The organism is Rhodococcus baikonurensis (assembly GCF_040489275.1).
GTDB classification, from domain to species: domain Bacteria; phylum Actinomycetota; class Actinomycetes; order Mycobacteriales; family Mycobacteriaceae; genus Rhodococcus_F; species Rhodococcus_F baikonurensis.
Genome location: NZ_JBEUOQ010000007.1, coordinates 1 through 115,343, shown reverse-complemented (window position 1 = coordinate 115,343; position 115,343 = coordinate 1). Strand labels below are relative to the sequence as shown.

97 protein-coding genes (1 of these 97 running past the window's edge) are annotated in these 115,343 nt (G+C 62.3%); 60 read left to right on the top strand and 37 right to left on the bottom strand.

Annotation, left to right across the window (positions count from 1 at the left end; all coding sequences use genetic code 11):
• Nucleotides 1–522 carry the 5' portion of an adenosylmethionine--8-amino-7-oxononanoate transaminase gene (locus ABWI03_RS17795; RefSeq protein WP_298773206.1) on the bottom strand. It extends 771 nt beyond the left edge of the window, so the window shows 522 of its 1,293 coding nt (coding positions 1–522); the start codon lies at nt 520–522; the stop codon falls past the left edge of the window.
• Between the two features lie 38 nt (nt 523–560).
• Between ABWI03_RS17795 and ABWI03_RS17790 the strand changes: the two genes are divergently transcribed.
• The 3 genes from ABWI03_RS17790 to ABWI03_RS17780 all read left to right on the top strand — a co-directional run bounded on the left by ABWI03_RS17790 (nt 561) and on the right by ABWI03_RS17780 (nt 3,982).
• Nucleotides 561–1,706 carry an 8-amino-7-oxononanoate synthase gene (locus tag ABWI03_RS17790; protein ID WP_298773204.1) on the top strand — a complete coding sequence of 382 codons (1,146 nt, stop codon included), beginning with the start codon at nt 561–563 and terminating at the stop codon, nt 1,704–1,706.
• Nucleotides 1,703–2,386, top strand: a complete 684-nt coding sequence (bioD, locus tag ABWI03_RS17785) for a dethiobiotin synthase (RefSeq protein ID WP_298773202.1) — start codon at nt 1,703–1,705, stop codon at nt 2,384–2,386. The genes ABWI03_RS17790 and bioD overlap by 4 nt, the downstream gene beginning before the upstream one ends.
• 177 nt (nt 2,387–2,563) lie before the next feature.
• The gene (locus ABWI03_RS17780) at nt 2,564–3,982 is read left to right on the top strand and encodes a GGDEF domain-containing protein (protein ID WP_298773200.1); all 1,419 of its coding nucleotides are present in this window, start codon (nt 2,564–2,566) and stop codon (nt 3,980–3,982) included.
• Nucleotides 3,983–4,038: 56 nt separating this feature from the next.
• On the opposite strand, the gene ABWI03_RS17775 is transcribed toward ABWI03_RS17780, so the two are convergent.
• The 7 genes from ABWI03_RS17775 to ABWI03_RS17745 form a co-directional block, all read right to left on the bottom strand.
• A complete protein-coding gene (locus ABWI03_RS17775) occupies nt 4,039–5,421 on the bottom strand; it encodes a tripartite tricarboxylate transporter permease (RefSeq protein WP_124569388.1) in 1,383 nt (460 codons plus the stop codon).
• A complete protein-coding gene (locus tag ABWI03_RS17770) occupies nt 5,418–5,924 on the bottom strand; it encodes a hypothetical protein (protein WP_298773198.1) in 507 nt (168 codons plus the stop codon). Before ABWI03_RS17770 ends, ABWI03_RS17775 begins: the two co-directional genes overlap by 4 nt.
• Before the next feature lie 78 nt (nt 5,925–6,002).
• Nucleotides 6,003–6,971: a hydroxymethylglutaryl-CoA lyase gene (locus ABWI03_RS17765; protein ID WP_298773196.1), complete on the bottom strand. Its 969-nt coding sequence runs from the start codon at nt 6,969–6,971 to the stop codon at nt 6,003–6,005.
• A gap of 5 nt (nt 6,972–6,976) precedes the next feature.
• Entirely contained in the window at nt 6,977–8,275 is a 1,299-nt protein-coding gene (locus ABWI03_RS17760) for a hydroxymethylglutaryl-CoA reductase, degradative (protein ID WP_298773382.1), read from the bottom strand.
• 111 nt (nt 8,276–8,386) lie between these two features.
• Nucleotides 8,387–10,360, bottom strand: coding sequence for a helix-turn-helix domain-containing protein (locus tag ABWI03_RS17755; RefSeq protein ID WP_298773194.1), 1,974 nt, complete (start codon nt 10,358–10,360; stop codon nt 8,387–8,389).
• Between the two features lie 10 nt (nt 10,361–10,370).
• Nucleotides 10,371–10,904, bottom strand: coding sequence for a tail fiber domain-containing protein (locus tag ABWI03_RS17750; protein WP_235169585.1), 534 nt, complete (start codon nt 10,902–10,904; stop codon nt 10,371–10,373).
• Nucleotides 10,888–11,016, bottom strand: a complete 129-nt coding sequence (locus ABWI03_RS17745; RefSeq protein ID WP_003941742.1) for a hypothetical protein — start codon at nt 11,014–11,016, stop codon at nt 10,888–10,890. Before ABWI03_RS17745 ends, ABWI03_RS17750 begins: the two co-directional genes overlap by 17 nt.
• 288 nt (nt 11,017–11,304) lie before the next feature.
• Between ABWI03_RS17745 and ABWI03_RS17740 the strand changes: the two genes are divergently transcribed.
• A complete protein-coding gene (locus tag ABWI03_RS17740; RefSeq protein ID WP_166810477.1) occupies nt 11,305–11,469 on the top strand; it encodes a hypothetical protein in 165 nt (54 codons plus the stop codon).
• A gap of 5 nt (nt 11,470–11,474) precedes the next feature.
• Here the strand turns inward: ABWI03_RS17740 and ABWI03_RS17735 are convergent, their stop codons facing one another.
• The 3 genes from ABWI03_RS17735 to ABWI03_RS17725 all read right to left on the bottom strand — a co-directional run bounded on the left by ABWI03_RS17735 (nt 11,475) and on the right by ABWI03_RS17725 (nt 13,026).
• Nucleotides 11,475–11,849 carry a VOC family protein gene (locus ABWI03_RS17735; RefSeq protein WP_095969924.1) on the bottom strand — a complete coding sequence of 125 codons (375 nt, stop codon included), beginning with the start codon at nt 11,847–11,849 and terminating at the stop codon, nt 11,475–11,477.
• A gap of 29 nt (nt 11,850–11,878) precedes the next feature.
• The gene (locus ABWI03_RS17730; protein WP_095969925.1) at nt 11,879–12,292 is read right to left on the bottom strand and encodes a VOC family protein; all 414 of its coding nucleotides are present in this window, start codon (nt 12,290–12,292) and stop codon (nt 11,879–11,881) included.
• 101 nt (nt 12,293–12,393) lie between these two features.
• Complete coding sequence (locus tag ABWI03_RS17725; RefSeq protein WP_298773190.1) at nt 12,394–13,026, bottom strand: helix-turn-helix domain-containing protein; 633 nt, start codon at nt 13,024–13,026, stop codon at nt 12,394–12,396.
• Between the two features lie 64 nt (nt 13,027–13,090).
• Here ABWI03_RS17725 and ABWI03_RS17720 point away from each other — a divergent pair, with 64 nt between their 5' ends.
• Together ABWI03_RS17720 and ABWI03_RS17715 are read left to right on the top strand one after the other, a co-directional pair.
• Nucleotides 13,091–13,786 (top strand): AzlC family ABC transporter permease, encoded by a 696-nt coding sequence (locus tag ABWI03_RS17720; RefSeq protein ID WP_298773188.1) that lies wholly within the window; start codon nt 13,091–13,093, stop codon nt 13,784–13,786.
• The gene (locus tag ABWI03_RS17715; protein WP_124569393.1) at nt 13,783–14,103 is read left to right on the top strand and encodes an AzlD domain-containing protein; all 321 of its coding nucleotides are present in this window, start codon (nt 13,783–13,785) and stop codon (nt 14,101–14,103) included. Before ABWI03_RS17720 ends, ABWI03_RS17715 begins: the two co-directional genes overlap by 4 nt.
• Here ABWI03_RS17715 and ABWI03_RS17710 read toward each other — a convergent pair.
• A complete protein-coding gene (locus tag ABWI03_RS17710; protein WP_095969928.1) occupies nt 14,089–14,745 on the bottom strand; it encodes a TetR/AcrR family transcriptional regulator C-terminal domain-containing protein in 657 nt (218 codons plus the stop codon). The genes ABWI03_RS17715 and ABWI03_RS17710 overlap by 15 nt on opposite strands.
• A 164-nt stretch (nt 14,746–14,909) precedes the next feature.
• Here ABWI03_RS17710 and bioB point away from each other — a divergent pair, with 164 nt between their 5' ends.
• Genes bioB through ABWI03_RS17695 form a run of 3 tightly spaced genes read left to right on the top strand, consistent with a single transcriptional unit; the run spans nt 14,910 to nt 16,731 of the window.
• Complete coding sequence (bioB, locus tag ABWI03_RS17705) at nt 14,910–15,923, top strand: biotin synthase BioB (RefSeq protein ID WP_095970015.1); 1,014 nt, start codon at nt 14,910–14,912, stop codon at nt 15,921–15,923.
• Nucleotides 15,920–16,144 (top strand): biotin synthase auxiliary protein BsaP, encoded by a 225-nt coding sequence (gene bsaP, locus ABWI03_RS17700; RefSeq protein ID WP_095969929.1) that lies wholly within the window; start codon nt 15,920–15,922, stop codon nt 16,142–16,144. The genes bioB and bsaP overlap by 4 nt, the downstream gene beginning before the upstream one ends.
• Before the next feature lie 11 nt (nt 16,145–16,155).
• Nucleotides 16,156–16,731 carry a DUF2567 domain-containing protein gene (locus tag ABWI03_RS17695; protein WP_095969930.1) on the top strand — a complete coding sequence of 192 codons (576 nt, stop codon included), beginning with the start codon at nt 16,156–16,158 and terminating at the stop codon, nt 16,729–16,731.
• A gap of 11 nt (nt 16,732–16,742) precedes the next feature.
• Here ABWI03_RS17695 and ABWI03_RS17690 read toward each other — a convergent pair whose 3' ends face one another.
• Entirely contained in the window at nt 16,743–17,573 is an 831-nt protein-coding gene (locus ABWI03_RS17690; protein ID WP_095969931.1) for an SDR family NAD(P)-dependent oxidoreductase, read from the bottom strand.
• Nucleotides 17,574–17,656: 83 nt separating this feature from the next.
• Between ABWI03_RS17690 and ABWI03_RS17685 the strand changes: the two genes are divergently transcribed.
• A complete protein-coding gene (locus ABWI03_RS17685) occupies nt 17,657–18,259 on the top strand; it encodes a TetR/AcrR family transcriptional regulator (RefSeq protein ID WP_124569395.1) in 603 nt (200 codons plus the stop codon).
• Nucleotides 18,260–18,374: 115 nt separating this feature from the next.
• Nucleotides 18,375–18,707 (top strand): SDR family NAD(P)-dependent oxidoreductase, encoded by a 333-nt coding sequence (locus ABWI03_RS17680; RefSeq protein WP_095969933.1) that lies wholly within the window; start codon nt 18,375–18,377, stop codon nt 18,705–18,707.
• Between the two features lie 14 nt (nt 18,708–18,721).
• Here ABWI03_RS17680 and ABWI03_RS17675 read toward each other — a convergent pair whose 3' ends face one another.
• Nucleotides 18,722–19,450: an NUDIX hydrolase gene (locus tag ABWI03_RS17675; protein ID WP_007733069.1), complete on the bottom strand. Its 729-nt coding sequence runs from the start codon at nt 19,448–19,450 to the stop codon at nt 18,722–18,724.
• Nucleotides 19,451–19,552: 102 nt separating this feature from the next.
• On the opposite strand from ABWI03_RS17675, the gene nadA reads away from it, so the two are divergent.
• The 3 genes from nadA to nadC are packed head-to-tail and all read left to right on the top strand — an operon-like array spanning nt 19,553 to nt 23,030.
• Nucleotides 19,553–20,590, top strand: a complete 1,038-nt coding sequence (gene nadA / locus ABWI03_RS17670; RefSeq protein ID WP_095970016.1) for a quinolinate synthase NadA — start codon at nt 19,553–19,555, stop codon at nt 20,588–20,590.
• Nucleotides 20,587–22,158: an L-aspartate oxidase gene (locus ABWI03_RS17665; RefSeq protein WP_095969934.1), complete on the top strand. Its 1,572-nt coding sequence runs from the start codon at nt 20,587–20,589 to the stop codon at nt 22,156–22,158. The genes nadA and ABWI03_RS17665 overlap by 4 nt, the downstream gene beginning before the upstream one ends.
• On the top strand, nt 22,158–23,030 hold the full coding sequence (nadC, locus tag ABWI03_RS17660; RefSeq protein ID WP_095969935.1) for a carboxylating nicotinate-nucleotide diphosphorylase: 873 nt from the start codon (nt 22,158–22,160) through the stop codon (nt 23,028–23,030). Before ABWI03_RS17665 ends, nadC begins: the two co-directional genes overlap by 1 nt.
• 6 nt (nt 23,031–23,036) lie before the next feature.
• Here nadC and ABWI03_RS17655 read toward each other — a convergent pair whose 3' ends face one another.
• Nucleotides 23,037–23,945: a LysR family transcriptional regulator gene (locus ABWI03_RS17655; protein ID WP_095969936.1), complete on the bottom strand. Its 909-nt coding sequence runs from the start codon at nt 23,943–23,945 to the stop codon at nt 23,037–23,039.
• A 71-nt stretch (nt 23,946–24,016) separates the two neighbouring features.
• Between ABWI03_RS17655 and ABWI03_RS17650 the strand changes: the two genes are divergently transcribed.
• The 6 genes from ABWI03_RS17650 to ABWI03_RS17625 all read left to right on the top strand — a co-directional run bounded on the left by ABWI03_RS17650 (nt 24,017) and on the right by ABWI03_RS17625 (nt 30,815).
• Nucleotides 24,017–24,910, top strand: a complete 894-nt coding sequence (locus tag ABWI03_RS17650) for a dihydrodipicolinate synthase family protein (RefSeq protein ID WP_298773179.1) — start codon at nt 24,017–24,019, stop codon at nt 24,908–24,910.
• A gap of 47 nt (nt 24,911–24,957) precedes the next feature.
• Nucleotides 24,958–26,256: an HNH endonuclease signature motif containing protein gene (locus ABWI03_RS17645; protein WP_353798837.1), complete on the top strand. Its 1,299-nt coding sequence runs from the start codon at nt 24,958–24,960 to the stop codon at nt 26,254–26,256.
• 122 nt (nt 26,257–26,378) lie between these two features.
• Nucleotides 26,379–26,891, top strand: a complete 513-nt coding sequence (locus ABWI03_RS17640; protein ID WP_298781016.1) for a GNAT family N-acetyltransferase — start codon at nt 26,379–26,381, stop codon at nt 26,889–26,891.
• A gap of 93 nt (nt 26,892–26,984) precedes the next feature.
• Complete coding sequence (locus ABWI03_RS17635) at nt 26,985–28,967, top strand: ArnT family glycosyltransferase (RefSeq protein ID WP_298781013.1); 1,983 nt, start codon at nt 26,985–26,987, stop codon at nt 28,965–28,967.
• Between the two features lie 31 nt (nt 28,968–28,998).
• On the top strand, nt 28,999–30,237 hold the full coding sequence (locus ABWI03_RS17630) for a hypothetical protein (protein ID WP_298781010.1): 1,239 nt from the start codon (nt 28,999–29,001) through the stop codon (nt 30,235–30,237).
• 74 nt (nt 30,238–30,311) lie between these two features.
• The gene (locus ABWI03_RS17625) at nt 30,312–30,815 is read left to right on the top strand and encodes a GbsR/MarR family transcriptional regulator (protein ID WP_003942377.1); all 504 of its coding nucleotides are present in this window, start codon (nt 30,312–30,314) and stop codon (nt 30,813–30,815) included.
• A 36-nt stretch (nt 30,816–30,851) separates the two neighbouring features.
• Here ABWI03_RS17625 and ABWI03_RS17620 read toward each other — a convergent pair whose 3' ends face one another.
• Nucleotides 30,852–31,883: an iron-siderophore ABC transporter substrate-binding protein gene (locus ABWI03_RS17620; protein ID WP_298781006.1), complete on the bottom strand. Its 1,032-nt coding sequence runs from the start codon at nt 31,881–31,883 to the stop codon at nt 30,852–30,854.
• Nucleotides 31,884–32,065: 182 nt separating this feature from the next.
• Complete coding sequence (locus ABWI03_RS17615) at nt 32,066–33,925, bottom strand: DUF4012 domain-containing protein (protein WP_298781003.1); 1,860 nt, start codon at nt 33,923–33,925, stop codon at nt 32,066–32,068.
• Nucleotides 33,926–34,117: 192 nt separating this feature from the next.
• On the opposite strand from ABWI03_RS17615, the gene ABWI03_RS17610 reads away from it, so the two are divergent.
• Nucleotides 34,118–50,344, top strand: a complete 16,227-nt coding sequence (locus tag ABWI03_RS17610) for an amino acid adenylation domain-containing protein (RefSeq protein WP_353798838.1) — start codon at nt 34,118–34,120, stop codon at nt 50,342–50,344.
• A gap of 350 nt (nt 50,345–50,694) precedes the next feature.
• On the opposite strand, the gene ABWI03_RS17605 is transcribed toward ABWI03_RS17610, so the two are convergent.
• Together ABWI03_RS17605 and ABWI03_RS17600 are read right to left on the bottom strand one after the other, a co-directional pair.
• Complete coding sequence (locus ABWI03_RS17605; protein WP_298780998.1) at nt 50,695–51,264, bottom strand: DUF5655 domain-containing protein; 570 nt, start codon at nt 51,262–51,264, stop codon at nt 50,695–50,697.
• A 41-nt stretch (nt 51,265–51,305) separates the two neighbouring features.
• The gene (locus ABWI03_RS17600) at nt 51,306–51,884 is read right to left on the bottom strand and encodes a GNAT family N-acetyltransferase (RefSeq protein ID WP_298780995.1); all 579 of its coding nucleotides are present in this window, start codon (nt 51,882–51,884) and stop codon (nt 51,306–51,308) included.
• A 198-nt stretch (nt 51,885–52,082) separates the two neighbouring features.
• On the opposite strand from ABWI03_RS17600, the gene ABWI03_RS17595 reads away from it, so the two are divergent.
• The 5 genes from ABWI03_RS17595 to ABWI03_RS17575 all read left to right on the top strand — a co-directional run bounded on the left by ABWI03_RS17595 (nt 52,083) and on the right by ABWI03_RS17575 (nt 58,571).
• Nucleotides 52,083–53,480: an MFS transporter gene (locus ABWI03_RS17595; protein ID WP_200313428.1), complete on the top strand. Its 1,398-nt coding sequence runs from the start codon at nt 52,083–52,085 to the stop codon at nt 53,478–53,480.
• A complete protein-coding gene (locus ABWI03_RS17590) occupies nt 53,477–55,042 on the top strand; it encodes a pyridoxal phosphate-dependent decarboxylase family protein (protein ID WP_298780993.1) in 1,566 nt (521 codons plus the stop codon). The genes ABWI03_RS17595 and ABWI03_RS17590 overlap by 4 nt, the downstream gene beginning before the upstream one ends.
• Before the next feature lie 117 nt (nt 55,043–55,159).
• On the top strand, nt 55,160–56,491 hold the full coding sequence (locus ABWI03_RS17585; protein ID WP_298780990.1) for an SAM-dependent methyltransferase: 1,332 nt from the start codon (nt 55,160–55,162) through the stop codon (nt 56,489–56,491).
• A 20-nt stretch (nt 56,492–56,511) separates the two neighbouring features.
• Nucleotides 56,512–57,831 (top strand): lipase family protein, encoded by a 1,320-nt coding sequence (locus tag ABWI03_RS17580; RefSeq protein ID WP_298780987.1) that lies wholly within the window; start codon nt 56,512–56,514, stop codon nt 57,829–57,831.
• Nucleotides 57,832–57,899: 68 nt separating this feature from the next.
• Nucleotides 57,900–58,571: a DUF1345 domain-containing protein gene (locus tag ABWI03_RS17575; RefSeq protein ID WP_095969949.1), complete on the top strand. Its 672-nt coding sequence runs from the start codon at nt 57,900–57,902 to the stop codon at nt 58,569–58,571.
• A 21-nt stretch (nt 58,572–58,592) separates the two neighbouring features.
• Here the strand turns inward: ABWI03_RS17575 and ABWI03_RS17570 are convergent, their stop codons facing one another.
• Nucleotides 58,593–59,222: a LysE family transporter gene (locus tag ABWI03_RS17570; protein ID WP_095969950.1), complete on the bottom strand. Its 630-nt coding sequence runs from the start codon at nt 59,220–59,222 to the stop codon at nt 58,593–58,595.
• A 110-nt stretch (nt 59,223–59,332) separates the two neighbouring features.
• Here ABWI03_RS17570 and ABWI03_RS17565 point away from each other — a divergent pair, with 110 nt between their 5' ends.
• Together ABWI03_RS17565 and ABWI03_RS17560 are read left to right on the top strand one after the other, a co-directional pair.
• A complete protein-coding gene (locus ABWI03_RS17565; protein WP_124569410.1) occupies nt 59,333–59,989 on the top strand; it encodes a nitroreductase family protein in 657 nt (218 codons plus the stop codon).
• On the top strand, nt 59,983–60,588 hold the full coding sequence (locus ABWI03_RS17560; RefSeq protein ID WP_298780979.1) for a dihydrofolate reductase family protein: 606 nt from the start codon (nt 59,983–59,985) through the stop codon (nt 60,586–60,588). Before ABWI03_RS17565 ends, ABWI03_RS17560 begins: the two co-directional genes overlap by 7 nt.
• On the opposite strand, the gene ABWI03_RS17555 is transcribed toward ABWI03_RS17560, so the two are convergent.
• Nucleotides 60,585–61,424 (bottom strand): sulfite exporter TauE/SafE family protein, encoded by an 840-nt coding sequence (locus ABWI03_RS17555; protein ID WP_298781433.1) that lies wholly within the window; start codon nt 61,422–61,424, stop codon nt 60,585–60,587. The two genes, ABWI03_RS17560 and ABWI03_RS17555, sit on opposite strands and share 4 nt — an antisense overlap.
• A gap of 56 nt (nt 61,425–61,480) precedes the next feature.
• On the opposite strand from ABWI03_RS17555, the gene ABWI03_RS17550 reads away from it, so the two are divergent.
• Entirely contained in the window at nt 61,481–62,284 is an 804-nt protein-coding gene (locus tag ABWI03_RS17550) for an AraC family transcriptional regulator (RefSeq protein WP_298780976.1), read from the top strand.
• Here ABWI03_RS17550 and ABWI03_RS17545 read toward each other — a convergent pair.
• The 3 genes from ABWI03_RS17545 to ABWI03_RS17535 form a co-directional block, all read right to left on the bottom strand.
• On the bottom strand, nt 62,262–62,711 hold the full coding sequence (locus ABWI03_RS17545) for a DUF8021 domain-containing protein (protein ID WP_124569413.1): 450 nt from the start codon (nt 62,709–62,711) through the stop codon (nt 62,262–62,264). The two genes, ABWI03_RS17550 and ABWI03_RS17545, sit on opposite strands and share 23 nt — an antisense overlap.
• A 46-nt stretch (nt 62,712–62,757) precedes the next feature.
• Nucleotides 62,758–64,011, bottom strand: a complete 1,254-nt coding sequence (locus ABWI03_RS17540) for a glycoside hydrolase family 1 protein (RefSeq protein WP_095969955.1) — start codon at nt 64,009–64,011, stop codon at nt 62,758–62,760.
• A 127-nt stretch (nt 64,012–64,138) separates the two neighbouring features.
• Nucleotides 64,139–67,393: an arabinosyltransferase domain-containing protein gene (locus ABWI03_RS17535; RefSeq protein WP_298781429.1), complete on the bottom strand. Its 3,255-nt coding sequence runs from the start codon at nt 67,391–67,393 to the stop codon at nt 64,139–64,141.
• A 70-nt stretch (nt 67,394–67,463) separates the two neighbouring features.
• On the opposite strand from ABWI03_RS17535, the gene ABWI03_RS17530 reads away from it, so the two are divergent.
• The 11 genes from ABWI03_RS17530 (at nt 67,464) to hisF (ending at nt 75,866) form a co-directional block, all read left to right on the top strand.
• Nucleotides 67,464–68,009 carry a hypothetical protein gene (locus ABWI03_RS17530; protein ID WP_200313440.1) on the top strand — a complete coding sequence of 182 codons (546 nt, stop codon included), beginning with the start codon at nt 67,464–67,466 and terminating at the stop codon, nt 68,007–68,009.
• A gap of 152 nt (nt 68,010–68,161) precedes the next feature.
• Entirely contained in the window at nt 68,162–69,484 is a 1,323-nt protein-coding gene (hisD, locus tag ABWI03_RS17525) for a histidinol dehydrogenase (RefSeq protein ID WP_095969958.1), read from the top strand.
• A gap of 11 nt (nt 69,485–69,495) precedes the next feature.
• Nucleotides 69,496–70,638, top strand: coding sequence for a histidinol-phosphate transaminase (locus ABWI03_RS17520; RefSeq protein ID WP_095969959.1), 1,143 nt, complete (start codon nt 69,496–69,498; stop codon nt 70,636–70,638).
• Nucleotides 70,635–71,249: an imidazoleglycerol-phosphate dehydratase HisB gene (hisB, locus tag ABWI03_RS17515; RefSeq protein ID WP_298780966.1), complete on the top strand. Its 615-nt coding sequence runs from the start codon at nt 70,635–70,637 to the stop codon at nt 71,247–71,249. The genes ABWI03_RS17520 and hisB overlap by 4 nt, the downstream gene beginning before the upstream one ends.
• A complete protein-coding gene (locus ABWI03_RS17510) occupies nt 71,246–71,395 on the top strand; it encodes a hypothetical protein (protein ID WP_007732248.1) in 150 nt (49 codons plus the stop codon). The genes hisB and ABWI03_RS17510 overlap by 4 nt, the downstream gene beginning before the upstream one ends.
• Nucleotides 71,396–71,484: 89 nt before the next feature.
• Complete coding sequence (locus ABWI03_RS17505) at nt 71,485–72,606, top strand: MFS transporter (RefSeq protein WP_214889668.1); 1,122 nt, start codon at nt 71,485–71,487, stop codon at nt 72,604–72,606.
• Nucleotides 72,607–72,615: 9 nt separating this feature from the next.
• Nucleotides 72,616–73,251, top strand: a complete 636-nt coding sequence (gene hisH / locus ABWI03_RS17500) for an imidazole glycerol phosphate synthase subunit HisH (protein ID WP_003942389.1) — start codon at nt 72,616–72,618, stop codon at nt 73,249–73,251.
• Nucleotides 73,248–73,499 (top strand): hypothetical protein, encoded by a 252-nt coding sequence (locus tag ABWI03_RS17495; protein WP_298780959.1) that lies wholly within the window; start codon nt 73,248–73,250, stop codon nt 73,497–73,499. Before hisH ends, ABWI03_RS17495 begins: the two co-directional genes overlap by 4 nt.
• 19 nt (nt 73,500–73,518) lie before the next feature.
• Nucleotides 73,519–74,253 carry a bifunctional 1-(5-phosphoribosyl)-5-((5-phosphoribosylamino)methylideneamino)imidazole-4-carboxamide isomerase/phosphoribosylanthranilate isomerase PriA gene (gene priA, locus ABWI03_RS17490; protein WP_003942371.1) on the top strand — a complete coding sequence of 245 codons (735 nt, stop codon included), beginning with the start codon at nt 73,519–73,521 and terminating at the stop codon, nt 74,251–74,253.
• Between the two features lie 9 nt (nt 74,254–74,262).
• Entirely contained in the window at nt 74,263–75,096 is an 834-nt protein-coding gene (locus tag ABWI03_RS17485) for an inositol monophosphatase family protein (protein ID WP_095969964.1), read from the top strand.
• Nucleotides 75,093–75,866: an imidazole glycerol phosphate synthase subunit HisF gene (hisF, locus tag ABWI03_RS17480; RefSeq protein WP_095969965.1), complete on the top strand. Its 774-nt coding sequence runs from the start codon at nt 75,093–75,095 to the stop codon at nt 75,864–75,866. Before ABWI03_RS17485 ends, hisF begins: the two co-directional genes overlap by 4 nt.
• Here hisF and ABWI03_RS17475 read toward each other — a convergent pair.
• Entirely contained in the window at nt 75,863–76,492 is a 630-nt protein-coding gene (locus ABWI03_RS17475; protein ID WP_298780950.1) for a TetR/AcrR family transcriptional regulator, read from the bottom strand. The genes hisF and ABWI03_RS17475 overlap by 4 nt on opposite strands.
• 121 nt (nt 76,493–76,613) lie before the next feature.
• On the opposite strand from ABWI03_RS17475, the gene ABWI03_RS17470 reads away from it, so the two are divergent.
• Nucleotides 76,614–78,095: a flavin-containing monooxygenase gene (locus ABWI03_RS17470; protein ID WP_298780947.1), complete on the top strand. Its 1,482-nt coding sequence runs from the start codon at nt 76,614–76,616 to the stop codon at nt 78,093–78,095.
• Between the two features lie 21 nt (nt 78,096–78,116).
• Here the strand turns inward: ABWI03_RS17470 and ABWI03_RS17465 are convergent, their stop codons facing one another.
• A complete protein-coding gene (locus ABWI03_RS17465; protein WP_298780945.1) occupies nt 78,117–78,638 on the bottom strand; it encodes a universal stress protein in 522 nt (173 codons plus the stop codon).
• Between the two features lie 100 nt (nt 78,639–78,738).
• Here ABWI03_RS17465 and hisI point away from each other — a divergent pair, with 100 nt between their 5' ends.
• From hisI to ABWI03_RS17445, 4 genes are all read left to right on the top strand, one after another.
• Complete coding sequence (hisI, locus tag ABWI03_RS17460) at nt 78,739–79,086, top strand: phosphoribosyl-AMP cyclohydrolase (RefSeq protein ID WP_050655350.1); 348 nt, start codon at nt 78,739–78,741, stop codon at nt 79,084–79,086.
• Between the two features lie 6 nt (nt 79,087–79,092).
• A complete protein-coding gene (locus ABWI03_RS17455) occupies nt 79,093–79,386 on the top strand; it encodes a DUF1905 domain-containing protein (RefSeq protein WP_095969969.1) in 294 nt (97 codons plus the stop codon).
• A 23-nt stretch (nt 79,387–79,409) separates the two neighbouring features.
• On the top strand, nt 79,410–80,036 hold the full coding sequence (locus tag ABWI03_RS17450; protein WP_298780940.1) for an SRPBCC family protein: 627 nt from the start codon (nt 79,410–79,412) through the stop codon (nt 80,034–80,036).
• A gap of 73 nt (nt 80,037–80,109) precedes the next feature.
• Entirely contained in the window at nt 80,110–80,496 is a 387-nt protein-coding gene (locus tag ABWI03_RS17445) for a DUF2784 domain-containing protein (RefSeq protein ID WP_235169555.1), read from the top strand.
• 76 nt (nt 80,497–80,572) lie between these two features.
• Here the strand turns inward: ABWI03_RS17445 and ABWI03_RS17440 are convergent, their stop codons facing one another.
• Nucleotides 80,573–80,998 carry a nitroreductase/quinone reductase family protein gene (locus ABWI03_RS17440; protein ID WP_095969972.1) on the bottom strand — a complete coding sequence of 142 codons (426 nt, stop codon included), beginning with the start codon at nt 80,996–80,998 and terminating at the stop codon, nt 80,573–80,575.
• Between the two features lie 109 nt (nt 80,999–81,107).
• Between ABWI03_RS17440 and ABWI03_RS17435 the strand changes: the two genes are divergently transcribed.
• Both ABWI03_RS17435 and ABWI03_RS17430 read left to right on the top strand, forming a co-directional pair.
• A complete protein-coding gene (locus tag ABWI03_RS17435; protein WP_200313458.1) occupies nt 81,108–81,530 on the top strand; it encodes an ArsR/SmtB family transcription factor in 423 nt (140 codons plus the stop codon).
• Nucleotides 81,527–82,579 (top strand): cation diffusion facilitator family transporter, encoded by a 1,053-nt coding sequence (locus tag ABWI03_RS17430; RefSeq protein WP_298780929.1) that lies wholly within the window; start codon nt 81,527–81,529, stop codon nt 82,577–82,579. The genes ABWI03_RS17435 and ABWI03_RS17430 overlap by 4 nt, the downstream gene beginning before the upstream one ends.
• Before the next feature lie 15 nt (nt 82,580–82,594).
• Here the strand turns inward: ABWI03_RS17430 and ABWI03_RS17425 are convergent, their stop codons facing one another.
• The gene (locus ABWI03_RS17425) at nt 82,595–83,206 is read right to left on the bottom strand and encodes a VOC family protein (protein WP_298780926.1); all 612 of its coding nucleotides are present in this window, start codon (nt 83,204–83,206) and stop codon (nt 82,595–82,597) included.
• A gap of 268 nt (nt 83,207–83,474) precedes the next feature.
• Here ABWI03_RS17425 and ABWI03_RS17420 point away from each other — a divergent pair, with 268 nt between their 5' ends.
• Nucleotides 83,475–86,627 carry a multicopper oxidase family protein gene (locus ABWI03_RS17420; RefSeq protein WP_298780922.1) on the top strand — a complete coding sequence of 1,051 codons (3,153 nt, stop codon included), beginning with the start codon at nt 83,475–83,477 and terminating at the stop codon, nt 86,625–86,627.
• Between the two features lie 95 nt (nt 86,628–86,722).
• On the opposite strand, the gene ABWI03_RS17415 is transcribed toward ABWI03_RS17420, so the two are convergent.
• Nucleotides 86,723–87,928 carry a DUF3089 domain-containing protein gene (locus tag ABWI03_RS17415; protein ID WP_298780920.1) on the bottom strand — a complete coding sequence of 402 codons (1,206 nt, stop codon included), beginning with the start codon at nt 87,926–87,928 and terminating at the stop codon, nt 86,723–86,725.
• A 136-nt stretch (nt 87,929–88,064) separates the two neighbouring features.
• Here ABWI03_RS17415 and ABWI03_RS17410 point away from each other — a divergent pair, with 136 nt between their 5' ends.
• Complete coding sequence (locus ABWI03_RS17410) at nt 88,065–88,532, top strand: MarR family winged helix-turn-helix transcriptional regulator (protein WP_296554554.1); 468 nt, start codon at nt 88,065–88,067, stop codon at nt 88,530–88,532.
• Between the two features lie 135 nt (nt 88,533–88,667).
• Nucleotides 88,668–89,156: a DUF1214 domain-containing protein gene (locus tag ABWI03_RS17405; protein WP_298780916.1), complete on the top strand. Its 489-nt coding sequence runs from the start codon at nt 88,668–88,670 to the stop codon at nt 89,154–89,156.
• 215 nt (nt 89,157–89,371) lie between these two features.
• Here ABWI03_RS17405 and ABWI03_RS17400 read toward each other — a convergent pair whose 3' ends face one another.
• From ABWI03_RS17400 to ABWI03_RS17385, 4 genes are all read right to left on the bottom strand, one after another.
• Nucleotides 89,372–90,805 carry a DUF1254 domain-containing protein gene (locus ABWI03_RS17400; RefSeq protein WP_298780913.1) on the bottom strand — a complete coding sequence of 478 codons (1,434 nt, stop codon included), beginning with the start codon at nt 90,803–90,805 and terminating at the stop codon, nt 89,372–89,374.
• 329 nt (nt 90,806–91,134) lie between these two features.
• On the bottom strand, nt 91,135–91,305 hold the full coding sequence (locus tag ABWI03_RS17395; RefSeq protein ID WP_298780910.1) for a hypothetical protein: 171 nt from the start codon (nt 91,303–91,305) through the stop codon (nt 91,135–91,137).
• Nucleotides 91,306–91,500: 195 nt separating this feature from the next.
• Nucleotides 91,501–91,785: a winged helix-turn-helix transcriptional regulator gene (locus ABWI03_RS17390; RefSeq protein ID WP_166814012.1), complete on the bottom strand. Its 285-nt coding sequence runs from the start codon at nt 91,783–91,785 to the stop codon at nt 91,501–91,503.
• A complete protein-coding gene (locus tag ABWI03_RS17385; protein ID WP_298780904.1) occupies nt 91,782–92,186 on the bottom strand; it encodes a VOC family protein in 405 nt (134 codons plus the stop codon). The genes ABWI03_RS17390 and ABWI03_RS17385 overlap by 4 nt, the downstream gene beginning before the upstream one ends.
• 831 nt (nt 92,187–93,017) lie before the next feature.
• Here ABWI03_RS17385 and arr point away from each other — a divergent pair.
• The gene (gene arr, locus ABWI03_RS17380) at nt 93,018–93,440 is read left to right on the top strand and encodes an NAD(+)--rifampin ADP-ribosyltransferase (protein ID WP_296556277.1); all 423 of its coding nucleotides are present in this window, start codon (nt 93,018–93,020) and stop codon (nt 93,438–93,440) included.
• Between the two features lie 208 nt (nt 93,441–93,648).
• On the opposite strand, the gene ABWI03_RS17375 is transcribed toward arr, so the two are convergent.
• The gene (locus tag ABWI03_RS17375; protein ID WP_298780901.1) at nt 93,649–94,809 is read right to left on the bottom strand and encodes an iron-containing alcohol dehydrogenase; all 1,161 of its coding nucleotides are present in this window, start codon (nt 94,807–94,809) and stop codon (nt 93,649–93,651) included.
• A 186-nt stretch (nt 94,810–94,995) separates the two neighbouring features.
• On the opposite strand from ABWI03_RS17375, the gene ABWI03_RS17370 reads away from it, so the two are divergent.
• The 8 genes from ABWI03_RS17370 (at nt 94,996) to ABWI03_RS17335 (ending at nt 105,037) form a co-directional block, all read left to right on the top strand.
• Nucleotides 94,996–96,159, top strand: a complete 1,164-nt coding sequence (locus ABWI03_RS17370) for a PucR family transcriptional regulator (RefSeq protein ID WP_296556273.1) — start codon at nt 94,996–94,998, stop codon at nt 96,157–96,159.
• A 119-nt stretch (nt 96,160–96,278) separates the two neighbouring features.
• Nucleotides 96,279–97,502, top strand: coding sequence for a thiolase family protein (locus ABWI03_RS17365; protein ID WP_298780897.1), 1,224 nt, complete (start codon nt 96,279–96,281; stop codon nt 97,500–97,502).
• Nucleotides 97,503–97,517: 15 nt separating this feature from the next.
• Nucleotides 97,518–99,080, top strand: coding sequence for an AMP-binding protein (locus ABWI03_RS17360; protein WP_296556270.1), 1,563 nt, complete (start codon nt 97,518–97,520; stop codon nt 99,078–99,080).
• 8 nt (nt 99,081–99,088) lie between these two features.
• Nucleotides 99,089–99,886 carry an SDR family NAD(P)-dependent oxidoreductase gene (locus ABWI03_RS17355; protein WP_296556269.1) on the top strand — a complete coding sequence of 266 codons (798 nt, stop codon included), beginning with the start codon at nt 99,089–99,091 and terminating at the stop codon, nt 99,884–99,886.
• Nucleotides 99,887–99,924: 38 nt separating this feature from the next.
• On the top strand, nt 99,925–101,214 hold the full coding sequence (locus ABWI03_RS17350; protein ID WP_353802306.1) for a serine hydrolase domain-containing protein: 1,290 nt from the start codon (nt 99,925–99,927) through the stop codon (nt 101,212–101,214).
• A 109-nt stretch (nt 101,215–101,323) separates the two neighbouring features.
• Nucleotides 101,324–102,694, top strand: coding sequence for an MFS transporter (locus ABWI03_RS17345; protein ID WP_298780890.1), 1,371 nt, complete (start codon nt 101,324–101,326; stop codon nt 102,692–102,694).
• Nucleotides 102,695–104,068: 1,374 nt separating this feature from the next.
• Complete coding sequence (locus ABWI03_RS17340) at nt 104,069–104,656, top strand: hypothetical protein (protein ID WP_298780886.1); 588 nt, start codon at nt 104,069–104,071, stop codon at nt 104,654–104,656.
• Between the two features lie 90 nt (nt 104,657–104,746).
• Entirely contained in the window at nt 104,747–105,037 is a 291-nt protein-coding gene (locus tag ABWI03_RS17335) for a hypothetical protein (RefSeq protein ID WP_298780883.1), read from the top strand.
• Nucleotides 105,038–105,264: 227 nt separating this feature from the next.
• Here the strand turns inward: ABWI03_RS17335 and ABWI03_RS17330 are convergent, their stop codons facing one another.
• From ABWI03_RS17330 to ABWI03_RS17320, 3 genes are read right to left on the bottom strand one after another with little or no spacing between them, the layout of a single operon-like run.
• The gene (locus ABWI03_RS17330; RefSeq protein ID WP_298780826.1) at nt 105,265–106,236 is read right to left on the bottom strand and encodes an antibiotic biosynthesis monooxygenase; all 972 of its coding nucleotides are present in this window, start codon (nt 106,234–106,236) and stop codon (nt 105,265–105,267) included.
• The gene (locus ABWI03_RS17325) at nt 106,233–108,926 is read right to left on the bottom strand and encodes a molybdopterin-dependent oxidoreductase (RefSeq protein WP_298780823.1); all 2,694 of its coding nucleotides are present in this window, start codon (nt 108,924–108,926) and stop codon (nt 106,233–106,235) included. The genes ABWI03_RS17330 and ABWI03_RS17325 overlap by 4 nt, the downstream gene beginning before the upstream one ends.
• Complete coding sequence (locus tag ABWI03_RS17320) at nt 108,923–109,747, bottom strand: FAD binding domain-containing protein (RefSeq protein ID WP_166814006.1); 825 nt, start codon at nt 109,745–109,747, stop codon at nt 108,923–108,925. Before ABWI03_RS17320 ends, ABWI03_RS17325 begins: the two co-directional genes overlap by 4 nt.
• A gap of 303 nt (nt 109,748–110,050) precedes the next feature.
• On the opposite strand from ABWI03_RS17320, the gene ABWI03_RS17315 reads away from it, so the two are divergent.
• Nucleotides 110,051–115,343 (top strand): amino acid adenylation domain-containing protein (locus tag ABWI03_RS17315; protein WP_353798841.1); only part of this gene is annotated, 5,293 nt, incomplete at its 3' end.

Below are 115,343 nucleotides of genomic sequence, written 5' to 3'. Positions count from 1 at the left end.
ATCGGTCCAGAGAGAGTGCATCCCGCCGTCGGGGTCGCAGACGCTCATGGGGGTGAAGGTGTCACCGTGGTATCCGCCCCGCCAGGTCATCAATCGGTTCTTCGACGGTTTGCCGAGACTCCGCCAGTACTGCAGGCACATCTTCACGGCGACCTCGACGGCCACCGAACCGGAATCGGAGAGAAACACCTTGTCGAGGCGTGGTGGTGTGATGTCGACCAGTAGTCGTCCGAGGCGAGCGGCGGGTTCGTGCGTCAGTCCACCGAACATGACATGGCTCATCTTGCCCAGCTGTCGCGCGGCCGCGGCGTCGAGTACAGGATTGCGGTAGCCGTGAATGGCGGCCCACCACGAGCTCATTCCGTCGACCAGTCGGCGGCCGTCGGAGAGCGTGAGGGTAGCCCCCTCGGCAGAGTCGACGATCAGCGGACGAGTCGACGCGGGAAACGATCCGTACGGATGCCAGAGAACATCGGCATCGATGGCGGAGACGTCTTGGGGATCAAGTCCGGTTGTGAGCACGGATGCACCCTAACCATTGAGTTGAACGGTGTTCAAGTATGGTCGGAAAAGTGAACACCTCGCTGAATTGGCTCACTGCCGTCGAAGCGGACCGTAGGGCCGCTGGACTGCGTCGCGAACTCCGTCCTCGCACGGTCGACTCACCGTTGATCGACCTGGCGTCGAACGATTACCTCGGACTCGTGCGGCACCCCGATGTGATCGAGGGTGCAATGGCCGCACTGCGCCGTTGGGGCGCGGGCGCCACGGGCTCGCGTCTGGTCACCGGCACCACCACCGAACATGAACTGCTCGAAGTCGAACTGGCCGAGTTCGTCGGGGCGGACTCGGGGCTGGTCTTCTCCTCCGGTTACACAGCCAATCTCGGTGCGGTGACGGCGCTCTCGGGTCCCGGATCGTTGATCGTCTCCGATGCGGGATCGCATGCCTCGCTGGTGGATGCCTGCCGCCTGTCACGCGCGCGGGTAGTCGTTGCCCCGCATTCGGACGTGGGCTTTCTCGCCGACACGTTGCGTAGCAGAGTGGAAGAGCGAGCTCTGGTCGTCACCGATTCGGTTTTCAGTGCCGACGGAGACCTCGCGCCGCTGCGGGAGATGCATCAGGTGTGCCGGGAGTACGGGGCGATCCTGCTGGTCGACGAGGCGCACGGCATCGGTGTGCGCGGTGCCGGTGGACGCGGTCTCGTCCACGAGTCGGGCCTGGCCGGTGAACCCGACGTCGTCGTGACGGCAACACTGTCCAAGTCGCTCGCCAGTCAGGGCGGAGTTGTACTCGGCGACAACAAGATCCGCGCGCATCTCGTCGACGCGGCAAGAACGTTCATCTTCGACACCGGTCTCGCACCGGCCGCCGTCGGCGCGGCCAGAGCCGCACTCGCCGTACTCCAGCGCGAGTCGACGCGAGCGCTCGACGTCCTGGCCCGGGCATCCGAGTTGGCGGACGTCACCGGTGCTCCGTCGCCTGAATCTGCTGTCGTCTCGGTCGTTCTCGGTGATCCGCAACGGGCGTTCGATGCCGCGTCGGCGTGCCGGGACCAGGGGTTGCATGTCGGATGCTTCCGCCCGCCGTCGGTTCCGGAGGGAACGTCACGGCTGCGTCTGACGGCTCGAGCGACGCTGTCGGCCTCCGAGATGGAGCAGATCGCTCTCGTCCTGCGCGAAGTATTGGCAGGGGCCCGAGCATGAGCATTCTCCTGGTGACCGGAACGTCGACCGACGTCGGAAAAACAGTGGTGACAGCCGCATTGGCATCGCTCGCCGTGCAGTCGGGTAAGTCGGTTGCAGTGCTCAAGCCGGCCCAGACCGGCGTCGACGTGGACGGTGCGGGTGATCTGGCCGAGATCGAGCGTCTGACCGGTGGCGGCGTGACGCTGGTCGAGTTGGCGCGATATCCCGAACCGTTGGCGCCGGATACTGCTGCACGTCGAAGTGGTCTGCCGTTGTTGGCGCTCGACGACGTAGTCCGAGTTGCTCGCGACCTGGACACCACCCACGACCTGACCCTGATCGAAGGTGCCGGCGGCTTGCTGGTTCGGTTGGGGGCCGACGGGTTCACCGCGCGCGATCTCGCGGCAGCGCTGGGTGCACCTGTAGTGCTGGTGGTTGCGTCCTGCCTGGGCACGCTCAATCACACGGCTCTGACGGTGGAAGCGCTGGGTGCAGTTGGCGTGGAATGCGCCGGGTTGGTGATCGGTTCGTGGCCGCAGGAACCGGACCTCGCCGAGAGATGCAATCGCGAGGATCTTGTCTCTGTCAGTGGTGTTCCCCTTCTCGGGTTGATGCCTGCGGGAAGTGGCAGCGAGAGTGTCCAAGAGTTTGCTCAGACCGCTTCACGCGCGCTCGGTAAATCTACGTTGGCCATCTGACGCCGTAACATCCGATTTGTCTGCATCGATAGCCAAGGCACAGTGGGGCGCCTTGGTTTCGACGTCTCTCGCGTACGATTCCGGTCGGTATGTTTCAGCCGGTGTCTTGGGGCGACCCTGCATCCGAGCGCCGATAGTGGTTGTCGAAATTGTGAGTAGGTCAGCCGAATGTAGGTGGTGAGCACGGTCGAAAAGTCGTTGTCGTCATCGGCCGTACGTCGCGCACTGCTTGTCGGCGTAGTCGTCTTCGTCTCGTGCCTCGTCGGAATTCTGAGCCGTCTGCCGGGCACGCTTGCTGTCTTCTGGCCGGCCAACGCGCTGCTACTCGGGATTCTCTTTCGGTCGCCGCGTTCCGCCACACTGCTCACCTGGATTTGCGTAGTAGTCGGTTATGTCGGAGCCGACCTGATCACCGGTGGGGCGTGGGAGTCCACGATGTGGCTCAACGCCGCCAACATCGTCGGGGTTGCCAGCGGCTTCTACGCCTTTCGCTGGGTCGACGGTGAGGATCGTCGTCTGAACAGTATCGAGTCTGTCGGATATCTCGTGGCGACGACGGTCGTCGCCGCGTCGATGGCAGCACTCGTCGGCGGAATCGCGAACCGCGTGCTGTTCGGCGGGCAGTGGTGGGACGGCTGGTTGCTCTGGTTCTCGAGTGAGTTCGTCAACTACATGACCATCGTCCCGTTGGTGCTGACATTCCCTTCGCTTCGGCGAGCGGATCGGGACCCGAAAGCTGTTGCCGCACTTCTGCGTCGATCTGTGGTTCCGACAGCGCTGCTGGCCCTCTGCATCATCTTGGAGTGGGTGATCGGCGGTGCCGGAGCGATCACGTTTGCCATGCCGGCCCTGGTGACTGCCGCCTTGCTCACCAATGTCTTCGTCACCTCGGTGCTCACAGCCGTATCAACTGCCTGGACGTTGGTACTGACGGCCGACGGTCATCTCGGATTGTCCAGCGAGGGCGTCTCGCCCGTCAGTGCGTCGGTCCAGATCGGATTGTCGCTGCTGGCGGTAGCGCCGATCGCGGTGGCCTGCGTAATCCTCGAGCGCCGCCGCGCGCTCGAGGCACTCACCCAGGCAGTCACCCACGACGATCTCACCGGTGCGCTGCGCCGGGACGAGTTCTTGCGGCGAGGCGGCAGCGTGACGGGTGCGACCGAACCGCGTCGACACTCTGGACGTCCGGTCAGCGTCCTGATGATGGATCTGGATCACTTCAAGATGGTGAACGACAACCTCGGTCATCGCGCCGGCGACACCGCGTTGGTGAGTTTTGCCGATCAGGTGCGGCGGAATCTCGACGACAAGCATCTGTTCGCCCGTTTGGGCGGCGAGGAGTTCGTCGTACTGATGGCCGGTGTCGATCTGGCGGGTGCGACCGAGACGGCCGAGATGATTCGACGTGCGCAGGCCGAGAGTTCGTCGGCAGTGTTGGGTGAACTCGGGCCCACCGTCAGCATCGGTGTCGCGTGTTCACCTGCAGGCGGCGCGGAGCTGACGCAGCTGGTCGACTGCGCCGACGAAGCGTTGTACCGGGCGAAGAAACTCGACCGGAATCGAACCGTGTCGCTCACGGTCGGAGAAGCGAAGTAACCCGTGCGGACCCGCAGTGTTTTGCAGGTCCGCACGGGTTGGTGGTGTCGAGCGATTCAGAACAGGTTGATCAGAGCCGGGACGCTGAACAACGCGACGTAGTAACCCATGAACAGGACACCGCCGTGAATCTTGAACAGACGCCCGAGCAAGCCGCCGACGAGGCCGACCGTCACGGTGATCAGAAGCCCGAGGATGCCGCCCTCCCAGATACTGATGACCACGACCAGTCCCGTGAACACCGCGATCACAGCTTCGTGACTGATGTGTTTGACCACCGCTGACGCAGCGCGGTACGCGTAGTTCATGGCAAACGGATATGCGATGACCGTTGCCGTGACCACTGCGAGCAGGCCGTAGAGCAGGAACTCCCACTGGGTCAGGTACGTGGAGAGATTGTTGATCACTCCGGTTTCCTGATTGGTTTCGAAAACCGGCGGAGCGTTGAACAGAGGCGCCGCGGGACCTGCTGCCAGCGGGCTGAGCGGAAGGCCGAAGGCCACGAGAGGGATGAGGGTTTCCGCGATGTACGTGGATTCCGTCGTACCGTTCTTTGCCGAGACCATGGTGGTGAGCCGGTGATAGCCGTTCTTGATCCGCGCACCTACCAGCTCACCCATCAGAACGGTCATAGCGACGGGGCTGAAGACGAACGTTGCGCTGGAGACCGTGGAGGCCGCCGCGGTGTAGCCGATCTGCTTACGATCGAGGACCTTCAGAGGATTGGGGAAGTATCCCTTCCACCCCTTGATGTCCGGGGCCAGTGCGACGGTCTTGGGTTCGCTGCGCTCCATGTCCTTGCGACTCGACGGCCCCAAGGTCAGCGCGAGGTCCGCGATCAGCGGCCCGACCGCGATGGCAAGGAAGTAGCTGATGTTGAGCGACACATCGTAATTCGACGTCAAGGCGCGGGCGCCGAGGATCAAGATGACGAAGGGAACGAGGGCGACCACCCCGGCCCAGCGGCCTGGTGAGGCGTAGGCGATGCCGACGGCGGCGACCAGGAACAGCCACGGTGCTATCGACTGAACGGTGTCGGCGAACGGAGCGAGGATGGTCGCGAACAGGACGGCAACCGGCACAGCGACGAACGCCGAGATCACTGCTCCCGAGATCGCCTTGCGGAGTGCGATGTGCGGGATGCCGAGTGAGCGCATCATCTGCGCCTCCGGCAGGAGTGGAATCGCCATCGTGTCACCGGGAATGCCCAACAGCATCGTCGGCACCGCGTGAGTCATGTGTTTGGCGATCGCACCGGAGAGGAAGAACGTGAAGACTGCCGCCGGGGGAGCGCCGAGCAGGATCACGAGCAGAGTCAGCGGTGCGATAGTGGCCGTCTCGTCCGTGCCGGAGATCAATCCGATGAACGTGAACGCGACCGCACCGATGATGCCGAAGAGAACGGCAATCAGAATCTCGTTGGTCAGAACCGAACTCATGCGAGCCCACCGTCCTTCGGTGCTTTCGAGGCCGGTGCTTTCGAGACCCGCGCGTGCTCGGCCTCGGCAGCGGCGAAGTGGTCGTACAGACCGAGTTCGCGAAGTTCCAGTTGGCTCTGTTCCGGAATGTCGGCGAGAGTGCCGAGACCCTGGCGTTGTTCACTCATCATCGTGATGACACCGTCGATCGACTCCGCGTCGGCGGCCGCCAAGGCGACTATCCGCTTCGGCTTGATGAAGATTCCGCAGACGACGCCGGCGAGCAGGCAGGCCGCGATGCCGACCAGCAGGCTGTACGCCTGGGCCAACGACGGCTCGCTGACGACCCGTTCGAACAGTGCTTGGGCTGCGAGAAGAGCCGAGGCGCCGACGACACTGCCGACTGCGACAGAGATCGCGAGGTGTCGACCGTTGACGGTGTCGCCCCAGACTTCGAGGTATGTCTGCTGCTCGGTCGGCTCGGTTGTGGTGGTCGGCGTCGTTGCCGACTGCGGTGGTGACATCAGTCTTCTCCAGTGTCATACAGGGCGAGGTCATACAGGGCGAGAGGCTTGGGAAACGGGGGACTTGCTTGGCGAATGTCAGGTGCGTGCAGCGCAGAGGGCGTTGACAACCCGGGACGGGCTGGAGTGTCCGATCTGTTCGGCCATCCAACTACTTGTGTCGGTGAGCGAATCCAGGTCGATGCCGGTGTCGATCCCGAGGCCGTGGAGCATCCACACCAGATCCTCGGTGGCGAGATTTCCGGTCGCGCCCTTGGCATACGGGCACCGTCCGAGACCACCTGCGGAACTGTCGAATTCGGATACTCCAGCGGTCAACGACGCGTAGACGTTCGACAGTGCTTGCCCGTAGGTGTCGTGGAAGTGCATCGCGATCTGCGATGTGGGGATGCCACGTTCGCGGATCGCGCCGAGTAGAGCGAGCACATGACCAGGGGTGCCGACGCCGATGGTGTCGCCGAGGGAGAGCGACGTGACGCCGCTGTCGATCAAGGCCTTGGCGATGTCGGCGACACGCTCGACGGACACGACGCCTTCCCACGGGTCTCCGAAGCACATCGATATGTATCCGCGGACGGGAAGTCCCAGGGCTCGAGCGGCGGTCGTGACCTCGGCAGCCGCGGCGATCGCGCCGTCGACCGTGGAATTGAGGTTGCGTTTCGCGAATTCCTCTGTGGCGCTGACGAATACTGCAACTTCACGCGCTCCGGCGGCGACGGCCCGCTCGAGACCTTTGCGGTTCGGGACGAGAACGACCGTACGTACCGAGTTCGGCAGGTGGAGCCGACCCATCAATTCTTCCGCGTCCGCAAGTTGCGGGATCCATCGAGGTGAGACGAAACTCGTCAACTCGACAGTGCGGGAACCGGCCGCGACCAGGCGTTCGATGAACTGGGCCTTCGTCTCGGTCGGGATCACCGCGGTTTCCGCTTGAAGTCCGTCTCGAGGCCCGACTTCGTAGACCCGGACCGAGGTCGGTAGGCCCGGCGCCGACACTCGATGAGGCGCCGGTTTCCACACTGGTGATCCTGCAACTGTTTCCGTCATTGTCGTCAGTTTCCGCCGCGGATCTCGGCGAGAACCTTCTCGGCATGCTCGACGCGAATGCTCTTGTCCGCGATCAGGCGTGCGACCACGGCGTCGATCTCGCTCTTCTGCGCTCCGGCGGTGGCAGCGATGTTGCGGGCGTGCAGTCCCATGTGTCCGCGCTGGACACCCTCCCCGGCGAGAACGCGGACAGCAGCCAGGTTCTGGGCGAGACCGACTGCAAGAATGATGCCGGCGAGTTCCTCGGCACTCTCGACGCCGAGCATCTTGATCGCGGCCTGCGCTACGGGGTGCACCTTGGTGGCCCCGCCGACGAGGCCGACCGGCATGGGTAGCTCGAGGGTGCCGACGATGTTTCCGTCGGCGTTCTTCTCGAAATGCGAGAGCGAGGAGTAGATTCCGTCGGCGTTGACTGCGTGGGAGTGGCACCCGGCTTCGACTGCACGCGTGTCGTTTCCGGTCGCCAGCACAACGGCGCTGATGCCGTTCATGATGCCCTTGTTGTGTGTCGCGGCGCGGTAGGGATCCAGCTCGGCCAAACGTGCGGCATGGATCAGGTTGTCCACTACTTCTGCGCCGCCGATCAATTCGGCGTCGAACACGGCGCGAACACGCGTGAGCCGCAGATCTGCCTTGTTTGTGAGAATACGCAGGACGACGTGCCCGCCGCCGATCTCGGACACTCGATCCGCGATTGCTTCCGCCATCGTGTTGACTGCGTTGGCGCCCATCGCATCTCGTACGTCGACATGAAGGTGGAGGACGACGTAGGTGGCCTGGTCCGAGGACACGACGCGAACCGAAATATCCTCCACGCCACCGCCGACGCTGACCAGCTTCGGGTCCTGCTCGTTGGCGAGTGCCATGATTTCTTCACGCGCCTCGAGGAGCCGGATCCGGGCCGCCTCCGGATCCACGACGTCGACGAGTTGAATCTGGGCTTGCATGATCGGCTGGGTGCTGGAGGCGTGAAAGCCGCCCAGTCCGCGTGCGATGCGAGCGGCGTTGCTCGCGGCTGCGACGACCGACGGCTCCTCGGTGGCAAGGGGGATCAGGTAGTCCTTGCCGTTGATCGTGAAGTTTGTGGCCACACCGACCGGGATGCCGATGACGCCGAGGACGTTCTCGACCATGCGATCTGCCTGGTCGATGGTGAGGCCGTCGGCGGCGTCGTAGACCGCGATGTCGGCTTCGGTCAGGTCGGTCTGGCGGACGATCTCGGCGCGCCGGGCGGCGACGTCGTAGGACCGGAAATCGGCGATACGGCTGTTGACAGACCGGTTGTTCTTGGACCGATTGTTCATAGACACGGGGGTCGTCCTCCTGAAGTGGTTCTGTGCTCCGCTTCACAGTAGGGAGGTTGATGCCTGCCAAGCCACGTGCTCACAGCACATCGATCAGTCGAATTTGTGGTGTCAAGCACCATCACCGCTGTCGGTGTTGTCGCTTCCGCCCTCTTCCGTTCCCACTTCCCGAAGTTCGTCGAGCCTCGTCGCCATGGATACCCGGAAGAAGTTCTCGTCTTCACGCCACGAGTGACCGAGGAGTGTACGAATGCGGTCGAGACGCTGAACGACGGTGTTCGGGTGATAGTTGAGCGCGCGGGCAGCCTTGGTCGGGCTCCCGTCGTTGCGGACCAGGGCCCGAAGGGTCGCAGTGAGATCGGTGTCCTTGTCACGGTCGTAGGCGAGTACCGGGCCGATTACTTCGTCGATGAACTGATGGAGTGATTCCGGATTCTCGCCGAACAGAACGCTGTACGGCAGATACGACGCAGTCGTGACCGCGCCGTCGGTCTTGCCCAACGCGGTGATCAGGCGGGCCGTGCGCAGCGCAGAGGTGAACCGCGCCGGGAGTTCTTCGGGGCATTCCGCCGTCGCCGGCGCAATGACTACTGCGTGGGGTCCTACCGAACCGATGATCTGGCGGTGAATGACGGTCGCCGCGGCTGCCGGGTTTCCCGAGCGCGAGACCACCGCTATCAGTCCGGCGTGCTGCGCCGCCAATGCCGCTACCGGCAGATTCTGTCCGATTGCGCGGAGCGCGGCCGTCCGGAGTTCCGGAGCGACCGAGACCACGAGGACAGTGTCGAGTTCGCCGAGGGAGATGCCGAGGTTGCGGGTCCGACGTTCGAGATCGCGCCTGCGCTCGGGCGCAGTGCTCAGCAAGTCGGCGACCAGTTCGTCACGTGCGCGTCGGTCCGCTGCTGCTGCCGCCGAGTGTTGCAACACGAGGATGGCAGTGACCTGAGCTGCCCGTTCCACGGTCCGGAGTTCGACGGGGCCGATCGGCGCGTCCGAACGATTCAGCAGGATGGCCCCGAGGAACGATTCTCCGGCCGTGACAGCGCTGACGAGTTGGATGGCGGTCTCACTGTCGTCGGCGACAAACGTGCATCGGCCGCTGCGGCGACTCTGGTCGATGGCCTCGGACACGGCGCGAGGTAGCGACAACGGCACCGTCGTGATCTGCTCGCCCGAGGATTTCACGAGAGGGCGTAACTCACTGTCGACCACGACGGTGCTGCGCTCGAGTGAGCTGCTGAGGGTTCGTGCAACCTGGGCGTATCCGCCGCCGCGCAGAACGGCATGGATGAGATCCTGATGGACGATGTTCGACTTGTCCCGCGCGGACACGTGCTCACGCAGCTCGTCGAGTGCTCGCCCGGTCTCGGCGGCGGATTCCTCGGCGCGGTCGAGAGCCCGCGCGGTTTGCAGGACCACCGAGGCGTGATCCGCCAGCGCCGAGAGCAGGGCGATCTGATCAGCAGTGAAGCGGCGTTCCCGGCGGTCGGCGGCAAACAAGACTCCGAGGATCTGGCCGTCCGAGAGCATCGGCACGCCCAGAATCGCCACCAGACCCTCGGCGACGATCGCGGCATCGACCATTTCGTCGTGGCGCGACTGCGTGTAGTCGCTGTAGTTCTGAACCCATTGGGCTGCTCGAGATTCGGCAATTGCACTGACCAGTCCCGCGCCGGCAGGAACCTGCAGATGCTGGAGTTCCGGCGAGACCGCGCCGGCCGTCTTTCGAACATTCAGGTCACGAGTGATCACGTCGAACTCGGACAGGTACGTGACGTCGGTACCCATGATGTCGTGCGCGCGGTTCACCAGCCTCTGCAGCAGAGTGTCCACGTCGCGAACTTGCGCAAGCTCACGTGCACTCGAATAGAGGACCGCCAATTCGTTTTCGCGACGGCGCAGTCGGCGAAATTCCGACCGGCTGGCCCGGATGCGGGCCGCTGTCTCCGCGATCTCCGTTGCGCCAACGCCGAATTCGGCCAGTACCTGTTCGACGTGTTCGTCACCGACGGCGTCGGATGACACGTCGAACAGCGCGGCAATCACGTTGGGTGCTGAGTCGGAGTCTGAATCAGGGGCGGTCACACCGAACAAACTACAGACCGGTGGATCCACCGAATTCGTCGAGCGGCGTGGATGCGTGATTGTTGTTTACTTCCAATGCATTCCGAGTCGTGCTCGTGTCTCCCGTCTCCCTTCTCAGTCTGTTCACGACCTTCTCGAGCGCGCTGATTTCTGTCTCGAGAGCACTGATTTTGCGATTCAACGCTTGGATGCTCGCCATGCAGACGCCGTTCGCGTCGACGGCGGAGATCCGGCGGGTGTTGGATCCCAAGCCGAAAATCGCCGCAAAGTCTTGCGCCATCGGACCCAGGTGACGGACCGACTTGTGGTCGAATCCGTAACTCCACGTGCTTATTCGGAGTGTCGCCAACCGGTCGAGCACGTCCTGAGCGCTCGTCGGAACATCTACGCCGGTATGCACGCCACGTCGATGCGCGGCCCGTGCGAACACCCACTGCGCGGGATGTCGCAGCGCGGCGTTCACCCGAGTGCTGACTCCGACACCCAAGTATTCGGTGCGCTCGCCGTCTTCAGTGCTCGCGCCCTCGTCAGGCGGTGAGTTCACGTCGTGCGGTTTTGACGGTCTTGTCGCTCAGCAGAATTCCGGCTCCTGCGCCGAGCAGTCCGAGGCCGATTCCGACAGCGGCGCTGCCGAGGCCCAAAGCAATTCCCAACATGATTCCTCCAAAAATTGTGCAGTGAATTGAGGGGCCAGGTGTCCGACGAAAGTGCTGCCGACCTGCTCCGCGCTCATCTTTCACATTGCTCCAGCACGCGGGCGATGACAACCCGTCTGGACCGAATTTCTCGTGGAAAACACAGGCGTGCAAGACTGGGTGAAGAACTGCTGGGTCATCGGCGTCTTGTCGGCGCCGTACGGGCGGCAGTAATCAAGTAGCCATCGACCGATCTCTAACGCAGGTTTATCTGCGCGCGGTAACGATGACCAGGCAAAAGGGTGGCATGTGAACGAATCGAGCAGTGGCTTGTTTTCCGACCTCAGTGCGGCGGAGTCCGTTGTCGACGCAAAAAGCGCCGAGCAACTGGCGGCCGAGCGTGAAACTGCGGCAGCGGAACGGTCCAATACCGACACCGCTGAACAGCGGCAGTCACAGCTGTTCAGCGGTTAAACACGTCAGGACTCCTTGATTACCGACAGAACATTGCCGGCGGGGTCGGTGAACCACGCGATGTCGGGACCGTTGCCACGCATGATGCCTCGCGCATCTTGAGGGAATCCGTCGTATTTCAGAAACTCCACGCCACGTGCGGTCAGTTGATCGACCGTCGTGTCGATGTCGTCGACGACGAAGTTGAGGATCGTGTACGTCGCGGGTTCGTGATTCGGCTTCGGGTAAACCAAGATCTCGGTTCCACCGGCAAGATGTAGGCGCACAAGTCCCATGTCTTCGTCGGTCACTTTCAGCCCGAGTGTTTCGCCGTAGAACTTCTTTGCAGCATCGATGTCTGTCACCGAAAAACCGCTGAACGCTTTGGTGTCCGCAAGCATGACTGTCTCCGTTCCTGGCTGTTGTCCGACTAGGTAGGTTCGGAATCCGTCATTCCGGATTCCATCTCGGCCCGGGCCGCCTCACTGAACTCGATGATCTGAACGTAGTTTCCGTCGGGGTCGATCGCGGTGGCGAACAAACTGCCGTCGCGGTCTTCGAGTGGGGCGAGCCAGTTTCCGCCGAGTACGTCGATGCGTTGCGCGATCGACCGGGCGTCGTCGGTCTCGACGTTGAGGAACATCCGGCCGGGCTGCGGGTTGGTCTCGCCGACGTCGTCGCGTCTGTCGAGCATCACGTAGAAACCGTTGAAGTCGAGAACGTCGTAGCCGGGTTCGCCCGGAGTGCGGTCGACTTTCGGAGCGAACGCCTCGGCGTACCAGTCGCGCAAGCGTTCGGGGTCGGTGCTCGAGAGCAAAATGCTGCTGATGCTGGATCCGGACATGGGTCCTCCTGCTGTTGGTCGTTGCTGCCGTCGGCGATCGAGGCACTGGCCACATCACCTCGCAGGTACAGACTTCCCGCAGCGACGAAACTCATCGCGGCTCAGGTGTGCTCCGAAACCAGGATCGCCGTCGTGCCTGGTTCGAGTGCCCGAAAGATGTGCTCCTCGTCGCCGGGATACGCGAGATAGTCGCCCGGCCCGAGCTCGATCGGATCTGCAGTGGGCCCGACCTCCGCCCGCCCGGTGCCGATCACAACGTGTTCGGTGGTGCCGCGCGCATGCGGCGTCGAAATGCGGGGCTCGCCCGGTTCTGCAACTATCCGATACAGATCGCGGCGCGCGTTCGGTGGGCTGGGAGCCAGGAGCGTCGCGATGTACGACGCGTTCGCCGACGCAATCGCGGGTCCTTCCCCGGCTCGAATCAACTGAACGGTCTGTGCTTGCGAGTCGACGAGTTGTGAGAACGGCACACCCAGGGCGTTGCCGAGTGCCCACAGTGTTTCGAGGCTCGGGTTCCCGAGGCCGGATTCGAGTTGGGAGAGTGTGGATTTGGCGATGTCAGCGCGTCGGGCGACCTCCGAGAGGCTCAAGCCCGCTCGGGTGCGCTCACGTTTGAGTGCGACTGCCACCAGCTTCTGAGGACTCTGCTCAGTATTAATTCCGGCACCGTCAGGTACGCCACCGTCAGGTACACCACCGTCAGGTACACCACTGCCAAATCCACCACTAGCCATCGTTCGATTCTCCGATCGATCGTTTCCCTTGACGAACGGTCCTGCGTCGTTCAACATAGAATACATGCGTTCTTTATGGCGAACAGTTGATCGCGAAACGCTCCGGGTGAGCGTGCTGATCTGTCTCTCCGTGGCCATCGTCGGTGTTTCCTACGGTGTGACGGCAGGATCGGCCGGGTTCTCGATGTGGCAGCTCCTTGCGTTGGCCGTGCTCGTTCTGGGTGCCTCGTCGGAGTTCTTGTTCATCGGAATCATCGCGGCCGGGGGGAGTGCCCTCGCCGCGGTTGCAGCCGGTTTGTTGATCAACTCGCGAAACTTCGCGTACGGATTGTCGGCGGGATCCTTTCTCGACAGGGGTCGGCACAGAGGCTCAGGTTGGCGCAAAATGGTCGGCGCGCACCTGGTCAACGACGAAAGCGTCGCGGTCGCCATGGCCCAAGCAACGGTGAAGCAGAAGCGTGCTGCTTTCTGGTTGTGTGGGATCGGGATCGCGGTGGCGTGGCCCGTCGGAGCGCTGCTGGGCGGTCTTCTCGGGAGTGTCGTCCAGGATCCGGGCGCGTTGGGGTTGGATGCCGCTTTTCCGGTTGTCATTCTGGCCCTCGTCTTGCCGGCGCTGAGGGAGAGGGTGACGCTGCTTGCCGCCGTGGTCGGTGCAGTGATCGCGGTGGCCGCGTCGCCGTTCCTGCCGCCCGGTACCGCGCCGCTCGTAGCCCTGCTGAGTATTGCGGTGACGATACCGTTTCGGGAGAAGGTCCGATGAATACGGCAACGGTCTGGATCGGCATTCTCGTATTCGCCTGCGGCTCTTACGCTTTACGGGTGAGTGGCGTTCTGCTCCGCGCTCGGGTGATGCTTTCGGGCTTTGCCGAGAAGACTCTCGATCGTGCTGTCGTGGTGCTACTGCTCGCAGTGGTTGTGACCTCGACGATCTTCACCGGCCACGACGTTGCCGGACCGGCGCGGGTGCTCGGGGTGGTGGCCGGAGGTATCTGCGCCTGGTTCAGGGCGCCGTTGGTGGTCGTGGTGATTGTCGCGGCCGGTACTACTGCATTACTACGACTGTCAGGAGTGTCGTAGAGCCGATTCGGTGCGCGTTGAATGTGGGGTCGAATTCAGGCGGGTGCGGATGCCGTCGATGAACAGATCCAGGCCGAACTGGAAGCGTACCGTCGGATCGCCGTCGAGGAGGTCCTCGTCGGAACCGCCGCCGATCACCTCGGGGGAGTCGGGGGAAATGGGTGCTCGGGTGAGTGCCCCCATTTCTTCCATCTGCGCTCGGGACTGCTCGTCGACGGTATGGCCGAGTACGTAATACAGCAGGGCGTATGCCGCGAGTTGGGCGTGCTCGCGTGAGAGGCCGGATTCCTGCCCTGCTTGTACGAAGTGCTCGCGTACCTTGCTGCTCGTCATCCGCGAGGCGAAGGTGGCGCTGACCAACTCGGCGCCGTCGCGGTGCGCCAGCAGTGCCGACCGAAGCCTGTGTGCCAGTTCGGAATACGCCTCTTGCCACGTGTCCGCGTCAACGGGGGAGTCGAGGTCTTCGAGGATCTTGTCGACGACCGCACCGAGCAGGGTCTGCTTGTTCGGGAAGTGCCAGTAGAGAGCTCCGGGTTGGACACCCAGGGACGTTGCGAGCCTGCGCATCGTGAGGTCGGCAAGTCCGAACTCGTCGAGTATCGCCATGGCGCCGTCCAGCACGTCGCCGCGTCGCAACTGCACTTGTTGTTCCCCTCGTGTCGTCCCGCTGTGGGCTGCTCGCGATCGAATGTCGATCGGACCCGCCTTTGACAGTATTCCACCACGTCTCTAACGTGAACACCGTTCAACTTGTACGGTGTTCAATTTTGCTGGTTTCGAAGGAGACGTCTGTGACCCCGCCCCCGATTAGCACGGCCCCTGCGACGGTCGACATCCTCGACCAGGCTCGCGAGCAAGTTCTCGAAAGAGGAGTCGGCCTGACCGAAAGCCAGGTGCTCGACGTACTTCGACTCGACGACGACAGGCTCGAAGACCTGCTCGCTCTCGCCCACGATGTGCGTATGAAGTGGTGTGGACCGGAGGTCGAGGTCGAGGGCATCATCAGCCTCAAGACGGGCGGTTGCCCCGAGGACTGCCATTTCTGCTCGCAGTCCGGACTCTTCCAGTCGCCGGTTCGCGCGGCCTGGTTGGACATCCCGAGCCTGGTGGAAGCTGCCAAGCAGACCGCGAAGTCGGGCGCCACCGAGTTCTGCATCGTGGCCGCCGTCCGCGGACCCGACGCCCGGTTGCTCGCTCAGGTGGCTGCCGGCATCGAGGCGATCCGCAACGAGGTCGACATCCAGATCGCCTGCTCGCTCGGCATGCTGACCCAGGAACAGGTCGACCAATTGGCCGCCATGGGTGTGCACCGGTACAACCACAACTTGGAGACCTCCAAGTCGCATTTCCCGAACGTCGTCACCACACACTCGTGGGAAGAGCGGTGGAACACCCTGCGGATGGTTCGGGAAGCAGGCATGGAAGTGTGCTGCGGCGGAATCCTCGGCATGGGCGAATCGTTGGAGCAGCGTGCAGAGTTCGCGGCCAACCTGGCTGAACTGGAGCCGGACGAGGTTCCGCTCAACTTCCTCAACCCGCGTCCGGGTACCCCGTTCGGTGATCTGGACGTGCTGCCCGCCGGCGAGGCGCTCAAGTCCGTTGCGGCATTCCGTCTCGCGCTGCCTCGCACGATCCTGCGCTTCGCGGGTGGACGTGAAATCACTCTCGGTGACCTGGGGGCCAAGCAGGGCATCCTCGGCGGAATCAACGCCGTCATCGTCGGCAACTACCTGACGACTCTCGGACGTCCCGCCGAGAAGGATCTGGATTTGTTGGTTGATCTGCAGATGCCGATCAAAGCTCTGAACGACACTCTGTGAGCGTTCCGGTGACCGAGGAGCGGTACAACCCGTTCACCGGGCGTCGGATCGTCGACGGCGTCGACGATCCGACGCCGACAGCGGCGTCGATGGGCCTCGAGCCTCCTCGCTTCTGCGAGCAGTGCGGACGGCGCATGATCGTTCAGGTCAGTCCTGACGGATGGTGGGCGAAATGCTCCCGTCACGGTGTCGTCGACTCGATCGACGCCGCCCGCAGGTAGCGTCACTCTGTGTGATCTCTCTTCGGCAGACTCGACTGCGCACCGCGATCGTGATCGCCGCAACCAGTGCGGGCGTGAGCGTGCTCGTCGGTGTGCTGTGGGCGTTCCTGGCTCCGGCAGAGCACCTGTTGGTGGTGTCCGAGGGGCGCGGCGTCGCGTTGACGGGTGAGAGCCTTCACCAGTTCGATGCCAGCGCCGTATTCATCTGGCTGGCACTGATCGTCGGCGTGTTGTCAGCGGTGGCGGCCTGGCTGGCACGCCTGAGTCGAGGCCCGTATGCCCTGGGTGGATTGATCGTCGGCTCAGCGGTGGGAGCCGGCCTGATGGCACTCGTGGGTTCGGGTGTGACGAAACTACGTTTCCCCGCGGCCGACAATCCGGCGGTGGGGGAGATCGTCGCGCGAGCACCCAACATCGGAACCTTGCTGGTCCTGTTGTTTCAGCCGCTCGCGGCGTGCGTAGTGACTTTGGTTCTCGCAGTGCTCAATCCGTACGACGACCTCGGTGTGGGGGACCATCCGGAATCTGAGGATCCGGCCGCCGAGGTCGAACGGACCGACGACGAGGTCCAGCCGAAACTTCCGTAACCGTCGTGTCGCTAAACAGCCGAGGTCGACGGACGGTTCGCAGCGGACTTCATTCGCACGTCTCCCAAGAGTCGACCCGAAATCAACGCCCCCAATCGGCGGGTCGCGAAGCGAGTGCTGATCGAGGACACCCAATTCGGCAAACCTGATACCACTGTCGGCGGTGCGTTGCGTCGATCCAGTGCCCGGAAAGCTGTGTCCACCACCTGAGTTGCCGTCTGCATTCGGCCGACCGCAGCATCTTCGGACCCGACGACGTCGAAGAACTCGGTGCGCGTCGGACCGGGGCATACCGCCAATACGGTCAATCCGCTACCGCGAGCTTCTGCCCACAGTGCTTCCGTGAAGTTGAGTACAAAGGCCTTGGATGCGCCGTAGACCGCCATGCCCGGTGTCGGCTGGAACGACGCGGTGCTGGCGATGTTGACCAGTGCGCCGCGTCCGGTGAGAAGGTCGGGCAGGAATGTGTGCGTCAACTCGACGAGTGTGGCGATGTTCAGTTGAATTTCGGACGTGACGCGCTCGAGGTCTTCGTCTACGAACGCGCCGTGCGTTCCGAACCCGGCGTTGTTGATCAGTGACGTGACGGTGATGTCGCGGCCGGTCAATTCTCGGTGAAGGGTCGCGCCGACGCCGGGTGCTGCCAGATCGGCGGGCAGCACTGTCACGGTAATGCCGTGGGCGACGCGGAGTTCCGTAGCGAGGGCTTCGAGGCGATCTGCCCGCCTGGCGACGAGAACCAGATTTGCACCGCGAGCGGCAAAGCGGTGAGCGAATTCCACGCCGAGCCCGGCGCTGGCTCCGGTGATCAGGACGGTGGTTCCGGCTACGTCGATGGCCATGGTGGCTCCTTCGGTTCGGGTGGTCCCAAATGTAGGCACTGACACCATAGTTGTCAATGACAACATTTTGATAAGGTGCCTCCATGCCCGCCCACGAACAGCCTTACCACCACGGCAGTCTGCGACAGGAACTCTTGGCGTCGGCTGAAGCTACCCTCGAGCGAGACGGCGTCGACAAGCTGTCGCTGAGGCAACTTGCACGTGAGGCGGGCGTGAGTCACGCGGCTCCGGGCAAGCATTTTCGGGACCGTCAAGCGTTGCTCGACGCCCTGGCTGAAAGCGGCTTCCATCGGATGACCGGTGCGCTCGAGCGTGCAGTTTCGGAGGCTCCGCCGACCGCGAGGGCCAGGTTCTCCTCGCTCGCCAATGCCTACGTGGATTTTGCACTCGAGCATCCCGGCCTGTTGTCTCTGATGTACAGCAACAAGCATGCACCCGGTGCGGCCGAGACCGTCGTGAACGCGGGGCACGCGACGATGGACCTGACCGTTCGGCTCGTGTCGGAAGCGCAGGCCGCGGGTGACATTGCTGCTGGTGATCCGGAAAGCATTGCGCTCGTTGCCTTTGCGACGTTCCATGGAGTCGCGACGCTGGCCGCGGGCGGAATGTTGGGCGACGTGCCGGTCGGCGATGTGGTGAACGCTGCGTCGACGGTCTTCTGGGCGGGGTTGTCTCGACCTGTCTGACGTCCGGGACACACGCGGAATTCCCCAGAGTTCTCACAGAACCAGCACAAGGGGAGCACAAGATTGCGGACTTACATAGGAGTCAAGAAGTTTGATTCCGAGTGGAGGTTCCGCAATGAGCGTTTCAGAGATCGCCCCCAACAGGGGAGTTGTACTGGTCACGGACATCGGATTCGAGCACGGTGCGCGCATCGCCACAGAGTTTCTCGACGCTGGTTGGAGCGTGGCGGTCACGGCGCGGACGGTAACCGAGTTGGTACGCATCATGGCTGGGAAACCTGCCCATCGCTTCTTTGCGATAGTCGCCGATCCGACGGATCATTGGCAGGCCGACCGGATTCTCGACCGCGTGACGACACGATTCGGCACAATAAATCGGGTTATCGATCCGGCGGGCGCCGTGACCTCGGTGTGGACGCAGCGTGGAAGTCTCGAAGCCGTTGCCTGACAACGTGACCGGCGTCAGCTCGGTGGCCGTAGGGCGGCGAATTCGTCGGTGACCCGCAAGGTGGAGTCGGTGAAACGGTACAGGGCCGGTGGACGTCCACCCGACTTGCCCGACGGTGCGGTGTTGCCGGTGGGAGTCAGGACGCCTCGGCGCCCCAGTACGCGTTGCAAGTTGGTGGCGTCGACTTGGTAACCGAGTGCGGCGCAGTATATTTCCCGCAGTGTGGACATCGCGAACTCTTCGGGAGCCAGCCCGAATGCGATGTTGGTGTACGAGAGTTTTGCGGCCAGTCGATTGCGCGCGTGCCGTACGACGGTTCCGTGGTCGAACGACATCTCCGGCAATTTCGAAACAGGGTGCCAGGCGGTGTCCGGTGGGAGTTGTGGATCGGCGCTGAGAGGGACGAGTCCGAGAAAGGTCGACGCGATGCGGCGTGGGCCCGGCACGCGCTGTGGGTCGCTGAAGACGGAGAGTTGCTCGAGGTGAGCGACTTTTCGTAGGTCGACCTTCTCGGCGAGGAGTCGTCGAGCGGACGTCGTCAGGTCCTCGTCGTCGCGCAAAGTGCCTCCGGGCAGGGACCATGTGCCCTTCTGTGGGTTGAGCGCGCGCTGCCACAGCAGTACGGCCAACTCTTCACGTCCTTGCGGGCAGTGATCGCCGTCACCTGCGGCGATGCTTGCGGGGAAGGTGCGAACTTGGAACACCGCTGCAAGCACTTCGTGGGTGGTGTTACTATTGGGCACGTTTTCGATCCTAAGTCGAAAACCTCGAATACGGAAATCCGGGCCAGCCCGTCCGGATTTGAACTGGGTGACGAGCCCGGGTTCACGGTGAAGGAGAACGCCATGACGACCACGACGTTATGGGAGGGATCGGCCTCGCAGATTCACGACGGCCCTGGCGGATACAGCGGAGTCGAAGCGACGCCCGAATGGGCCGCTGAGATCAAACGTCTGGCTCGCGAACGCGGCGCGACGATTCTTGCGCACAACTACCAGCTGCCCGCGATTCAGGACGTCGCCGATCACGTCGGCGACTCCCTGGCGCTCTCGCGAATCGCTGCCGAGGCGCCCGAGGACACGATTGTCTTCTGCGGCGTGCACTTCATGGCGGAGACCGCGAAGATCCTGTCGCCGTCCAAGACCGTCCTGATCCCGGACGAGCGAGCCGGCTGCTCGCTGGCCGACTCGATCAATGCCGAGCAGCTCCGTGAGTGGAAGGCTGACAACCCGAACGCGCTGGTGGTGTCGTACGTGAACACCACGGCGGAGGTGAAGGGTCTCACCGACATCTGCTGCACGTCGTCCAATGCCGTCGACGTGGTCAACTCGATCGATCCCGACCGCGAGGTTCTGTTCCTGCCCGACCAGTTCCTGGGAGCGCACGTCAAGCGCGTGACCGGCCGTACCAACATGCAGATCTGGGCTGGTGAGTGCCACGTGCACGCCGGCATCAACGGCGACGAGCTGACGGCCAAGTCCAAGTCGCATCCCGACGCCGAGCTGTTCGTGCACCCTGAATGTGGTTGCGCTACTTCGGCTCTGTACCTCGCCGGTGAAGGCGCGGTCCCCGCGGACAAGGTCAAGATCCTCTCCACCGGCGGAATGCTCGACGCTGCGCGCGTCACCAAGAGCAAGCAGGTTCTGGTCGCGACCGAGATCGGGATGCTGCACCAGTTGCGCAAGGCGGCGCCCGACGTCGATTTCCAGGCCGTCAACGACCGCGCGTCGTGCCCGTACATGAAGATGATCACGCCAGCCGCGTTGCTTCGCTGCCTTCTCGAGGGCAAGGACGAGGTCCACGTCGATCTCGAGATGGCCAAGCGCGCACAGAAATCGGTGCAGCGCATGATCGAGATCGGTAATCCGGGCGGCGGCGAGTGACCAGTCCTGCCGGGCGTTTCGCCTGGGAGGCTCATGCCGACCTGGTCGTCGTGGGAGGCGGTGTTGCGGGCCTCACCGCTGCGCGCACCGCTTCTCTGCGGGGGCTGAAAGTGCTCACTGTCAGCAAGGGTGGCCCGACGGACACCGCGACTCAGTACGCGCAGGGTGGCATCGCGGTCGTCGACGATCTGAATACGGATTCCGTCGAGTCGCACGTTGCGGATACGTGTGAGGCCGGCGTCGGTTTGTGCGACGAGGAAGCCGTCTACTCCATCGTCGAAGCTGGTCACGATGCTGTTGCTGCGCTGGCCGCGTTGGGTGCGGTCTTCGACCGCGGGCGGGACGGCGAAGTGTCACGCACCCGTGAGGGTGGGCACAGCACGCGTCGGATCATCCACGCCGGTGGTGACGCCACGGGCGCGGAAGTGCAGCGAGCTCTCAATGCTGCCGGCCTGCCCGTTCTGTTCGGGGCCGCAGCAGTTCAGGTGGTGACCAACCGCCGCGGGGTGTGCGGACTGATCGTCTCCTCGCCGGAAGGGCTCGGGGTGATCCATGCGCCGGCGGTCCTGCTCGCTACCGGTGGACTCGGTCAGCTGTATGCCTGCAGTACCAATCCACCCGGCGCAACTGCCGACGGAATCGCGTTGGCGCTCGAGGCTGGCGCGGCGATCGCGGATCTGGAGTTCGTTCAGTTCCACCCGACGGTGCTCTTCACCCCCGGCGGACTAGGTCGTCGACCCTTGATCAGTGAGGCGGTCCGCGGCGAGGGTGCGATTCTTGTCGACACCAACGGCGATTCGGTCACCGCAGGTGTTCATCCGCTGGGTGATCTCGCCCCGCGTGACGTGGTCTCGCGCGCAATTGCAGCACGCCTACGCGATCTCGGCACCGATCACGTCTACCTCGACGCCCGCAAGCTCGACGGTTTCGATTCGCGTTTCCCGACCATCACTGCGTCCTGTCTCGAAGCAGGCATCGATCCACGGACCCAACTCATTCCGGTCGCTCCGGCCGCGCACTACTCGTGCGGTGGAGTCGCCACCGACGTCCATGGACGCACTGGAGTGCCTGGACTCTACGCAGCAGGAGAAGTGGCGCGCACGGGATTGCACGGCGCGAATCGTCTTGCGTCCAACAGCCTTCTGGAGGGGTTGGTGGTCGGGGAGCGCGCCGGAATCGCAGCTGCCGAGCGTCGCGAGGTTCATGCCGAGGTAGTCAATGTGGTGCGCAAGCCGATGCCGATCCTGCCGCGAGGGACCGTGCAGTCCGTCATGACGGCACACGCGTCGGTAGTTCGCGACGGAGGTGGTCTCCAGACTGCGCGAGCCGCGCTTGCCGGCGCTCGGCAGACGGTGGCGGTGGTTGCTGCGGACCTCGAAGACGCGGCGCTCACATTGACCGCGACTGCATTGGTCGACGTGGCCGTGGCGCGAACCGAGAGCCGTGGTTGCCATACCCGCACCGACTATCCTGAAACAGATCCGAATCAGCGTCGCAGCACTCGGATCAAGATGGGCGCCGATGGAACGCTCGAAATACCCGACATGTTGTTGACAGGAGTTCATTGATGACCGAGCAGAAGATCCTGCCCGCGCCGCTCGACCGTGACGAGCTGCTCACGTTGGTCAGGCTCGCTCTGGACGAGGATCTGCGCTATGGCCCTGATATCACTTCTACCGCAACGGTTCCCGCCGATGCGGTCGCGAAGGCCTCGGTCGTGTCGCGCTCATCGGGAACGGTCGCCGGCATCGACGTCGGACTGCTTGTTCTCGACGAAGTGATCGGCGCGGGTAACTACGAGATCGTCGATCGGGTGTCCGACGGAACTCGGGTCGCGCCAGGTCAATCGGTGCTCACCGTTGTCGCGCCCACCCGCGGACTTCTCACGGCAGAGCGGACGATGCTCAACCTCGTCTGCCATCTCTCGGGAATCGCCACGGCGACATCGCAGTGGGTCGACGCCATTGCCGGCACTCGTGCCAAGGTGCGCGACAGTCGAAAGACGCTGCCCGGCCTGCGTTCACTGCAGAAATATGCAGTCCACGTGGGCGGCGGAGTCAACCACCGGATGGGGTTGGGTGACGCGGCGTTGATCAAGGACAACCACGTGGCCGCTGCCGGTTCGGTGGTTGCCGCACTTCGCGCCGTCCGTGAACTCGCGCCGGACATCGAGTGCGAGGTAGAGGTCGACAATCTCACTCAGCTCGATCAGGTGCTGGCGGAAGAAGTCGAACTTGTTCTGCTGGACAACTTCCCGCTGTGGCAGACGCAGATCGCAGTCCAGCGCCGAGACGCTGTTGCTCCCGAAACCAAGCTCGAATCCTCCGGTGGTCTCACCATCGACGTTGCCGCAGAGTACGCCAGAACCGGTGTCGACTACCTGGCCGTAGGTGCACTGACGCACTCGGTGACGGTGCTCGACCTCGGACTCGACATGTAATAGCCGCTATTGCTCGGCGTCCAGCAGTGGCGGGACTGCCGAGCGAAGCGCGCGTGTGACGGTTGCGACCGCTGGGTGTGCGTCGGAGCCTGCTCGGTGAGCGATCTTGGTTCGCCGTCGAATCGGCATCGGCGTGAGCCGCACCCCTGGAGGTGGATGACTCGCTCCGAGTTCGGGGACCAGTGAAACTCCTTGTCCTGCAGCAACAAGAGCGAGAACTGTGGCGAACTCGTCTATGTGGTGACGTACTTTAGGTGTGAACCCGGCAGCTTGGCACGCGCGAATAGTCATTGCATGACAAGCAGTTCCGGGAATCGCGGTAATCCACGCACGTTCCACGCAGTCGGTCAGCGAAGCGACAGCCTCGTCGGAATCCGACTCGGTGTCGCTCGAGGCCAGGTACACGGATTCACTGCACAGTGGTAGCGCCGTCAGGCCCGGTTCCGTGGGGCGAGGGACGAAGTCGTAATCGTGAATCAACGCCAAGTCCAGATTTCCGGCTCGTAACGCGTCGGCGACGTCAGCTGGGTCGATCTCCGAGACCATCGGTTCCAGCCCCGGATGTTCGTGCGACAGTGCGATCAAGGCCTGAGGGAGGATCGCTCGTGCTGCGGTCGGGAACGTTCCGATTCGAAGCGGCCCGGCGAGTCCACGCCGGGCGTCGACCAATTCACCCGACGCCTGCTCCAGGCGTTGCAGGATGACTTCGGCATGACGAGAGAGGTTCTCACCGGCAGGTGTGAGGCGCACACGGCGTCCCGTGCGTTCCAGCAGAGGTACTCCGGCTTCACGTTCGAGAACCGCCAACTGCTGCGACACCGCGGAGGGGCTGAACGACAACGCCTCGGCGACGGCAACAATGGTTCCGCGCAACGCCAGTTCGCGTAAGAGCCTCAGTCGACGAACGTCAAGCATCAGCTCAGCTTACGCTGGAAGACGGAAATACGAACTAGACCTGCAAGGTTTGTTCGGTGAGGCTGAGTTGTATGACTACGACTCGAGTCGACCTCGCCGGAATCCATGTCCCGCTGATCACCCCGTTCGAGAGCGACGGGCGTGTTGCAACCAATGCGCTCGAGCAGCTCGCGCACCAGGTCCTCGACGATGGCGCGGTCGGACTCGTTGCACTGGGGACTACAGCGGAAACTGCAACGCTCACGGAGTGGGAGAGGGAGACCGTTCTGAATATCTGTGCGAGCGTGTGCCGTGCGAGAGGTGCGACGTTGATCGTCGGCGCGGGCAGCAACGACACGGCGAGCAGTGCGCAGGCGCTCGGGAGGCTGGCTCGGTGGCCTGAGGTCTCGGCGGCCTTGGTGCCGGTTCCCTCCTTCACGAGGCCGTCGAAAGCCGGTGTGGTGGCGCATTTCGCGCATCTGCAGTCGTCGAGCCCAGTGCCGCTGATCGTCTATCACGTGCCGTACCGAACTGCGTGCGATCTGGATAGTGGCACTTTGTGGGAGCTGGGTACTTTGCCCGGGGTTGTCGGTGTGAAGTATGCCGCGGGCGGTATCGACTCAGCTGCCGTCGAACTCTTCGCGGACCTTCCGCACGACTTCGCCGTACTGGCGGGGGATGATCTGTTTCTGGCGCCGCTTCTTGCCTTGGGTGCCTCGGGCGGCATTTTGGCGTCCGCTCATGTGTCGACCGCGGAGTTCGTTCGCTTGGTAAAGGCTTGGGACAGTGGCGATGTCGACGGCGCCCGTGACCTCGGGCGGCGGTTGTCGACGCTGTCCGGAGCTCTGTTCTCCGAACCGAACCCCACTGTCATCAAGGGCGTGTTGCACGCGTTGGGGCAGATTCCGACTCCCCGTGTGCGACTGCCGTTGCTGGCTGCGAGTCACGAATCGGTAGCGCGGGCACTTGAGGTCTACCGCTCTTGACTCGAACGTGTGTTCGAGTATGCTTGAGGTGGGGATCGGGGGATTCAATGAGTGTTCTGTCATCGGATGTGGTGTCGGGCTCTGCGGTGGGGTTACGCGGACGCCTGTGGCAGTTGACGGCTGCGGAGCTACGTGAGGCTGCCGTGTCCGCGAGCGCGGAGATTCTGCGTCTCGAGGCCATTCGGGTGGCAGTGGTCGACGAGCTCTCGTTGCGTCCGGATGATCAGGTGATCGCCAGCCGCGGGGTGGGTGCGTGGTTGGCGGCGAACACGATGCTCCAGGTTCGGGACGGGAAGAAGATCGCCGCCCTCGGTGCGGCGCTGCGGCCCTTTCCCGCGGTGGCAGCCCGGTTCGATTGCGGGGATTGTTCGTTCGATCATGCCGTTTTGATTATCTCGTTTTGTGAGTCGCCGCCGAAGGGGATGCCGGACGAGGCGATGCCTCGCTGTATCGATTTGTTGTTGGCTGCCGCCTCGGGAGTGGAAGCAACGACCACGAAGGTCCGATATGTGATCGCGACGTTGGAGCGGTTGTTCGAATCCGATGAGATTCCACCCGCCGAAGACGTCGACCGCAACGAGTTGAGGATCGCCTCGACGTTGAATGGTCGGGTGGTGGTGCGTGGGGATTTCGACGCCCTCACCGGCGAAATGTTGTTGTCGGCGTTGTCGAATCTGACGATGCCGACCCCGGCACCGGACGGGACGCCGGATTCTCGGTCGGCGGCGAAGCGGACCGCGGACGGGTTCACCGAACTGATCCGCCGGTATCTGGACTGCGCCAAGACCGGTATGGATGGTGGTCAGCGGCCGCACGTGAAGGTGCACATCAATGCCCGGGATCTGGCTGAGCACCGGGATTGCGCCGCAACACCAACTGGTGATGGCGGGTCTGTGTCGGATCTCGATGTGGGGCACATGCCCTGGCTCGGACCACTGTCGGTGTCGCAGACCGGGCTTCTCGGGTGCGACTGCTTCCTGTCAACTGTCCTACTCGATGATCACGGGGCGCCGTTGGATGTGAAACCCGGGAAACGGTTGGTCACCGCCGAACAGAGAGTGGCATTGATCGCGAGAGACAAAGGCTGCGCGTTCCCCGGCTGCACATGCGTGCCCGCCTGGACCGATGCGCACCACATCCGGCACTGGGCCAACGGCGGCCCGACCGTGATGAACAACCTTGTCTTGCTGTGCCGTTCGCATCATCGGTTGATGCATCGCAAATCCGGGTTCGTCGGAAAGTGGGAGATCCGGATCGGCGTCGACAACAAGCCGTGGTTCATTCCGCCGCCGTCGATCGATCCGCAGCGGCACCCGCGGCCGGCGAACACCACCTTCACAACCTGAGCGGGTGGTGAGACCCGGACAGCCACACAACTTCACGCCGATAGGCTCCATCTCGCAGGTATATCCGAGGCGGAGCCTGGAGGCCGTGTTGTTCTGAACGGCCACAGATGTGAGGGAGGCGCATGATTGTGGACGTTGTGCGGGCAGTCGACACCGATGGTCCGGAGATTCTGGCGCTACGGCACTCGGCAGAGGATTGGTTGGCAGAACGCGGAATCATCCAGTGGCATCCGCGTGAAATAACTCTCGAGCAGATCAGGGCCCAGATCTCGCGTGGCGAGTTCTTTGTCGCACGAGACCGCGTGCAGTCGAGAATTGTCGGCGCGTTGCGGTTGATCTGGTCGGACCCTGTGGTCTGGCCGGATTCGGATGAGCCTGCTGGCTACGTGCACGGGTTGGTCATCGATCGAGCGTTTTCGGGCACCTCGATGGGTGAACGGCTACTCGGCTGGGCGCTTCGACGGTCCGCGGAGGAAGGCGCGCAGTACTTACGGCTCGATTGTGTGGAAACGAACGTGCGATTGCGCCGCTACTACCGGGACGCGGGTTTTGTCGAGGTCGGGCGTCGTGATTTCGGAGATGTTGTCGACAACGGTTGGTTCAGCGTCGTGTTGTTCGAGCGCTCCCTGACCTGATTCATTCACAGCAACTTTCCAGTCGGCTCCCAGTGCCGCCGGGGTTGAAAGCGCGATCGTTGGCAGGACAGTAACTCGTGAAGGGACTTCCTGATGACCGCCGTTCTGCATCCGGCCCCGCCTCATCGGCCGGCAACAACTGCCCATCGAGCCGAGCCCTCGCCGTCGTGGTTCCGCACTCGCCGTACAGGTTTGGCGCTGGCGATCCTGTTGGCAGCAACGGCGGTCTTGTATTTGTGGGATCTGACCGCGAGTGGCTACGCCAACACCTTCTACGCTGCGGCGGCGCAGGCCGGCTCCCAGAATTGGAAAGCGTGGTTCTTCGGTTCCCTCGATACCTCGAATTTCATCACTGTCGACAAACCTCCCGCCTCATTGTGGGTGATGGGTCTGTCCGGACGAATCTTCGGATTCTCGAGTGCCAGCCTCCTCGTTCCGCAGGCGTTGATGGGCGTCGGATCGGTTGCGCTCGTGTATGCGGCTGTCAAACGAGTGGCGTCGCCTGCTGCGGGTCTTGTGGCGGGAGCTGTGTTGGCAGCTACGCCCGCTGCCGCTCTGATGTTCAAGTTCGACAATCCCGATGCACTGCTGGTTCTGCTCATGACTCTTGCCGGCTACTTCGTGGTGCGGGCCATGAGCACGGTGGCGGGTCGACGAGCGGCGATGTGGACAGCCCTCGCCGGTGTTGCACTGGGATTCGCTTTTCTCACCAAGATGTTGCAAGGCTTGATGGTATTACCTGCATTCGGAGTTGCGTATGTGATTGCCGGACAGACACGGCTGCGAACTCGTTTGGTCCACTTGGTGATCGGAGCCGCGGCGGTGATCGTATCGGCCGGGTGGTGGGTACTTGCTGTCTGGCTGTGGCCGGCCGATTCTCGCCCGTACATCGGCGGGTCGACCAACAACAGCGTCATGGACTTGGTGTTGGGATACAACGGGTTGGGTCGACTTTTCGGCAACACCGGTGGCGGAATGAACGGTGGCGGTGCAGGTTCGAGCTTCGGGGGGAGTACGGGACTCGATCGACTGTTCGGCAGCGAGATGGGCATACAGATTTCCTGGTTGATCCCCGCGGCACTGATCGCGTTGGTGTTCGGCCTCCTCGCCTGTGGGTGCGCACCGCGCACAGATCTACTCCGTGCGTCGTTGATCCTGTGGGGTGGTTGGTTTCTCGTGACCGGCGTGATCTTCAGCTACATGTCCGGCACGATCCATCCCTATTACACAGTTGCGCTTGCACCTGCCGTCGCAGGAATGATCGGGACCGGTGGATACGCGCTGTGGGCGGTTCGTGCCCGCTGGATCGGGCGTTGCGGCTTGGCGGCGATGATGCTGGCCGCAGGAATCTGGAGTTGGGTGTTGTTGCATCGCAACGCCGACTGGCTGCCGATGCTGAAATGGATTCTGTTGGCAGGCACAGTCGTCGGCGCGATCCTGATTCTGATGGGAGCGCAGGATCGATTCCGGAAGCTCACTGTCGCTGGATTGATCATCGGCTCGTTGGCAGGGATAACCGGTTCGGCGTCTTACGCAATTGCCACCGCTGCGACAGCGCACGGCGGGTCCATACCCACGGCTGGACCAACAGGTGCGGTGTCCGATTCCGGACTGGGCGGGGGAGGAGCCATCGGTGGGAGCCCAGAGCAGCGAGACGGTGAGGCCCCACCGATTGAGACGACCGATAATCTCGTGTCAAGTAGGCCAGAAGCGGGCGGTGGCAGCGAAAGTACTTCAGAGTTGACGGCAATGCTGGTCAATGCGGGCACCACGTGGTCGGCTGCGACCAACGGTTCGCAAAGCGCAGCAACCTACGAGTTGGCCAGCGATACTGCGGTGATGGCCATCGGCGGTTGGAGTTCTGATCCCGCACCGACGCTGGACCAGTTCGTCCAATACGTGGCAGACGGCGAAATCCACTACTACATTGCCGGTGGCCAGGGTGGAAGCCAGAGAAACAGCCAAGGCGGGGACGGCACGTCGAGTGCCATCCAGGACTGGGTCGAGGCCAATTTCACGTCGACGACGGTGGGAAATTCCACGGTGTACGACCTCACCGGGTATGTCGGACAGTAACGTAGTTGTTGCCGTAGGCCATGATCGAGACATGTCTGGGCGCACTGCACACGAGCCGAAACGTCGTCGCGAGCAATGGACCTGGCGCGACGGGTTGGTGATCGTCTCGATCGTCGCCTTGGGAACTGTCGTTGCGGCGGTGACGAACGAGGACGCGGGCACGTCGATTCCTGGCTGCGATTCGGTGGAATCGCCGGGTCCGCCGGTGCGATTCAACTACGGTTCTGCGGGCGAGCCTGGCTATGACGATCCGGATTATCCGTGGTTCTCGGGGCCGAAGGCCACCGCTATGAGCGATGCACTACTCGAATCGTTACCTTCCGATGTCGAGGTTGTATTTGCGAGTCCGTCGCAATCGCTCGAGTTTGCGCCGATCCAGAATTACCGGGGCGCTTCGTTTCCCGATGGAGTCGACCCGATCGAGTTCAGCGGTTCGACGTCGGCGAACGGAACCTTGACTCGAACCGGACAGAGTGCGGATATCTCGGTTCAGGTTCGTGCATGGGATCAGGCGGTGCCGCCGTGCTTGGAGGGATTTGTGGATCGGCGCGAGCACCTCGCGAACGGAACAGTGCTGGACATTGCAGAGTTCGAAGACAAAGACGGTTCGGAAGTCGGGGGCGAGCGCGGTGTTGTCGCGTATCTCGGTGACGGATCCAGAGTTGTTGCGAGCATCGACACGTCGACCGGCACTTCTACGGGTAGCGGCCCGCTTTTGACTATGGACGAACTGATTGCGGTCGCGACCACGCCAGGACTTGCGGTGACAGCACCGGTTCCAGACTCGACGCCGCCACCGATGGCATCCTGCTACACCGATTCCGTGAATGCGGGCCCAACTGCGACGCGAATGGATATCGACCGACTGAACCAGGCGCTGGATGCACGTTGGAGGAATCTCGGCGCGGCAGGTGTCACCTTGGAACGTCCGCTCGGTTCGTTGGTTCCAGACGATTACGGGCAGGGTGGGGCGTGCGAGCGAATCGTCGTCTCGACTGCGGACGGCCGCGGGGATGTCGAGATAGCGATTGGTACGGCCGTGCCGGAACCAGGTGAGACACTCACGATGCCCGACGCCACCGTGGTGACTCGCCTGGTCGATCCCGATGGCTCGGGCGACGACACGGTCCGGGTTGTCCACCCCTCCGGCGAAACCGTGGTGGTGACCCAGTTCGTGAAATCGGCTGCCTCCACGACAGCGCCACCCTTGGCAATCGAGCAACTCGAGTTCATTGCAACTACACCAGGACTGATGCTTTCGGCTCAGTGAGGGTGCTGCTGGCAGAATAGCGGGGAATTGTTCGTACCCAGTTTTTGTACCCAGAGACGTCGGAGGCTCAACGAATGGGCGATGCCAGCCCTGCTCGCGGTGACGATTTCTCCACTTGGTTCATCGACCAGTTCTCCGTGTACTGGCAGTCCGGTGGTGGGGCTCGCATCGAAGGACGCATTGCGGGCTACCTGTTGATCAGCGAGTCGCCGGGAGTCAGTGCGGAGGAGTTGGCGCAGGCGCTCGGGGCCAGTCGCGGATCGGTGTCCACTTACATCCGCAGGTTGATCGACCGGGGCTTCGTCAAGCTCACGCGCAAGCCTCGCGACCGGACCCATTACTACGTCATGGATTCAGACGTGTGGGGCGGATTCCTCGAAACAGAGCACGTGTATCTCGAGAATCAGCGCAAGCTCGCGACCGAGGCGTTGCAGTATGCAAACCCCAACGGCCCCGCGTACATTCGCGTGCTCAATATGCGGGACTACATGGGGTGGATCATCGACAATCGCATGCTGAGCAGCGAATGGATGCGGTTCAAGGCCGAACGTGACGGCAAGAAGCCCGCATCCGAATAGGACGCGGGCTTCTCGATCGCACGATACTGATCTACATCACTTGTTCAGCTTCGCGATTGCCTCGTCGATCATCGGAACGTAGCGCTCGAGAGACCAGGGCACGGTCAGTGGGTTGATCATCGACGAACCCGTGACGAAGGGCTGCTCGGTCGGAGCGATGACAGTTCCCCGAGCCACAGCGGGGATGGCCTGGTAAGCGGGCTGCGCTTCGATCTCGGCCCGATTGGCCGGGCCCGAGTAGAAGGTGAAGAGCAGATCGGACTTGTCGAGGAGGTTTGCGTTCTCGAGGCCGATGACGGCGGAGTCTGTTCCTTCCGACTCCGTCAAGGTGTAGACGACGGGATCCACCTGTAAGCCAAGTGCACGCACCATGGCCACGCGCTGCTCTTCCGCGAAGAAGACGCCGAGGGTTCCTGGGCCCGTGTTGTAGATGAAGGAGAAGTTGACGTCGGCGTAGTTCGGATGCGCTGCAGTCGATTCCGCGAACTGCGACTTGATCTTGTCGATTTCGGCTGTTGCCTTCTCGGATTCGCCCATGGCTTTGCCGATGACGTTGATCTGCTCTTCCCACGTGATGGTCCACGGACTCTCTGCGTAGGCCACAGTCGGCGCAAACGCGTTGAGCGAGTCGAACTGCTGCTGTGTGATGCCGGACCAGGGGGCGAGAATCAGATCGGGTTCGAGAGCGATGATCGCTTCGATGTTGAGGTCGGTTCCGCCGGTGAACTGTTCCGGCAGTTCTCCACCTTGCTTCGTGACCGCTTCGTGCACCCACGGCAGATACCCGGTGTCGTCGCTGCCCCACGCGTACTTTTCGACGCCGACCGGGATCGTGCCCAGTGCGATCACGGTCTCCGCCGATCCCATTCCGAGTGTCACGATTCGCTCGGGCTTTTCGGTGATGACGGCGTTTCCGAGCGCACTTTCGATGGTGACGGTCTCGAAGTCGGTGCTGCTCGAATCGGTTTCGGTGTTGTCGCTACTGCATCCACCGACCACAAGAGCGGCAATGACCAAGCTGCTCAGAGCCAGAGTTCGGCGAAGTGAGCGCACACGGGCGTATCGCATGGAGAACCTTCCGTTGTCGATGCGCCGAGGAGTGTGACTCCGACGGATCACAGCCGACGGCCGGTTCCAGGCGCGTCAGGAAGCATAGGCTAGCCTTCGCTAAAGTTTCAAATCTGTTGAAAGTTCACGGATCGGCAAACGTCGACATAACCGGGGAACCCGTCGACGCTTGCCGATCGCGTTCAGCAGGTAGGCACGTCGACGGTGATCTTCGGCTCGTCGACCAGCGGCTGGACGGGAACGCGGGCTTCACCCTCGGTTGCGGGTTCGGTCAGATCGAACTTCAGTTCAACAGTCTGTCCTCGGGGAATGACCGCCCTGGTCATGAAAGCCGGGTGACCCTGCTCTGATCCGTTGACGGCAAACGAGATCTGTCCGCCCACCGAGACTGCGTCGAGTTTCGCTCCGGCCGTTGCCAGTAGTGTGACTGCAGCCACATTGGTGCCCTTGGGTAGTCGACCGGGGTTGTCGACGATCCCACTGACATATTCGGTCAGTTCGGCGTCGGGTGCGTTGTTTGTCAGTCGAACGGTGACCGTCGTCTTTCGGGTATCGCCGGTGCACGTCTCAGCGGTGTAGTCGATTTCTCTCGTGAGGTAGTAGTCGAGCTTGTTGCCGGCCTGGTTGTTGATCACCACACCCGCATAGGGCGCCGCATCTCCGGGAATCGTATGACCGAGAACCGTGTCGGCAAGAACCGATTGTTCGTCGGGGTGAGAGCTCCACACTGCGATTCTGCCCTCGCTGACGCCCTTGCCCAGAGCTTCCAGCAGTGCGCTCGGTGACTTGATGTTCCCGGTCATCTTCTCCACGACACGAGCCGCGATGGTCTGCAGATACTGCTTTCGTGCCTTGTTGTCGGTGGGAAAGCGTGCGTACGCGGTCGACTCGGTCAGTTCCACGACGTTGTCGGCAGTGACGGACTCCCCGTCCGGCATCTCTACCGGTCCCACAGCCTCGAGGAGGTAACTCAGGGCGATCGGATCTGTCGCTATCGCACCGTCGACCATCTCACCGCCGGATTCCTGTGACCACAGGGACTGCCAGATCTGCGCCGCGTACGGAAAGTGCGAGCTGAGGTTGCTGTTGCGAAAATCGGTGGTCGGTCGACTGTTTCCGTACAGCTGATTGAAGTCAGGACCAAGGTCTATCGGTTGATTGTCCAGCGTTAGTTCGGAGTTGGGGGAGAGTGTGTCCACCCGAGCGGCGCCGTCGTCGACTCGGACGATGCCGTATCCACCCAACAGGCCGCCGGTTCCGCGGGCCTCCGCATTGGTCTGGAAGCCGATGAAGTAATTGCGCGGACCGTCGGTGCCGAGCATTGACGGTGCGATGCGCGCCGCGGTGGCGGTGTTCGTCAGGAGGGTAGCCAGTTCGCTTGTCTGCGACTGTAATTCTGCTCGGGCATCGTTAACTCGGCTCAGGTACTTCGATTCGGGAACTTCCTGTGCCTGCGACGACAGCAATTCCGCGGCGATAGCTGTTTCAGCCAGTTTCGGAGCCGCCTCGCGTAACGGTGCGAGTGCCAAGCGTCCGCCAGGCTGCACCAATTCCGTTGGCGCGAGTGAAGTTCCGGCAGTTACGGCAGGGCCGAGAACGTCACGCGTGAGTCCCTGGACGACCTCGGTCATCTGGCGTGTCGAGTCGAAGGGCGAGCCGATGACCGGAATTGCGGCGGTGATGTTCCAGGGGAGTGAGTGAGTGTTGTCGTATGCGTCGGATGCTTTTCGATCGGCCTCCGCCGCAGCGGACTCTGCGACCGGAGTATCCCCGGCAAGGAGTGCGCTCTTCGCCGATTGCGCATGGTCGCGAGCTGCTTCAAGGTTGTCTTGCGCCTCGTATGCCGTGTACCCGAGCCAGGCCACGAAACCACCCACGACCAGCGTCGTTGCCGCGATTGCAACCGCAGTTCGACGGCTTCGCGGAAACGCAGTCGTCCCCTTGGGTTCGCGCTCCGGTGCGCTCGGTGGGATGGTGCCGGAGCCCTTCGGTTCAGCCCCGGAATCGTCGTCGGACTTTGGTCCCACCGTGTCGTTGTTCATCCGCTGAAGCTCCTGACGTTTGAGTGCGTGAAAGCTGCGTCGACATGTCTAGCAGGCTTGGACCAGTGGTGAAAACTTAGACGAGACAGTAGGGTTCGGTTCGGCCGTTCGTGGTGTTCGCTCCCATGGATTCACGTGATCAGCCACCGAACGTTCGTGAAAAACAAGGCTGGTGAAATGTGAGGTGACGGGTTGAGTGCTTTTCCGTTGTCTCGGGCTCAGCTCGCGCTGTGGTTCGCGCAGCAACTGAGTCCGTCCACTGCGTTCGTGGTGGCTCAATACGTGGAGCTACGGGGGCCGGTTGACGTCGACGCGCTGATCGAGGCAACGAACACGGCATGTCATGAATTGGAGTCGGCGTTCGTTCGCCTCGTCGCCACGGACGCCGAGCCGCACCAGGTCGTCGATCACTCCATCGTCGACGATCTCGAATACCTCGACCTGCGTAGCGACGACGACCCGGTTCAGCGCGCGAACGAGTGGATGACAGCGGAATACTCACGGCCACTTGACGTGATGTCGGATCGTCTTATCTCGGCGACCTTGCTTCAGCTGGCAGAGAACCACTACTACTGGTACTCGCATGCCCATCACCTCGTGCTCGACGGACTTGCGGCGATGACACTCACCATGCGAGTGGCCGAGCGCTATTCGCACCGTGTCCAGGGCACGGCGCTGACTCCTTTCGCTGGTCTGGGGGTGCGCGCACTGCATGACCTCGATGTCGACTACCGGTCCTCTGCGCGATATCGATCGGACAAGCAGTACTGGACGGAGATGTCCGAGGGGCTGCCTCGGCCGGTTCGTCTGGCCGAGGGCGCCGGGCTGACGTCGATGCCGCAGCGCATGATGGTTCAATCACTTAATCACTCACTTGCACAACAGCTTTCGAGTATCGCCGGGGAGTGGAGCACGTCGGAGGTGGCGATCCTCGTCGGTGCATTCGCGTCCTACCTCGGCCGGATGGCCGATTCCGACGACGTAGTCCTGAGCTTGCCGGTGTCCGGCCGCACCACCGCGAAGTCGAGACGTTCAGGCGGAATGCTGTCCAACATCGTGCCCGTCCGTGCGCAACTGGAACGGGACATGTCGCCGCAGGAGTTGGTTCGGCAGATCTCGGTGCAGATGACCGGCGCGCTGCGGCATCAGCGATTTCGCTACGAGGACATGGGTTTCCAGGGAGATCAGGGCGGATCCCGCGAGTCGGCGGGTCCGGCCGTGAACGTCATGATGTTTCACGAGGCGATTCGGCTCGGTGACGTCGTCGGTGAGTTTCACGTCCTGACATCCGGACCCACCGAAGACCTGTTCTTCAGTATCTATCCCTCGATCGCGGGGGAGAACCTTCGACTCTCCTTCGAAGCCAATCCGCGTCTGTACAGCGAGCGCGACCTGGCGATGCACCATCGTCAGTTCGTCCGACTACTCGAGGGATTCCTCGACTCTGCCACTCGTACGCTCGGCGACCTCCGCGTCCTCGCAACGGACGAAGTGGAAGATCTGGTCCCCGCGCTGGGTCGGCAGGCAGACACGTTCGCAACGCTCGGCGTTGTGCTCGAGGAAGGCTTGGCGCAGGGGAGTGCGGTCGCGATCCGCGAGCAGGGTGTGGACGTCACCTACGCCCAGCTCAGTGCCCGCGTGGAGGCACTGTGCGCCTTGCTCAGGGAGAACGGCGTCGGCCGAGGTGACGTCGTCGGGATTCTCGTCGAGCGCTCGACCGATTCGGTAGTCGCGTTTCATGCAGTAGTGCGGACCGGTGCGGCCGTTCTCTTCGTGGATCCTCGAACACCCTCCGAGCGTGTCACTTTCATTCTCGACGATGCCGACGTGTCCGTCGTGGTCGGGAACGGTCCGGTGGACGTGCCGGCTTGGATCTGCGTCGTGAATCCCAACCTCGACGAGACGGTCCACGAGACTGTCGACGGGCCGATCGATCGAGGATCGGGGACCGGTTCATGCGTCGCCGACGTGTCCCTGGACGACACCGCCTACGTGATCTACACCTCGGGATCGACCGGCCGGCCGAAGGGCGTCGCGGTCACGCACCGAGGCATCTCGCCGTTGCTGCGTTCTCACTCACGGCGACTGAAGATCGATAGTTCTTCCCGCATCGCGCTGCTGGCGGCTACTTCGTTCGACGTGGCGATCCTCGAAATTCTGCTTGCACACGGCTGCGGCGCGACCGCCGTGATCGTTCCTCCTGGATTGATCGGTGGAGTGGATCTCGAAGACTATTTGCGGCTCGAGGGTGTCACGCACCTGATCTCGACACCGTCGGTTCCGCTGACGATGGATCCTCGGAAACTGCCGGATCTTCGAATGTTGAACGTCGGCGGCGAGCGACCGCCGGCGGCGCTGGTGGATGCGTGGTCGAGTCATGTCGACCTCGTGAACTCGTACGGACCTAGTGAAGCAACTGTCGCGGCATTCATGAGCGAACCTCTGGAGTCTGACGGCGACACGCCGATCGGGCGTCCGATCGACGGCGTTGCCGCTGTGGTGTTGGATTCGTTGCTGCGTCCGACTCCGGTCGGCGCAGCGGGTGAGCTGTACGTGATGGGGCCAGGACTGGCGCGCGGGTACCTTGCGCCGACGCTGACCGCGGAACGCTTTGTCGCCGCGCCATTCGGGGCCGGGGGCGCCGGCGAGCGCATGTACCGCACCGGCGACGTGGTTCGGTGGAACGACGCCGGTCAACTCGAGTTCCTGGGCCGTTCCGACCAACAGGTGAAGATCCGTGGAGTACGCATCGAACTGGGCGAGATCGAGGCCGTGCTCTTGTCCACGCCTGGCGTCGCGCAAGCAGCGGTGATCGAGTGGGCGGGGTCCATCGCGGCGTATGTGACCGCGACCGAACTCGGGGATGGCAGACCTCATCCATTGAGTCAGGCGATGGTGCTCGATCACCTGACTTCCCTACTCCCTCGTTCCATGCTTCCGAGTTCGGTGACGATTCTGGCAGCGTTGCCCGTCACAAGCCATGGAAAGACAGACCGATCAGCGCTTCCTGAACCGACTTCTTCTGCGGTCGCCGAGCAGCGCGCGGCGGCGCACCGTCCGATCGAGTACGACGAAGAATTGATTGCCTCGGTGATGGCCGAGGTCCTCGGCGTCGGAGTTCTCGGACCGCACTCCGATCTGTTCGCCTGGGGCGGTAGTTCTCTCGACGCCGTGTATGTCGCTGCTCGCGTCAGTTCCGCCTTCGGGAGAAGGGTGGGTGTCAGGGATGTGTTCGGTGCCCCGACGCCGGCGCAGTTGGCCCGGAAGATCCGTGAGGGTAGGGCGGAGTGGGTGGTGGAGCCCGAGCGCATTTCGGGCGACGTCATCGTGGAAATCGCTCCGGCGCAACAACGTCTGTGGCTTCTCAACCGTCTGGATCCGCAGTCGTCGGCGTACAACATCGCGTTCGAGGTCACGTTCAGCGGTGCGCTGGATGCAGTGGCGATGAGCGCGGCGGTTGGTGACCTGACCGATCGCCATCTCGTTCTGCGTACGGTGTTCTCGTTCGACCAGAATCACGACGCGTGGCCGATCCAAGCACCATCTGCGGGGTCCGTGACCCTGATCGAGGTTCCGTCCGCGGATTACGACTCCGCGTCAGCGGATTTGGTTGCGGCAGGGTTCGACCTGTCGACCGATGCGCCGCTTCGTTTGATCCTCACCTCGGACAGCGATCTCGACCACCGCTTGACCGTGGTTGCGCATCACATCGCCTTGGACGGCCTTTCGTTTGCAACGATCGTTTCGGATCTCATCGCGGCGTACGACGCCCGCGCCGACGGGCGATCGCCGACCTGGCCTTCGACCTCGCTCGACCACCGCGACTATTCCGCTTGGCACAGAACCGTTCTCGGTGATCCTGCGGATCCGCAGAGCTTGGCTGGGCGGCAGTTGGAATTCTGGTCCGGCGCCCTCGCGGGCGTTGATCCGGCTCTTGCTCTCCCCGCGGACAGGTCCCGCCGGCCGGGCCGGCCGGCGTCGGCGCGAGACCTGACGTTCGAGTTGCCCGCGCCCGTCCATGCGGCGCTGAACGAGATCGCCAGAGCCCACGACTGCACTACTTTCATGGTGTTGCACGCCTGCCTTGCGATCGCGCTGAGCAAGATCACCGGTGCGCCCGACATTGTCATCGGAACGCCGACCTCCGGTCGAACGCATCCTTCGTTCGACGGCGCCGTCGGTATGTTCGTCGGCACCGTGGCGCTGCGAACGCTCCTTCGCGGCGCAGAGACTTTCGGTGAGTTCTTGAGTCGGGTGCGCGAGGTCGATGTGGCGGCTCTGTCCAACGCCGACGTCCCGTTCGACTGGGTGGTCGAGCACGCGGTCGGTGGGGCCGCAGGAGAGAAGAATTCGTTCCTGCGCGTGGTTCTTGCCGTCGATCCGCTGTCCTCGATTCCCGAGATCGCGTTGGGAGCGATGACGGCCCACGGCGCTGCGCTGCCCCCGGCACACCCTCGTTTCGATCTCGAAGTGACTGTGCGCGAAGACCGCACGGTTGACGGCGACACGAACGGTATTCACGGCATCTTCCGGTTTGCCGACGATCTTTTCGATACGGCCACCGTAGGCGGCTGGGTCGAGCGACTGCGCCGAGTGTGCGACTCGGTATCCGAGAACTCGTCGATCATGTTGCGTGACATCGATGTTCTCAGTACCGCGGAGCGTGAGGAGCTGCTGGCTTGGACGCCGGCGCGGGCAAGTGTCGCGCAGTCGCTGCCGGACCTGTTCGGGGCCGTCGCAGCGCGGCGTCCGAACGCAACCGCCGTGACGAGTGGAGACAGTCGCGTCACCTATGACGAGTTGCGAGTCCGCTCGGAGGTGCTTGCTGCTGTCTTGATCGATCGAGGAGTTCGAGTCGGGGATCGCGTGGCAGTCGCCCTGCCTCGATCGGTCGACCTCGTCGTAGCCATTCTCGCAGTCGTCCGCGTGGGCGCCGCCTATGTCCCGATCGACGTGCAGTATCCCGACGCTCGTATCCAGTACATTCTGGCCGATGCACGCCCGACGTCGATCTTGTCGACGGCCGAATCAGCTGTGCGGTTCGCCGGGTACGACCAACCTGTCATCTTCGTGAACGAGACGAGTGACACGATTGCCGACTGGCCTGTTGCGCATTCGGAGTCCGCCGCCTACGTGATCTACACCTCGGGATCGACCGGAGCGCCCAAAGGCGTTGTGGTGTCTCAGGGAAACGTGTTGGCTCTTCTCGCCTCGACACGCGAGATCTTCGACTTCGGGCCCGAAGACGTATGGACGATGTTTCATTCGTACGCATTCGACTTCTCGGTGTGGGAAATGTGGGGTGCTCTGACCACCGGCGGATCCGTGGTGATCGTGGACAGCGATGTCGCACGCTCGCCCGAAAGATTCGTGGATCTGATTGTGCGGGAACGAGTCACCGTTCTGAATCAGACGCCGGCCGCGTTCTATGCGTTGGCGGAAGTTGCAGAAGAAAAGCCGCTTCCGCTCCGGTCGATTGTTTTCGGCGGTGATCGTCTCGACTTCGGGCGCGTCCAGACATGGTTCGAACGGCACCCGAATGTGCGCGGCGTCAACATGTTCGGTATCACCGAAACAACGGTCCACGTAACGAGTTTCGAGCTTTCGTCCGGCGACGAGGCTGCCTCGCCGATCGGATCTCCGCTACCAGGACTGCGCGGCTACGTACTCGACGCGTCGTTGAAGCCTGTCCCGCCGGGATCTGTCGGCGAACTGTACGTTGCCGGTCCGCAGGTGGCCGAAGGCTATCTGGGGCAACCCGGGACGACGTCTTCACGATTTGTGGCCGAACCCGGATTCGACGGATCGCGGATGTACCGCAGCGGCGATCTGGTCCGTTGGCGAGCCGGTCGACTCGAATACGTCCACCGCGCCGACGGTCAGGTTGCCTTACGTGGTTACCGCGTCGAACCGGGTGAGGTCGAATTCGCACTGCTGGCTCACCCGTCGGTGGCGCAGGCCGCGGTGATGGTGCGAGAACTCGACAGCGGACCGACATTGGTCGGTTACATCACCCCGGAGAGCGGGCACGACCTCGATGACGTGTTACGGACAGCTCGTTCGTTGTTGCCCGCGCACATGGTCCCGTCGGCTTTGATGCCGCTCGCGTCTCTACCGGTCACGATCAACGGCAAAATCGACCGAGCATCGCTGCCGGACCCGACGTCGCTCACGCAGTCGTCTCGGCAGTCGCGAGACTTCTTCGAGCAGACAGTCGCAGCCATCCTGAGCGAATTGATGGAAGTTCCGCATGTAGATCCGGTTCGTGATTTCTTCGATCAAGGGGCCAATTCCTTGATCGCCACTCGGCTCTCGTCGCGCGTGAACGCCGTCCTGGGCAGCAATCTCGATGTCCGCGACGTGTTCGAGCACCCGTATGTCGATCAGTTGGCCGGCATCGCTGCTGCCCGAATCGGCACGGGGCACGCGTCTCCGTTGTCTTCGGTACCTCGTTCGGGCGTTGCGGACGTGCAATTGTCGGCTTCCCAGTATCGAATGTGGATCCTGAACCAGCTGGATACAGAGTCCGCCGGATACAACATCCCGATCGTAGCGCGACTGACGGGTGAATTAGACGTAGTTGCAGCCGAATTGGCAATTCGGGACCTGATCGATCGCCATCGCACTCTGCGGACCCTGTACCCGGTTGTCGGTGAGCGCCCGATTCAGAAGGTGCTCGACGTCGAGGTGGCGAGTCCGCGTCTTCAGCTCGAGGTACTGGCCGGCAACGATGTCGGGAATGCCATTGCAGGACTGGTGGGTTCGGGATTCGACGTCGCCGTGGATCCACCCGTACGGGCGGCGCTCTTCCAAGTTTCACCGGACGAACACGTCCTGGCCGTCGTAGTCCATCACATTGCCGCCGACGCTCGATCGCTGGAAGTGTTGGTACGTGACTTCACGCTCGCGTACCTCGCTCGCTCGGAGCAGCGCGCTCCGCAGTGGTCGCCGCCGGCGCTCGAATACTCCGATTACAGTGCCTGGCAGATAGAAGCGGGGATTCCGGACACGGTTTCCAGCTACTGGAAGCAGGCTCTCGAAGGTCTTCCCGAGCAGGTGACACTACCCCTGGACCGCCCACGCTCGCCGTCCGCCCGTGCGTCGAGTCGTCGGGTCGAGATCTCAGGTTCGGTACGTGAGGGTCTGCAATCAGTGGCACGATCGAACAACGCGACTATCTTCATGGTTGTTCACGCTGCTTTCGCGGCACTGCTGGCGAGGTACAACGGCAGCAGTGACGTGGTTGTCGGCACCGTGGTCGCCGGACGCGTCGCACCTGAACTCGACGACATCGTCGGCATGTTCGCCGGCACGATTGTTCTCCGAACCGAAGTCGATCCGTCGAGGTCGTTCGGACAGTTGGTCGAGCAAGTTCGTCAGCGCGACGTAGCGGCGTTCGCGCACGCAGAGATGCCCTTCGAATCGCTGGTCGATCTGATCGACCCGCCACGATCGCGTTCGCGACACCCGTTGTTCCAGGTGGCGCTCTCGTTCCAGACAGCCCATTCCGCTACGTGGTCGTTGCCAGGGTTGACGGTTACACAGATTGCGCCTGAGGTCAGGCAGGCGAACTTCGATCTGCAACTCAACGTCGTGGACGAGGGGATCGGGGGCGGACTCGGTCTCGAATTCGTCTACAACGCTGATCTATTCGACGATCTGACAGTGTCGAGCTTTGCGAGTCGGTTCGAGCGCGTCCTGAATCACGTGTCGATCGACCCGGACGTCGTCGTCGGGGGAATCGACCTTCTTGATCGTGCGGAACGAGCACTTCTCGTCCCCGCACAAGGCGCGGCCGAACGTCCCGATCCATCTCGGCGTTCCGGTACGACGCTTGCCTCGATGCTGCGATACGGGGTCGAATCCGCTCCGGATGCCGTAGCTGTCGAGGGCGAGGGCAACACACTCACTTACCGGGACCTCGATGCACAGTCGGATGTTGCGGCCGACGAGTTGCGTTCCGGGGGCATCGGAGTCGACCACGTCGTTGCCTGGACTGCCGATCGGTCCATCGCGTCGATCGTGCGATTGTGGGCGATCGCGAAGGTCGGTGCAGCTCCGGCATTGGTGGACCCGGAACAGCCGCAGGCGCGAGTACGTGAAATCCTCGAGACACTGGGCTCACCGAACGGCGGCACTGCAGGCGGTTTCGCGGACGGTGGAAGCGCGCGTGAACACTCCGACAGCCTGACGGCTTACGTGGTCTTCACCTCGGGAACGAGCGGAACGCCGAAGGCTGTAGTCGTGACCAACGGCGGGCTCGGTGTGATCGGCCAAGACCTGCCCGCTCGATTCTCGGCCGGGCCAGGTTCTCGCGTATTCCATCGCGGCGCGCCAGGGTTCGACATGACGTTGCTCGAGGTGCTCATCGCGAGTGCGTCGGGGGCGACGCTCGTCCTTGCGAAGAACGACGAGTTGTTCGGCTCGGCACTCGCAGCAGCACTCGGGCGCGAGCGAATTACTCACCTCTGCGCCACACCTACTGTCGTCGCCTCGATCGGCGATCCGGCGCTGCCGGACCTTGCAACGGTGATGTTCGGGGGCGAGCGACTCGGCGGCGCCTTGGCGAAGCGCTGGCAAGCCGGACGCAGAGTGATCAACGGATACGGACCTGCCGAGTCGACGATGTATTCGCTTGCTACCGAGCCTCTGTCGGTTGAACAACTGTCAGCTGACACTCACGACGGATCCGTCGGGTATCCACTGGCCGGGGTCGACGCCGTCGTGCTCGATGATCGACTCGAACCGGTGCCGCCGGGAGTCGCCGGCGAACTGTATCTCTCAGGTCGAATGCTTGCGCGCGGTTACGCCGGGCAACCTGCCCGAACCGCGGAACGATTCGTGGCAGCCAGTTCAGGCGCCCGGATGTACCGAACCGGCGACCTGGTGATGTGGAAGCCTGAAATCTCCACATCCGAAATCTCCACATCTGAAATCTCCACATCCGAAATCTCCACATCTGAAGGCAACACGTATCGCCTGCACTATCTCGGGCGAACCGACTCGCAGGTGAAGGTCAATGGTGTCCGGATAGAACCGGGCGAGATCGAGGCAGTCATTCACTCTGTCGCGAACGTCGATTTCTGCGTCGCCGGGGTACGGACGACCGAAAGTGGAAGTCCGCTCTTGGTCGCCTACGTGAGAAGTTCAGGCGCGGAGAGCGTTGACACGGGTGGACTGCGCGCCACCGTTGCAGAACTCCTTCCGACGTACATGGTTCCGCATGTCGTCGTCGAGCTCGAGGGCGAGCTTCCGATGCGGAACGGCAAGGTCGACTTCGCCGGTCTACCGTTGCCGGCGCTCGATGCTTCCCGAACCGAGGGCCCGGACACCGCCACCGAGTACCTGGTGGCTGAGGCCTTCGCCGCGGTTCTGGGTGGCGACGGGGGCGATCGCGACGCAGACTTCTTCACGCTCGGGGGCAACTCGCTGTCCGCTGCCGAGGTCACCTCACTCCTGAGTAGTTCTCTGGGACACGTTGTTCCGCTGAGGACCGTATTCGAGCATCCAACAGTTGCGGCGTTGGCGGCCCGGCTCGATTCGCTCGAGCGGAGCAGCACGGCGACCGATGTTGTCCGACTGGAACCGCGCCGCGACCCCACGCCCGCACCCCTGTCACGGAACCAGCGCTCGATGTGGGTACTCAACCAGCGGAACACGGCGAGCGGTGCGTACAACCTGCCGATCTGCATCGAGATCGACGGTGAACTGGACGTGCCCGCGCTGCGTCAGGCAATGACGGATCTTGTCGGCCGACATGACGTCCTCAGAACCCGGTATCCGGGCACCCCACCGGTTCAGGTGGTAGATCCTCCGTCCGCCGTGACAGTGGAAACGCGACTGGTCGGCGACATCGAGGTCGAGGCCCTGCTGCAAGAGTTCGGCTCGCGCGGTTTCGATGTAGCAGCAGACCTGCCGGTGCGCTGGATGCTGCTCCAGGTGTCACCGGTCAGGCACGTTCTGGCAGTGAGTTTTCATCACATCGCAGTCGACGGGGTGTCGATGCGAACGGTGGTCGGCGACCTGCTGACCGCTTACGGCAAGCGACGAGTGGGACTGGATCCGCAATGGTCTCCGCTGCCGATCCAGTACGGGGATTTTGCCGCGTGGGAGGCAGCACGTGACGTTTCCCCTGTCGTCGAAGAGTTCTGGCGCCGAACGCTCGACGGTGTGACATCTGTGTCGCCGCTGACGGTGGATCACTCTGATGGCGGGCCGGATTCCGTGGCGCAGCGAGTGAACTTCGTGATACCAGCCGTCATCACCTCGGCACTGCAGGCGCGAGCCGACCGCTTGAAGGTCTCGCTGTTTGCGGTGGTTCATGCGGCGTTGTCCGTGGTGCTTGCCAAGCTGAGTGGAAATCCCGATGTCGTGATCGCGACAGCTGTCGACGGACGGCGGACGCCTCAGCTCGACGGCGTGGTCGGCATGTTCGTGGATACGGTGCCTCTTCGACTTCGGGTCGACGGGGATGTGCCGATCGATCTTCTGTTAAGGGCAGCTTTCGATGCTGATGTGGCTGCGTTCGAAAACAGCTCTGTTCCTGCCGAATTGGTTGGTGATGTGCTCGGCGGACGAACTCCGCAGGTTGCGCTCGGTCTGCAGAATTTCGCGGTTCCTGCCGTGGAGGTGGCGGGTCTGAGGATCGAGGCTCGCGAAATCGAGACCGCAACGACGAAGTTCCCCATGCATGTCTCGTTCTCACCCGCTGTCGACGGATCTTTGACCGGCGCTGTCATCTATGCCGCGAGCGCTTTCGATCCTTCGAGCGCCGACGCAGTTACTCGACAACTGTCGAGAGTGCTCGCCTCGATCGCCGAGGATGTGCCTGTACTCGTTTCGGATCTCGCGGTGGGTACGGCGCCCAGTTGGGCTGCTGTCGAGGTCGATTCGTCGCGAACACTCACCGACATCTTCACCGCCACCGCGGCGCGATTCCCGAACAACGTTGCTCTCGACGACGGACAGCGCACGGTGACGTATGCCGAACTCGACTCTGCCTCGGATGCGCAAGCCTGGGAACTGGTGGCTCGCGGAGCGGGACCTGGTGCGGTGTACGAGATTCCGGCGGTACGGACTATCGCGTACCTGGTCCGAATGTTGGCGATCTCGAAAACGGGCGCGGCATTCGTGCCGATCGACCCCGACCTGCCGCCGGCACGGTTGAAGCAACTGCGCACAGTGCTCGTCGACCGCAGTCCCGTTCCAGGTCGGCAGTATCCGGATTCAGTCGCGTACGTTGTTCACACGTCCGGGTCGACTGGTGAACCGAAAGGCGTTGCAGTCACGCACCGAGGACTGGGCCTGCTGACCGACGATGCTGTCCGGAAGTACGGCGTGACGTCGGACTCGGTTGTGCTGCACGGATACAAACCGACGTTCGATGCAGCGATCCTCGAGATGATGTTGGCGATCGGCGCCGGGGCTACCTTGGCTGTCGCTCCTCGCGAGGCTTTCGGTGGACGGGCACTCGAAGAATTCGTTGCAGAACGCGGCGTCACTCACATGCTGTCCACTCCAGCCGTACTCGACACGATGGCTCCGGAGCGGTTCGATTCGTTGGAGGTGGTGGCAGTCGGTGGCGATGTGCTCTCACCGTCCACCGCGCGAGCGTGGAGTCGCCGCGCGCGGATGCTCAATGCGTACGGACCGACGGAATGCACGGTGGTCACGACTGTCGCCGAGGTGGATCATCGGGTCACCATCGGAGTCCCGCTCGCCGGAATCGGTGCCGAGGTACTCGATACTCGACTAAGTCCGGTGCCGTGGGCCGGGATCGGTGAGTTGTATGTCAGCGGGCCCGGGCTTGCGATGGGCTATGCCGGAGATCCCGCCGGCACCGCCAGCTCGTTCATCGCAGCACCAGGGGGACGCCGACGTTATCGGACCGGTGACCTGGTCCACCGCCGCACGGATGACACGCTCGGATTCGTCGGACGCTCCGACCGCCAGATGAGCGTGCGCGGAATCCGCGTCGAGCCTGCCGAAATCGAATCAGCTCTGCGTCGATGCACGGGCGTCGAGGCCGCTGCGGTTGTCCTCGTCGACGAGATCGCCGTTGCGTGTGCGGTCGGCGATTGTTTGGAATCGGATCAGCTGACAATCGAGTTGGCCTCGATGTTGCCTGCGTATCTGATGCCCGGCCGAGTTGTCGTGCTGGAGTCGATCCCACTCACGTCGAACGGAAAGTTGGACGCAGATGCGTTGCGGCGCCACGTGTTCGAGAGCCAGGCGCCCGATGCCGCAGTGACGGTCTCGGAGGAACTCGTCACCGCTGTCATGTCGGAACACGTGTCCGGAAGTTTCGGCGCTCTGCACAACCTGTTCGAATCAGGTGGTGATTCGTTGGCAGCGGCAGCGGTGGCAGGTCGACTTGCCTCGATCTTCGCGCGGGATGTGCCCGTTCGCGCGGTCTTCGACAATCCGTCGCCGCGAGCGATGTCTCAGTGGCTGTCGGCAAGCGCGACCGATGACAAGCGCCGCGAACTGACTCGACGTGATTCTGGCATGCCGGCACCTCTGGCGCCCTCGCAACAACGACTTTGGCTGATCAATCAGCTCGAGCCGGAATCGACTGCGTACAACCTGACGTTTGCAGCGGTCCTGGCAGACGAAGTCGATCGTTCGGTCTTGCGCAGCGCCCTCGGTGACGTCGTCGATCACCATGCCGTATTGCGAACTGTGTTTGTTCCGGGTGAATTCGGTCCACAACAGGTTGAAATGGGCTCTGTCGCATTCGATCTCACGACAGTGTCCGTCGACGATCTCCAAGCGAGCGCTCGGGCTTTCGCGACTGTGCCGTTCGATCTCGAACGCGATGTTCCGTTCCGGGTGCGTGTATTCACCGAGGATGACGGAGTCGACTCTGCAGGAGTGACTGTCCTGGTGGTCGTGGTTCACCACATTGCCGTCGACGGTGCGTCGATGGACCCGATCCTGGCCGATTTCGCGTCAGCCTTCGAGGCCAGGGCTGTTGGAAAGGAATGGGTCCGTTCCACTGACGGAGTCAGCTACGGCGACTACAGCCACTGGGCGCGAGAGAGTTTGGGTGGTCCCGAGGATTCTCTCAGCGTGGCTCACCGGCAACTCGACTACTGGTCGAGCGCACTTCGCGGCGTCGAGGATGTGCTGGCTCTACCCGTCGACAACCCCCGGAGTGCCGTGTCTTCACGATCCGAGGAGATGGTGACGGAAGTCCTCGACGGCGCCACCTACGACGCGTTGTCGGCGTTGGCTCGTTCACATGGCGTCACGGTATTCATGGTCGTCCACAGCGTGATCGCCGTACTGCTCGCCCGCGAGTGCGTCACGGACGACGTCGTGGTGGGAGCAGCTGTGAGTCTGCGGAACGATCCGGCGCTACTGAACGTCGCCGGCATGATGGTGGGCACCGTCGCATTGCGCACGAGAATCAACTCCGCCGACCGCTTCACCACGGTGTTGGACGAGGTGCGCCGCGTCGATCTGGAAGCAATGGCGAACGCGGACGTCTCGTTCGACGACGTAGTCGCGAGGGTCGATCCGCCGCGCAGGATGAACGAGCATCCGCTGTTCACGGTCATGCTGGCCTATCGACGAGCGCTCGACGTGCCGCAGATCGACGGCATCACCGTCTTCGACATCGACAACGCAGGGTCCTCGACCGGCTACGACTTGACGTGGGACCTGGTCGACACCGGTGACAGTCTGACGATTCGATTGCTGTATGCCACGGACAAGTTCCGCGAGTCGACCGCGGAACTGTTCATGCAGCGGGTGGCACGTATCACCGAATCAGTGACAGGTGAACCCGAGATCGTGGTCGGGGAGATCGAATTGCTGTCCAGTTTCGAACGCTCGGCGCTGACGGCTGCGAATCCTCGCCATGTCGAACCGCTGACGATTGCGGACATATTCGAACGCGCGCTGCGGCAGGTACCCGACGGCATCGCGCTGGAAGAGAACGGCCGGCGCTGGACCTATCGCGACCTGCACGAGGAGTCGTCGTACTGGGCGCGCGAGTTGGTGGTCCGAGGAATCGGACCCGATGACGTGGTGGCCGTTGGGCTCGGGCGCGGGCATCTGTGGATCGTTGCGTTGTGGGCGGTAGCGCGGGCAGGCGCAGCGTGGCTGTCGCTCGATCCGGCGCTGCCGACAGCGCGTCGGCAGACCATGATCGAGGAGTGCGGTTCGGTTGTCGGTTTGACGGCGGACGGTGCGGCCGCAAGTCTGCCTGCCTGCGTCGAGTGGCTGGCAATGGATGAATCCCGCACTGCGAGTGAGCCTGCCGCGGTTTCGGCGAGTAGGGCTGACCTGGACAACCTTGCCTACGTCATCTACACGTCGGGTTCCACGGGAAGACCCAAGGGTGTCGAGGTTTCACACCGCGGAATCATGAATGTCTGCACCGCGCACGCCGAGATCGCTCAGCTCGATCGTGGCCCCCGCGTCCTGCAATTGGCGTCGTCGACGTTCGACGCGTCGGTGATCGAGATCCTTCTCGCGGCTGCAGGGTGTGGAACGTTGATTCTGGCTCCTGACTTCGTCTACGGGGGAGAGGAACTCACGAATCTGGTGGTAGCCGCCGACGTCACGCATTTGATCGTGACGCCGACCGTCCTGGCCACGATCGATCCGGATGCAGTACCCCCGCTGATCGTCGAATCGATGGGGGAACCACTCTCTGCCCGTCTTGCGTCGGCTTGGTCGAGCCGACATTGCATCGTCAACGGATACGGACCGACCGAATCGACGATTGCGGCATCGATTTCCGCTCGGATCACTGACGGGGACGTCACTGTCGGCACCCCGGTACCTGGCACGACGGCATTTGTTCTCGATGAGAGGCTCCGACCGGTTCCGGATGGCGTTGAGGGAGAACTATTCCTCGCCGGTGAGAATGTGGCACGCGGATACGTCGCCTCCCCGGGTCTGACTTCCGAGCGTTTTGTTGCCAATCCTTACGCGGTGGGGGCTCGGATGTATCGCACGGGTGACCTCGTGCGTCGTAGGCGTCACGACCGAGCGCTCGAGTACCTGGGTCGCAACGACGCACAGGTGAAGGTTCGGGGTGTCCGCGTGGAACCGGCGGAGGTCGACGCGGCTCTGTCAAGCCATGGAGCAGTGACCTTCTCGGTAACCGTTGTCGCTGACGACGGACACGGATCCGCTGAACTCCGTTCGTATGTGACGTTGGCGGAAAGCGGTTCGGCGACGGAATCGGAGCTTCGCGGGTTCGTCTCCGGCCTGCTGCCGAAGCACCTGCTGCCTTCGTCGGTGACGGTAGTGGGCGAGGTACCGTTGCTCGCTTCGGGGAAGATAGACACAGCGGCACTTCCTGCTCCTGCACCGCAGGTAGGGTCGAGTGTGGATCGACCTGTCTCGGATACCGAACGTCACGTGGCACAGGCATTCGAAGGTGTGACCGGCGCGAAGTCGGTCGGTCGCTACGACGACTTCTTCGAGCTCGGCGGGACATCCATGGGTGCAGTTCAAGTGGCTTCGCGCTTGCGTGAGACCTTGAACAGGGAATTCCCGGTTCAATGGATTTTCACCGATCGAACTGTGGCGGAGCTTGCGTCTCGGATGGACCTCGTTCATGACGATGTCTTCGAGGGTGATTCGCTTCATTCGGATCCGCTGGACACGGTCGTCATGCTCGGCGGCGACCCCGACGACCAACGGCCGCCGTTGTTCTGTGTGCATCCGGTCAGCGGAATTGCCTGGTGCTACGCCGGACTCGTCGGTCGCTTGCGGGGTCGACGGGTGTACGGCATCCAGGCAACGGGTGCAGGTGAATTGCCAGGCACGGTGGCGGAGTTGGCGTCGGGGTACGTCGATGCCGTACGGACGGTGCAGCCGTCGGGTGAATTCCATCTGCTGGGCTGGTCAGCCGGCGGAACGATCGCTCTCGAGATGGCGAGCCAGCTCGAAGAGGCCGGCGATCTGGTCGGTTCGGTCGTGATGCTCGACGCGCTGCTGCCCGAGATGATGCCGTCTGTGCAATCAGCCCCGAAGCCTTCCGAGTTGTTCGCGCAGATCGGACTGGCCGAGGTCGAAACTGAATCTGCGCCAGTGACTTTTGCGGAGGTTGCGGCAGAGATCCGGCGGCAGACCGATATGGATTTCCTGACCGACACTGTTCTGGAATCAGTAGTGGGGCGGGTGGAAAAGCTGTCACGGATCGTTCGGGACCACAGGCCCAGACCCTATTCGGGCTCGGTGGAACTGTTTGTGGCGCAGCACGATCTGCCTGAGCATCGTCACTTGGTCGAAAAGTGGTCTGAACTGGTAGGGCCGTTGCGGGCGTACCTGGTCGACTGCTCTCACTCGGAAATGTCGAGCACAGAGGTGTTGGCGGAAGTCGCCCACGTTCTCGTCGGCGATCTCGAAGGTGTCGATTCCGATTCCAAGGATCGCAATCATACTGGGGTGCAATAGATCTAACGGGCCGGGACTTTGGTCCGGAATTGTCACCCCAGTGGTCCTATTGCTTCAGTTCCGCAAGCAGAATCTGTAGCATTTCCCTTGTGGCAGTAAGCCATTCAGAAACTATCTCCGGAGGATCGTATGTTGGGTTCCCTTTTTTCCATCAGCTCTGAAATCGGTGTCCCGTCCGTCGACGCGCTCTTCGAGGCTGCTCGGACCATCATCGGCGCGCTCTTCGGCCTGAGCTGACACGTCGCAGCGACCTTCCCCCGCGGTGAAGAAAGTCCCTGTTCTCCGACAAGGAGAACAGGGACTTTCGTGCAGCCTGCCGGTCAGCGGCTGCGTGGCGGTGAGTGAGGGTCCTACCGGCCGTTCTGCTGATACGCGATCGCTATCAGCGATCCGACTTCGTCGTTCACGTCCTCGGTGCTGGTGAGCCCGATCTTGTGACTCGACTGCCCGGGTGCTTTGGCCGGCACCAGAAGTTCGGAACTGGGGGCCACCACAAAACGTAGTCCGAGGTCGACTCGGGCTTTGGTGGCCGCTGCGATGGCAGCGAATTGGCGAGCGCGGACAAAGGGCGTGTAGGTTCCGCGGCCTTCGACTCGAACATCGGTTCCGAGTTCTTCGATCAGACGTCGGGCTGCATCGAAGATGGGTCGCAGCGCCGCCTTCGGGCCGCTGTACTGCTGGTCGATGTACTGCTCGACGGTCGGCTCCACCCATCCAGCCTGTTTGGCGGCCTCGAACGCGATTGCCCACTGCGTATTCTGCGGTACACCGTGCTCTGCTTTCAGCCACTTGCGGACTTCGTTCTGATCGAGCGGGTCGACCCCGGACGTCCGTACAGCCTCGACCCATTCTTCGAGAGTGCGCCCGGTACGGTCGCGCATGGACGAGGTGACTGCGGCCATCATGTCGGAGGGTTCCATGCGTCCGTTCTACCGGTTGTCGCTGTGCACGGGTAGCTCGCTCAATCGATGCCCAGCATCGCCTTGAGCGCGTCTGCGCCGGTCACTTCGACGGGATACGGCGGTGCGACAAAATCTTCGCGGCTGAGGGTGAAAAGTCGACGAACGGTCATACGACCGTCGGCGGACAACTCTTCGACCGTGCCGTCCGCGCGGTACCCGACTTTGGCCGACACAGTGATCGAGGCAGGGTTGTCCGTGAACGCCGACGACACGACGCTTCGTGCGCCCAAAGAGTCGAATGCGAATGCGCAGATTGCCTGTCGGGCAAGAGTGCCGATACCCCGGCCTTGGAAGCCTCGCCCGATCCACGAGCCGGTTTCTCCGGTACGACTTTCAGGGAAGTCCGTCGCGGCGAACGCCTGGCAGCCGACGATTTCTCCGTCGACGACAATGGCTGTCTCGAATTTCCAGTCGGCCATGGTCATCGCTCCGCGGACCGACCAGTGGTATTGGATGAATCTTCGCGACACTTCGTCGGGAGTGCCCACCGTCCAGGGGACGAGAAACGGCATCTGTTCGGCAGGGTGAATGCCGGCCCGGACCAGCGCAGCGAGTTCGGGGAAATGGTCGTCGCGCACAGGGGCTAAGCTGACGGGCCCACACGTAATCGTGACTCCGTACGGAGGCCAGATCTCTGTCAGTGGATCAACCATCGTCTTCAGGCTTTCGTTCGTGTGCGAATCGGGTCACAGTCTGGCATGCCCGGCCCGTCCGAGTGAGGGACTTCTGGTCATCGAGATTCTTTTGCCCTCGCGGTGCCGAGTCGTGACATTAGTGTGTGGACGGTGACTACAGACAAACCGGTACGTCTGCGTGAAGGTAGATCGCCTGACAGGCTTTCGCGCGGCGTGGTAGCCGGATATGCAGCGGGAAGTGTCGGTACGGGCGGCTTCGGCGTGCTTCCAGGTCTGGTACTGGCGTACTACCTGACCGACACGCTCGGGGTAGCCGCGGCGCTCGCCTCGCTCGTGGTCATCGTCCCGAAAATCGCCGATGTGCTGATCGATCCGCTGATCGGGTCGATCAGCGATCGAAGCTCCCATCGAACTGGTACGCGAGTGCCACTCATGCTCGCAGGCGCTCTGGGGCTGCCGTTGCTCTTCATCCTCACGTTCTCAGCCCCCGTGTCTGCCGGCCCCGGAGTCGGTGCGTTGTGGGTGCTCGTCTTCTTCCTGCTCGCGGCCAGTGCTTACAGCCTCTTTCAGGTTCCGTACATCGCGTTGCCGACCGAGCTGACCGGCGATTACCACGAGCGCACTCGTTTGGTATCGGTTCGAATTGCGGTGCTGGCCCTGACAATTCTGGTCATCGGCGCTGGTGGACCGGAACTGCGCGATGCTGCCGGGGGCGGGGCACGCGGTTATCTGGTCATGGCGATCGGGGTGTCGGCGCTGATGTGTGGGGCAATGATCTGGGCAGTTCGCGGAGCGGCGCGCCACACGGTGACTCACGCGGACGCGCCGGTCGGTTCGTTGCTCTCGCAATACCGGGACGGGTTCGACGCGATACGACGTACCCGCGCGTTCCGATTGCTGGTCATCGTCTTCGTGCTTCAGGCTCTTGCCACCGCTGTGATGTTGGCGGGTGCGCAATATCTGGCGACCTACGTGATGGGCAAGGAAGGCGCGCTCACCGGTCTGTTCGTTGCACTCGTCGGACCAGCTCTCGTCGTCATGCCGCTGTGGTACCGGTTCTCGCATCGGTACGGAAAGCTTCGCGGTTACGTCGTGTCTTCCATCCTGTTTGTCGTCGCGACTGCGTTGTTGACGCTGGCGGCTGTCGACGCCGGGTCCTGGATCTACGGTGCCGTCGCTCTTGCCGGCGTTGCCTACGCAGGGATGCAGGTGTTTCCGCTGGCGATGCTTCCGGACGTCATCGAGGACGACGCGCGAATCGGTGGACGCCAGCGTGGTGGTTCGCTCAGCGGTATCTGGACCGCCTCGGAAACCGCAGGCCTTGCCCTGGGGCCCGCGGTGTTCTTGGGTGTACTCGCGGTCACCGGCTTCGTCTCGAAAACTGCGGGAGAGACTGTCGTGCAACCGCAATCAGCGCTGACCGGAATAGCTCTCGGCTTCTCGGTCGTGCCGGCGATCCTGGTTGCGATCAGTCTGCTCGTATTGCGGAATTACCGCACCGAACAAGAATCCACTCACGAGAACGTAGGTGAACGATGAGTTCCACTCAGGCCGAGGAACTTCAGGGCAAGAGCGCAAACCTCGAGAAGAGGGCGGCCGACATCTTGACTCGTTTGCGTTCGCTTCGTGAGCAGGACGCTCCGACGCACGGCGGCCGGGTTCTGTCGTACGTGTACGACAGCGGCCTCGCAGCGCTCGACGAGTTGGCAGCGGACGCAGCTCGACTGGTTCAGCCGGTCAACGGTCTCGACCCGACGGTGTTCCCGTCCACCGCGGTGATGGAGCGTGAGTTGGTTGCGTTTGCTCGCGAGTTCCTCCATGGGGCTTCAGGCACAGCCACAGATAGATCCGCGGATACAGACACAGACGCCGGTGAGGTGGTAGTCGGCAATGTCACCAGCGGCGGAACGGAGAGTTGTGTGTTGGCCGTCAAGGCAGCTCGCGACTTTCGTGGGCTCCCGCCGGGTGAGGGTTCGCTGGTTCTTCCGACCACCGCGCATGCCGCTTTCCACAAGGCAGCGCACCTACTCGGACTGGAACTCATCCTGGTACCGGTAGATCCCACGTCGGGGCGCGTGGGCGCACACGATATTGCGACGGCAGTTCGGAAGGACACGGTTCTGATCGTCGTCTCTGCGCCCAATTACCCGTTCGCGGCGCTCGACCCGATCGCCGAGGTCGCGAAAGTTGCCCGTGCACAGTCGATTCCACTGCATGTCGACGCCTGCATCGGTGGCCTTGCGTTGCCGTGGTGGGGTGACCTGCCGCCCTGGGATTTCCGGGTGCCTGGTGTCACCAGTATGTCGGTCGACTTCCACAAGTACGGATACTCACCCAAAGGCGTCTCGGTCTTGCTGCACCGAGGGCGCGACCTGCATCGCAAGCAGTATTTCGGACTCACGGACTGGCCGGGGTATCCGGTGGTCAATCCCACTCTTCTCGGTTCCAAATCCGTTGCTGCGCTGGCCGGAGCGTGGGCGATCTCGCAAGTTCTCGGTCAATCGGGATACGCCGAATTGGTGTCCCGAGCTCAGCGGGCGACGCGCGCGCTGATCGACACGGTCCAGAGCATCGACGGGCTTCGCGTCGTGGGCACGCCGGTGGGGCCACTGTTCGCGGTCGCCACCGACGATTCCGTGCCGCTCGAACGTCGAGTCGATCCGCATCGCTGGGTGAGTGCCGTCGGTGCCCGGGGTTTCGTCCTTCAGGGGCAGCCGGCGTCGACGCAATCCGACGGGACGACGTTGCCTCGAACCACCCACCTGACCGTCACCCCGGTGACGGAGTCCGTGCTCGGCGAGTTGACCAGCGCGCTCGTCCTCGGCGCCGACGACGTTCGCGGCTCGGCGGCAGCCTCGGCGCCGCCGGCCCTGGCAGAGTTGGCCGGAGCATTCGAACGTGGCGATGTCACCGTGGCCGATGTTCTCGCGTTGCCCAGTGACGCCGTCGCGGCGGCGTTGACGTCGGCGGGGCTGGATCCTCGGGGTTCTTCTGATTCTCCGCTGGACATGGCGGCAGTCCTCGCGGCGGTGGAATCGTTGCCCCGCGAGGTCACGAAGCGCCTGCTGGTGGAATTCCTGGCCGGACTGGTGGAGCCGTGAGGAACGGGAAACCTCGATGAACACTGCCCGAAACTCGGACAAATGGCGCGAAAGATTTGCGAATCGGGCGTAAGTTTTCTGTCATCGGCTAACCATCTTTTGTCGGAGGGTTGATTTGTGACTGGCGCCGCGACCAAGATTCTGACGGTTTTCGAGGACGTGATCGGGGTTCCGCTTCCGATTCGGGTGCGGTGTTGGGACGGTTCGGAAGCAGGTCCGCCTGACGCCGCTGCGCAGGTACATTTCCGGAATCGGCGTGCCCTACGCCGAGTCCTCTACTCTCCCAACGAATTGGGGCTGGCGAGGGCGTACGTGTCCGGTGATCTGGACGTAGACGGCGATATCTTTGCGCTCCTCGATGTCCCGGATCTGGTCACGCGGCTCGGTGAGAATCGATTGTCGGGCTTGCCGCTGCGCTCGATCGTGCGCGCCGCCGGTACGTTCGCCGGCTTGGGGGCACTGGGTCTACCGCCATCACCTCCGTCGATCGAGATGCGTCGTAAGCGCGGCACGCGGCACAGCAAGGCACGGGATTCGGCTACCGTCTCCCATCACTATGACGTCGGGAATCGCTTCTACGAACTGTTTCTCGGGCCGAGCATGGTCTATTCGTGCGGGTACTGGTCGGAGGGGGTCGAATCCCTCGAAGCCGCTCAGTTCGCGAAGCTGGACCTGATTTGCCGCAAGCTCGATCTGAAGCCGGGAATGCGACTGCTCGACGTCGGCTGCGGTTGGGGATCGATGGCATTGCATGCTGCCCAGAACTACGGCGTCGACGTTGTCGGGGTGTCACTGAGTAACGAGCAGGTCGAGTACGCCAAGGGACGAGTTGCCGACGCGGGTCTGACCGATCGTATCGAGATTCGAGTGCAGGACTACCGCGACGTCGACGACGGACCGTACGACGCGATTTCGAGCATCGGCATGTCCGAGCATGTGGGCCTTGCCAATTTGCCGGTGTACACGGCAAAACTCCACGATCTGCTCGTGCCCGAGGGGCGTCTTCTCAATCACGCCATCGCGGCGGTGAAGTCGTTGTCGGACAAGGTCGATGACGGATCCAGTTTCATCGACCGGTACATCTTCCCGGACGGCGAGATACTTCCGCTGAGTAAAACCATTGATGCGCTGGAACTTTCAGGGTTCGAGACGCGTGACAGCGAAGCATTGCGCGAGCATTACGCCTTGACGCTGCGCGCATGGGTCGAGAACCTGCGCGAGAACTGGGACGCGGCAGTCCTTCAAGTCGGTGCTCCCCGGGTCCGAACCTGGTTGCTGTACCTCGCGGCCAGTGCGCTGGGTTTCGAGGAGCCGCACCGGCTTACGATTCATCAGGTTCTGGCCGTCAAAACAGGGGATCGGGGGGCCAGCGGCATGGCCCGCTCACGTGAGAGTTGGTACCGACCGATTGAAGTCCCGCAGATCGAAACCGGTCCGCGTATCGACTGAGGCCTATACGTTGGATGTCCATGAGCACCCGGAAGGTTGTCCTCGCGGCAGTGAAGATTTCGGCCGTTGCGGTATCGGCGCTTCTGCCGACGTCGCTGCTGTTCACACCGATGTCGAACGCCGAACCTGCGAACGATTTCTACGAAGCGAGTCCGGGTGAGGTCGGTGATCCGGGTTCGGTGATTCGGACGGAACCACTTCCGCTTGCCGGTGCAGTCGGCGGAGTGCCTGGTGTGGGGACTCGGATTCTTTATTCGAGTACCGATACCCACGGTTCCAAGGTTGCTGTGTCGGGCTCGTACCTGGAGCCGGCTGCCCCGTGGTCAGGAGCGGGCCCGCGCCCGACCGTCGTGATCGGTCCGGGCACGCAGGGCCAAGGTGATCAGTGCGCGCCGTCGAGGATGTTTCCCACTGCCGGTCAACTCCGCCTGGCGGAACCCGGGAATCCGTCGAACTACGGTGCCGGTGTGGACAGTGTCGGTGTCAACTACGAGTCCGCTTTTGCATTTGCTTTTCTTGCTCAGGGCGTTCGCGTGTTCGTCACCGACTACATCGGACTCGGAACACCCGGCGTCCATACCTACGTCAATCGCGCCGAGGAAGCCCATGCGATGTTGGACGGTGCACGCGCTGCCCGAGCCCTGGCGAAGGCAGGAGTGGACGATCCGATAGCGCTGTGGGGCCATTCGCAGGGCGGCGGCGCCACTGCCGCCGCAACCGAACTCGCACCCGAATACGCGCCTGAGTTGAATCTGGTCGGGAGTTACGCGAGCGCGCCCCCGGCGGACCTGGCAAGCGTTCTGCGTCATATCGACGGTACCGGTCTGATGGCTGCGATCGGCTACACGATCAACGGCGTCCTCGACCGATATCCCGCCGCCCGAGAGCCAATCGAGTCTCGACTCAACGACTACGGCCGGTCCGTGCTCGCCGACGTCGCCGGGCAATGCCTCATCGATTCCCGAACCGAGTACGGGAAGCAGTCGACGGCGTCGTGGACCACAGACGGCCGACCCCTCGCCGATGTTGTGGAATCGGTACCGGAGATCCAGCAGGTGATCGAGGAACAACGCATCGGGCGGCGAACCCCGGCGTCGCCGATCCTGGTCAACGGGGCGCTCAACGACGACTTCATCCCGTACGAGCAAACCCGGCGCCTGGTTCAGGACTGGTGTGCGCGCGGAGCCGAGGCGACGTTGTTCACCGACACCCTGCCTGCAGTGAATCCGGGGAGCGGTAACAACCACCTCGCGCCGGCGGTAGCGGATTTCGGTGTCGGATTGCAGTACGTGCTGGACAGATTCAACGGTAAGCCCTTGGTCGACACGTGCAACGCCTGAGACACCTGCTTCTCGATTACCCTGCGGCGTAACCACCGTCTCACTGCGAACGGTGGTTGACTGACCCCGTGAACGATCGATCGCACGACCTTCCGATCAAACCCGTTCCTCGCAGCGCGCTAGGTGCTGGCCCCGCACTGAGAGTGTCGACGGGACTGCTGCTCGGTGTCGCGGCAGGTGTCGTGATGGCATGGGTCGGCTACCCGCGGTTCGCGTTCCTGATCGGCTGGGATGTCGCGGCGACGGTGTTCACGGTGTGGACGTGGATTCTGGTCTGGCCCTTCGATGCGACGCTCACCGCGAGCCACGCAACGCGGGAAGAACCGGCGCGCAACGTCGCACACCTGCTGATTCTCGGCGCTGCCGTCGCGAGCCTGGTCGGTATCGCGTTCCTGCTCTTGGCGGCACCCGACGGACATCACTACCAAGTCGTGGCGGCATCGGTTGCTGTCGGCAGCGTCGTGATCTCGTGGCTGGCGGTCCACACGCTCTTCGCCCTCGGATATGCGCGGCTGTACTACTCCGGCCCTGACGGCGGAATCGACTTCAATCAGGAAGAACCGCCGAGATACAGCGATTTCGCGTACGTGGCGTACACGGTCGGGATGAGCTTCGCGATTTCCGACACCAACTTGAAGTCGTCGGACATGCGCGCGATGGCGCTCGGCCACGCACTGCTGTCGTACCTCTTCGGTTCGGTGATCGTGGCGTCCGTCGTCAACTTGATTGCAGGCCTGTGAGCGATCAAGCCGTGTGAGCGATCAAGCCGCTGCGCGTCCGATGCTCGAGAGGAAGCCGGCGGCTCCGAAGAACAGTCCGGCGAACACTCGATTGGTGGTTCGTTGCTGTTTGGGGGAGCGCATCAAGGTAAGTACCCGTGCGGCCAGCCCGGTGTATCCGGTCATCACGATCACGTCGACTGCGCACATCGTGGCGGCGATGATCAGATACTGCGGCAGCAGCGGTGCCGCAGGGTCCAGGAACTGTGGGAGCACTGCGAGCATGAAAACGACGGCCTTCGGGTTGCTCGCGTTCACGAGAAATGCGCGAAGCATCATCATCGGGCCGGAACTGCTCGCGGTTGCTTCGTCGGTCTCCACTTCGGTGGGCGCTGACCGCCACTGCCTGACTCCCAGATAGACGAGGTATGCGACACCGAACCACTTGATCAAGGAAAAGGCCACGGTCGAACTGGCGAGAATTGCACCGACCCCGGCCGCGACAATTCCGATCTGCAGCAACAATCCCAATTGCAACCCGAAGATGTTCCAGTAACCTCGCCGCAGGCCGTAGGCAAGCCCCGACGACATCGACGCAATGGCGCCGGCCCCCGGTGACAGGCTGATCACCCAACTTGCTCCGAAGAAGGCCAACCAGACGTGCCAACTCATGTCGAATGTCCTTTGATCGGGGAATACTCCCGACAACCAGCACGCACGGGATCAGAAAAGTGTAGACGGACTGTCCTGCTCACTGCTCGCTGCAGTGCAATGATCGGGAGATGACGCCGTACCCCGTACTCGACCTGACACCCGACGAATTACTGACCACGACGCGCACGGTTCGAAAGCGTCTGGATCTGACCCGTCCCGTGCCGTTGGATCTGGTGAAGGAGTGCCTCCAGATCGCCTTGCAAGCACCCTCCGGTTCGAATCGTCAGGGGTGGCAATGGATGGTGGTGACCGATCCGGCACTGCGGGCGGCTGTCGGGCAGATCTACAAGGAAGTCACCGACGAGTACCTCGCTTCTCATGGTTCGGCGGCAAAACTCTTCGCCGACGATCCCGATCGTGCGCCGATCCAACAGCGCGTAGGCACCAGCGTCGCGTGGCTCGGTGAGCACATGGGCGAGGTACCGGTTCTTCTCATTCCATGTATCAAGGCAGGAAAGACACTGCCGGAGGGAAATCAGGCAGGGTTGTGGGGGTCGCTCCTTCCCGCCGCGTGGAGTTACGCCCTGGCCGCGCGGGCACGTGGACTCGGTACGGCGTGGACGACATTGCACCTGCAGCGTGAAGCGGAAGTTGCCGAGCTGCTGGGCATTCCGGCCGGATTCCATCAAGCGGCATTGATTCCCACGGCGTACTTCACCGGAGAGACGTTCAAACCAGCCGCCCGCGAACCGGTCGACAATGTGCTGCACGTGGACCGATGGTGAGCCTGATCTACTCGGCGATCTGTTCGATCGACGGGTATGTGGCTGATGAGCAGGGGAACTTCGACTGGGCGGTTCCCGACGCGCAGGTCCATTCGTTCGTCAACGAGCTCGAGCGGGGGGTCGGCACGTACCTACTCGGGCGCAAGATGTACGAGACCATGATTCCCTGGGAAGCAATGGCACACGGGGGCCTTCACGGCTCTTCGGTGTCGGGAGGTTCTTCGGTTCCGGAAGAGTTTGCCGGAATCGAGGCGGCGACTGTCGAGTTCGCCGAAATCTGGGGCGGTATCGACAAAGTCGTGTACTCCACGACGCTGACCGAGGTGTCGACGGCGCGCACAACAATTGTCCGGGAGTTCGACGCCGACGCCGTTCGTGCGCTCCAGAGTGAAGCGGTACAAGATATCTCGATCGGCGGTCCGACCGTTGCAGCATGTGCTTTCGCGGCGGGACTGGTCGACGAATGCAGGCTCTTCCTCTGCCCGGTGAGCGTCGGGGGCGGACTGCGCGCTCTCCCTGAAGGAAGGCTCGACCTGCAGTTGCTCGAGGAGCAGACATTCGACGGCGGCGTGATCTATCTGCGGTACGCCGTGCGCTAAGCAACCACCATCACCGTCGTGACGACACAGAGTAGAGCGATATAGGCGCAGGCATGAACGCGGTCCGGGATGACGCCGACAAATCGTCGGCTCAGCGCAATCGCCGGTAGAGAGCCGACGAGCAACGCACAGACCGCCAGAAGGTCGACGGCGCCGACTCTGCCCGCCGACAGATCCGAGGCCGTGATGCCCCCTGATGCGGCCGCGTACACCGCAGTCGCGACGACAGCGACAGGCAGGCTCAACGGGTTTGCGCTAGCGGCGGCGTCGGCCATCGGAACTCCGCCGCGTCGCATCATCGGAACCGTCATGACGCTGCCGCCTACGCCGAGGAAACTTGCGACAGCGCCGATTCCGATTCCGGCTGTGCGGAGACCGTGCGGGCCAAGATGGTCCCGAGGTACGTGAGGTGTCAGAAATCCTTGTCGCAGAAGACTGTCCAGGATCGTCACGACGAGGTAGAGCACGAACAGAATCCGGACGACGGCGTCGTCGACGTGGCCCGCCCCGACCGCTCCCAGGCCTGCTCCGACTGCGACGGGGCCGATCAGAGGCCGGATGTACTCCGTCCGAAGCCGTCCTGAGTTCCTGAATGCGACTGTGGCACTGAGTGAATTGACCACCATCACGGCCGCCGAGGATGCGACGGCAACATGCATCGGATCGACGACGTCCGGCCGAAGCGTGGATGCAGCGTAAACGACTGGGACGGTGACAAATCCGCCACCGAACCCGAAGAGAACGGTGGTGACTCCGGTCAAGGCGCCGAAAGTGAGCAGGATGAGGGCGTAGTGAAGCACTTGATGAACGGTAGCGATTTCGCCGCTGGCGCGCATTCGAAGGTTCGCCACGTTCCATTGTGAATCAGACACGGACTCGGTAGGTTCCTCCGGTGCGCAACATCTCGATCAACGACGTCGATCACTCACCTCGCAGCGTTCTCGCAATCGGAACCGACTACCCGCCCGGTCACGTGCTGGCCGCCCACGAACATCGACGAGCCCAGTTTCTCTTCGCTGTGAACGGTGCGATGAACGTCGAAACCGAAGACGGTGAGTGGACGGTTCTGCCGTCCAATGCGGTCATGATTCCCGCCGGTGTCGCTCATGCGGTGACGATGGACGGCGTCAGCACGCGAAGCCTCTACATCGAACCGTCCGCGGCGCCGTGGTTCCCGGTCAGGTGTCGAGTCGTCGCGGTGTCGTCACTTCTGCGTGAGCTGCTGGTCGCTGCAGTCGACATGGACGTCGAGTTGAACGTGGCGGTCGACTTCCCCGCCCACGGGCGCGGCGCCGCGGTATTTCAGCTGATCCTGCACGAACTTCGTGATCTTGCGCCCCTGCCTGTGGAACTCCCGCTGCCGCGGCACCCGGGATTGCGGGCGTTGTGCACGAGGTATCTCACAGGTCCGTCGATCCACGACTCACCCACGCGGTGGGCCGAGCAACTCCATATCAGTGAACGAACACTGCACCGCTTGCTGATCTCGGAAACGGGGATCAGCGCGTCGTCGTGGATGCAGCGCGCCTGCATTCTTCATGCGCTTCCGAAACTCTCTGCCGGTGCCAGTGTGACAGCCGTTGCGTCTGAACTCGGATACTCGACGCCGGCCGCCTTCACCGCGATGTGCACCCGAGTCTCGGGTGCACCGCCCAGTAGCTATCGGGCGCGCGTCACGACACAGACACCGGAATGATGTCGGCGACGACGTCGTGGATGAGACCGTCACGGACTTCGAAGGTTTCACGAATCTCGACGGTCATCAGGCGCGTGCCACCGATTCCCGCGTCCAGCAGGTAGGTGGTCGAGACGATGTCCCCGGCTTCCGACATCTCGAGGTCGCGGACACCCTGGATGACGCGGTATTGGATGCCGTTTTCGAGGTCTGCGGACATCTGTGGTCCCGAGAAGCCGGTCTTGATTCCGGCTTCGACGCGCGTCGCATCCGGGGCGAAGTGGACATCGGAGACGTCATGGGAGACCAGGGCGTCGATGTAGGCACGTGCCTGCGCCTCGCGGGGTGAATCGGCCGGGTTGGGGGCTGCTGTCGCAGCGCCTCCGGCGAGCAGGATCAGGGCAGCGGTGGCAGCGGCAGTTCCGGCGATATTTCGCAGTGTTCGCATGAGGCATCCTAACGACGGAGAGGGCAGGAAATTCGGAAAACGGCCCTCATCGAGTAGCCGTACAGCTGCGGGGAGGATCGACGAGCGAGCAGAAAGCCGGGGCCATGACGGGCACGTAGTCGGCGCCGACGCCGTTGTCGTGAATGATCCGGCGGTAGGTGTCGACGCCGTCGGTCGGGATTCGGGCCGCAGTGGGATCGCCGAGAACATCGACCGTGTAGAGCCCGAATCGAGGTCGGTAAGAACCCCATTCGTAGTTGTCGGTAATCGACCAGTAGTTGTATCCGATCACGTCGGCACCGTCTTCTCGGGCGCGTTCCATCCAATAGATGTGATCGCGTAGGTGATTCGAGCGTGTGTATCCGTCGGCGCGCGGCGCTCCGTTGTCAGTGGGCATGCCGTTCTCGACGATGTAGAGGGGGAGTTCTGGATACTTGCCGGAGTACCGCATCAATGCGTCGTACAGGCCTTCGGGTTGTGGCGTGACGTTGTAGAACTCGTCGAGTGCGGCGTACGCGGCAGTCGGATTGTTCAGGGCCACACCGTAGTAGTAGTCGATCCCGAGAAAGTCGAGCTTGTCGCGCACCCGATCCGTGAATACCGAATCGATCGCCTCGGACACGCCGGGAATGAAGGAGAAATTACTGCTCGCGCGAGCACCGGGATCGAGAACATGGATGCGGTCGTAGATCGCCCGGTGGACTCGGACCAATGAGTCGAACATCGACGGTGCCTGGGTGAGTGCGATTCCGCCGTAGGTCAATTCACGCTGAACGTACACAGTCGGCTCGTTGATCGTGATCCACAGCGCCCCGATTCCGGAGTACCGCTCGACTACCTTCTCTGCGTTGACCAGCCAATCGGCTTCCGTCTTCGGATTTGTCCAGCCGCCTTGATCGACAACCCATCCCGGATACACCCAGTGGTCGAGCGTGATCATCGGAGTCATGCCCCGCGCGCGGATGTGAGCCACCACGTCGTCGTAGTACGCGAATTCGGTCTCGTTCCAGCTCCCGGCGGCGGGCTGAACTCGCGCCCACTCGACGCCGAATCGGAAAACCTTCGATCCCAGATCGGCCGCCCGGTCGATGTCCTCGGCGTAGCGATGGCGAAAGTCGACCGAGTCACCGATCTTGTCGTGGGTTCGTCCGGAATCGGAGTATCGAGACCAGTTGCTGTCCGGTGACGAACCTTCCGATTGGAATCCGGAGGTGGCAACACCCCAGAGGAAGTCATCCGGTGCCTCCGCCGAGGCGCGAGCGGGAAGGGCCAGCGCCCCGAACAGACACGTCAGTGCCATCAGCGCAGGCGCAATAGACCGTGACAGGGCTCCCATGCCTGGGAGACTAAGTCATACAAAAGTCCAGTCGCAGGCGTTTCGTCCGATCCGCCTGCCACTGGACCGCGTCACTCAGTCACCCTGCCGCTCAGAAAACCATGGTCATCGATCCGGGGTTCCACGTCCCGGAGCGCTGAACGGTCGCTTCGTCGACCTGGGCAGGCACGGCACTCGGATCGATCGGTGTGTACTTCTCGATCGACCCCCAGTCGCGAGCCCAGTCGTTGTCGAGATACGACGGAATGGTCTGAGCGCTCAGAAGCAGGTCGATCCACCCTAACGGTCCGCCGCCGTAGTGGTCCTGCCATGCGCTGGTCACGAGTGCGCCGGAATGGTCGGGAAGGATCCGGTACTCGGGGACCTCGGCAATTCCGACCCGATGGTCGAAGGGGCGTTGGCACGGGAATGCCAGTCCGACAGCCCAATCCAGCATGACGGGCGCCTGCGAACCGACGACGTCGTTGAGCTTCTGGGTCTTCGGAACCCGTGGCGGCGTAACGGCCACCCATTGGTCGGCCTTGCTGTCGTAGTCGCTGACCACAAGTCGAATGCTGTTGGCTTCGACGGGAATCTGGTCCAGCGGCACTCTCAGGTTCCGCCATGACGGTGCCGGCCCGATGTCGAGGGGTGCGATCTTTCCGAGTGTTTCCACAGCGTCTGTTTCGGCATCGTCGACCCCGCGCGCTGTGCCGTACTCGACCTCGACGTTCTGGCCGTAGGTGACGATCCCGTCCTTGTCGACGGATCGAACACGACCCGCCGTGGCAATCGAGATGATGTCTCCGCGTGTGGCGTTCTCACCCACGTCGGGGAGTTGGTACCAGTCACTGGTCAGAGTGCCCGGGGAGGGCTGACCGTAGCTACCCATGACGGGTGTCGTCGCCGGGTCGAGGCCGAACGGCAACGCGACCGAACTGCCGTTGACGCCGGTCTGTCCGGCGCCACCGCCGGTTCCGGCCGAATTGCCGGCGGTGTCCTCGGCGGTGTCGACGGTGTTCGCGCCACCGGTAGCGGTGGCCTCCTTGTCGGCTCGAAGGTCGGAGGCCACGCCATTGGGATCGAATCCCGTCGCCCCACCGGCGGAGAGAGCTGTGGCCACGTTGCCGGAGAGAGGGGTCAGCATCGACGCGTTCGGATCGGTCTCGATCAGGACGTCGTTGGCGAGTCCGCAATGTTGGCCGAGAACGGCGTCGACGTTCGCGCGGCCCACCGAATATGCCGGGTACTGGGTGATCGCGCCCTTGGCCATGGACAGCACCTCGAAGAGGACCATCGCGCCCGCGGCGATGGTCAGCGGCGAGATGGCAAGCAGTCGAGCGTGCCTCGCGGACAGTTCCTTTCCGGCGGTGTACGGCTCACGGAAGAAGTACCACGCAGCGACGCCGAGCATCAGCACGGTCAGCCCGAGGAGGACGGTGCTCGCGCCGAGTCCGCTGATCGACACCGGCTTGTCCCACCACGGAACGCTGTAGCTGGACACGTAGTAATAGCTGTTGCTGCCGGTGAATGCGACCGCCAGGAGGAACAGGACGGCTGCCGCGAAGAGGGCCCGATTGCGCGGCGAGCGCAGGAGTTTCGTTCCCACGGCGACGGCCGTCATCATCGCCAGAACTGCAGTGAGCCCGGCAAAGATCCCGAAGTGGTGCGTCCACTTGGTCGGCGAGAACATCAGCAGTGGCAGCGCGCCGATCGTCAGCCCCACGACGCGGCGTGACGGACCGGCGGCCAAACCGGGGATACGGCCCCCCTTGCGCAGCATCATCGCGGTGCAGACGCCAAGGCACAGAACCATGACGAACACACCGAACCTGCGGGTCAGGGAACCGTCGACGGAGATGTTGAAGAGGTACTGATAGCGGAGATACTCGTCGAACCAGGGTTGATTCGGTGAGATCGAGTGGACGCGCTGCATCTCGATGACGGCGGCCAGACTCTGATCACCGAACGCGGGGATGAGGATCGACAGTCCGGCAGCCAGCAGTGGCCCGACAGCCGCGATGTAACCGGTGGTGCGGGCACGTTCGATGATGATGCGCATGATCGGGCGTATTCCGGCGATGAGAGCGGCGAAACAGATGAGTCCGGAAGGGCCGGCAGTCAAGGTGAATCCGGCGATCAATATCGCGATTGCGACCGGTAGAAGTCGTCTCGTCGCGACCGCGCGTTCGATCGAGCACCACGTCAGCAGGACACCGAGAGCAACGATCGGTTCGGGGCGCAGTCCGTTGTTGAACGGAAGCCAGAATGCGAGGAAGACGAGCGCGCCGGTCCAGAGGGCGAGTCGATTTCCACGAATGGCGGCGCCCAACCGAGGCGCAACCTCTCGGCTGATGACGAGCCAGGTGATGATGCCCGCCAACAGAGCAGGCAGACGGACCCACGGGCTTGCGGTGCTGACGTGGGCCAGGAGTCCGAGGATGTTGTAGTACGGCGTTCCGAACGGGGTTTCGGGAACCGCGAACCACCGGAAGTAGTTGGACATGTAGCCCGATTGCTCCGAGGCCCTGGCCATCGTGAACTGGTAGCCGTCATCGGTGGTGGTAGCGCCGATGAAGTGCCACAGCACCAGAGTTCCGACGACGACACCGTCGAGGACGGTGAACTTCCACCATCGGGCGGGCAGAAATTTGCGTGTTCCCCGGCCGTCGCGGTTGTCGAGGCGGTGCAGCGCGAAGAGGGACACGACCGCCGTGAGTGTCCCGAGAATCATGGCGAGGGTCTTGATCACCGACGGGCTCGACGTGAAGCGAGAGTCCGCCTCGATCGAGACGTTCAAACCGGCTGCCGCCGAATCGAGGTCGCTGAAGACACCGACCACCTGTGGCCGGCTGTCGCCCTCGATGACGCGCGGTTCGGAACCGGTGGCGCTGAAGGTGGTTCGAGTCGGCTCGGCGACGAGTGTGAGCGCGCAGCCAGTCTGCAGATCAGCGACGGGCGCCGAGAGCAACACTTGATCGCGCAGGACCGCCTCGACCCGAGCGGGGGCGTCGGCGGACTCGGGGGAGACCGTCGCGACGAATCCGTATCGCCGGGCGTCTGCGGCACCGGGGGGAGCAGTCGAGACGAGTGTTCCGCCGTCGGCGGTCAACTCGTTGATCGACGCGCACGGAATGGATGCCTCCATACGAAGCGGCGTGTACGAGACCAATGGTGCTTCGACGCTTGTCGTCGATCCGGCCTGCGGCCAGTTGACGGTGGCGGTGTCCTGCTCGATCGGCAGGAACGGCACTGATCCGCACAAAATGATGCCGAGGATCGATGCGACGATCGCAACGATCCGTGCTCGGTTCGGTCCGCTGGATCGCTGAGGGGTCGGCAATGCCGGAGGTGCGGTCGTGGCCACGTCACTGTCTGTCACGACTTTGGACCCTAGCTGTGCGTGACGTGTTTGTTATAAAAGCGCGAGTAATGGGATGGTCGTGTTCCCGGTGCCGTTCCACTGCGCGGGGGTTGTCGGCGATCGAGGCGGGGGTGCGGTGCACGAGGTTCACGAGTCCATTCCGCTGAGCCCACTACTGCGGCGATCGACGGCTGCATTGTGCGTCGTCCTCGGAATTGTCATGGTGATTGTCTGTGGGTTCGCGGCGATCGTGGAACGCGACCCGGCGGGCTACGTCGGCGCCGTGTTGTCCGCGATCCTGTCCTTCGGGTTGGCCGCGTACATGTGGAAGGTGTGCGTGATCATCACCACAGACGCCGAACGAGTGACAATCGCACTGTCTCCGGGATTACGTCAGGTTTTTCGGTGGGACGAAGTTGTGTCGGCAACTGCGGTCCATATCGGGATGGGCTCCGGAATCGGCTATCGGATGACCGGCCCAGGTATGCGGGTAATTCTCGCCTCACCCGGCGACGGGGTCCGCTTTCGTCTCCACGACGGCCGCGAAATCTCGGTGGCGACCGACCGAAGGGACGAGCTGATCGAACTTGCCCGGCGGCGAGCGCCGGACCTGCAGTGAGCGTCGCAGGTGGACCGGTGAAAAATGGGGTGCGCCTATCCTGGATAATTGACGTCAGTTCCGTGTTTCGGACCCGTTGATCGGGCCCGAAATGCCGGACCGGTTTGCAGCCGCTTGCACAGGCACCCCGTTTGCGTACGAGAGGAACTCTCATGCTTGCCCGCACCGACCTGCGTGGTCGTACCCCATCCACGGCCGAACTTCGCGCCGCGCTTCCCCGAGGTGGAGTGGATGTGGACGCGGTGCTGCATCAGGTTCGCCCGATGGTCGAAGCCGTTCGTGATCGTGGGGCCGAAGCCGCGCTCGAGTTCGGCGAGAAGTTCGACGGCGTTCGTCCGTCCTCGGTCCGGGTTCCAGCGGCAGAGCTCGAGCGCGCACTTCGTGAACTCGACCCGGCCGTCAAGGAAGCCCTCGAGGTTGCGATCGAGCGCACCCGCAAGGTGCACGCCGATCAGCGTCGCAAGGACACCGTCACCGAGGTGGTCCCGGGTGGCACGGTCACCGAGCGTTGGGTTCCCGTCGAGCGCGTCGGGCTGTACGTCCCCGGTGGCAACGCCGTGTACCCGTCGAGTGTTGTCATGAACGTCGTGCCGGCTCAGACGGCCGGCGTCGGATCGCTCGTAGTCGCCTCGCCTCCGCAAGCCGAGTTCGGCGGATTGCCGCACCCCACGATCCTTGCCGCCGCAGCCATGCTCGGTGTCGACGAGGTGTGGGCCGTCGGCGGCGGACAGGGCGTTGCCTTGCTGACGTACGGCGGAACCGACACCGACGGAACCGAACTTGTACCGGTCGACCTCATCACCGGCCCCGGCAACATCTACGTCACTGCCGCCAAGCGTCTGTGCCGCGGACTGGTCGGCATCGATGCGGAGGCCGGTCCCACCGAGATCGCGATCCTCGCCGACCACACCGCTGACCCGGTCCACGTTGCTGCCGACCTCATCAGCCAGGCCGAGCACGACGTGATGGCCGCCAGCGTCCTCGTCACGACCAGCGTCGAATTGGCCGACGCCGTCGATGCGGCTCTGGCCGCGCAGCTCGAGATCACCAAGCACCGCGAGCGCGTCACCACGGCGCTGACCGGCAGCCAGTCGGGCACCGTGCTGGTCTCCGATGTTTCCGCTGGTCTGCGCGTCGTCAACGCTTATGCGGCCGAGCACCTCGAGATTCAGACCGAGGACGCAACCGGTGTCGCAGCTCAGGTCACCAGCGCTGGTGCCGTGTTCGTCGGCCCATGGGCGCCGGTCAGCCTCGGCGACTACTGCGCCGGCTCCAACCACGTTCTGCCGACGGCCGGGTGTGCACGTCACTCCTCCGGTCTGAGCGTGCAGACCTTCCTGCGTGGGATCCACGTGATCGACTACTCCGAGTCGGCTCTGAAAGACGTTGCCGGACACGTCATCACGCTCGCCAATGCGGAGGACCTGCCCGCTCACGGCGAGGCCGTGCGTCTGCGATTCGAGGCCTTGCGATGAGTGGCGCTGCGATGAGCAGTGTTCCCGGAGGATCGATTTCGGTCGACGCCCTTCCGATTCGCGAGAACCTGCGTGGAAAGTCGGCGTACGGCGCCCCGCAGTTGACGGTTCCGGTTCAGCTCAACACGAACGAGAACCCGCATCCGCCGACGCAGGCGCTCATCGACGATGTTGCCGAATCCGTGCGCGAAGCCGCGAAGGAACTGCACCGCTATCCAGACCGTGACGCTGTGGCGTTGCGGACGGATCTGGCTGCGTACCTGTCGAAGCAGACCGGGGTGCCGGTCACCGTCGACAATCTCTGGGCGGCAAATGGATCGAACGAAATTCTGCAGCAGTTGTTGCAGGCGTTCGCAGGTCCGGGGCGCAGCGCGATGGGTTTTGTGCCCTCGTACTCGATGCACCCGATCATCGCCGACGGTACCGATACCGAGTGGGTCGAGGTCTTCCGTCGGGACGATTTCGCACTCGACGTGGATGCTGCCGTCACAGTGATCGAGGAGCGTCGACCGGACGTCGTGTTCGTGACCAGCCCCAACAACCCGACCGGACACAGCGTCGGTATTGCGGAACTGCGACGCATTCTCGACGTGGCGCCGGGCATCGTGATCGTCGACGAGGCGTACGCGGAGTTCTCCGCTGCCCCCAGCGCGATGACGCTGATCGACGAGTTCCCGGCCAAGCTGGTTGTCACCCGCACCATGAGCAAGGCGTTCGCGTTTGCCGGTGGCCGACTCGGCTACCTCGCCGCAGCTCCCGCATTCATCGACGCACTGTTGTTGGTGCGCTTGCCGTATCACCTCTCGGTGGTCACGCAAGCTGCGGCACGTGCCGCACTGCGTCACGCCGACGAGACCCTCGGCAGTGTCCATGCCTTGTCTGCCGAGCGTGATCGGGTGTCGAAGGCGCTGGCGGACACCGGTTTCCGAGTGATTCCCAGTGACGCGAACTTCATCTTGTTCGGTCAGTTCACCGACAGTGCACAGGCGTGGAAGGAATACCTCGACCGCGGGGTTCTCATCCGCGACATCGGCATCCCCGGATACCTGCGGGCCACAGTGGGACTCGAAGCCGAGAACGACGCGTTCATCAAGGCAAGTGACGAAATCGCAGGCACCCAGCTGGTCGACACGAATTCAGGAGAGACGGCATGAGCGATCGCATCGCGCGGATCGAACGAACAACTCGGGAATCAAGCATCGTCGTCGAACTGAATCTGGACGGGGCCGGCATCGTCGACGTCTCCACCGGCGTTCCGTTCTTCGACCACATGCTCAACGCCTTGGGTACCCACGCCAGCTTCGATCTCGACGTCAAGGCGAAGGGTGACGTCGAGATCGACGCTCACCACACCGTCGAGGACACCGCGATCGTTTTCGGCCAGGCACTCGGCCAGGCACTCGGCGACAAGAAGGGCATCCGCCGTTTCGGCGACGCTTTCATACCGATGGACGAAACGCTGGCGCACGCGTCGGTCGACGTCTCCGGTCGCCCGTACTGCGTGCACACCGGTGAGCCCGACTACATGGTGCATTCCGTTATCGGCGGGTACCCGGGCGTTCCGTATCACGCGGTGATCAACCGCCACGTGTTCGAGTCGATCGCATTGAATGCACGTATCGCACTGCACGTTCGGGTTCTGTACGGCCGCGATCAGCACCACATCACCGAGGCCGAGTACAAGGCCGTTGCGCGCGCTTTGCGTGAAGCTGTAGAGCCGGATCCCCGCGTGAGCGGCGTGCCGTCGACGAAGGGCACACTGTGAGCGTCCTCTTCACCTATCTGCTGTTCATCGGTGCGGGAATTGCCGTCGGCGGCGCTTACTCGATGTTCAAGGTCAACAAGCTGGCGTCGGGAATCCTTCTGGCGTTGGCGGTTCTGGCGGCGGTAGCGGGCGCACTGCGTCTGTGACGCGAAAGGTTACTGCGTCTGTGACGCGAAAAGTTACGGCGTCTGTGACGGGGAAAGAGGCGGGGCCGGGGTTGCTTCGTACTCCGGGCATGGTCGGTGTCCTGATCATGGCAGCAGCAGCTTTCGGCGGCTGGTCGTTGCTGTTGCCGGTGGTGCCGTTGCTGGTTGCGCAATCCGGCGGATCGGATGCGCTTGCCGGGTCGGTGACCGGTGTCTTCATGGCGGCCACGGTCGTGACGCAACTGCTCGTGCCTCGGCTGTTGCGGACGCAGGGCTACCGGCGCGTGTTGGCGGTCGGATGTCTGCTCCTCGGTCCACCGTCGTTGGTGCTGTTGATCTCGGCCGACGCCGGCCCTGTCCTGGCGGTTTCCGCGGTGCGAGGTATCGGTTTCGGCATGCTGACGGTGGCCGGCAGCGCACTGGTGGCGGAGCTGGCGCCCAAGCGAATTCTGGGCCGTGCCACCGGCGCTCAGGGAATTGCGATCGCTGCGTCACAAATGGCGGGGCTACCGCTGGGGCTTGCGATCATGGAACGGTGGTCGGCGACACCGGTGTTCGTCCTCGGTGCGCTGATCCCGGCGCTCGCGCTGGTGGCCATTGCCGGGTTGCCGAAGATTTTCGCCCAGCCGACCGGGGAATCCGCCCGGTTGAGTGTGTTCGCCGTCCTGGTTCCGGTGCTCGCTCTGGCGTGCGTGTCCGCGTCGTTCGGCGGATTGTCGTCGTTGCTGCCGATCGCCATTTCGGAGCGCGCGGCTGTTGCAGGTGTGGTGTTGGCGACTGCCAGTGGGTCGATGTTGGTCGGTCGATTCTCGGCGGGGCTGATCGCCGATCGTGTCGGCAGTGGCCGAACTCTCGCGCCGGCGCTGGCGTCGTCGACCATCGGATTGGTGCTGTTCGCGGTCAACGTCGACGGCGGTTCGACACCGGTCTTGTTCTGCGCGGCGGTCCTTTTCGGGCTCGGGTTCGGTGCAGTGCAGAACGAGTCCTTGGTCATGGCTTTCCAGGCTGCCGGCCCGAGGCAACTCGGATCCGCGAGCGCGATCTGGAACATCGGCTATGACGCCGGCACCGGGATCGGTGCACTGGCTCTGGGATTCGTGGCCACGACTGCCGGCTATGCGTGGGTGTTCGCGGTCTCCGCGGTCGTTGTCGCTCTACTCCCGGCACTGGCCGCAGGCGGCAAAGTGATCGGCAGCAGGGTTGCCCGATAGAGTTGGGGCATGAGCGCTTCCACGATTGCTGTACTCGATTACGGCTCCGGCAACCTGCATTCCGCTACTCGCGCACTGGCGCGCACCGGGGCGCAGGTGGAGGTGACCAACGATATGAAGGTTGCACTGGCGGCAGACGGTCTCGTGGTACCCGGTGTCGGCGCGTTCGCGGCCTGCATGGAAGGTCTGCGAGCAGTCCAGGGTGACCGCATCATCGGCAGACGCTTGGCCGGTGGCCGACCGGTGCTGGGCATCTGCGTCGGCATGCAGATTCTGTTCGATCGGGGAGTCGAATTCGGTGTCGAGGCGGAGGGCTGCGGCGAATGGCCTGGCACCGTCGAGAGGCTGCAAGCTGAAGTTCTGCCGCACATGGGCTGGAACACCGTGGAGGCTCCGGAGTCCAGCACCCTGTTCAAGGGCATCGACGCCGACACCCGCTTCTACTTCGTCCACTCCTACGGTGTGCAGAGCTGGGAACTCGCGCCGTCCGAGCACATCGCGCCTCCGAAGCTGACGTGGGCAGATCACGGCGGAAAGTTCCTCGCTGCCGTGGAGAACGGCGCGTTGTCCGCGACGCAGTTCCACCCCGAGAAATCCGGCGACGCAGGCGCCGAGTTGCTGAGCAACTGGGTGCAGAGTTTGTGACCGGGAGTTCCGGCCCGAACCGCGGCGACGACTTTTCCCTCGCTCGTCTGGCGTTGTTCTCGCTCGGCGCCGCTGTTGCTGCGTTGGCGGTCGCCACCGTCGTCATCGTCGTGCTCCAACCCTCGCCGGGTGTCGGTCTCGCGATCGGTCTCGTGGGGGTCGTCGCTGCGATCGCGGCAATGGGCGTCGTATCCAAGCGGATGACGCGAAAAGCGTTCGGTGACCCGGAAGACGGTTCGAGGTCCTGACCTACTAGGGTTACCGCACGTGAGCCTGGTCCTTTTGCCTGCTGTAGATGTCGTCAACGGTGAAGCTGTTCGCCTCGTGCAAGGAGAGGCGGGAAGTGAGACCGGTTACGGGTCGCCCCGCGATGCTGCTCTTGCGTGGCAGAACGACGGCGCCGAATGGGTGCATCTGGTCGACCTCGACGCCGCTTTCGGGCGTGGGTCCAACAGCGAACTGCTGGCCGGCGTCATCGGTGACCTGACGGTCAAGGTGGAACTCTCCGGAGGAATCCGCGACGACGCTTCCCTGGAAGCCGCACTGGCCACCGGCTGTGCTCGCGTGAATCTCGGTACCGCCGCTATCGAAGATCCCGAGTGGTGTGCGCGTGCATTGGCCAAGTACGGCGACAAGATCGCCGTCGGCCTCGACGTTCGTCTCGTCGACGGTCAGTACCGCACCCGTGGTCGCGGCTGGGTCACCGACGGCGGCGATCTGTGGGAGACACTCGCGCGTCTGGATCGCGACGGCTGCACCCGTTACGTCGTCACCGACGTCTCCAAAGACGGCACCCTCACCGGTCCCAACCTCGAACTTCTCAGTCAGGTCTGCGCAGTCACGGACGCGCACGTCGTGGCCTCTGGTGGTGTGTCGACCATCGAGGATCTGCTCGCCATTTCCAGCCTGGTGGATCAGGGTGTCGAAGGCGCGATCGTGGGCAAGGCGCTCTACGCCGGACGCTTCACACTCCCCGAAGCACTGGCAGCAGTTTCCGGATAGATTTTCCAGATGACTCCGACGCGTGACCTCGACGAACTTCTCGCGATTGCGAGTCGGCTTCTCGACGGCGTCCACGATCAGTTCGTCTCCGGTGTCGGTGCCCCGAGCGCGGTCCGCAAGGGCTGGGGCGATTTTGCCACCGAGGTCGATCTCGCGCTCGAGAAGCGGTTGACCGCGGAGTTGTTCGAGCAGACCGGCATCGAGGTGCACGGCGAGGAATTCGGTGGCCCCGACGTCGGTTCGGGACTTGTCTGGGTTCTCGACCCCGTCGACGGTACTTTCAACTATTCGGCCGGATTGCCTACTGCCGGAACGTTGTTGGCGCTTCTCGACGACGGTGTCCCGGTGCTCGGATTGACCTGGCTGCCATTGATCGGTCACACGTACGCGACTCGCGCCGGCGGTCCGTTGCTGGTCAACGGAATCGCCGTACCTCCGCTGGAGCCAACCGATCTGGCGTCGTCGATCGTCGGCTTGGGCGCGCTCAACGTCAACAGTCGCGGCCGGATCCCCGGCAGTTTCCGGCTCGACCTCCTCGCCGAGATCAGCAAGGTGTCCTCGCGGATCCGGATACACGGCTCCACCGGAGTCGACCTGGCGTTCACCGCTGCGGGCATCCTGGGCGGCGCGATCGTCTACGGCCGCAACGCGTGGGACAACGCAGCCGGTGTCGCGCTCGTTCGCGGAGCGGGCGGGGTGGTCACCGATCTGGCCGGCAACCCGTGGACCGTAGAATCGGAGTCGGTGCTCGCCGCCGCCCCGGGCATCCACGGTGAGATTCTCGATATCCTCAACGCGCTCGGTGATCCGCGCGCTTCGTCCTCAGGAGGACCACAGTCATGACCCTCGCAGTTCGCGTGATTCCGTGCCTCGACGTCGACGCCGGACGAGTGGTCAAGGGTGTCAATTTCGAGAATCTTCGCGACGCCGGAGATCCCGTGGAACTCGCGGCGGCTTACGACGCTCAGGGCGCCGACGAACTGACCTTCCTCGACGTCACCGCGTCCACGTCGGATCGTGGCACGATGCTCGACGTCGTAAGTCGTACTGCCGAGCAGGTTTTCATTCCTCTGACTGTCGGCGGTGGAGTGCGCACGGTGGCGGACGTCGATCGTCTGCTGCGTGCCGGTGCCGACAAGGTCAGCGTCAACACCGCAGCAATCGCGCGCCCGGAGCTACTCAAGGAACTGAGTGAGCGTTTCGGCTCGCAGTGCATCGTCCTCTCGGTCGACGCCCGCACCGTTCCCCAGGGGCAGCCGGACACACCGTCAGGGTGGGAGGTCACCACTCACGGAGGCAAGCGCGGGACGGGTATCGACGCGGTCGAGTGGGCCGAGCGTGGCGCGGAGTTGGGAGTGGGGGAGATCCTGCTCAACTCGATGGATGCCGACGGCACCAAGGCCGGCTTCGACCTTCTGATGATCCGTGCTGTCCGGGCGGCGGTCCACGTACCGGTGATCGCCAGTGGCGGTGCCGGCCTGGTCGAACACTTCGCTCCTGCTGTGGAAGCGGGCGCGGATGCAGTTCTGGCAGCGAGTGTCTTCCACTTCGGCGATTTGAGCATCCCGCAGGTCAAGGATGCGATGCGCGCCGAGGGAATCGTCGTTCGCTAGGCGTTCTCGGCGCGGATTCCGTCGAACATGAGGCGACTGATGGCCTGGTTCAGTGCTGCGCAGTCGACGGACGAATCGGCTTGCAATCCTTGAATTGCACTTGCCAGCATCATGCCGTTGACGGCCTGCGCAGTGTTGTCGACGTCGAGGTCGGCGCGTAGATAGCCGCATTCGACCCCGTGATGCAGATACGCCGCGGTCAACGATGCCGACTGGTCGAGTAGATCGAGCATCCTGCCTGTGAGATCGGCGTCGACGCCGGTCGTCTCGAAGAGGAGAACCCGCGGAATACGCGGGTCGTCGAAGAAGATGCGGGGGAGTGCTTCGGCGATGCGACCGACCTGCGCGCGGTACTCGTCCAACGTGTTTGCTGCGTCAGGGGCATTCTCGACGGCGAGTGCGCTGATTATTTTTGCGATCAGATCGTCGATGACGTGGTTGATGATGTCGCGCTTGTTCTCGAAGTATCGGTAGAACGTGCCGTGACCGATTCCGAGAGTTGTTGCGATATCGGCAATTCCGGTCGCGTGATAGCCGCGTTTCGCGAAGCACTCGAATGATGCGTCGATGATATCGCGGCGCAGTTCCGCCTTTTTTCGTTCTGCTCTGGTCATGGCCTTCGTCACGTCAGGAATGATACCGTTCTCAATAACGGAATGACATGTCAGTTTCTGATGTGCAGTTCACGGGTGCGTGGTTCACAGATGCGCGGGTTCATGGTGTGCAGTTCACGAGAGGGATTCTCCGATGGCAGTGCAGTACGACGCAGTAGTGGTGGGGGCGGGCTTCGGTGGAATGGGTGCGGCCATTCAACTCAAGCGGATGGGCCTGGACAACCTGGCGATCCTCGAGCGTGAGGACGATCTGGGTGGAACCTGGCACGTCAATCGCTATCCCGGTTTGGCCGTCGACATCGCGTCGGTCACGTACTCGTACTCGTTCGAACCCAATCCGAACTGGTCCAGGCTCTTCGCACCTGGTGCCGAACTGAAGAAGTACGCCGATCATGTCGCGGACAAGTACGACCTGCGTAGACACATGACGTTCGGTGCTGTGGTCAACGGAGCCCGCTGGGACGAGGATTCCTCGCACTGGGTCGTATCCGTCGAGGGATCTCCGGATATCACCGCAAAATACCTCCTGACCGCGACGGGCTTCCTCTCGCAGCCACATCGCCCGGACATCTCCGGCATCGACGAATTTGCGGGCAAGATCATCCACACCACCGCCTGGGACGATTCCTACGATTTGTCGGGCACCAAGACCGCAATCATCGGAACCGGTGCCACTGCCGTGCAGTTGATCCCCGAGGTGGCGCGGCAGGCCGCAGAGTTGACCGTCTACCAACGCACACCGATCTGGGTAGTTCCCAAGATCGACGTCCCCATTCCGAGCGCAGTGCAGAGGCTGTTCTCGCGCATTCCGCTCACCCAGCGAATCGCTCGCGCTGTCAGTTCGTCGATACTCGAAATGATCATGGTCAGTGCGGTCCTGCACTACAAGCAGGTCAAACTGTTGAACAAGGGCGCTGCAGCCGCATCACGAGCGTTTCTGCGGTCGCAGGTCCGCGATGCCGGCCTTCGCAAGCAACTCACACCGGACTACGACTTCGGGTGCAAGCGACCCACGTTCTCCAACAGCTATTTCCGTACGTTCACCAAGGAGAACGTGCACCTTGAAACTACGCCGATCGACCATATCGCCGCCGACGGCATCGTCACCGCTGACGGACGCAAGACCGAGATCGACACCTTGGTGCTGGCGACCGGCTTCAACCTCTGGGACGTGAACTTTCCGGCCATCGAGGTTATCGGCCGTGAGGGCCGCAACCTCGGCAAGTGGTGGCGTGACAACCGTTTCCAGGCTTACGAGGGAGTTGCGGTTCCTCACTTTCCCAATTTCCTCACGCTCGCCAGTCCGTACTCGTACAGCGGTTTGTCCTACTTCACGACGATCGAATCGCAGATGCAGCACATGGATCGACTGTTCGGCGAGGTGAAACGGCGCGGCGCGGACACCTTCGAGGTCACCGAAACCGCCAACGCCAAGTTCCTGGACCGGATGACGGAGAACCTCGCGGACTCCGTCTTTTACGGCGGTAGTTGCCAGACTGCGCGGAGCTACTACTTCAATCAGCACGGCGAGGCTGCGATCCTGCGGCCCACCTCTACGCGCAACGCGTTTGTCGAAGCGAAACGCTTTCCGCTCGAAGACTATTCGATCATCTAGGTGTGCTTGTCCCGTGTTCGGCTAACGTGTCGAACCGACTCCGGTCGGAACCGATATCACGGGATAACGGTTCTGCCGCTTCAGTCGGGACGTGACCGAACTGTGCATCAGTTTGCTCACCGCGGAGGCAGCACCTTTTCGCGGTGATCCGATCACGATGGTGAAGGCGTCGTACTTGTCGGCAGTCGCGAGAATGACACCGGCCGGGTCGCCGTAGGTGCAGTCGTACGTCCACGTATCGGTGTGTGAGGCGAGCGCCGAGGCCGTCTGCTCGCGTTGCGACACCATCTCGTCGTGCAGACGCGTTTCGAATTGTGGGGAGTCGGTTTCGACAGGCAAGTCCTCGGATGTGATGCAGTGAACGACGTGGAGGGCCGAATCTTCCTTGGCGGCAAGCATCAATCCGTAGCTGACGACATTCTTGCTGGTCAGGCCTGTGTCGATGCCGAGAACTATGTGGCGGGTAGGGACGCGATCGGTACTCGGGTTCGCGAGGTGGCAGGTGTACTCCGGGTGTGGACCGTCATGATGCTGATGGTTCATGTCGGATCCTCTTCCGCAGCGACGGCGACGTAACTCCCATTCTAGGGCGGCCACGCAGGGGAATTCCACGGAAGTCACAGGTGGAAGGTATAAACGTCATATGAGTCTTGATCCCGCAATCGCAGCGAAGCTGAAGCGTAACGACGCCGGACTGTTCAGCGCGGTTGCGCAGGAGAAGTCGACCGGTGATGTGCTGATGGTCGCGTGGATGGATGACGAAGCGCTCGCGCGAACACTGGAAACCCGTAAGGGGACGTACTATTCGCGCTCGCGGCAGCAGTACTGGGTCAAGGGTGAGACGTCGGGGCACACCCAGTACGTCCACGAAGTGCGACTCGACTGCGACGGCGATTCGGTCTTGCTGATCGTCGACCAGGAGGGCGCGGCGTGCCACACCGGCACTCACACGTGTTTCGACACCGACGTCCTACTCGCCGCTCAGCAGTGACGCGACATGGCCGCTGACAAGACTCCACAACCGCTCGATTACACCTTCACCGCTCCTATCGAGAAAGACGGGGCGTTCGCGACGTTTCTCACCGTGCCCGGTTCGGCGGAACTTCTGGGAACCAGACGCGCAGTCAAGGTGGTCGGGATCCTCGACGGCGAGCATCCCTTCGAGGCGACGCTGATGCCCTCCGGCGACGGACCTCATTGGCTTCCGCTCCGCGTGGCGCTCTGCAAGGCGATTGGCAAGAGCCTCGCTGGAGAAGAAGTATCGGTACGTCTACAGCAGCGATTGACCTGAAGTTTCCCGAACCGAGGAGAATTGTGGTCGACAGAGCCGTTGATTCGTTGCAGATGGTAGCGCGAGAGCTGAGTCCGTTCGGCGGTGACGAGGGGAAAACACGCACGCTGCGCATGTCGCGGGCTCTCGCGGCACCCATAGGCACGGTCTGGGCGGCGATAACCGAGTTCGACCGCATTCCCCAATGGTTCATGCCGGTCGCGGGAGAAGCCATGATCGGAGGCCACTATCAGCTCGAGGGCAACGCCGGCGGCGAGATTTTGGCGTGCGATGCTCCTCGAACTCTTCGCATCACCTGGGAATATGCCGGCGATGTGAGCTATGTGACCGTGAATCTCGCCCAAAAAGGCAGTGGTGCAACGCTGTTCGACTTCGAACACGCTGCGGACGTGGAGCCTGATCGGTGGGCCGAGTACGGTCCAGGTGCCGTCGGCGTCGGGTGGGACATGGGACTGCTCGGGCTGGCTCGACACGCGGAACTGGGGATCGCGACCCCACTCGAGACACCCGAGTGGTCGGCGATCGACGAGGCCAAGGCGTTCATCGCGGGAAGCAGTGAACTGTGGGCCGAAGCTACGATCGCATCGGGCGACGACCCGGATGCGGCTGCAGCCGCCGCTGCTCGCACGACGGCTGCATACACCGGGTAGATCGTCGCTGCGGGGACTAACATCGGAATAGTCTGGTTGTTGCGGGACTTCCGCGCCACGAGCGGAGACGACGATGGTGTATCGGCTCATCGAAGTAGTGACGGTGTTCGTTCACTTCGGATTTGTTCTCTATGTGGTGCTGGGTGGATTTGTCGCATGGAAGTGGCGTCGTACCATCGCAATCCATCTTGCTGCGGTTGTCTGGGGAGCCGGTTCGATAGCGGTCGGATACGACTGCCCGCTGACCAATCTCGAGAACTGGGCCCGCCGGATGGCCGGAATCGCGGAGTTGCCGTCCACCGGATTCATCTCGCACTACATCACCGGCGTGTTCTATCCGGTGGGTATCGAAGGCCTGGTACAGGCGCTCGCGGCGACGGTGGTTGTCGGATCCTGGGTCGGATACGTGCTGCTCGGACGGCATTCGAAGGCAGAGGTCAAAGCGTCGTCAGTGTCATGATTCTTCAGTGTCATGATTCCTTGGTGACGATCCCTGCCGTTTCTGGATGGAAACGGCAGGGAGGCGCTGTCAGGAATTACGCGCGAGTCAGTGCCACCACGGGAATTGTGCGGATCCCAGCTGTCTTCTCCGCATATTCGGCAAATCCCGGGTATCGACTGGCCTGCTCGTCGTAGATGCGGTCACGTTTCTCGCCGGTTACCTCGCTGACGGAGACCGGGTATGTTTCGGTGCCGACCTCGACCTCTGCCTGATCGGTGGCAACGAGGTTGTAGTACCAGTCGGGGTTGGTCGGGGCGCCGGCCTTGGATGCAAAAACGTAGATGGTCTTAGGATCCCGCTCGTCTGCCAGATACATCATGGGACTGACGAAATCGCGCCCGGATTTACGTCCTGTGTGATGGACCAACACCATGGGCGCACCTTCGAAGGGGCCACCTACCTTGCCCTCGTTTTCCCGAAACTCCGAAATGATGCCTGCGTTCCAATCGTCGGTACTCATCGTTGTCTCCTGGTCTGCGAGTGGCGAAAGGCTCTGGTGCCAAGCTTTGCACAACTGGTGAATCGACGAGAGATCATCTTCGGCGTCAAGCATGATCTACTATCTACGTATGAACGCAGATAGTGGTGTTTGTCGCCGCAAGCTTCCCGATGATCAAGTCGACCTCGTAGTCGAGGTGTTCCGCATGCTCGCCGACGCAACTCGTGTGCAGGTGTTGTGGGCATTGGTCGACCGCGAGTGCTCGGTGAACGAGCTGGCAGAACGTGTCGGCAAGCCGGCGCCTTCTGTGTCACAGCACCTGGCGAAACTGCGTATGGCGAGGTTGGTGCGAACGCGCCGTGATGGTACGACGGTGTTCTATCGCCTGGAGAACGACCATGTGCGCCAACTGGTTACGGATGCGGTCTTCAATGCCGAACATGCCGGACCCGGATTGCCGGGGCATCACCGTAGTGAAGGTGAGCTTCGGGAGATTCACCCGGAGCGCTCGGCGAAGGTCGATCGTACCGATCAAGAAGAAGGTGCGTCATGACACACGAGCCCAAGACGACCCACGGACACGGTCACAGTCATGGCCGTGGTCACGGTCACGGCCACGGCCCGAAGGGATTTCGATCGGCAGTTCGCGAAGTGTTCTCCCCGCACAGTCACGACGCTGCCGACAGTGTCGACGACGCGTTGGAATCGAGCGTAATTGGCATCCGGGCGGTCAAGATCAGTCTTGTCGCGCTCGGGGTCACCGCAGTTGCTCAGGTTGCGATCGTGGCGATCTCGGGTTCGGTGGCGCTGCTGGCGGACACGATTCACAACTTCTCCGACGCGCTCACGGCAGTCCCACTCTGGATTGCCTTTGCGCTCGGCCGACGTGCGGCGACCAGGCGTTACACCTACGGGTTCGGCCGTGCGGAGGACCTGGCCGGATTGTTCGTGCTTGCGATGATCGCATTGTCGGCGGTGATTGCCGGTGTGGAGGCGGTGCGGCGTTTGATCAATCCGGTGGAGATCGAGCACCTCGGTTGGGTAGCGGCTGCAGGTTTGATCGGTTTCATCGGCAACGAACTCGTGGCGTTGTATCGGATCAGAGTGGGGCGGCAGATCGGTTCCGCGGCTCTGGTGGCCGATGGATTGCATGCTCGCACAGACGGATTCACTTCGCTCGCAGTCCTTCTGGGGGCGGGGGGAGTTGCGCTGGGTTTCCCGTTGGCAGACCCGATCATCGGCCTTGTCATCACCGTGGCCATCGTGGCAGTGCTGAGGACCGCAGCGCGAGACGTCTTCCGGCGGTTGATGGACGGCGTCGAACCGGAGTTGGTGGACGATGCCGAACATGCGCTGCAACACGAGCCTGGAGTTCTCGGCGTACGTGATCTGAAGATGCGATGGATCGGGCACCGGTTGCACGCCGATGCGGAACTCGACATCGATCCGCGGGCAACTCTTGCCGAAGCTCACGCAATCGCGCACAGTGCCGAGCATTCGCTCACTCACGCGGTGCCCAAGCTCGCCACTGCCCTGGTGCATGCGTATCCGGCGCATGATGCGGCCAAGTCCGAGATCGGATACCGATCGCCTTCCCGGTGATATCTGTGCCCGATGTCAAGCCGCAGCGGCTTCCCAGGCGAAACCGTCGGGGTCTGTGAAGGGTTCAGACGCGCCCGCAATGGTCAGACGGTGCGATCCGGTGCCTTCCGGAGACAGCCCGGCATCCTTTGCCAAGGCGCGGCGACCGTACAGTGCCAGTGTCACATTGCCCGGTGCACTGGTGAATTCGACGTACTTGCGACCGAAGCTCTTGGACACCTCGAGTCCGTGGTCTAGGTAGTACTGCTTGCTGGCCTTGACGTCTTCGGCGCCGAGCAGCAGCACGAGGCTGTCGATCGTTCGGGTGGCTGGTCCGTTGTTCTTCTTCGACGACGTGGCGATCTTCCAGATCGAACCGTCCGGAGCCTGAACAACTCCGCCGTAGCCCCAGAGGGATTTCTTGACCGGCTTCAACTCGGTGGCGCCGGCCGCGAGCGCCGCGTCGACGAAGGCGTCGACGATGTTCGGTTGGGCGACGACGAGCGAAAGGGTGTACCCACGAAACCCTGTTGTCGGTTCGTTCGATTCCCGTAGCTGGATTCGATCTCCGACGCCGAGGGCGTTGTAGAAGGCTTCGGCTGCCGCGAGTTCGGGAACATGGAGGATCACGGACTGTGCGGTGGTCATCTGTGTGCTCCCTGCTGATGTGTGGATTGACGACGTGTGGTCGGAAGTGGACTTCTGTGGTGTGTTCATGTGTTTCAAGGTAATTGCGGGTCCCTTGGCTGTGCTTCTCGATTTCTGATCGGTTTGGTGAGCCGAGTGGCGTCGTGCAGTTCGCAAGCCGCCCCAGGTGGGCAATTTGTCGCGAATATCCAGTTCAGCGGATGTTTTCTCGATAGGCTGACGAGAGTCGATCGGATGTATCTCACGCCGCCGTGGAACGGGGAAACCAGTGATCGCACTGCGAGGAAAGTCGTTAGCCGCAGTAGTAGTGGTGTCCATGACGATGGCGTTGGCCGCGTGCACTTCCGGTGAATCGGCGCCTGAGGTCGGCGCCAATTACGGCTCGGACGGTGCCCCGGACGACTATCGGGAGCCGGTGAAACTGAGCAGTCGAGATGGTGTCCTCGAAGTGCGGTTGTCCGCCCATCAGGGAGTGGTTCCGCTCGATACGGCGTCCGCGCCGGTGTCGAATTTTCTCCTCTTCGGGTACGAGGTCATCCGCGGTACGGCGTCGGACGGATCGACCTCGGCGAGTGACGTCTATCCGGCGCCGACTCTCCGCGTCAATCCCGGAGAGCGTTTGATCATTCACTACGACAACGATCTGCAGGACCTCGCGATCGAGGACTTCTACGATCCGGCATTCACACCGGCCGGCGGGGATGTTCCGATCTATCCACCGGCGCTGACGTCGGCTCCTTTGAATCTGCACACGCACGGAGTTCACGTGAGTCCGGACGGCAATGCGGACAACGTGTTGCTCAACATCCCCGCCGGTCAGGGAAACGTGTACGACTACGCGATTCCGGGGACGATGCCGAACGGACTTTACTGGTACCACAGCCACCGGCACACCCTCACGGCCCAGCAGACCTACATGGGTCTGGCCGGGCTGCTGGAAATCGGCCGGCCGGACGGCAATTTGCCTGTCGTGACGGCCAACGACATTCCGATCCGCGACATGGCACTGCAGTACAACTTCGTGTTCGACCGCAAAGGTAAGGGGCGACAGCTCAACGATGCCAACTGGCCCCAATTCGTCAGCACCTTGACGCCGCCCACCGGCACGGAATTGGCGGACGGGACATACCGTCCGATCTTGGCGCCGGTCAATTTCTCGGATACCACGCAGGGAGCGCAGTATTTCACCAACTGGTACACCGGACCGCTGTCGCCGGCCAATCATCGCGGACAGAATCAATTCGTACCAGGCAACCTTCAGAGCTTCGTGGGTGAGTCGACGAGCGTCCCGGCCGATCTCTCCCTGCCGGACAACCAACGCGACGTGCAGTACACGGTGAACGGTCAATTTCAGCCGTCCCTGAAATTGAAGCCGGGGCAGACCGAGATCTGGGTGCTCGCCAACATCAGCGACTTTGCCTACATGCCGGTTACGTTGACGGAAACCGCAACCGGCACCCATCCGAAGTTCGCAATCGTGGGGCAGGACGGAAACCCGTTCGACGAGGTCAGGCCACCCGTGGACGGGGACGGAACCAGGCTGGTGATTCCGCCGGCCTCGCGCTATGCAATCGCCGTGACGATGCCGGCGTCCGGCGATCTGGTGCTGGAGATGCCACCGCTCGAGGGTGCAAAACCGGTGAGTAATCCGGGCATTCTCTACACCAACAACGGTACCGACAATCCGCCCGCCGAACTCGGAACCGTCACCGTCGACCCGTCGGTGATCAGCTACGCGGACGGATTCTTCACGTTCCCGACGCAGCAGCTGATCCGCGCCACACCAGACGAGGGCGAAGGAAAGACGACTCCCTTCGAGTTCGGACAGAAGCTCGACACCTACACATCCTTCGTGGATACCGCAGCGATGACACCCGACGTGACCCGCAACCTCACTGTCTCGGGCGGCTTCAGTAACGACAAGGCCAGCAACAGTGATCCGAAGGCCTTCACCTACGAGTTCGCCGACAACACCTTCCCCAACATTCCGTTGATTCAACCGCGTTTGAATTCCGTCGAGGAATGGAAGATCACGAACCTCAACAACGACGAACATCCGATGCATATTCACGTCAACGACTTCCAGGTGACGGAAGTCGTCGATCCCGTCGCCGGCACCACGACGGGCATTCAGCCCTGGGGAATCGACAACGTGAACGTGCCTGCGCCAGTGACAGACGAGAACGAGAATGCGCTGGAACCAGCATCGGTGACGTTGCGGACGAAGTTCACCGAGTACACCGGAACCTTTGTAATCCATTGCCACCGACTCAATCACGAGGACAACGGTCTGATGGCTACCGTCAACGTGATTCCCGAGGTATCGACATATGCCGTCGCGATACCTGGTTCGGCCGGCGTGCCCGCCAAGGTGCAGATATTCGATGCCGACGGCGACACACTGATCACTGCTGTGACGCCCTTCCCGTCGTTCGAAGGCACCCCGAGTGTTGCGATGGCGGACGTGAACGGAGACATGGTGCTTGATCTGGTCGCTGGAACAGGTGCAGGCTCCGCTCCGGAAGTAGTGGCGTACAACGCAGTCGGAGGCGTGCCGTTCACCGACGAGCTGGCCAGGTTTGCACCCTTCGATTCGGGCTTCCGCGGTGGAGTGAGTGTCGGCGGCGTCGACATCGACGGAAATGCTCTGGCGGACAACATCATCGTCGCATCGGGCCCCGGAATGGAGTCGCTGGTCAAGATCTACTCCACCGACCTTCCGCCGGACAAGAAGTCTGCGCCCGCAGAATTCGGCTCCTTCGCTCCATATCCGGGTTCGAGTAGTGGCGTCACTTTTGCAACCGGGATGGTGGACAGTCACTCAGGTCGGGCGAGCATCGTGACAGCGCCAGGCGCGGGCGAGGAACCGCTGGTCAAGACATTCCGCTACGACCTGTACGAACCGACGGCGGCGGCAAAGGGTGGCTCCGACGAACACGCAGGTCATGCGGATGGGCCGGCGATGACGTCACAGTTCTTGGCCTTCGACCAGGGCTATCACGACGGAGTATCGCTTTCGACGGGGTGGGTGGCCGGCGCCGAGGGCGGAGCGAAATCGATAGTGGCGGGCATGCTCGGAGGGGACGGTTCCGTCCGTGTCTTCTCGAGTGGATCGAGGCTCGACGGCGCGCCCGAGATGTACCTCGAGAGCCCGGATCACCATTCGACGGACGTAGCGTTTCGGGAAGTTGCCTCCTTCGATCCCTTCGCCGGTCCAGGGTCGGGCGTCGAAGTGGCGACGACGAGTACGACTACCGGCGCGGATCTCCTTGTGAGTGGGAGCAACGGAACGGGTGCCGAAGTTCGGAAACTGACGCTGGGTCGCTCCGATCCGGCCGCGACCACTTTGACACCCACTCTTGTGGGGACGCTCCCGCCCTATCCCGTCGGTGGGGGAGCACTGCCGCTCGGGGGTCGATGACCGGCCAGAGCCGGGTATGCCTTGAATGATCCTGTTTGGTAACCAGTATGACCGTGCAAGAACTGTCGTGATGCAGTCTCCTGGCGACGCCTTGATCAACGCCCGGCGGTTTGCCAGGTGTGGGTTTGTTGGGCGGCGATGTCGACCAGACGATCGAGTCCGAAGTTGAGGTCGAGTAGGTGGGTGTCGAACAGCGGTAGTTCGTTGATCGGTTGAGGAACGGTCATGTCGATTCGGTATCGGTGGAATCCGTTGGTGTCGACGCATTCTCCGCCTCCTCGCCCTTTGCTGGTGGTCCAGGACGAAGTGGAGGTGGGAAGTGGCTCGGGCAACGTCGTGTAGTCCATGAGGACCGAGATGATGCCGAAGGAGTAGGGCGCACTCGGAATGGTCACTCCCACGGGTTGCGGGTCGCCACTCAAGAGCGCTGGGTCTGTGCATGCGACTTGGAATCCAGGTCCGTTGGGTAGACCCATCCGGGTCGACAGGAGGTCGTACGAGCTGTTGCCGAACAATGACGGGAGTCCGATGAGTTCGGTGGAATAGGCGGTGATGCAACCGGTCTCACCCTGCTGAGTGCACAGTGGAATGTTCGCGAAGTCGCCGCCGGTGGTCTTCCCGGCTGCAGTGGTCACGTTTCCGCCCATGAGAAAGGCGCCGACCAGTTGTGTACGTAGTTGCGGGTTCGGATCGATCTGCTCTCGAATGAGTTTGCGTGCCATCATCGTTCCTTGGGAATGGCTAACGAAGATCACCCCGCGACCGTTGTTGTCGTTCTCCAGGTAGTCGTTCCAGGCGGCGAGCACGTCGCCATACGCGAGTTCTAGTGGGCCGTCCAGACCGGCGAGCGCGGCGGGCAACCCGAGCAAGGGAACCTGTCGGTAGACGGGTGCGAACACCCTACAGACGTCGGAGAATCGGGCTGCTTGGAATCGCGCGATCGACTGCACTTCCGGTGATGCGGCAGGGTCGGCATTGAGCGCAACCTGGTTGCTGACTGTCGGATAGAGGTAGAAGCAGTCGACGGGCTTGTCGGTGGCACTGTCTGCCTTCGGTGGTTGGACTTCACCGGTCAGGAGATCGGTGGTGTCGGAGGGGAGATCGCACGGGTCGGAAGTGAGGTCGGGCGTGCAGAGCCACTGTGTGCCGGAGTGCGGTTCTGCGGTTGCCGGTGAGGTCGCGCTGACAGCAAAGGCCGGCGCCACGAGGATTGTTGCCAGAGCGATAAAGAGTGATCGACGTGCACGAACGTGGGATTTTCTGGTGCGCAAACAGTTCGACGTTGCTTGTCCGGTCTTCATGCATCCTCCGTCGTGTTTGCTTCACACAGGTCGTCTACTGTGAGGTAGACCATACAAATGATTCGCACTGCTGACTATAGGCACTGCGAAGTAGATCGTGCGAGCTCGCGGGATCTCGCCGGGAGGAGCTGTGTCGATGGAACCGTTGGTGCCGGATTCGGTGGCCGTTCATCCGGGGTGTTTGCTGGTCAAGCTCGGTCAGGTGGCGTTTCGATTGACCGAGAATCGGTTGGCTCCATTGGGTATGCGGACCCGGCACTACACACTGCTCAAGGTGCTTGTCGCCGAGGGACCGCTGTCGCAGTCGGAGCTCGGTCGACGGAGCCGGATAGATCCGACGACTGTGGTGGCGGTCATCGACGATTTGGAAGCGAAGGAGTTCGCAACCCGGACGCGTGACACTACTGATCGTCGGCGCAGCTTGGTGGTTGCCACCGATGCTGGGCGACTGGCAGCGGCAGAGGCTGACGCTCTGCTCGACGGACTGGGCGCAGAGATGTTCGCGGACTTGACCGACGATCAAACCCGGGACCTGGCGGGCATTCTCGGCGCGATCAATGCTGGTGCGGCTCTGTCACAGGCTGCGGAGAACCTTCGCGTCTGAGCGATGTGACAGTTCATGCTGGTGCGTCACCCCTCGCGGGTGATGCACGGTTGCGAAGCCGGTACCTATGGTCAGGTGTACTTGGTGACGGGCCGCGTCAGGACGGCACGATGAGTGAATCGTATCGGTATGTAGGTGGCTATCCCACCGAGGAAACCGTTCGTAGGGACCGAACTCTACGCCCGAGAGAAGTGGTTCTATCAGGCGCAGATCGAATCCCCGGCGATGTTCCGCCGGAGTCCGGGGGCGGGATCACTGTACTGGCTTGGTCTCCGCGACGCCGACGGTAGCTATTTGGACGGTGCGCACCCGTACACTCTCGATGTCCCACAACCTGTTCCGGCGAAATTGTTCTGGTCGATCACGGTCTACGACGCCGAGACTCGCAGCGAAATTCTCACCGAACAAGGAAACGCAGCGCTGCGTTCGATGAACGAGCTTTCCGAGGTCGACACAACCGCGCCCGTCAGGCTGCATTTCGGACCCACTGCTCCTGCCTCCGGCTCCGACCGATGGATCCGAACGATCCCGGGAAAAGGGTGGTTCGTGTACTTCCGGATTTACGGGCCCGACGAACCGGCATTCGACGGTACGTGGCAGTTGCCCGACTTCATCCGGCGCTGAAGGGATGCGGCTCGGTGAGCGGTCATGGTCCGGGTGGGCTGTCGCCGCCGGTCGCCTGCGTCGGACACAGTCTCTCCGTCAGAGTCCGTCAGAATGTGGACGTGTCGATGGGATGCGTCACCGTGTATCACCGAGAACGGAGTAGCTGATTCGGGGTCGGCGGCCGGAATGACTGACCTCGTCAGATATCCGCCGTCGACCCCGATACTCAGTTGTCAGTCGAGAAGTTTCAGGTCGCTGGGCTTCCAGGATTGATCGAAGAAAGCTTGCTGCGGCCCGTACAACCGAACGATCACGAAGTAGCCCTTGCCCGGCACCGTGCGTAGCCAGTTGCTGTCATCGGCTGCAGCGGGCCGGTTCGGACCGAAGTAGATGTCGTGGGAACCATCCTGATTGTAGGTGGGCTTGTCCATGGTGTTGATCGACGGGAACGGTTGGCCGTTGTCCAATCCCGACGCAGAAACATTGTCGTACAGGGCAACTGACCAGAACAGCGCTGCCGGTATCTTGGGTGGCAAATGTAGTGAATACGATTTTGCGCCGTCAAGCCAGTTGCCGTCGGCGTCCTTCATCGTCGCGGGATACTTCGCGCCCTTGTCCACGATGTTCATGACCATGCCGGGAGAATCCGAGTAGGCCGCGGTGAAGAAGGCGGTCCTCTGCTCGAGGTTGGTAAAAGTCTCACTGGATTGGAACTCGGTGTTTTCTCCGGCAAAGGTGTTCACCCATCGCAGTCCGTCGTAGTACGTCCCGCCGGGTTCCAGGGCGAGGAGATGCGTGACGGTCACCTTCGAGATCTTGAATGCAGTCCGTGCTGCCTTGTCGAGGAGTTCGCGGTCATGCTCGTCGGGTGTGAACGGTGTGCCCTTCTCGATTCCGATGGTGTGGAGGAAACCTCGGAGATCGAGATCGGATCGGTCGACAGCTTCGTTCTGGATGAATCTGTCGAGCATCTCGAAGTATGTGCCGTCACTGGGGAAGAGCATGTTGCACTCGACGCCGGATGCGTGTGGGAAATGCATCGCGAGTGCACGATCTTTACCGCCGAGGGGGTAGATCACGGTGGACTCGAGCTTGTCGACCGCCGGAGTCAAGTCGTGAGGGTCGGAGAAGAACGCTCGCCAGAAGAGAAAGACATTGCGGGTACGCGAACGATAGACATATCCGGATTCGGGATTCGGGCCGTCGTAATCGGGTGGCAGGAGGATAAATGTTCCACCTTCGCCGGCGTCCGGACCTGCGAGTCCGACATCGCCTTTCCACGTGTGCCCGTCGATGGTGGGACCTTCGATCGGGCGTTGCCAGAAGTCGTCGAACATTCCGAGGACCCCTGACGGGGCTTCGACGACGAGTGGTCCGTGCTCGTCCAGATCCAGGTATCCCATCGCATAGACGACGTCGAAATTGGGAGTCGTGACCAGTGTTTTCGCATCGATCCTGTTCTGCCAGATCGGAAGGACGTTGTAGCCGCTACCGAATTGTTTCTCCGAGCCTTCTTTCATTGCCCAGATGTTGATTGCGGGTAGTGACCACAGGTAGGCCTGCACGGCACGTTGGAAGAACAGTTCGTCTCGTAGAGTCGAGATCGTTTCCTCTGTCGGGAATCCTTGTGCGAATTCCGAAGCGGAGAGATCGTCGTATCGGGTCATGGTCTACCTTTCGCTTCGAATCGGGGAGATCGACTTCACGGACTTCACCATGGCCTCGGTTCGGCGGCGACACATCACCCGCCGCGGATGAATGCGCCCCGGGCCTCCGAGGGGCAAAGCCTTGAATCGCAATGTTCCCGTCGGGTTCCTCCGAGAACCGTGAGAGCCCGTATGGAATCCGCCGGAGTCGCCGAAGGGGCGAGAACAAATGCAACTGATGACGACGCGGGCTAGGCGCGGGAGGGCGGAAACGATTCTTCTGTAACGGAATTCCCCATCGTGGATCCGGATCAGGCGTTGGCTCGGCATCTCGCCTGCCTGGACTCCCATCAGCATCGAGGGCGTTCCGCCCGCAGTCGGCTTTCACGCCGGAGGCCGCTGCAGAGTCCGCGGCCACTGATCAGGTCACGGTCGGCCACGATCGTGATGCGATCGAGCAGGTGAGCGCGAAGGTCGCTGCTGCTGAACGCCGCGGCCTGCCGAGCGGGGACGAACCCCACGTACGCTCCGTCGAGCCTTCACGGGGTTACGGGTCAACTGCGTCCTTGCGCGAAAGTTGAAGCGGGAGAGCAGAGTTCAGGTGATGGTTCGGATGCGTGTCGCTGGCTGACGAGCAGGTCGGCTTCATTGCGTGCCGGATAGTCGACGCTAGGTAGGTGCAGAGTTGACGCCCGACATTCAGGCAGCTGTCGCTGTCACCCCTCAGCGTCAGCGGCCCAGCGTCCGAGCGCGACGATTGCCCCGCGTAGGGCATGCCCACGGTCGGTGAGTGCGTACGCCCGTGTGTTGTGCCGCAGGGGCAGACGGGTCAGTACGCCGGCCGTTTCGAGCTCGCGTAGGCGGGTCGCGAGCATGTTGGTTGGCACTCCGAGGTCGCGCTGCAGATCGCCATAGCGCTGCGGCCCGTCGAGCAGCCGCTCCACGATCAGCAGCGCCCACCGTGCTCCTACGACTTCGAGGGCCGCTGCGAGGTCGCTCACGCGGTCGTTTCGGTGTCCGGCTTCATCCAGAACGGCGAGTAGTGGTAGCCGTCGGGGTCGTCGAACTGGCGCTGGTACATGAAGGGGTAGTCGTCTGTGTCGCCGATGCGCCCACCGGCGGCGCCGGCGCGGGCGACGAGTTCGTCGACCGCCTCGCGGCTGCCGAGGTCGAACGAGACCGTCACCTTCGACGGGGTGCGGGGTCCGCCGACCAGCTCCTCGACGCCGCCGACGCTGGCGTACATCTCGCGGCTGCCGAGCATGACGTACTGCTCGGGCGCGATCGCGAAGCACGACACATTGTGATCGGACATATCGGCGTTGAGGGTCCAGCCCAGGGCGGTGTAAAAGGTGGTCGCGCGCTCGACGCTCTCGACCGGGCATGTGATGAACAGGCTCATGTGATCCACACTTGCAAAATGCAAGTACGCTGTCAAGGGTCAGGTTGTGCACTCTGGCTGAGTCGGTGTCGCTGGGGAGCAGTCACCCAACTGCGTTGTCCGTCTTTCCGGGAAGGTCTGCGGCCTGCAGTCCCGGTATTGGGGCGCGAGTTTGGTCGCTTCTCGAAAATCTCAAACATCATGGTAGGCAACCGCATTACCGCACCAACCCGCCTGATCCCCTTCGGGCGGAACTATGAATATCTACGCCGTTGACACTCAGGCTGCTGCCGCAGTCGACCCCTTCGGCGTCGCTATCACCGCCGAACTGGTTGCTGTGATCACCACTGCCGGACAAAATCGGCTACCTCCCGTTCGGCGACCTCGCCGGACCGGCCCTCACTTTCGACGGGGTCGAGTATTCGCCAGTCGAGACGTCGACCGGTCCGCAGGTGCGGAGCGCACCGGCAAGAACCGTGGCACCGCGGCAACAGAACCGCTGACGAAGTTAACCTGCTTGGTCGCCACACTGATAAAGAGTTGCAACACATTTGGTGAAGGCTGAGCTTGGCCCGACGTGCTGGCGCGGCTTAATTCACCGATCGAAGTCTCCTGGAATGAAAATCGGTTTCCCGCGAGAGCGCTCTTCATTTCCCTCTGCCGCCTCTACCGAGATGGAAGGAGGTTTATGAATGAATGACTTTGATTCAAAAATGTGGACTGAGCAGCTGCGGCAGAGAAAAACCCTGAACGCCTGACACTTTCAGAATACAACGACGGTGGGGGCTTGCGGCAAGGCCCCGGTGATGCGGCACACTTGCTCGTCCCACCCGATTGGCGAGAGGATTCAAGGTGTCTGAGCTACTCGATGAGGGCCCGTTCTTCCATGGCACGATCGCGGACCTACGCGTAGGTGAGCTCCTGACCGCAGGGCGCCGATCGAACTACCGTCCCGAGATCGTGATGAACCACATTTACTTCACCGCTCTTGTCGATGGCGCCGGTCTTGCAGCGGAGATCGCAGCAGAACTCTCACGCAGTGAGGCACCCCCACGCGTATACGCGGTAGCGCCCACCGGGCCGTTCGAGAACGACCCGAATGTGACCGACAAGAAATTCCCCGGCAACCCCACCCGGTCCTACCGCAGTAGCGCCCCTTTGCGCATCGTCGACGAGATCACCGACTGGACGCGATTGACTCCCGAGCAGCTGCAGATCTGGCGCCAACGGTTGACTGCGATTCTCTCGAGCGAACGTGGCGAGATCCTCAACTGAGGTGCGCATAGAAGCGTCGATAGGTCCTCGATCTGGCAGCTAGCGTCTTGGTGCCACCTCGACGATGATGGATTTATTGATTTCGAGTGGCGACAACTCCCATGCGACGCCGTCACGTGCCGAGCCTGCTGTCGTGTATGGCGGGGGAAATCCTGCGGTGTAGGCGGACGAGGAAACGGTGACAGCGACGAGCGCGCTCGTGCAGGGATTACCATGCCGCCTCCAATAATCTGAGGATGTCGCTCTCGGTGATGGGGCGGGGGTTGGCAGAAATGGTGTGGTCGAGCATTACGTGGGCTGCAATTGCGGGGAGAGCATCGCGCCGTCCACCCGCGCAAGAGATGGTGGCAGGCACACCGACACTCGTGACGAGTTCCCGAACGGCGTCGTGTGCCGCATCTGCTGCGGTGATCCCAGGATGGATCGTTCGGCCGAATGCGCTCGCTATTCGTTGCGCCTTTTCCTGAATTGATCTGGCGTTGAAGGCAATTACGTGTGGCAGCATTATTGCTGAGGTCACGCCATGGGTGATGTCGAATTCTGCGGCTAGCTGGTGCCCAATCGCGTGGGAGAGTCCGACACCGGAATTGGTGATGGCGAAACTCGCTAACCACGCGCCGAGCAAGCACTGGAGCCGAGCGTCAGTGTCTCGTGGGTTTCGGACGCTGTGTGCAAGGTTGGTGTTGAGGAGTTCGAGGGCTTCGGTACACAACGCATCGGACACTGGCGTACTGCCCGCCGAAAGAATGCTCTCCACGGCGTGATCAACGGCCCGGATTCCCGACGCACCCCACAACCAGTCGGGGGTGGTCGTGGTCATCGCCGGATCGAGTACTACGGCAGTGGGTGCCAGCAAGGGTGAGCGGTACGTGTGCTTCTCCCGGGTTCGCATATCGGTGATACCCACGAGATCTGTGTTCTCTGCACCTGAGAGAGTGGTGGGTATCGCGAAATGAGGGACGACTGCGTCGGGAACCTGCGGCACGACAAACGTGTTCGGGTAGGTGAAGCGGATGCGGTGGCGGTCGAAGCCGGCGTCGTCGGTGACATCGGCGGCCAGGCACATCGCCACTGCCTTTGCTGCATCGATCTGGGTTCCGCCGCCCACACTGATCACGCAGTCGACGTTGCGGGATCGGGCGATGTCGGCGGCAGCGAGTACGGCCTCGCGGGGTACGTGCTGTGGTGTGGCGGAGAATACCTCGGCGACGGTGTTGCCGAGGTGGACTCGTAGTTCCTGCTCGGCCGAGGATCCGGCCAGTGAACCTGACATCATCACCAACGCTCTGCTGGCTCCCTTTCGTGCCATGACGTCGGGAAGTGCCCCCAGCGCGTCCTTGCCGTAGACGATCGCGTTGGTGTTGGGCATTGTGAATTCTCTTGGCATCGCTGCAATTTCCTTACAGTAGAGAACATTGGCTGTGCTCGGTGCCTGACGGCACGAAACCGTCACTGACGAGTTTCCTCGTAAGCGGGTTGTAGAAGGCTATAAGATTGCCGCTTCCACCTTGGAGGATTGAACAATGCTGACGGCGAGGGCAGGGAAACGATGGCAATGGATGAGCGAGATGTTTTGGTCGACCGCGTGGTTGATCGCCTGACCGACCAAGTCGAGGCGATCACTCAGGAAGCGGTCGAGGTGGGTTCATTGGACATCGCGTCCTATGGCGTTGTTCCGATGGCGGATCTCCGTCTTGCCATCGAACGCAACGTCGTAGTCGCGGTCCAGGCGATCCGGGATGGTTCGTTGCCTGAGCCGGAGGACATTCTCGATGTGAGTGTCGCCCGGGCGCGGCTCGAGCTCGGCGTGTCCGTCGATGACATGATCAGGGCTTATCGGCTGTGCATCAACGTCATCCGGGGACGCTTCGAGCAGGAGTGCATGGCCCTCGGTGTGCCTGCGGAGGCAATCTTGCGCTTCTCGAACCTGTTGTGGGCCGTCACCGACATCGCGTCGACTCGAATATCTCGCGTGTACTACGAGCTGGAAGTGGCCGAGGTGCTTCGCGACGTGCGGTTGCGTGACAGCTTTGTCCGGCGGCTGTCATTGGGAATGTTGGGTGGACCGGAGCTGGCGCGTCACGCTGCTGCGTTCGGGTTGGACCTTGGTTGCAACTACGTCGCGGTCCGGGCGAGGCTGCTCGACGGTCACGATCCGGAACTGACGGAACGGCTCAGGCGATCGCTGGAAACCGATGTCGGACAAACGAACACAGTCTCCGTCGTCGGTATCGTCGGCGACGACTGCGTAGGCGTGATCGGCATCCGCCGTCCGTTGTTGCCTCGTCCTGTCGCTGCAGTTATCGGGTTGGGCCCACCGGTGCGCTTGGGCGAGATAAGCAATTCGTTCGACGTCGCTGCCCACGTGTTGGAGGTCGGGCTGCGGCGCGGCCGGCCGGCGGTCATGAGCTTGGACGATGTGTCATGGCGGACGGCAGTCGAGGATCACGGCGAGTTGGTCGAATTGCTGCGTCGCCGGTATCTCGAGCCACTGGGCGAGGATGCTGGATTTCGGCCTGTGCTCATCGAGACGCTGCGAGCGTATCTGGCAAACGGCCGGAGCGTGCGTGCGACAGCGCACGAGTTGTTCGTCCATGAAAACACGCTGCGCTATCGACTTGCTCGATTCGAAGAACTCACCGGATGCTCGTTGAACTCGACAGACGTTCTTATCGAGATTTCGTGGGTCATCGAGGCGACAGGACGTGCCGAACGCTGACCTCTTCAGAGAGATCTCTAATGACGTGCCCCCGGCCTCGGAGAATTCTCCATAGGACCCGGGCTCGTGGCGATTTACGGTGATGACAGTCACAATCGCAACACGAGGGCGGTACACGCATGAACGATAAAGTCTGGATCGCCGGGGTTGGTATGACACCTTTCGGCATTCACCGGAACACTTCAGTCAAACAATTGGTCCGCTCGGCAATCGAGGACGCACGTGCTGACGCGGGGACACCTGTCGGAAACTTTGATGCCGCCGTCTTCGGTAACGTGGTTCAGGGGCTGAACGAAGGCCAGAGCAGTATCGCAGGCCAGGTTGCGTTGCGGGAGTTGGGAATCGAGGGAATTCCCGTATACAACGTCGAAAATGCTTGTGCTACTGGATCGTCGGCCTTCAATCTGGCGGTCAACCTGATCCGCAGTGGAAGTGCCGACGTCGCGGTCGCCGTCGGGGTCGAGAAAATGAACATCGGTGACCCGACCCGCACCATGGCAAACTTCGTCGGTGGAACCGACGTGCACGACCCTGTGAGCCTTCAACGCACACTTCACGAATTAGGCGGTGATGCGGATGGGGATGGCGCCGGACGCCGCTCGGTGTTCATGGACATATACGCAGCTATGGCACGCGCACACATGCGGAACTTCGGACTGACGGCACACCAAATAGCTGCGGCTGCAGCAAAGAATCACGCTCATTCCGTTTCGAATCCCCGGGCGCACTATCGCATCGCAATGTCCATTGACGAAGTACTTGCCGGACGCCGACTGGCGGAACCGCTGACGGTGCCGATGTGCGCTCCCATTACAGATGGCGCTGCTGCTGTAATTGTCTGCAATACTGCCGGACTCGGTCGCCTCGCGGCGCAGGCGCCGATTCGGGTCTTGGCGTCCGTCGTGGGAACGGGCACCGATCGTCCACTCGACGATTATGAACGACACATCACCCGCAGGCTCTCGGCGCGGGCGTATGAGGAGGCCGGCGTCGGACCGCGCGATATCTCGGTGGCCGAAGTCCACGACGCCACGGCGTTCGCAGAGATCCTGCAGTCCGAGATGCTGGGGTTCGCCGCTCTCGGCGAAGGTGGAGCGCTCGCAGAAAGGGGTGAAACCACAATCGGTGGCCGGATACCACTGAATCCCTCGGGCGGGCTCATGTCGAAAGGGCACCCATTGGGCGCCACCGGAATTGGGCAGATATTCGAACTCGTCGAACAACTTCGTGGCCGTGCAGGCGATCGGCAAGTCGACGGCGCGCGAATGGCATTGGCGGAGAACGGCGGTGGGTTCCATAGAGGCGAAGAAGCCGTCGCCGTCGTCACCATCTTGGGTATTTGAGAGGACACGATCTACGTGATAATCGATTTCTTTGATCGAGGCTGGGCCGCGAATGCCCGCGGGACAGCGTTTCAAATGGGCGAGCAGGCGTGGTCCTATGACGACGCTGGGAAGCTGAGCTGCCAGATCGCGAACGCCTTGCTGGCAGAAGGAGTCAACGGCGAGACCAAGGTCGCGGTGCTGACGTCGAATGACGTCACGGCCTGGTTGTGCGTGCTCGGAATCTGGCGGGCGGGAGGCGTGTGGGTACCACTGAATGCGGCCAACCCAATCAACGAAAGTGTAGAACTACTCGACGCGTTCGATTGCGAAATCTTGATCGTGCACCCATCGAAAGCGCAGCTCGTTGCACAGGTGCGGACACGACTGCACAAGGTACGCGAGATCATCATCCTCGGCGATGTCTGCGAAAGCCTTCCCGATGCCATCCCATTCGAGGACTGGATAGCCGGTATATCGACTGACCCCCCGGCGATCCAGCGCGCCCCGGACGACGTCGCGCTGATTTCACCGACGGGCGGCACGACCGGAAAACCCAAGGGTGTGATGAACACACACCGCAGTATGTCCGTGATGCTGATGCATCTGATGCATGCGTTCAGGTACAACGAGAACGAACACATCGTGCATCTGGCGGCGGCACCGATGACCCATTCGGCTGGCGCGTTCAGCCTCGCCGCCAGCGCCCGCGGCGGTACCGTAGTGCTGATTCCCTCCCCAGAATCCGGCGAAATTCTCAACACTATCGAAAAGTGCCGCGTGACAGAGGTTTTCCTGCCTCCCACAGTGATCTATCGACTACTCGATCACCCCGGGGTAACAGAACGCAATTTTTCTTCGCTGCGGCATCTGTGCTACGGGGCGGCGCCGATGTCGTTGGACAAACTCAAGCGTTCGCTAGCGGTGTTCGGCCCTGTGATGATCGAGGCTTACGGGCAGACCGAGGCGCCGATCACCATCGCCACTCTCCGTCCGGAAGAGCACTTCGTGGATGGTCAATTGGCTCCCGACGCTCGCCTTATCTCCTGCGGGCGACCATCGCCGCTCGCCAAAGTATCCACATTCGACGCCGAAGGAAACCAGACGAAGCCAGGCATCGCAGGTGAAATCCGCGTGCGAGGTGATCTGGTGATGGCTGGCTACTACAAAGATGAGGAACGAACCCGGGAGGCGATTGTCGACGGGTGGCTGCGGACAGGCGACGTGGGCGTGTTCGACGATCACGGCTATCTGACCATTACCGACCGGGTGAAAGACATGATCGTCTCAGGCGGTTTCAACATCTACCCCAGCGAAATTGAACAAGTCCTGTGGTCCCATCCTGCAGTACGTGACTGCTCTGTCGTTGGTGCTCCCGACGACGATTGGGGCGAAGCAGTCACTGCCGTTGTGGAACTCACCTCCGACGGATCTGTGACCGCGGATGAACTGATCGCGTTGTGCAAGAGCAGGCTTGGCAGTGTCCGAGCGCCGAAACGAGTCGATTTCGTCGACTGCTTGCCGCGGAGCAATAACGGAAAAGTGCTGAAAAAAGACGTCCGTGCGACCTACTGGTCCGGCGTCTCCCGACAGATTTGAGGAGAGCAATGAACAGGTTGGATAATTGTGTCGCAGTGGTCATGGGTGCAGGAAGTATCGCCCCTGGTTGGGGCAACGGTAAAGCGACGGCAGTGACCTTCGCTCGGGAAGGGGCCGTGGTCGCCTGTGTCGACGCGAATATGTCTGCTGCACAGGAAACAGCCGAGATTATCTGCAGCGAAGGCGGCAAGGCGCACGCGTACTGCGCAGATGTCAGCATCGACGCTGACATCGCTCGCGTCATCGCCGAGATCAATCAAAAGTTCGGCAAAATAGACGTTCTCGACAACAACGTCGGAATCGCTCGTCTCGGTGGAGTGACCGACACGTCAGAGGCAGACTGGGATCTGGTGATGGCGGTCAACCTGAAGAGTGCCTACCTCGCGATGAAACACGTCATCCCGATCATGGTCGACAATGGTGGCGGTTCGATCATCAACATTTCCTCACTGGCAAGCATCAGCTACAGCGGCATCCCGTATGTGGGATACAGCGCCTCCAAGGCAGCACTGAACCATCTCACTCGTGTCACTGCGGCGGAATTCGCCGCACGTAAGGTCCGCGTGAATGCGATCCTGCCCGGGCTGATGAAAACCCCGATGGTGTCCTCTGCACCCGAGGTGGTCGAGGCCTACGCGGGCGGGCTCGACGTCGAAGCTATGTGGGCAGTCCGCGCCGCGCAGGTCCCGATGGGCCATATGGGCGACGCCTGGGATGTGGCGAATGCCGCGTTATTCCTCGCGTGCGATGAGTCTCGCTTCATCACCGGTGCGGAGCTGGTAGTGGACGGCGGCACATCTCTTTAGCGCGCACTCCTGTTATTTCCCTCTTCGAAGAAACCGATATGGCGGAAGATATGAGTTTTGAACATCTGAACACCCTCTTCAAAGCGGCAGCGGAAGCGAAAACAGTGCCAGCGGTCGCCGGTATCGTAATGGACAGAAGCGGAAAAGTTCTCTACGAGGGGGCATTTGGAGTCACCAACCTCGATAGCGACACGGCCGTTCCGTACACGTTATCGACAATGACACCAATATTTTCCTGCACCAAACCCATCACATCGGTAGCCGCTCTGCAACTGGTGGAGCGGGGACTTATGGGGATCGACGACCCCGCTGAAATGTACGTTCCCGAGATTGCCGATATCAAGCTCTTGGATGGGTTCGACGATTGCGGTTCACCCAACTTACGCGAACCAAAGAACAAGATCACCATTCGGCACCTGCTATCGCATTCATCCGGGTTCACCTACGACTTCCTGGACGAAAACACATACCGGTGGAGGATTACGGACGGCCAGGCACCAGCCGAATATCTTGCCGCAGAATCGATGAAGGCAATGTCCACTCCGCTGGCTTTCGAACCAGGCACTCGATGCTGCTACGGAGCCAGCACCGACTGGCTGGGATTTGTCATCGAAGGCGCAACAGGTCTTGGACTGCACGAGGTCATCGAGAGAAACATCCTCGTTCCACTGGGGATGAATTCCACAGGGCGAGAGATCACTCCGGGAGCTGTTGGACTCGCAATGCACACACTGGTAGATGGTGTCCTCGCCGCGAGCCCCGAACTAGTGCCCAGTGGCATTGCCGAAAAAGACTGTGGCGGACAATATCTGTACTCGAGCCCGCACGATTTCGCCACCTTCCTTCTGACTCTGCTCAACGAGGGGACGCACCCCCTGTCCGGCGTCACGATCCTCGAGAAGGAGACTGTCAAGAACTTTGTGTTCACCGATCTTCTTTCACAGGAATGTGATTCGAGCCTGGCAGGGTTCCTGACGACTCAGATGCCTGAGTTGACCGGTAGTGCGGAGTTTCTCCCCGGAATCACCAAGGGTTGGTCCGGGACGTGGATGATGAATCATGAGCAGAGCCCTCGTGGGCGTTCCGCAGGTAGCGGTGGCTGGTTGGCAATTCCAAATCACTACTACTGGGTCGACCCCACCAAAGGAATACTTGGCCTGGTGATGTCCGGCATTCTTCCGCTGGCAAACCGAGAGGTACTGGGGCTGTTCGATAATTTGGAGCGGACGGCCTACGGCCATGCGCCCGCCACCCAGTTCGGTGAACCAGGTTCCAACGTCACACTCGACATCAAGGACGACCTGACGCCGACCGAGGGCAGCAGATGAGTGCGCGCCACCCTGCCCAGGCCTCGACGAAACTCGAACGAACCAAACGCACGTCTGATCTCGGCGACCTGAAATCGGGTTCGACCACGACCGAAAGAGGTACCCACGCATGAGCGCTATCAGCCCCGGCGAGACGTCGACGACCCTTTCGCCCGTACGCCGACTCGATCGGCTTCCCGTTACGTCCTCGCACCTGTTTTGGGTGGCTCTGCTCGGGCTTGCCTATCTTATCGAGACATTCGACAATATTGCGTTCGGCTTTCTGGCGCCCGCGATCCGTGCCGAGTGGGGACTGTCTCTCGGTCAGATTGGGCTCATCACCTCGGCTGTTTTCGTGGGAATGTTGGTCGGCGCCGTCGGCGGCGGGCGACTGTCCGACGCGCATGGACGAAAACCGGTTCTCGTGTGGGCATCGGTGTTCTATTCGGCAGCCTCGCTGATGTCGGCGCTCGCGCCCAACATCGAGGTACTGTTCGCGAGCCGTGTGCTGACCGGAATCGGCGTACAAGCAGCTACCGGCGTGATCATGGTCTACCTCACCGAGATGTTCCCCAGCCACGCCAGGGGCCGATTCTTCAGCGCTGTATCGTTCTTCGGGTTCCTCGCCTCCCCACTCGCTTCGATGACGGCGCTGACCGTAGTACCAACGGGGCCTGGGGCCTGGCGTTGGGTTTTCGCCCTCGGCGCAGTGGGCGTGGTTATCGCGGTCACGGTGGCCGTGGGTCTACCCGAGACTGTGCGATGGCTTGACTCACATGGCCGTCAGGACGAAGCGCTGCGCGTCGTCGAGCGCATGGAAGCTGCGGCGAGTAAGAACAACCCCCTGCCTCCGGCCTCTCCCGTCGAAGGGCCGATCGACCAAGAAAACGGCAGCATCCGAGATTTGTTTCAGCACGGATACGCCCGTCGTCTGGTAGTCCTGGCTTCCACATTCGCGATACTGGTCTATTGCTTCTACGGTTTCGTGTCCTGGGTGGCCACAGTCCTCGTCGGCCGAGGGATGCCGCAAAGCGAGGCACTCGAGATCGTACGAAACATCAGCCTCGGATCTATTTTCTCCCCGTTGATCTTGTATACCGTCGCTGACCGCATCGAGCGCAAGACGGCAATCCTCATCGCTGGCTCGATAACCGGCATAGCGATGATGGTGTTCGGATCCACCACCGACCGCGGCCTGACGATCGCATCTGGCTTCGTGGTGATTGTCGGGCTCGGTGCGTTGACTACAAGCTTCTACATGTACCTGCCCGAGGTTTTCCCCACCGCAATCCGCGGAGTGGGCGCGGGGATCACCGCCGGAGTCGGTCGCATCGCTGGCATCGTGTCGGGAGTAACTATTGCCGCGATCTACGCCAGTCAGGGCGATGGTCCGCTCTACATGGGTTTAGGTGCGGGCCTTGTTGTAATGGGTGTAATCACAGCAGCGCTCGGGCCGAAGACGACTCGACGCTCTCTGGAAGCGATCTCTCACAAGTCATAGAATGCAGCCCCCACGACGCGGGCGGGTGACAAGGTTAACTTACCGTCGCGTGAGGCCAGTGCGGCGATACCCTGAGCGTCTGCGCAACAGAGGGATTCGCCGGACCTCTCACGGCGTAGTAAGCGCCGGAGCCATCCTCGTTATCCAGAGATTAGCAACGGGGTCTCGCCGTCGGGCCGGCGCGCACAGCCTTGGTGCGCGGTTGCCCGGTGATCTCTCGTCCTGATGTGTCTCCGCATGAAGACACATCCGTGAGGAGTGTCGATGTCCCTGGCAGTACACACTCTCAAGCTCGGCAGAGCTGCCACGGATTCGCTGATGTCGTGAGTGCCGTGTTACTCCCTGGCGGCGCGACGGTGACTGCGGGTCGGTTAAGCAAGCGCAGTGGCCACCCAGGGTTGCGGGCTGCTGCAAACGACATCTGCGATCCCTCGGTGAGGACGCCGGACGATCTCCGGCCGATCGCGACAGCCTATGCGAAGGCGCTCAAAGCCTCGCCGCTGGGTGAGCGAATGTTTGCCGTTTACGTTGCGAGTTAGCAAGTTGCCGGCAAGGACGTGAAGAACGAAGTGAAGATCAAAGTTTCTGATTTTCAGTTGCATCTCTGGAATGGGAAGCCTTCCGCAGCAGCAGAGTTGAAGACCTGGGACGTTGTCGTCGGCTAAGTCGTCCATCGGGCGACTGGAAACGCTTCCGGTCCCTTTGTAGGCCGACGCATTTCCCTGCCGCAAGGTCTTCGTTCTCGCAACATCTGGAGCTTGGGCTTTCGAGATTGACGCACAAGGCATTTGGTCCCTACTTCAATTGAAGCGCCCTCTTCTCTAGACCATACCGATCGTACTGTTTAAGGTCGAATTGTAGGGTCGGACATGAGGTCTGCTCGACACGGAAAATGGGTCGTCGTGCCGTGTGCTCGGCACGGGAGGCGTACGGAACCCTCGACTGGGTGATCTGGCCGGGGGTTTCGTTTCACGGAAACATGGTTCCGCCATGGCCAGGTCGTTGACGCCATGTGGATGTTGACACGGCAAACCAGCGAAGCCCCCCAACCTCGTGGGTTGGGGGGCTTCGCAGTGTGTGCGGTCATTCAACTGACCGTGTGGCGTTTGTGTGGATGGTTACAGCGAATCCGACGCCGCCCAGAAGTGTAGATCGACCATTTCGCCTGAGGGGACGGTGACAGGTATTAACGCACTGTGGGGCATGTTCACGTCGCCGTTGGGAGGTAGTTCCACGCGTGAGTGACGCCCCGTTGTATGCCGTTGACGTAGGCGGCGACATTCATTGTTTCCGTCCCCGACCATCGTCGTGTTCCGGTGTGAGCGGCAGGCCAAATCTCAGTTCAGCGTAGTGTGGCGACGGCTAGGCTGCTGCTTGGCGGCGTGGATTGAAGTGCTCACGGCTCTGACCGCCGGATCGGACGTTCCTCTCCGTGGGACGATTCAGGAGGTCCGCGTCCAGAGTGCTGCTGGGTCGTTCACGGGTGGATTTGCCTACAGTGGGCAGCCTCCGATGATGGTGGTGCCGGGGCACGGATGCCGGGTCTGGCGGCACGGCAACAAGATCCGTGTCGAGAACATCGACGGAAACCCCATTTTCGTCAGTGATGGTGTTCGGGCACGGGATTTTACCGGCCGCTCTGATCGCCCTCTTGTCGGCTTGCCCGACCGTGTGATCTATCTCGGTCCCGGTCAGTTCCTGTTGCATCGCCGCACCACGGCCGAATGGACCGGCAACGATTTCGCCCAACCCGTAGGGGATGTGGAGGTCGCCGAGTTCGCTGGACGCCATTGTTGGACGGTGCAACTCGCGCCGCCAGAGGGGAAGCCGTATCCGCTCCGGATCTGGGTTGATGTCGACTCCGGACAGATGCTCGGCTACCTCGTCGAGGAAGTGGGGGAGGGCTCGCAGTTCGTCGACCTCGCTGTCGGCGAAACACTGGATGAGGGACTGTTCGTGTGAGACGGCCCTGCCGTCACACCGGAAGGGTAACTGTTCCGCGAGGAGCACCGAGTCGCGCAACGTAAGCAGGCGCAGTGGTTCACCGGCAACGTGAGCGGCGCCGTGCTGACGGTGCGAGTGCCCGTCGATTTCACCCCGGACGACATCCGCTACACGGATTCCGGCGGTTTCGATGCGTCGAACTGTGCAGCGATGCTCTCCCGTCGCCCGCGAAGCGCGCAAGGTTGGGAACCGAAATGGGGCGTGCCCCACTACGCCTGGTCGACCCCACTGTGGGACTGGGCAGCAGGGACCTGGCCACCGTGGACCGAAATTTGCACCACCTTCGAGATAATCCTGAGCTCATTGCAAGGACCGCGCTCGTTGTCGAGCAGGTCGTAGTAAACCCCGAGGGAGGGAACGACGACATCGTCCTCTGTCGGGAATCCTTGTGCGAGTTCGGAAGCGGAGAGATCGTCGTATCGGGTCATGGACTACCTTTCGCTTCGAACCGGAGAGATCGACTTCACCGACTTCACCATGGCCTCGGTTCGGCGGCGATAGATCACCCGCCGCGGATGATCTGAAAACAGCGGGCGGGTAGGCGCAGGATGTCTCCCCGCGATCGTTCAGGGGAGGCTCCAGAACTGAGTGGTCACGAGATAGAAGACGACCACCCAGAACAAGGTCACCGCGGCGACGATTGCCACTCCTTGCGCGTTGGTTTTTGCGACAGGAATCCCCGAAGGTGGACGCAGCCAGCGGTGCAGGAGTCGATTCACGTAGTACGGCATCGTGAAGAAACTCATGATGAAGCTCGACAACAGGTTGCCGATCAACAATCCGAGCCAGAGTGGCAGCTTCAGCGGTGACAGCGCCAAAGTAAGCAAGACGACAGTCGGGTAGAGGCCGACCCAGACTGCGATCGAGGTTTTTGTCTCCGACGGTGGAGGGGCCTCGTTTCCGTTATCGTCGAAGGCAAACCAACTGCCGAACGAATTGTCGACAGTGCGCAGTTCGAAGTCGTGGAACTTGCGGCCCTCGGCGAGGAGTTGTTGTCGCTCAGGAGAAGTCAGCCACGTGTCGAGATGGGCAGCATTGTCGAAGCGATACAGCAGCGTCCATTCGTCCTGCACGCCGTCGACGGGGCGGAACAGTTCGGTGCCGCGAAACCCTTCGAACGCGCTTTCCACCTCGCGAAGACGGTCTTGCCAGGCAAGGAACTCGTCGATGCTGTCGTCGCCGACTCGGTGCGTCACGACGACGGTCAGCAGCGGGTCCGGGGGCTTGATCCCGCCGCTCACCACTTGCTGTGTGGCCGGTCCGTCGAAGTACTGCCGGCCGTCCTCGAGGTAGTCCTGCCGTGTCGCGCTGTTGATCCACGCCTGAACATGAGCGATGGAGTCGAAGCGGTACACGATCACCCAATCAGGTTGGGTGGTCGTCGGAGCTGCGATTTCCGCCCCGAGGAAGCCGGCGTAGTCTGCGGCCGCACGGTTGAGGTCCTTCTGCCAGACCTCGAATTCCTTCTCCAGCCCAGGACGCACTCGCTGGCCGATGATGACCGTCGCGGCGCTGTCCGCCGACGTGTTCGCGGTCATCGGTTCAGCCCTGTGTAGATGCGCTCAGGTGTGAGCGGTAACGACCGGAATCGCGACCCGGTGGCGTCCTGCAGTGCGTTCGCGAGCGCAGGGGCAACCGGATTGATACAGCACTCTGCCATGCCTTTGGAGCGGAGTGGGCCGACGGAGTCGGATGACTCGACGAGGATCACTTCGGTGCGAGGGACATCCGCGTACGTCGGGATCCGGTAGTTACGCAGGTTCGGGTTCATCATCGCGCCGTGTTCGTCCACGTGAAAGTTCTCGGTGAGGGCAAAGCCGATGCCCTGGGCGACGCCCCCTTCGATCTGCCCCCGCACCTGCGCCGGATTGATGATCACTCCGGCGTCGGTTGCCTGGACACTGTAGAGGATGCGGATCTCACCGGTGACGCGGTGGACGGCGATCCGGAAGCCGTGAGTATTGGACACCACGCTGCGCGGAGATCCGTAAGCCTTCCGTGCCTCGGTGAAGCGGATCCCGCGCGGACGTGCAGCCTCGAGTATCTCCTGAAGAGTCACACGGTTACTGCCGCACACGATCTTGTCGTCGTCCATCGAGCACTGGTCAATCGACACACCGGTGTGGTGCGCGGCGAAGGCCAGTAATCGATCACGGAGCGCATTCGACGCGCGAAGTACCGCGTTCCCCGCTACAAACAGGCCTGCGCTGGCGAAAGCGCCTGTGTCGAAACCGGTTCGGTCGGTGTCCGACTGAATGATTCGTACGCGTGACGGTGTTGTGCCCAGCTGATTCGCGGCGATCTGTACGTGGGCGGTAGACGTTCCCTCGCCGAATTCGACTGTGCCGATGGCAAGTTCGTATACACAGTCTTCGCCGAGGGTGAGCCAGGCCTCGGAAATGTGCTCGGTGGGTGGCGCGGTCTCATGTAGTGAACTGGCAGTACCGGTCCCGATGAGCCACTCGTCTCCGAGCGAGGGAATCGGATTGCGCTTCAACGCGGCATCGATCAGATCGATGCATTGCCCCAGGCCGTCTTCGGTCAAGATCACGTCGTCGGGGCCGTCTTCGATTGCGACGAGTGAATCGCCCGGTCGGACGATATTGCGTCGACGCAGTTCGAGCGGATCCATGTTCAGCGCGTTGGCCAATTCGGTCATGGCCGATTCCACGGCAAAGGCCGGTTGCGTCATCCCGTACCCACGCAGAGCGCCGCTCGGAACATTGTTGGTGTAGACGGAATACGCATCGAATTTCTTGTTCGCGCAGCGATAGAGCGAGACTGCCGCGCCGCCGGCAAAGAGTGTCTCTCCGCCGTGATTTCCGTATGCACCGGTGTTCGAGACGTTTCGGTAGTGAAAGGCGGTGAGAGTCCCGTCCGACTTCGCTCCGAGCTTGATCGTCAGTTTCATCGGATGACGCGGCGACGCGGTGGTGAACTCTTCTTCTCGGGTGAACTCGAGACAGACGGGACGGCCGGTGTCCAGGGTGGCGAGGGCCACCAGATCTTCGCTGATCACTTCCTGTTTGCCGCCGAACCCGCCGCCCACGCGTCTGCAGAACACGCGTAGCTGATCCGGGCGGAGGTCGAAGAGATGGGCGAGTTTGACCTTGGCGATGGAGGGGGACTGTGAACTTGTGCGAACGTGAAGGCGTCCGTCTTCCATCCACGAGATCGAACCGTGCGTCTCGAGATGCGCGTGCTGAACCCGCGGCGAGAAGTAGGTGCCTTCGTGGATGACGTCGGCCTCGGCGAACCCGGCCTCGACGTCGCCCACATGACCGTGAAGTTCGAGCAGGATGTTGTGCTCGGGATCTCGAACAAAGGGATCGTCGGATCCGTGCAGGGCTGGAGCGCCGTCGGCCATCGCCTTTTCCGGATCGAACACAGAAGGCAGGATCTCGTAATCGACCTTCACCTTCCGACGGCCTTCTTCCGCAGCGACGACGGAATCGGCGAGGACGGCCACTACACGCTGACCCACGAACCGCACGACGTTGTCGAGGATGTACGTGTCGTCCGGATCAACAAGGTGGTCGGTATGAATTGCCGTTGTGAAGAGCTTGCGCGGCACGTCTTTCCAGGTGTAGACGCGGTGGACGCCAGGGACGGCGAGCGCCTCGCTGGTGTCGATGGAGGTGATGCGTGCATGGGCGTGAGGCGAGTGCAGGACCTTCAGGTGCAGCATGCCGTCGATCGCGGTGTCCATCGTGTACTCGGCGCGTCCGGTGACCACCTCGGTTGCCGCCGGCGCGCCTACGCTTGTTCCGACTGCTTGTCCGGGAAGGGCGACCTCGATTGCGCTGACACCGTTGACCGCGTCTTCGATGGATCGGTAACCGGTGCAGCGGCACAGGTTTCCCTTGAGTGCACGCGGCAAGTCTTCTTTCTGCGCGTCGGTGAGCGCGGCCGAGGTCATGATCATTCCGGCGGTGCAGAACCCACACTGAAAGCCAGGTGCGTCCCGGAACTGCTGCTGAATCGGGTGGAGATCTTCGGGCGTGCCGAGCCCCTCGATGGTGGTCACGTCGCGACCGTCGGCGCGAAACGCGGGTGTGATGCAACTGTGGATCGGTGCGCCGTCGAGCCATACGGTGCACGCCCCGCAGTCACCGCCGTCGCACCCCTTCTTCACTCCGTGGTGTCCGAGGTGCCGAAGAAATGTGCGCAGACACTGACCGGGGAACGGTTCCTCGTCGAACGTCCGTTCGTTCACCGTGTAGCTCATGACCGGCTCCCCGTCAGTTCGATTCGGAGCTCGTCGGCGTAGTGACGGGCCAGATGGAGGCGGTGGTCGGGGGTTCCGTTGGGATCGCTGAACCAGTTCTCGGCCGGGATGGCGTCGACGGCCCGTCGCAGCGACTCTTCGTCCGGCATCGTGTCGAACGTCAGCCGGATCGGATGGGTCGTGCCAGCGGTGATGGTCAAGTGAAAGTCGTGGAGGCCGGGAGTCTGCGTCGCGATCATGAAGATCGTTGACCGTCCGAGGTGAGTGAGACTGAATCGGCGGTGGGCGTGCTGTTTGGTGAGCGCGTGCACCGGGAACTCGATGCTCCGAAGAACTTCGCCCGGCTCCAGGACGTTCTGGTGGTCACCGGTCACGAAGTCGCACGCGTCGACGGTCCTCGCTGTCCCGTCGGCAGCCCACAGTGTGAACGTCGCCTCGAGGGCAACCGCCAGAGTGATCATCGGCCCGGCGGGAAGTGACATACAGATGTTGCCGCCTACCGTGGCCGCATTCCACACCTTGAACGAGGAGAGGAAGTATTCGCAACTGACGCGAATCAGTGGACTTGCGTGCCAATTATCCGGCGGCACAAACGCATACAGCTCGGCGACGGTGCACGTAGCTCCGACACTGAAGTGACTCGGGCCGACTTCCAGTGGTGCCCAGCCGAGTGCTGTGAGGTCGACGAGTCGACGTGTGTCGGGTTGTTCCGCTGAGAACAGCCAGGTTCCGCCGGCCAGCCAGGCATCGCCGGGGCGCCACACGTCCCCTGGGCGATCCGGTGGTCGGCGTATCACTTCGGTAATGGTGGTGATGTCCATGCGCCTGCTCCCCTCGGGGGATGTGTCGTCTAGGAGAGGGACATTACCGAGGTGGCGGGGCACATTCACACTTTTAGTGCATTTCGGGCAGTCGATCGGAACGGACATACGCATCTGCGGCATCGACCAGTCGGCCGGTGCATGCGCCGACCGATTCTGGGTACGACTCCTTGAGAGGCGCGATCAGCCTCTTGCTCTCGCGCTGTTGGATTCGGACGCGGCTTCGCACTCGGCGGCCGCGGAGACCGTGCGGGGCGGGGCATTGTGAAACCCTTCGAGGTCGAACGAACAGACTCTTCCGAGATGCGATTTCCGCTCTCGGCCGCGCAACGGGCAACGTGGTTCGCACAACAACTCGACCCCGAAGTCCCCATTCTGATAGCGCACTACGTCGAGTTGCGCGGCGAACTCGACGTCGAACTACTGGGTCGTGAAACGCGAGCAGTTGCACACGAGTTTCAATCTCCGTTGCTGAAAGTAATCGAGGTCGACGGTCAACCGATGCAGTACGTGGACGAGACATTTGAGATCACCGTCCGTCTCGTCGACCTTCGTCGGTCCTCCGATCCGATCGCGGATGCGGTCGAGTGGATGCGTCGAGATTGCCGGACGCAGCTCGACCTGGCCGTCGACGGAATCGTCGAGACCGCTGTGCTGCGCGTGGGCGACGCGCACTATCTGTGGTACAGCCGCATTCATCATGTCGCGCTCGACGGTTTCGGCGCCATGACCATGATGAACCGCATTGCGCATCGGTACTCGGCCTCGGCGGCGAGAGAGGATCCGCAGCCGAGTCGTGCCGCGACCCTGCGTACGCTGTACGACATCGACGAGCGGTACAGAATGTCGGATCGATTCGCTGCCGACCGGGAGTACTGGGCTGAGCGCAATACCACCGTTGCCGGATCCTGCCTGGCTGAGGCTTCTGGGCCCGCGCAAATCGAGAGCCGACTCGAAAGCACACTGATGTCGGACCGGAGCTGTGCCCTTCTCTACGAATCCGAGAACCACGCTGCAACGGTCATCGCTGCGCTCGCGTTGTACCTCTCGCGGATGACAGCGAAAGAGACTGTCCAGATTCATGTTCCGATGTCCGGACGAACCACGGCGGTGTTGCGGGGCTCGGGCGGCATGATGGTGAACGTCGCGCCGTTGCTCATCAGAGTCGCCGCCGTCGATACCGTCGGTGAACTCCTCGCCCAGGTTCAGCATGAGCTCATGGGTGCATTGCGACACCAGCGCTGCAGCCTCGACGACATCCGTCGGGACGCCGGCGTGACGAGCGGTCCGGATGGCGAAGCCTCGTATTCCGGGCCCATGGTCAACGTCATGATGTTTCGGCAGGAGGTGCAGTTGGGCGAGGCAGTTGGGGAGTATCACATCGTCACCTCCGGTCCGGTGGAAGACCTTCTGGTCAACCTGTATCCGAGCGGCGACAGACTGCGTGTCGACTTCCGGGCAAACCCGGTCCGCTACGAGGAGGGGGGTTTACGCGAGCACCACGGGAATTTTGTCGGCTTGCTGGAAGAGTTGATCGCGGCTGATCCCGGTGCCGAACTCGTAGAAATTCACGGCCCGACGGCACGGGAGGGCGAGCGACGACAACGCGAAATCCGGCAACTCGAATATTGGAGACTTCAGCTCACCGGGGCGCCCGAACTGTTGCAACTTCCCTTCGATCGAACTAGGCCTGCAACGCAATCGTTGGACAGTGGACAGGTTGAGGTCGTGATCTCCGCCGACACTCACACGCGGATTACAGAAATGGCACGTGATCTCGGGACGGACACACGCGCGGTCCTGCACACAGGCTTTGCGCTTGTGGTGAGCCGTTTGTCCGGTGCTTCGGACGTGGTAATCGGTACGCCGACGGGATCCGACGCGAACATCGTTGCCGTCCGGAGTCGCATCGATCTGGAGACGCCGTTCACGGCGCTCCTGGGCAGCGTCGTCGAGGTCCACAGTAATGCGCAGGCGCACAGAGAGATACGGCTCGAGCAGGTGGTGCAGTCGCTTGCGGTAGAAGATGTACCTGCGTATGCGCCGGTTGTACAGGTGACGTTCGAGTTGGTCGCCAGCGCTGACGAGTACCCTCCCGACATCGGCCGCTTCGATCTCGGTGTGTCTGCTGTCGAAACCTTCGACGAGGCGGATACACCGTCCGGAATTACGGTGACGCTCGCGTTTGCCACCGACCTGTTCGACGCCGAGACGATACGCGGCCTCGGTTTGCGATTCGCGCGCGTCCTGGAATCCGTCACAACAGATCCGGCAATGATCGTCGGCGACATCGACATCTTGTCCGACGACGAGCGATCCGCGATGAGGCCTGTCCGCGGTGACCTTCGCGCTTCGCCTCGCACCTTGGCCGAGTTGTTCGACGGTGCGGCACGCACAAACCCCGACGGCGTGGCTCTCGCGTTTCTCGAAGACGAGTTGACCTATCGCGACCTCGACGAGCGTTCCTCGAAGTTGGCCCGAGTCTTGATCGACCGCGGTATCGGTCCGGAAAGCAGTGTGGCGCTGGGTTTGACGCGGTCGATCGAATCGGTTGTCGCGATGTTGGCGGTGACCAAAGCCGGCGCGGCATTCGTGCCGGTGGATCCGACCTATCCGAGTGAACGTGTTCGCTTCATGCTGACCGATTCCGGCGCCGTACTGGGGTTGACGGTCGTTGCGGAACTTCATCGTTTGCCGGATTCGATTTCCTGGTTGGCGATCGACGACGCTGAGTTCCGTGGCCGACTTGCGCGGTTGTCGGTGCGCTCGGACTCCGATGTCGATCGGGTGCACCCGATCCGGCCCGACAATCCCGCATACGTGATCTACACTTCGGGTTCGACCGGACTCCCCAAGGGGGTGACGGTCTCGCATCGTGGACTGGAAGCGCTTGCTGCCGAACAGCGTTCGAGGTTCGGCGCGACTCAGGAAGCGCGAACGCTGCATTTCTCGACCCCGAGTTTCGACGCCTCGATTTTCGAGTATCTTCTGGCTTTCGGTGCCGGAGCGACCATGGTGATTGCACCGAGCACGATCTACGGCGGTGACGAGCTGTCTCGCTTCCTCGAATCCCAGCGTGTCACGCACGGTTTTATCACTACTGCGGCGCTCGGAACAGCGTCGCCCGAGGGCCTTTCGGACTTCGGTGATGTGGTGGTCGGTGGTGAGGCCTGTCCGCCGGATCTTGTGCAGCGGTGGGCTCCCGGCCGACGGCTGTGCAATGCCTATGGGCCGACCGAGACCACCGTCATGTCGAACATCGGCGAGCCTATGGTGCCGTCGGAGAACATCACAGTGGGCGGTCCGCTCCGTGGATTCGACGAGGTCGTGCTCGATCAGCGATTGCACCCCGTCCCCGACGGTGTCGTTGGCGAGCTGTACATCTCGGGAGACGCGCTCGCACGCGGATACCACCGGAAGTATGCGTTGACGGCCGAACGATTCGTGGCCGACCCGTTCGGTCTCCCAGGCCGGCGGATGTATCGAACGGGCGACTTGGTGCGCCGGCGCCGCGGCCGTGCACTCGAGTACGTCGGTCGTAGCGACTTCCAGGTGAAAGTTCGCGGATTCCGTATCGAACTCGGGGAAATCGACAAAGTCGTGCAGTCGTGTCCGCAGGTCGAGAATGCAGTCACCGTGGCGCGTGCGGGTCCCTCCGGGACAACGATGATCACCACGTACGTCGTACCTGCCGGCGGAAGTGCGCTCTCGACGGCCGATCTGACGCAGTACGCCGCGAGTCGTGTGCCGTCGTACATGGTTCCCGCGGCCTTTGTTCTTCTCGACGAGTTGCCGGTGACTCCATCGGGAAAGGTCGATCGCGCTGCCTTACCGGCACCTCTGTTCGATGCTCGGTCGGACAACTTTCGGCCGCCCGAGGGCGCCGAGGAACTGTTGCTGGCCGAGATTTTTGCCGACGTCCTAGGTGCCGAGACGGTGGGTGCCGGTGACGACTTCTTCGAGCTGGGTGGGAACTCACTGATTGCCACAAAGCTGATCGCACGAGTCAACGCCGCTGAAGCAGTCGATTTCGGGGTGCGGACTTTGTTCGAAGCACCGACGGTCGAATTATTGGCCCTCCAGGTGCGTGGCGCGAAGTCCTCCGGCGTTGATCCCTCGTGTTCGAAGCGTCCAATCCTGCAGGCACATTCGCACAGGGACAAGATTCCGGTGTCTCCGGCGCAACGACGCCTGTGGTTCGTCAATCAGTTCGACACGTCGTCCCCGGCCTACAACATTCCGATGGTGGTCCGACTGTCAGGGGCGTTGGATGTGGCTGCGCTGCAGCTCGCGATGGGCGATGTTGTCGATCGACACGAATCGCTTCGTACCGTCTACCCGGCGTCGGTCGACGGCCCACATCAGGTGGTAGTTCCTTCGGAACGCGTGACGTCGAAGATGGCGTGGGAAGTATCCGTGGACGAGGAAGCCTTGGACAGGCGCATCGCCGATCTGGCTCGCGAAGGGTTCGACGTGAGCGCGACCGTGCCCCTGCGCGTGTCTCTTTTCAGAATCACTCCGGACGATCACGTCCTCGCGTTGGTGGTTCACCATATTTCAGCGGATGGAGCATCGCTCGAGCCGCTGGCCCGCGACCTGACCCGCGCCTACGCCGCGAGAGCAGCGAAGCGGACACCGGACTGGCCGCCTTTGCCTGTGCAGTACGCCGACTACAGCCAATGGCAGATCGAACTGCTCGGCAGTGACGACGATCCGGACAATCTCGAGGCGAAGCAGTTGGACTACTGGACGTCCACCCTGTCCGGTCTACCTGCCGTGATCGACCTTCCGCTGGATCGGCCGAGGCCCGCGGCACGATCCATGCTCGGTGAATCGGTCCGATTCTCGGTGCCCGCAGACGTGCACAGTGACCTCCTCGAACTCACTCGGAGCCACAACACGACCCCGTTCATGGTGATGCACGCAGTGCTGGCGATCCTGTTGGCACGGCTGAGCGCCTCGCCGGATGTCGCGATCGGCACTCCGGTAGGAGGGCGCACCGAGCGGGTCCTCGACGATGTGGTCGGGATGTTCGCCAACACGGTCGTCCTGCGAACCGTCGTTGATCCCGCCGCGACTTTCGAGGAGATCCTTTCACGAACTCGCGACGTTGATCTGGCAGCGTTCGGGCAAATCGAGGTGCCGTTCGAGCGCGTCGTCGATGCTGTTGCGCCGGAGCGTTCGTCATCTCATTCACCGCTCTTCCAGGTTCTGTTGGAATTCCAGAACACCGCAGATCCTCACCTCGAACTACCCGGACTCGGTGTCGATGTTGTTTCAGTCGACATCGGTGTTGCCAAATTCGAATTGCAATTGTCGCTCTCCGAGCAGCGTGGCAAGGACGGCAGCCCCTTGGGTTTCGACGCCGCTTTCACCTATGCCACCGATATCTTCGAGCGCACCACAGTTACCGAGTTCGGGGAGCGTTTCGTCCGCCTACTCCGGTCGTGTGTCTCGAATCCAACTGCCCCAGTGAGTGATACGGAGATTCTGGGCGCTTCCGAGCGTGGGTTGGTGGTGGGTGGTTGGGATGGTGTGGGGGTGGCTGTGGGGGGTTTGACGTTGGTGGATGTGTTGGATGGTCGGTTTGCTGGTG

Bases quoted from the DNA above. Each gene is read 5' to 3' on its own strand.
- ABWI03_RS17530 (WP_200313440.1), top strand. From the start codon at position 67,464: ATGGTCGTGTTCCCGGTGCCGTTCCACTGCGCGGGGGTTGTCGGCGAT.
- ABWI03_RS17385 (WP_298780904.1), bottom strand. From the start codon at position 92,186: ATGAGCCTGTTCATCACATGCCCGGTCGAGAGCGTCGAGCGCGCGACC.
- ABWI03_RS17325 (WP_298780823.1), bottom strand. From the start codon at position 108,926: ATGAGCTACACGGTGAACGAACGGACGTTCGACGAGGAACCGTTCCCC.
- ABWI03_RS17350 (WP_353802306.1), top strand. From the start codon at position 99,925: ATGGCGGAAGATATGAGTTTTGAACATCTGAACACCCTCTTCAAAGCG.
- hisF (WP_095969965.1), top strand. From the start codon at position 75,093: ATGACCCTCGCAGTTCGCGTGATTCCGTGCCTCGACGTCGACGCCGGA.
- ABWI03_RS17570 (WP_095969950.1), bottom strand. From the start codon at position 59,222: ATGAGTTGGCACGTCTGGTTGGCCTTCTTCGGAGCAAGTTGGGTGATC.
- ABWI03_RS17640 (WP_298781016.1), top strand. From the start codon at position 26,379: ATGATTGTGGACGTTGTGCGGGCAGTCGACACCGATGGTCCGGAGATT.
- hisD (WP_095969958.1), top strand. From the start codon at position 68,162: ATGCTTGCCCGCACCGACCTGCGTGGTCGTACCCCATCCACGGCCGAA.
- ABWI03_RS17650 (WP_298773179.1), top strand. From the start codon at position 24,017: ATGACTACGACTCGAGTCGACCTCGCCGGAATCCATGTCCCGCTGATC.
- ABWI03_RS17580 (WP_298780987.1), top strand. From the start codon at position 56,512: ATGAGCACCCGGAAGGTTGTCCTCGCGGCAGTGAAGATTTCGGCCGTT.
- ABWI03_RS17540 (WP_095969955.1), bottom strand. From the start codon at position 64,011: ATGGCACTGACGTGTCTGTTCGGGGCGCTGGCCCTTCCCGCTCGCGCC.
- ABWI03_RS17765 (WP_298773196.1), bottom strand. From the start codon at position 6,971: ATGACGGAAACAGTTGCAGGATCACCAGTGTGGAAACCGGCGCCTCAT.
- nadC (WP_095969935.1), top strand. From the start codon at position 22,158: ATGACCGAGCAGAAGATCCTGCCCGCGCCGCTCGACCGTGACGAGCTG.
- ABWI03_RS17465 (WP_298780945.1), bottom strand. From the start codon at position 78,638: ATGAACCATCAGCATCATGACGGTCCACACCCGGAGTACACCTGCCAC.
- ABWI03_RS17565 (WP_124569410.1), top strand. From the start codon at position 59,333: ATGACGCCGTACCCCGTACTCGACCTGACACCCGACGAATTACTGACC.
- ABWI03_RS17590 (WP_298780993.1), top strand. From the start codon at position 53,477: ATGAGTTCCACTCAGGCCGAGGAACTTCAGGGCAAGAGCGCAAACCTC.
- ABWI03_RS17365 (WP_298780897.1), top strand. From the start codon at position 96,279: ATGAACGATAAAGTCTGGATCGCCGGGGTTGGTATGACACCTTTCGGC.
- hisB (WP_298780966.1), top strand. From the start codon at position 70,635: ATGAGCGATCGCATCGCGCGGATCGAACGAACAACTCGGGAATCAAGC.
- ABWI03_RS17455 (WP_095969969.1), top strand. From the start codon at position 79,093: ATGGCCGCTGACAAGACTCCACAACCGCTCGATTACACCTTCACCGCT.
- ABWI03_RS17620 (WP_298781006.1), bottom strand. From the start codon at position 31,883: ATGCGATACGCCCGTGTGCGCTCACTTCGCCGAACTCTGGCTCTGAGC.
- ABWI03_RS17715 (WP_124569393.1), top strand. From the start codon at position 13,783: ATGAATACGGCAACGGTCTGGATCGGCATTCTCGTATTCGCCTGCGGC.
- ABWI03_RS17720 (WP_298773188.1), top strand. From the start codon at position 13,091: ATGCGTTCTTTATGGCGAACAGTTGATCGCGAAACGCTCCGGGTGAGC.
- ABWI03_RS17440 (WP_095969972.1), bottom strand. From the start codon at position 80,998: ATGAGTACCGACGATTGGAACGCAGGCATCATTTCGGAGTTTCGGGAA.
- ABWI03_RS17520 (WP_095969959.1), top strand. From the start codon at position 69,496: ATGAGCAGTGTTCCCGGAGGATCGATTTCGGTCGACGCCCTTCCGATT.
- ABWI03_RS17505 (WP_214889668.1), top strand. From the start codon at position 71,485: ATGGTCGGTGTCCTGATCATGGCAGCAGCAGCTTTCGGCGGCTGGTCG.
- ABWI03_RS17680 (WP_095969933.1), top strand. From the start codon at position 18,375: ATGAGCGTTTCAGAGATCGCCCCCAACAGGGGAGTTGTACTGGTCACG.
- ABWI03_RS17435 (WP_200313458.1), top strand. From the start codon at position 81,108: ATGAACGCAGATAGTGGTGTTTGTCGCCGCAAGCTTCCCGATGATCAA.
- nadA (WP_095970016.1), top strand. From the start codon at position 19,553: ATGACGACCACGACGTTATGGGAGGGATCGGCCTCGCAGATTCACGAC.
- ABWI03_RS17485 (WP_095969964.1), top strand. From the start codon at position 74,263: ATGACTCCGACGCGTGACCTCGACGAACTTCTCGCGATTGCGAGTCGG.
- ABWI03_RS17410 (WP_296554554.1), top strand. From the start codon at position 88,065: ATGGAACCGTTGGTGCCGGATTCGGTGGCCGTTCATCCGGGGTGTTTG.
- ABWI03_RS17725 (WP_298773190.1), bottom strand. From the start codon at position 13,026: ATGGCTAGTGGTGGATTTGGCAGTGGTGTACCTGACGGTGGTGTACCT.
- ABWI03_RS17345 (WP_298780890.1), top strand. From the start codon at position 101,324: ATGAGCGCTATCAGCCCCGGCGAGACGTCGACGACCCTTTCGCCCGTA.
- ABWI03_RS17320 (WP_166814006.1), bottom strand. From the start codon at position 109,747: ATGGACATCACCACCATTACCGAAGTGATACGCCGACCACCGGATCGC.
- ABWI03_RS17630 (WP_298781010.1), top strand. From the start codon at position 28,999: ATGTCTGGGCGCACTGCACACGAGCCGAAACGTCGTCGCGAGCAATGG.
- ABWI03_RS17645 (WP_353798837.1), top strand. From the start codon at position 24,958: ATGAGTGTTCTGTCATCGGATGTGGTGTCGGGCTCTGCGGTGGGGTTA.
- ABWI03_RS17730 (WP_095969925.1), bottom strand. From the start codon at position 12,292: ATGTCCGGATCCAGCATCAGCAGCATTTTGCTCTCGAGCACCGACCCC.
- ABWI03_RS17560 (WP_298780979.1), top strand. From the start codon at position 59,983: ATGGTGAGCCTGATCTACTCGGCGATCTGTTCGATCGACGGGTATGTG.
- ABWI03_RS17430 (WP_298780929.1), top strand. From the start codon at position 81,527: ATGACACACGAGCCCAAGACGACCCACGGACACGGTCACAGTCATGGC.
- bioD (WP_298773202.1), top strand. From the start codon at position 1,703: ATGAGCATTCTCCTGGTGACCGGAACGTCGACCGACGTCGGAAAAACA.
- ABWI03_RS17655 (WP_095969936.1), bottom strand. From the start codon at position 23,945: ATGCTTGACGTTCGTCGACTGAGGCTCTTACGCGAACTGGCGTTGCGC.
- hisI (WP_050655350.1), top strand. From the start codon at position 78,739: ATGAGTCTTGATCCCGCAATCGCAGCGAAGCTGAAGCGTAACGACGCC.
- ABWI03_RS17605 (WP_298780998.1), bottom strand. From the start codon at position 51,264: ATGGAACCCTCCGACATGATGGCCGCAGTCACCTCGTCCATGCGCGAC.
- ABWI03_RS17415 (WP_298780920.1), bottom strand. From the start codon at position 87,928: ATGAAGACCGGACAAGCAACGTCGAACTGTTTGCGCACCAGAAAATCC.
- ABWI03_RS17770 (WP_298773198.1), bottom strand. From the start codon at position 5,924: ATGTCACCACCGCAGTCGGCAACGACGCCGACCACCACAACCGAGCCG.
- ABWI03_RS17735 (WP_095969924.1), bottom strand. From the start codon at position 11,849: ATGCTTGCGGACACCAAAGCGTTCAGCGGTTTTTCGGTGACAGACATC.
- ABWI03_RS17470 (WP_298780947.1), top strand. From the start codon at position 76,614: ATGGCAGTGCAGTACGACGCAGTAGTGGTGGGGGCGGGCTTCGGTGGA.
- ABWI03_RS17370 (WP_296556273.1), top strand. From the start codon at position 94,996: ATGGATGAGCGAGATGTTTTGGTCGACCGCGTGGTTGATCGCCTGACC.
- ABWI03_RS17790 (WP_298773204.1), top strand. From the start codon at position 561: ATGGTCGGAAAAGTGAACACCTCGCTGAATTGGCTCACTGCCGTCGAA.
- ABWI03_RS17745 (WP_003941742.1), bottom strand. From the start codon at position 11,016: ATGTTGGGAATTGCTTTGGGCCTCGGCAGCGCCGCTGTCGGAATCGGC.
- ABWI03_RS17330 (WP_298780826.1), bottom strand. From the start codon at position 106,236: ATGACCGCGAACACGTCGGCGGACAGCGCCGCGACGGTCATCATCGGC.
- hisH (WP_003942389.1), top strand. From the start codon at position 72,616: ATGAGCGCTTCCACGATTGCTGTACTCGATTACGGCTCCGGCAACCTG.
- ABWI03_RS17425 (WP_298780926.1), bottom strand. From the start codon at position 83,206: ATGACCACCGCACAGTCCGTGATCCTCCATGTTCCCGAACTCGCGGCA.
- ABWI03_RS17375 (WP_298780901.1), bottom strand. From the start codon at position 94,809: ATGCCCAACACCAACGCGATCGTCTACGGCAAGGACGCGCTGGGGGCA.
- ABWI03_RS17615 (WP_298781003.1), bottom strand. From the start codon at position 33,925: ATGAACAACGACACGGTGGGACCAAAGTCCGACGACGATTCCGGGGCT.
- ABWI03_RS17445 (WP_235169555.1), top strand. From the start codon at position 80,110: ATGGTGTATCGGCTCATCGAAGTAGTGACGGTGTTCGTTCACTTCGGA.
- ABWI03_RS17685 (WP_124569395.1), top strand. From the start codon at position 17,657: ATGCCCGCCCACGAACAGCCTTACCACCACGGCAGTCTGCGACAGGAA.
- ABWI03_RS17690 (WP_095969931.1), bottom strand. From the start codon at position 17,573: ATGGCCATCGACGTAGCCGGAACCACCGTCCTGATCACCGGAGCCAGC.
- ABWI03_RS17625 (WP_003942377.1), top strand. From the start codon at position 30,312: ATGGGCGATGCCAGCCCTGCTCGCGGTGACGATTTCTCCACTTGGTTC.
- ABWI03_RS17775 (WP_124569388.1), bottom strand. From the start codon at position 5,421: ATGAGTTCGGTTCTGACCAACGAGATTCTGATTGCCGTTCTCTTCGGC.
- ABWI03_RS17400 (WP_298780913.1), bottom strand. From the start codon at position 90,805: ATGACCCGATACGACGATCTCTCCGCTTCGGAATTCGCACAAGGATTC.
- ABWI03_RS17635 (WP_298781013.1), top strand. From the start codon at position 26,985: ATGACCGCCGTTCTGCATCCGGCCCCGCCTCATCGGCCGGCAACAACT.
- ABWI03_RS17545 (WP_124569413.1), bottom strand. From the start codon at position 62,711: ATGCGAACACTGCGAAATATCGCCGGAACTGCCGCTGCCACCGCTGCC.
- ABWI03_RS17355 (WP_296556269.1), top strand. From the start codon at position 99,089: ATGAACAGGTTGGATAATTGTGTCGCAGTGGTCATGGGTGCAGGAAGT.
- ABWI03_RS17760 (WP_298773382.1), bottom strand. From the start codon at position 8,275: ATGAACAATCGGTCCAAGAACAACCGGTCTGTCAACAGCCGTATCGCC.
- ABWI03_RS17555 (WP_298781433.1), bottom strand. From the start codon at position 61,424: ATGCGCGCCAGCGGCGAAATCGCTACCGTTCATCAAGTGCTTCACTAC.